At 57.3% G+C, this 113817-nt stretch carries 106 protein-coding genes and 2 pseudogenes (1 of these 108 only partly in view); 66 read left to right on the top strand and 42 right to left on the bottom strand.

Translation table 11 applies throughout. From position 1 onward, the window contains the following. Together PH5382_RS02475 and PH5382_RS02470 are read right to left on the bottom strand one after the other, a co-directional pair. Nucleotides 1–880: the 5' portion of a GMC family oxidoreductase gene (locus PH5382_RS02475; protein WP_058332770.1), read on the bottom strand. 743 nt of this gene lie to the left of the window's left edge; the window shows 880 of its 1623 coding nt (coding positions 1–880); it begins with the start codon at nt 878–880; the stop codon falls past the left edge of the window. 119 nt (nt 881–999) lie between these two features. Beyond that, nucleotides 1000–2121 carry an aminotransferase gene (locus PH5382_RS02470; RefSeq protein WP_058332769.1) on the bottom strand — a complete coding sequence of 374 codons (1122 nt, stop codon included), beginning with the start codon at nt 2119–2121 and terminating at the stop codon, nt 1000–1002. Between the two features lie 146 nt (nt 2122–2267). Here PH5382_RS02470 and PH5382_RS02465 point away from each other — a divergent pair, with 146 nt between their 5' ends. Beyond that, the gene (locus PH5382_RS02465; RefSeq protein ID WP_058332768.1) at nt 2268–3122 is read left to right on the top strand and encodes a helix-turn-helix transcriptional regulator; all 855 of its coding nucleotides are present in this window, start codon (nt 2268–2270) and stop codon (nt 3120–3122) included. Between the two features lie 101 nt (nt 3123–3223). On the opposite strand, the gene PH5382_RS02460 is transcribed toward PH5382_RS02465, so the two are convergent. The 3 genes from PH5382_RS02460 to PH5382_RS02450 are packed head-to-tail and all read right to left on the bottom strand — an operon-like array spanning nt 3224 to nt 6802. Further along, nucleotides 3224–4741 (bottom strand): heme biosynthesis protein HemY, encoded by a 1518-nt coding sequence (locus PH5382_RS02460; protein ID WP_058332767.1) that lies wholly within the window; start codon nt 4739–4741, stop codon nt 3224–3226. Between the two features lie 10 nt (nt 4742–4751). Next, complete coding sequence (locus PH5382_RS02455) at nt 4752–5984, bottom strand: COG4223 family protein (RefSeq protein WP_058332999.1); 1233 nt, start codon at nt 5982–5984, stop codon at nt 4752–4754. A gap of 53 nt (nt 5985–6037) precedes the next feature. Next, complete coding sequence (locus tag PH5382_RS02450) at nt 6038–6802, bottom strand: uroporphyrinogen-III synthase (RefSeq protein WP_231751775.1); 765 nt, start codon at nt 6800–6802, stop codon at nt 6038–6040. Nucleotides 6803–6875: 73 nt separating this feature from the next. Between PH5382_RS02450 and tsaD the strand changes: the two genes are divergently transcribed. The 5 genes from tsaD (at nt 6876) to PH5382_RS02425 (ending at nt 10101) form a co-directional block, all read left to right on the top strand. Further along, complete coding sequence (gene tsaD, locus PH5382_RS02445) at nt 6876–7973, top strand: tRNA (adenosine(37)-N6)-threonylcarbamoyltransferase complex transferase subunit TsaD (RefSeq protein ID WP_058332766.1); 1098 nt, start codon at nt 6876–6878, stop codon at nt 7971–7973. Continuing rightward, nucleotides 7970–8932: an NAD(P)H-dependent glycerol-3-phosphate dehydrogenase gene (locus PH5382_RS02440; protein WP_058332765.1), complete on the top strand. Its 963-nt coding sequence runs from the start codon at nt 7970–7972 to the stop codon at nt 8930–8932. The genes tsaD and PH5382_RS02440 overlap by 4 nt, the downstream gene beginning before the upstream one ends. 1 nt (nt 8933) lies before the next feature. Next, a complete protein-coding gene (locus PH5382_RS02435; RefSeq protein WP_058332764.1) occupies nt 8934–9206 on the top strand; it encodes a YciI family protein in 273 nt (90 codons plus the stop codon). Further along, a complete protein-coding gene (locus PH5382_RS02430) occupies nt 9206–9628 on the top strand; it encodes an EVE domain-containing protein (RefSeq protein WP_058332763.1) in 423 nt (140 codons plus the stop codon). The genes PH5382_RS02435 and PH5382_RS02430 overlap by 1 nt, the downstream gene beginning before the upstream one ends. Before the next feature lie 77 nt (nt 9629–9705). Continuing rightward, nucleotides 9706–10101 carry a DUF1761 domain-containing protein gene (locus PH5382_RS02425; protein WP_058332762.1) on the top strand — a complete coding sequence of 132 codons (396 nt, stop codon included), beginning with the start codon at nt 9706–9708 and terminating at the stop codon, nt 10099–10101. 323 nt (nt 10102–10424) lie between these two features. Here the strand turns inward: PH5382_RS02425 and PH5382_RS02420 are convergent, their stop codons facing one another. The 3 genes from PH5382_RS02420 to PH5382_RS02410 form a co-directional block, all read right to left on the bottom strand. After that, nucleotides 10425–10766, bottom strand: a complete 342-nt coding sequence (locus PH5382_RS02420) for a DUF2853 family protein (protein ID WP_058332761.1) — start codon at nt 10764–10766, stop codon at nt 10425–10427. 222 nt (nt 10767–10988) lie between these two features. Next, a complete protein-coding gene (ahcY, locus tag PH5382_RS02415; protein WP_058332760.1) occupies nt 10989–12380 on the bottom strand; it encodes an adenosylhomocysteinase in 1392 nt (463 codons plus the stop codon). Nucleotides 12381–12515: 135 nt separating this feature from the next. After that, complete coding sequence (locus PH5382_RS02410; RefSeq protein ID WP_058332759.1) at nt 12516–12830, bottom strand: DUF2059 domain-containing protein; 315 nt, start codon at nt 12828–12830, stop codon at nt 12516–12518. Nucleotides 12831–13088: 258 nt separating this feature from the next. On the opposite strand from PH5382_RS02410, the gene PH5382_RS02405 reads away from it, so the two are divergent. After that, on the top strand, nt 13089–13685 hold the full coding sequence (locus tag PH5382_RS02405) for an HD domain-containing protein (protein ID WP_058332758.1): 597 nt from the start codon (nt 13089–13091) through the stop codon (nt 13683–13685). Nucleotides 13686–13748: 63 nt separating this feature from the next. Here PH5382_RS02405 and PH5382_RS02400 read toward each other — a convergent pair whose 3' ends face one another. Both PH5382_RS02400 and PH5382_RS02395 read right to left on the bottom strand, forming a co-directional pair. After that, on the bottom strand, nt 13749–14303 hold the full coding sequence (locus PH5382_RS02400) for an ActR/PrrA/RegA family redox response regulator transcription factor (RefSeq protein WP_058332757.1): 555 nt from the start codon (nt 14301–14303) through the stop codon (nt 13749–13751). Nucleotides 14304–14384: 81 nt separating this feature from the next. After that, nucleotides 14385–15008, bottom strand: a complete 624-nt coding sequence (locus tag PH5382_RS02395) for an SCO family protein (protein ID WP_058332756.1) — start codon at nt 15006–15008, stop codon at nt 14385–14387. Between the two features lie 183 nt (nt 15009–15191). Here PH5382_RS02395 and regB point away from each other — a divergent pair, with 183 nt between their 5' ends. The 11 genes and pseudogenes from regB to PH5382_RS02340 all read left to right on the top strand — a co-directional run bounded on the left by regB (nt 15192) and on the right by PH5382_RS02340 (nt 28432). Next, nucleotides 15192–16583, top strand: a complete 1392-nt coding sequence (gene regB, locus PH5382_RS02390; RefSeq protein WP_058332755.1) for a sensor histidine kinase RegB — start codon at nt 15192–15194, stop codon at nt 16581–16583. An 89-nt stretch (nt 16584–16672) separates the two neighbouring features. After that, nucleotides 16673–18229: a PAS-domain containing protein gene (locus PH5382_RS02385; RefSeq protein WP_058332754.1), complete on the top strand. Its 1557-nt coding sequence runs from the start codon at nt 16673–16675 to the stop codon at nt 18227–18229. A gap of 132 nt (nt 18230–18361) precedes the next feature. Beyond that, a complete protein-coding gene (tsaE, locus tag PH5382_RS02380; protein WP_082645543.1) occupies nt 18362–18937 on the top strand; it encodes a tRNA (adenosine(37)-N6)-threonylcarbamoyltransferase complex ATPase subunit type 1 TsaE in 576 nt (191 codons plus the stop codon). Beyond that, on the top strand, nt 18930–19928 hold the full coding sequence (locus PH5382_RS02375) for an aminoglycoside phosphotransferase family protein (RefSeq protein ID WP_058332752.1): 999 nt from the start codon (nt 18930–18932) through the stop codon (nt 19926–19928). The genes tsaE and PH5382_RS02375 overlap by 8 nt, the downstream gene beginning before the upstream one ends. Next, nucleotides 19925–20620: a nucleotidyltransferase family protein gene (locus PH5382_RS02370; RefSeq protein WP_231751774.1), complete on the top strand. Its 696-nt coding sequence runs from the start codon at nt 19925–19927 to the stop codon at nt 20618–20620. Before PH5382_RS02375 ends, PH5382_RS02370 begins: the two co-directional genes overlap by 4 nt. Continuing rightward, entirely contained in the window at nt 20610–23600 is a 2991-nt protein-coding gene (addB, locus tag PH5382_RS02365; protein WP_082645542.1) for a double-strand break repair protein AddB, read from the top strand. Before PH5382_RS02370 ends, addB begins: the two co-directional genes overlap by 11 nt. Beyond that, nucleotides 23597–26983, top strand: coding sequence for a double-strand break repair helicase AddA (gene addA, locus PH5382_RS02360; RefSeq protein WP_058332751.1), 3387 nt, complete (start codon nt 23597–23599; stop codon nt 26981–26983). Before addB ends, addA begins: the two co-directional genes overlap by 4 nt. A gap of 61 nt (nt 26984–27044) precedes the next feature. Continuing rightward, complete coding sequence (gene trxA / locus PH5382_RS02355; RefSeq protein WP_058332750.1) at nt 27045–27365, top strand: thioredoxin; 321 nt, start codon at nt 27045–27047, stop codon at nt 27363–27365. Between the two features lie 68 nt (nt 27366–27433). Next, nucleotides 27434–27618, top strand: a pseudogene (locus PH5382_RS20280) (DUF6500 family protein). A gap of 101 nt (nt 27619–27719) precedes the next feature. After that, nucleotides 27720–28070, top strand: a complete 351-nt coding sequence (locus PH5382_RS02345; RefSeq protein ID WP_058332749.1) for a Lin0512 family protein — start codon at nt 27720–27722, stop codon at nt 28068–28070. After that, on the top strand, nt 28067–28432 hold the full coding sequence (locus PH5382_RS02340) for a Lin0512 family protein (RefSeq protein ID WP_058332748.1): 366 nt from the start codon (nt 28067–28069) through the stop codon (nt 28430–28432). The genes PH5382_RS02345 and PH5382_RS02340 overlap by 4 nt, the downstream gene beginning before the upstream one ends. Before the next feature lie 69 nt (nt 28433–28501). Here the strand turns inward: PH5382_RS02340 and PH5382_RS02335 are convergent, their stop codons facing one another. Continuing rightward, entirely contained in the window at nt 28502–28693 is a 192-nt protein-coding gene (locus tag PH5382_RS02335) for a DUF1127 domain-containing protein (RefSeq protein WP_058332747.1), read from the bottom strand. Nucleotides 28694–29047: 354 nt separating this feature from the next. Between PH5382_RS02335 and hslV the strand changes: the two genes are divergently transcribed. The 4 genes from hslV to PH5382_RS02315 all read left to right on the top strand — a co-directional run bounded on the left by hslV (nt 29048) and on the right by PH5382_RS02315 (nt 33234). Beyond that, nucleotides 29048–29626, top strand: a complete 579-nt coding sequence (gene hslV, locus PH5382_RS02330) for an ATP-dependent protease subunit HslV (protein ID WP_058332746.1) — start codon at nt 29048–29050, stop codon at nt 29624–29626. Nucleotide 29627: 1 nt separating this feature from the next. Further along, nucleotides 29628–30698 (top strand): hypothetical protein, encoded by a 1071-nt coding sequence (locus PH5382_RS02325; RefSeq protein ID WP_058332745.1) that lies wholly within the window; start codon nt 29628–29630, stop codon nt 30696–30698. A 13-nt stretch (nt 30699–30711) separates the two neighbouring features. After that, nucleotides 30712–32022: an ATP-dependent protease ATPase subunit HslU gene (hslU, locus tag PH5382_RS02320; protein WP_058332744.1), complete on the top strand. Its 1311-nt coding sequence runs from the start codon at nt 30712–30714 to the stop codon at nt 32020–32022. A 90-nt stretch (nt 32023–32112) separates the two neighbouring features. Next, nucleotides 32113–33234 carry an alpha/beta hydrolase gene (locus PH5382_RS02315; protein ID WP_058332743.1) on the top strand — a complete coding sequence of 374 codons (1122 nt, stop codon included), beginning with the start codon at nt 32113–32115 and terminating at the stop codon, nt 33232–33234. A 12-nt stretch (nt 33235–33246) separates the two neighbouring features. Here PH5382_RS02315 and PH5382_RS02310 read toward each other — a convergent pair whose 3' ends face one another. The 3 genes from PH5382_RS02310 to PH5382_RS02300 are packed head-to-tail and all read right to left on the bottom strand — an operon-like array spanning nt 33247 to nt 35566. Next, entirely contained in the window at nt 33247–33846 is a 600-nt protein-coding gene (locus PH5382_RS02310) for a Smr/MutS family protein (protein WP_058332742.1), read from the bottom strand. Continuing rightward, nucleotides 33846–34913: a murein transglycosylase A gene (locus tag PH5382_RS02305; RefSeq protein WP_058332741.1), complete on the bottom strand. Its 1068-nt coding sequence runs from the start codon at nt 34911–34913 to the stop codon at nt 33846–33848. The genes PH5382_RS02310 and PH5382_RS02305 overlap by 1 nt, the downstream gene beginning before the upstream one ends. Continuing rightward, nucleotides 34910–35566 carry a Tim44/TimA family putative adaptor protein gene (locus PH5382_RS02300; protein ID WP_058332995.1) on the bottom strand — a complete coding sequence of 219 codons (657 nt, stop codon included), beginning with the start codon at nt 35564–35566 and terminating at the stop codon, nt 34910–34912. The genes PH5382_RS02305 and PH5382_RS02300 overlap by 4 nt, the downstream gene beginning before the upstream one ends. 115 nt (nt 35567–35681) lie before the next feature. On the opposite strand from PH5382_RS02300, the gene PH5382_RS02295 reads away from it, so the two are divergent. Together PH5382_RS02295 and secB are read left to right on the top strand one after the other, a co-directional pair. Next, complete coding sequence (locus PH5382_RS02295; RefSeq protein ID WP_058332740.1) at nt 35682–36206, top strand: FxsA family protein; 525 nt, start codon at nt 35682–35684, stop codon at nt 36204–36206. Between the two features lie 92 nt (nt 36207–36298). Continuing rightward, a complete protein-coding gene (gene secB / locus PH5382_RS02290) occupies nt 36299–36784 on the top strand; it encodes a protein-export chaperone SecB (protein WP_058332739.1) in 486 nt (161 codons plus the stop codon). Nucleotides 36785–36878: 94 nt separating this feature from the next. On the opposite strand, the gene dnaQ is transcribed toward secB, so the two are convergent. The 4 genes from dnaQ to PH5382_RS02270 are packed head-to-tail and all read right to left on the bottom strand — an operon-like array spanning nt 36879 to nt 39643. Continuing rightward, nucleotides 36879–37613, bottom strand: a complete 735-nt coding sequence (dnaQ, locus tag PH5382_RS02285) for a DNA polymerase III subunit epsilon (RefSeq protein ID WP_058332738.1) — start codon at nt 37611–37613, stop codon at nt 36879–36881. Continuing rightward, nucleotides 37606–38217, bottom strand: a complete 612-nt coding sequence (coaE, locus tag PH5382_RS02280; RefSeq protein WP_058332737.1) for a dephospho-CoA kinase — start codon at nt 38215–38217, stop codon at nt 37606–37608. Before coaE ends, dnaQ begins: the two co-directional genes overlap by 8 nt. After that, complete coding sequence (locus tag PH5382_RS02275) at nt 38214–39047, bottom strand: shikimate dehydrogenase (RefSeq protein WP_058332736.1); 834 nt, start codon at nt 39045–39047, stop codon at nt 38214–38216. The genes coaE and PH5382_RS02275 overlap by 4 nt, the downstream gene beginning before the upstream one ends. Beyond that, nucleotides 39044–39643 (bottom strand): Maf family protein, encoded by a 600-nt coding sequence (locus PH5382_RS02270; protein ID WP_058332735.1) that lies wholly within the window; start codon nt 39641–39643, stop codon nt 39044–39046. The genes PH5382_RS02275 and PH5382_RS02270 overlap by 4 nt, the downstream gene beginning before the upstream one ends. Before the next feature lie 414 nt (nt 39644–40057). On the opposite strand from PH5382_RS02270, the gene PH5382_RS02265 reads away from it, so the two are divergent. From PH5382_RS02265 to PH5382_RS02235, 7 genes and pseudogenes are all read left to right on the top strand, one after another. Continuing rightward, a complete protein-coding gene (locus PH5382_RS02265; protein ID WP_058332734.1) occupies nt 40058–40513 on the top strand; it encodes a CopD family protein in 456 nt (151 codons plus the stop codon). Between the two features lie 224 nt (nt 40514–40737). Further along, nucleotides 40738–42009 (top strand): annotated as a pseudogene (rho, locus tag PH5382_RS02260) (transcription termination factor Rho). A 30-nt stretch (nt 42010–42039) separates the two neighbouring features. Beyond that, the gene (gene mnmE, locus PH5382_RS02255) at nt 42040–43326 is read left to right on the top strand and encodes a tRNA uridine-5-carboxymethylaminomethyl(34) synthesis GTPase MnmE (RefSeq protein ID WP_058332733.1); all 1287 of its coding nucleotides are present in this window, start codon (nt 42040–42042) and stop codon (nt 43324–43326) included. Nucleotides 43327–43338: 12 nt separating this feature from the next. Then, nucleotides 43339–45213: a tRNA uridine-5-carboxymethylaminomethyl(34) synthesis enzyme MnmG gene (gene mnmG, locus PH5382_RS02250; RefSeq protein WP_058332994.1), complete on the top strand. Its 1875-nt coding sequence runs from the start codon at nt 43339–43341 to the stop codon at nt 45211–45213. Beyond that, the gene (gene rsmG, locus PH5382_RS02245) at nt 45210–45830 is read left to right on the top strand and encodes a 16S rRNA (guanine(527)-N(7))-methyltransferase RsmG (RefSeq protein WP_058332732.1); all 621 of its coding nucleotides are present in this window, start codon (nt 45210–45212) and stop codon (nt 45828–45830) included. Before mnmG ends, rsmG begins: the two co-directional genes overlap by 4 nt. Further along, a complete protein-coding gene (locus PH5382_RS02240) occupies nt 45823–46632 on the top strand; it encodes a ParA family protein (protein WP_058332993.1) in 810 nt (269 codons plus the stop codon). The genes rsmG and PH5382_RS02240 overlap by 8 nt, the downstream gene beginning before the upstream one ends. 15 nt (nt 46633–46647) lie before the next feature. Beyond that, nucleotides 46648–47541: a ParB/RepB/Spo0J family partition protein gene (locus tag PH5382_RS02235; RefSeq protein WP_058332731.1), complete on the top strand. Its 894-nt coding sequence runs from the start codon at nt 46648–46650 to the stop codon at nt 47539–47541. Here the strand turns inward: PH5382_RS02235 and PH5382_RS02230 are convergent, their stop codons facing one another. The 4 genes from PH5382_RS02230 to rph are packed head-to-tail and all read right to left on the bottom strand — an operon-like array spanning nt 47542 to nt 50391. Continuing rightward, complete coding sequence (locus PH5382_RS02230) at nt 47542–47895, bottom strand: YbaN family protein (RefSeq protein WP_058332730.1); 354 nt, start codon at nt 47893–47895, stop codon at nt 47542–47544. 24 nt (nt 47896–47919) lie between these two features. Continuing rightward, nucleotides 47920–49074 (bottom strand): radical SAM family heme chaperone HemW, encoded by a 1155-nt coding sequence (hemW, locus tag PH5382_RS02225; RefSeq protein ID WP_058332729.1) that lies wholly within the window; start codon nt 49072–49074, stop codon nt 47920–47922. Continuing rightward, a complete protein-coding gene (rdgB, locus tag PH5382_RS02220; protein WP_058332728.1) occupies nt 49067–49681 on the bottom strand; it encodes an RdgB/HAM1 family non-canonical purine NTP pyrophosphatase in 615 nt (204 codons plus the stop codon). The genes hemW and rdgB overlap by 8 nt, the downstream gene beginning before the upstream one ends. After that, nucleotides 49678–50391, bottom strand: a complete 714-nt coding sequence (rph, locus tag PH5382_RS02215) for a ribonuclease PH (RefSeq protein ID WP_058332727.1) — start codon at nt 50389–50391, stop codon at nt 49678–49680. The genes rdgB and rph overlap by 4 nt, the downstream gene beginning before the upstream one ends. A 143-nt stretch (nt 50392–50534) precedes the next feature. Between rph and hrcA the strand changes: the two genes are divergently transcribed. Together hrcA and PH5382_RS02205 are read left to right on the top strand one after the other, a co-directional pair. Continuing rightward, nucleotides 50535–51599: a heat-inducible transcriptional repressor HrcA gene (gene hrcA / locus PH5382_RS02210; protein WP_058332992.1), complete on the top strand. Its 1065-nt coding sequence runs from the start codon at nt 50535–50537 to the stop codon at nt 51597–51599. A gap of 9 nt (nt 51600–51608) precedes the next feature. After that, nucleotides 51609–52172, top strand: coding sequence for a nucleotide exchange factor GrpE (locus tag PH5382_RS02205; RefSeq protein ID WP_058332726.1), 564 nt, complete (start codon nt 51609–51611; stop codon nt 52170–52172). A gap of 110 nt (nt 52173–52282) precedes the next feature. On the opposite strand, the gene mutS is transcribed toward PH5382_RS02205, so the two are convergent. Both mutS and PH5382_RS02195 read right to left on the bottom strand, forming a co-directional pair. Then, complete coding sequence (mutS, locus tag PH5382_RS02200; RefSeq protein WP_058332725.1) at nt 52283–54931, bottom strand: DNA mismatch repair protein MutS; 2649 nt, start codon at nt 54929–54931, stop codon at nt 52283–52285. Nucleotides 54932–55033: 102 nt separating this feature from the next. Further along, nucleotides 55034–55879 (bottom strand): flagellin N-terminal helical domain-containing protein, encoded by an 846-nt coding sequence (locus PH5382_RS02195; protein WP_058332724.1) that lies wholly within the window; start codon nt 55877–55879, stop codon nt 55034–55036. A gap of 316 nt (nt 55880–56195) precedes the next feature. Between PH5382_RS02195 and PH5382_RS02190 the strand changes: the two genes are divergently transcribed. Both PH5382_RS02190 and PH5382_RS02185 read left to right on the top strand, forming a co-directional pair. Continuing rightward, nucleotides 56196–58451: an NADP-dependent malic enzyme gene (locus PH5382_RS02190; protein ID WP_058332723.1), complete on the top strand. Its 2256-nt coding sequence runs from the start codon at nt 56196–56198 to the stop codon at nt 58449–58451. Nucleotides 58452–58456: 5 nt separating this feature from the next. Beyond that, nucleotides 58457–59329 (top strand): ribokinase, encoded by an 873-nt coding sequence (locus PH5382_RS02185; protein WP_058332722.1) that lies wholly within the window; start codon nt 58457–58459, stop codon nt 59327–59329. Nucleotides 59330–59375: 46 nt separating this feature from the next. Here the strand turns inward: PH5382_RS02185 and msrA are convergent, their stop codons facing one another. After that, a complete protein-coding gene (msrA, locus tag PH5382_RS02180; protein ID WP_058332991.1) occupies nt 59376–60041 on the bottom strand; it encodes a peptide-methionine (S)-S-oxide reductase MsrA in 666 nt (221 codons plus the stop codon). Nucleotides 60042–60182: 141 nt separating this feature from the next. Here msrA and PH5382_RS02175 point away from each other — a divergent pair, with 141 nt between their 5' ends. Beyond that, nucleotides 60183–61091, top strand: coding sequence for a D-amino acid aminotransferase (locus PH5382_RS02175; protein ID WP_058332721.1), 909 nt, complete (start codon nt 60183–60185; stop codon nt 61089–61091). Further along, entirely contained in the window at nt 61091–61804 is a 714-nt protein-coding gene (locus tag PH5382_RS02170) for a sulfotransferase-like domain-containing protein (RefSeq protein ID WP_058332720.1), read from the top strand. The genes PH5382_RS02175 and PH5382_RS02170 overlap by 1 nt, the downstream gene beginning before the upstream one ends. 9 nt (nt 61805–61813) lie before the next feature. Here PH5382_RS02170 and PH5382_RS02165 read toward each other — a convergent pair whose 3' ends face one another. The 3 genes from PH5382_RS02165 to PH5382_RS02155 form a co-directional block, all read right to left on the bottom strand. Next, the gene (locus PH5382_RS02165) at nt 61814–62098 is read right to left on the bottom strand and encodes an SCP2 sterol-binding domain-containing protein (RefSeq protein WP_058332719.1); all 285 of its coding nucleotides are present in this window, start codon (nt 62096–62098) and stop codon (nt 61814–61816) included. 150 nt (nt 62099–62248) lie between these two features. Further along, on the bottom strand, nt 62249–62707 hold the full coding sequence (locus tag PH5382_RS02160; RefSeq protein ID WP_058332718.1) for a DUF1810 domain-containing protein: 459 nt from the start codon (nt 62705–62707) through the stop codon (nt 62249–62251). Next, complete coding sequence (locus PH5382_RS02155; RefSeq protein ID WP_058332717.1) at nt 62704–63930, bottom strand: argininosuccinate synthase; 1227 nt, start codon at nt 63928–63930, stop codon at nt 62704–62706. Before PH5382_RS02155 ends, PH5382_RS02160 begins: the two co-directional genes overlap by 4 nt. Nucleotides 63931–64118: 188 nt before the next feature. Between PH5382_RS02155 and PH5382_RS02150 the strand changes: the two genes are divergently transcribed. Beyond that, a complete protein-coding gene (locus tag PH5382_RS02150; RefSeq protein WP_231751773.1) occupies nt 64119–64796 on the top strand; it encodes a hypothetical protein in 678 nt (225 codons plus the stop codon). 83 nt (nt 64797–64879) lie between these two features. Beyond that, the gene (gene ilvA / locus PH5382_RS02145) at nt 64880–66118 is read left to right on the top strand and encodes a threonine ammonia-lyase IlvA (RefSeq protein ID WP_058332715.1); all 1239 of its coding nucleotides are present in this window, start codon (nt 64880–64882) and stop codon (nt 66116–66118) included. Between the two features lie 196 nt (nt 66119–66314). On the opposite strand, the gene PH5382_RS02140 is transcribed toward ilvA, so the two are convergent. After that, entirely contained in the window at nt 66315–66638 is a 324-nt protein-coding gene (locus PH5382_RS02140) for an Hpt domain-containing protein (RefSeq protein ID WP_058332714.1), read from the bottom strand. A 172-nt stretch (nt 66639–66810) separates the two neighbouring features. Here PH5382_RS02140 and PH5382_RS02135 point away from each other — a divergent pair, with 172 nt between their 5' ends. Further along, on the top strand, nt 66811–68082 hold the full coding sequence (locus PH5382_RS02135; RefSeq protein WP_058332713.1) for a PP2C family protein-serine/threonine phosphatase: 1272 nt from the start codon (nt 66811–66813) through the stop codon (nt 68080–68082). A gap of 414 nt (nt 68083–68496) precedes the next feature. Here the strand turns inward: PH5382_RS02135 and PH5382_RS02130 are convergent, their stop codons facing one another. Then, on the bottom strand, nt 68497–68934 hold the full coding sequence (locus PH5382_RS02130; RefSeq protein WP_058332712.1) for an NUDIX hydrolase: 438 nt from the start codon (nt 68932–68934) through the stop codon (nt 68497–68499). A gap of 95 nt (nt 68935–69029) precedes the next feature. On the opposite strand from PH5382_RS02130, the gene PH5382_RS02125 reads away from it, so the two are divergent. The 8 genes from PH5382_RS02125 to PH5382_RS02090 all read left to right on the top strand — a co-directional run bounded on the left by PH5382_RS02125 (nt 69030) and on the right by PH5382_RS02090 (nt 78570). Continuing rightward, the gene (locus tag PH5382_RS02125) at nt 69030–70019 is read left to right on the top strand and encodes an Hsp33 family molecular chaperone HslO (RefSeq protein WP_058332990.1); all 990 of its coding nucleotides are present in this window, start codon (nt 69030–69032) and stop codon (nt 70017–70019) included. Continuing rightward, entirely contained in the window at nt 70012–70608 is a 597-nt protein-coding gene (locus PH5382_RS02120) for a CoA pyrophosphatase (protein WP_058332711.1), read from the top strand. Before PH5382_RS02125 ends, PH5382_RS02120 begins: the two co-directional genes overlap by 8 nt. Further along, complete coding sequence (locus PH5382_RS02115; RefSeq protein WP_058332710.1) at nt 70605–71762, top strand: CCA tRNA nucleotidyltransferase; 1158 nt, start codon at nt 70605–70607, stop codon at nt 71760–71762. Before PH5382_RS02120 ends, PH5382_RS02115 begins: the two co-directional genes overlap by 4 nt. A 257-nt stretch (nt 71763–72019) precedes the next feature. Then, nucleotides 72020–73858 (top strand): ABC transporter ATP-binding protein, encoded by a 1839-nt coding sequence (locus PH5382_RS02110; RefSeq protein WP_058332989.1) that lies wholly within the window; start codon nt 72020–72022, stop codon nt 73856–73858. Next, nucleotides 73855–75705 (top strand): ABC transporter ATP-binding protein, encoded by a 1851-nt coding sequence (locus PH5382_RS02105; RefSeq protein WP_058332709.1) that lies wholly within the window; start codon nt 73855–73857, stop codon nt 75703–75705. The genes PH5382_RS02110 and PH5382_RS02105 overlap by 4 nt, the downstream gene beginning before the upstream one ends. A 131-nt stretch (nt 75706–75836) precedes the next feature. Further along, nucleotides 75837–77084, top strand: coding sequence for a class I SAM-dependent RNA methyltransferase (locus tag PH5382_RS02100; RefSeq protein WP_058332708.1), 1248 nt, complete (start codon nt 75837–75839; stop codon nt 77082–77084). An 88-nt stretch (nt 77085–77172) separates the two neighbouring features. Next, the gene (locus tag PH5382_RS02095) at nt 77173–77952 is read left to right on the top strand and encodes an ion transporter (RefSeq protein ID WP_058332707.1); all 780 of its coding nucleotides are present in this window, start codon (nt 77173–77175) and stop codon (nt 77950–77952) included. A 93-nt stretch (nt 77953–78045) separates the two neighbouring features. After that, on the top strand, nt 78046–78570 hold the full coding sequence (locus PH5382_RS02090) for a L,D-transpeptidase family protein (protein WP_058332706.1): 525 nt from the start codon (nt 78046–78048) through the stop codon (nt 78568–78570). A gap of 188 nt (nt 78571–78758) precedes the next feature. On the opposite strand, the gene PH5382_RS02085 is transcribed toward PH5382_RS02090, so the two are convergent. After that, complete coding sequence (locus tag PH5382_RS02085) at nt 78759–79253, bottom strand: divisome-associated lipoprotein DalA (protein ID WP_058332705.1); 495 nt, start codon at nt 79251–79253, stop codon at nt 78759–78761. Between the two features lie 167 nt (nt 79254–79420). Here PH5382_RS02085 and PH5382_RS02080 point away from each other — a divergent pair, with 167 nt between their 5' ends. Together PH5382_RS02080 and PH5382_RS02075 are read left to right on the top strand one after the other, a co-directional pair. Next, nucleotides 79421–80041: a L,D-transpeptidase family protein gene (locus PH5382_RS02080; RefSeq protein WP_058332704.1), complete on the top strand. Its 621-nt coding sequence runs from the start codon at nt 79421–79423 to the stop codon at nt 80039–80041. 139 nt (nt 80042–80180) lie between these two features. Continuing rightward, nucleotides 80181–80363, top strand: coding sequence for a hypothetical protein (locus PH5382_RS02075; RefSeq protein WP_058332703.1), 183 nt, complete (start codon nt 80181–80183; stop codon nt 80361–80363). A 129-nt stretch (nt 80364–80492) separates the two neighbouring features. On the opposite strand, the gene PH5382_RS02070 is transcribed toward PH5382_RS02075, so the two are convergent. From PH5382_RS02070 to PH5382_RS02060, 3 genes are all read right to left on the bottom strand, one after another. Next, nucleotides 80493–83501 (bottom strand): aminotransferase class III-fold pyridoxal phosphate-dependent enzyme, encoded by a 3009-nt coding sequence (locus tag PH5382_RS02070; RefSeq protein WP_058332702.1) that lies wholly within the window; start codon nt 83499–83501, stop codon nt 80493–80495. Between the two features lie 71 nt (nt 83502–83572). Next, a complete protein-coding gene (gene hemH, locus PH5382_RS02065) occupies nt 83573–84634 on the bottom strand; it encodes a ferrochelatase (protein WP_058332701.1) in 1062 nt (353 codons plus the stop codon). 154 nt (nt 84635–84788) lie between these two features. After that, entirely contained in the window at nt 84789–85619 is an 831-nt protein-coding gene (locus PH5382_RS02060; protein ID WP_058332700.1) for a methyltransferase domain-containing protein, read from the bottom strand. 13 nt (nt 85620–85632) lie between these two features. Here PH5382_RS02060 and PH5382_RS02055 point away from each other — a divergent pair, with 13 nt between their 5' ends. From PH5382_RS02055 to PH5382_RS02040, 4 genes are all read left to right on the top strand, one after another. After that, nucleotides 85633–86361, top strand: a complete 729-nt coding sequence (locus PH5382_RS02055) for a ComF family protein (protein WP_058332699.1) — start codon at nt 85633–85635, stop codon at nt 86359–86361. A 94-nt stretch (nt 86362–86455) separates the two neighbouring features. Beyond that, a complete protein-coding gene (gene grxC, locus PH5382_RS02050) occupies nt 86456–86713 on the top strand; it encodes a glutaredoxin 3 (protein WP_058332698.1) in 258 nt (85 codons plus the stop codon). Nucleotides 86714–86740: 27 nt separating this feature from the next. After that, nucleotides 86741–87571, top strand: a complete 831-nt coding sequence (locus PH5382_RS02045) for a carbon-nitrogen hydrolase family protein (protein ID WP_058332697.1) — start codon at nt 86741–86743, stop codon at nt 87569–87571. Continuing rightward, nucleotides 87571–88011, top strand: a complete 441-nt coding sequence (locus PH5382_RS02040; RefSeq protein ID WP_058332696.1) for a MarR family winged helix-turn-helix transcriptional regulator — start codon at nt 87571–87573, stop codon at nt 88009–88011. The genes PH5382_RS02045 and PH5382_RS02040 overlap by 1 nt, the downstream gene beginning before the upstream one ends. Before the next feature lie 419 nt (nt 88012–88430). Here PH5382_RS02040 and ubiG read toward each other — a convergent pair whose 3' ends face one another. Beyond that, the gene (gene ubiG, locus PH5382_RS02035) at nt 88431–89177 is read right to left on the bottom strand and encodes a bifunctional 2-polyprenyl-6-hydroxyphenol methylase/3-demethylubiquinol 3-O-methyltransferase UbiG (RefSeq protein WP_058332695.1); all 747 of its coding nucleotides are present in this window, start codon (nt 89175–89177) and stop codon (nt 88431–88433) included. A 50-nt stretch (nt 89178–89227) separates the two neighbouring features. On the opposite strand from ubiG, the gene pip reads away from it, so the two are divergent. The 6 genes from pip (at nt 89228) to infB (ending at nt 96654) form a co-directional block, all read left to right on the top strand. Beyond that, entirely contained in the window at nt 89228–90208 is a 981-nt protein-coding gene (pip, locus tag PH5382_RS02030; protein ID WP_058332694.1) for a prolyl aminopeptidase, read from the top strand. Further along, complete coding sequence (locus PH5382_RS02025) at nt 90205–91062, top strand: ABC transporter substrate-binding protein (RefSeq protein ID WP_058332693.1); 858 nt, start codon at nt 90205–90207, stop codon at nt 91060–91062. The genes pip and PH5382_RS02025 overlap by 4 nt, the downstream gene beginning before the upstream one ends. A 210-nt stretch (nt 91063–91272) precedes the next feature. After that, complete coding sequence (gene rimP / locus PH5382_RS02020; protein WP_058332692.1) at nt 91273–91863, top strand: ribosome maturation factor RimP; 591 nt, start codon at nt 91273–91275, stop codon at nt 91861–91863. Beyond that, on the top strand, nt 91863–93488 hold the full coding sequence (nusA, locus tag PH5382_RS02015; protein ID WP_058332691.1) for a transcription termination factor NusA: 1626 nt from the start codon (nt 91863–91865) through the stop codon (nt 93486–93488). The genes rimP and nusA overlap by 1 nt, the downstream gene beginning before the upstream one ends. A gap of 29 nt (nt 93489–93517) precedes the next feature. Beyond that, nucleotides 93518–94138 (top strand): RNA-binding protein, encoded by a 621-nt coding sequence (locus tag PH5382_RS02010; RefSeq protein WP_058332690.1) that lies wholly within the window; start codon nt 93518–93520, stop codon nt 94136–94138. An 8-nt stretch (nt 94139–94146) separates the two neighbouring features. Then, on the top strand, nt 94147–96654 hold the full coding sequence (gene infB / locus PH5382_RS02005; protein ID WP_058332689.1) for a translation initiation factor IF-2: 2508 nt from the start codon (nt 94147–94149) through the stop codon (nt 96652–96654). A gap of 806 nt (nt 96655–97460) precedes the next feature. Here the strand turns inward: infB and mutT are convergent. From mutT to PH5382_RS01990, 3 genes are read right to left on the bottom strand one after another with little or no spacing between them, the layout of a single operon-like run. Continuing rightward, the gene (gene mutT, locus PH5382_RS02000) at nt 97461–97859 is read right to left on the bottom strand and encodes an 8-oxo-dGTP diphosphatase MutT (RefSeq protein ID WP_058332688.1); all 399 of its coding nucleotides are present in this window, start codon (nt 97857–97859) and stop codon (nt 97461–97463) included. After that, the gene (gene argJ / locus PH5382_RS01995) at nt 97856–99082 is read right to left on the bottom strand and encodes a bifunctional glutamate N-acetyltransferase/amino-acid acetyltransferase ArgJ (protein ID WP_058332687.1); all 1227 of its coding nucleotides are present in this window, start codon (nt 99080–99082) and stop codon (nt 97856–97858) included. The genes mutT and argJ overlap by 4 nt, the downstream gene beginning before the upstream one ends. A 2-nt stretch (nt 99083–99084) precedes the next feature. Further along, complete coding sequence (locus PH5382_RS01990) at nt 99085–99936, bottom strand: foldase protein PrsA (protein ID WP_058332686.1); 852 nt, start codon at nt 99934–99936, stop codon at nt 99085–99087. Between the two features lie 178 nt (nt 99937–100114). Between PH5382_RS01990 and secA the strand changes: the two genes are divergently transcribed. The 3 genes from secA to PH5382_RS01975 all read left to right on the top strand — a co-directional run bounded on the left by secA (nt 100115) and on the right by PH5382_RS01975 (nt 105771). Next, entirely contained in the window at nt 100115–102832 is a 2718-nt protein-coding gene (gene secA, locus PH5382_RS01985) for a preprotein translocase subunit SecA (RefSeq protein WP_058332685.1), read from the top strand. 353 nt (nt 102833–103185) lie between these two features. Then, nucleotides 103186–104190: a hypothetical protein gene (locus tag PH5382_RS01980; RefSeq protein WP_058332684.1), complete on the top strand. Its 1005-nt coding sequence runs from the start codon at nt 103186–103188 to the stop codon at nt 104188–104190. Between the two features lie 24 nt (nt 104191–104214). Further along, entirely contained in the window at nt 104215–105771 is a 1557-nt protein-coding gene (locus tag PH5382_RS01975) for a phosphate ABC transporter substrate-binding/OmpA family protein (RefSeq protein ID WP_058332683.1), read from the top strand. Nucleotides 105772–105968: 197 nt separating this feature from the next. Here PH5382_RS01975 and radC read toward each other — a convergent pair whose 3' ends face one another. From radC to dnaK, 3 genes are all read right to left on the bottom strand, one after another. Continuing rightward, on the bottom strand, nt 105969–106757 hold the full coding sequence (radC, locus tag PH5382_RS01970; RefSeq protein WP_058332682.1) for a RadC family protein: 789 nt from the start codon (nt 106755–106757) through the stop codon (nt 105969–105971). A 170-nt stretch (nt 106758–106927) separates the two neighbouring features. Further along, complete coding sequence (gene dnaJ, locus PH5382_RS01965) at nt 106928–108085, bottom strand: molecular chaperone DnaJ (RefSeq protein ID WP_058332681.1); 1158 nt, start codon at nt 108083–108085, stop codon at nt 106928–106930. A gap of 77 nt (nt 108086–108162) precedes the next feature. After that, entirely contained in the window at nt 108163–110082 is a 1920-nt protein-coding gene (dnaK, locus tag PH5382_RS01960) for a molecular chaperone DnaK (RefSeq protein WP_058332680.1), read from the bottom strand. A 211-nt stretch (nt 110083–110293) separates the two neighbouring features. Between dnaK and PH5382_RS01955 the strand changes: the two genes are divergently transcribed. Continuing rightward, a complete protein-coding gene (locus PH5382_RS01955; RefSeq protein WP_058332988.1) occupies nt 110294–110896 on the top strand; it encodes an alpha-ketoglutarate-dependent dioxygenase AlkB family protein in 603 nt (200 codons plus the stop codon). Between the two features lie 41 nt (nt 110897–110937). Here PH5382_RS01955 and PH5382_RS01950 read toward each other — a convergent pair whose 3' ends face one another. Next, entirely contained in the window at nt 110938–111759 is an 822-nt protein-coding gene (locus tag PH5382_RS01950) for an ABC transporter permease (protein ID WP_058332679.1), read from the bottom strand. A gap of 158 nt (nt 111760–111917) precedes the next feature. On the opposite strand from PH5382_RS01950, the gene cysQ reads away from it, so the two are divergent. Beyond that, nucleotides 111918–112715 carry a 3'(2'),5'-bisphosphate nucleotidase CysQ gene (gene cysQ / locus PH5382_RS01945; protein ID WP_058332678.1) on the top strand — a complete coding sequence of 266 codons (798 nt, stop codon included), beginning with the start codon at nt 111918–111920 and terminating at the stop codon, nt 112713–112715. Next, nucleotides 112715–113515, top strand: a complete 801-nt coding sequence (locus PH5382_RS01940; protein ID WP_058332677.1) for a 3-deoxy-manno-octulosonate cytidylyltransferase — start codon at nt 112715–112717, stop codon at nt 113513–113515. Before cysQ ends, PH5382_RS01940 begins: the two co-directional genes overlap by 1 nt. Nucleotides 113516–113817 lie beyond the last annotated feature (302 nt).

Below are 113817 nucleotides of genomic sequence, written 5' to 3'. Positions count from 1 at the left end.
GCCCGACGCCGGGCAGCTCATGCACCATATCAATGCCATGAGGTTTGATATCTTCTGCACGGCCCACGCCCGACAGTTGCAACAGCTGCGGCGAATTAAAGGCCCCACCACACAGCACGACTTCGCTGCGCGCCATCACCTGTTTGTCTTGACCGCCCTGCCGATAGGCCACACCAACGGCGCGTTTGCCTTCAAACAGCACACGACTCGCATGCGCCTTGGTCAGCACGGTCAGATTGCTGCGCTCCATCACCGGGTGCAGATAGGCCGCCGCCGCAGAGCAACGCTCGCCGTTTTTATCCGCTGCGTGAAACTGTGTGACCTGGTATTCGCCAATACCTTCGTTGTCGCCCGCGTTGAAATCCGCGACCTCGCGGATCTGCAGGGCCTGGCCTGCCTCGATAAAGGCGCGGGTGATGGGGCGTGGGGATTTCTGATTGCTGACCTGCAACGGCCCGCTGTCCCCATGGGCCGCATCACCACCGCGTTCGTTGTTCTCAGCCTTGCAAAAATAGGGCAGTACCGCGTCCCAGTTCCAGCCATCACAGCCCAGATCGGCCCATTCGTCGTAATCCTTGGCGTGACCACGCACATAAAGCATCGCATTGATCGCACTGGAGCCGCCCAGCGCCTTGCCGCGCGGCTGGTAGCCCTTGCGCCCATTGAGCCCTGGCTGCGGCACTGTTTCAAAGGCCCAGTTGTTGATCTTGGGCTTGCCCGGCAGCATTGCGACCACCGCAGCGGGTGCTCGCACCAGAATACCGTCACCTTTGCCGCCGGCCTCGATCAGACAAACTGTGGTTCCCGGATCTTCGCTCAGCCGCGACGCCAGCGTTGACCCGGCAGAACCCCCTCCGACGATGACATAATCAAACTGCATTGCTTCCCCTCCCGGTTGTGCCATTTTTTACGCACGAGCAGACCCAAGCCAAAGCAGGCTGTCCAGTTTTACTCAGCGTAACACATACTGGGAGGGCGAAAGCGCAGATGTCTCCACCGCTATCCATGACGCCGGAGAAACCCGGAGAACAGGCGCAGACCCTCGCGCAGAATTTTCGGAGCATTGGCATAGCCGATGCGCAGGTATCCCTCCATGTTCAGGGCCGACCCCGGTGTAAACATCACCCCGGTTTCCTGCAGCAGGGCCACACAAAGATCGCGTGAACTGATATCAAGATCATAGCGCAGCAGCGCTGTGGTGCCGGACCGTGGCTTGACCCAGCTGATCCGCGGTTCCTGTGCCACCCAATCGGCAAGGATCTGCAGGTTGCCACGGGTGATTGCCTGACTGCGTGCCAGAATCTGGTCGCGATGTTCCAGCGCCAGCGCCGCGAAATGCTCGTCGATCATGCCAACCGAAATGGTATCATAGTCGCGATGCAGAGCCACCTGATGCAGCAGCGCCTGCGGCCCCGCGATCCAGCCCAGACGCAAACCGGCCAGCGAATAGGCCTTGGACATGCCAGCGGTGCTGATACCTTTATCGTAGAGATCCGCAATCGACACCGTCATGCCATTTCCGGTCTGATCGGTGCCGCGATATACCTCATCGCACAGGATCCAGGCATCCACGGCGCGGGCGATCTCCACGATCTTTTGCAGCAAGGCGCGATCCATCAGCGCCCCGGTCGGGTTATTGGGATTGTTTAATGCGATCATCTTGGTTTGCGGTGTCACCATCGCCCGCAAAGCATCAATGTCAGGCAAAAACCCATCTTCAGGTCGCAGCTGCAACATCTGCACATTGGCACCGATACTGACGGGGATCGAGTAATGCTGCTGATAGGTCGGCACCACGGCAACCACGTGATCGCCTGCAGAGACGAGGGTTTTATGCACCAGCATATTGGCCCCGATGGTGCCATGCGTCGTGAGGATATTCTCTGGCTTCTGATGATCATACAGCGCTGAAATGGCATGGCGCAGCCGGTCAGACCCTTCGATGGCGCCATAGGTCATCTTCATTGGCAGCAGCTCAGCAAGATCCGCAGGTGTTTTGCCCGCCAGCTGCAAAAGTTCTGCGATGGTCAGGCTTTCAACGCAGGTCTCGGCCAGGTTCCATTCGCATTTTGTCTCCCATTCGTTCATCCAGATTTCGACACCAAAAGGTTCAATCTGCATGGGCTTTCTCCTTCAGTATTCAGTTTCGTGCTTTGGAAAGCAGCATACCTGCTCCAGCACAGGTCACTCTATCGTCCTATAGGATGATCCCTCCCTCTCGCCCCAACCATCACCCCATGTTAGCTAAACCAAAAACCGGGACCGCTATGACACCCTCCCCAGATCAAATTCTAGCTTTAAACACTCGGCTTTGTCAGATCATAGAGGGCAAAGGCTCTGCGCTGGACCTGATCGCGGCTGCCACGCATATCCTGCCGTTTACAGCGGCTTTTGCCGTGGTCAACCGGCCTGAACGAAACCCGATCTACCTTGCTGATACGTACCCCGAAGGGGCCGCCAAAGCAGCAGTCCAGCAGTATGTCGACAGCACCTATCTTCTGAACCCGATCTACAATGCCTTCCTCTCCGGGCTTGAGCCGGGGCTCCACACGATGACAGACCTGGCTCCTGACAATTGGCATCCCTGTACGGATAGGACAGACGTGATGTCGGCCAGCGACGAAGAGATTGGCTACCGAACCCCAGGCTGGCCCGCTGGATTGCAAGAGGTATCACTAACGGTGACCCTGCCGCACGGTTTTATGGGGGAAGTGAGTTTTGGCCGACCCGTCAGCGCTGGAGGGTTCACCCCAGATGTGATCGCCGGTTTGCGGCCATTCTATCCGCTTTTTACGTCAGCTTTTCGCGCGCTTTGGTCCCGCAAGAGTGCCCTAGCTTTTGATGCCGCCGTCTCTTCACGCCCTGGTCTGGAGGATTTTGCCACCACCGAGCTTTCGCCGCGCAAAGGCGAAGTGGTACGAATGATCTTGAAGGGGCATTCCAGCCAATCCATCAGCCTGACACTGGGCATCGCCCTGCCGACAGTAAAGACGCACCGCAAGAACGCCCATGCCAAGCTGGGGATCAGCACTCAACAACAGCTGTTTAGCACCTTTCTCACTTGGCAGAGCAGTCAGACAGGTAAACTGGAATCAGCTACATTTCCGATCGCCCCCTTATGAGAGGGACATGTGGGCCCGACATTGCGGGCCCCCTAGTTTTCAACACACCATGTCTCACCGTGCCACGGCTGACTTAGGCTAGTTGGCAGCTTTGCCGCTCTCTACGGTGAATCGGCACCGGTTTTATCAACAGCCTGCTGTTCCCCATCCAAAGCCGCAGTCTCATCGCTTTCACCCTCAACCAATTCAGCATCAGGGATGTCTTCGGTGGTGGCTTGGGCAACAACAACTGCATTTGCCCCGACAGCGCCTGTGATCAACGGCAACATATGTGCAGCAGTGGCGCTGGCCAGTTCGGGTGTTTCCGGACGCGTCCAGCTGAGGGTATCAAAGCTGGTGCAATGCTCGCAAACCGGGGCCCATTCCGCATGGATATGGTTGCAATTGCTACAGACCCATTGCGGACCACGCGGCGCGCTGAGCGCGCGTGCCAGCCAGCCTTGGATCACTGCGTCCTCAGCCCCTTCGCCTTTTTCAATGGCGGCCATCAGCGTCAACACGCGGGCATCGGGTGCGCGTTCCACCAGATCACCCAATGTGCGGCGCGCCTCGGGAAAATCTTCCGCGACGATCAGCAGTTCCGCCATCACCAGTCGGGTTTCATCGTCATGTGGATTCAGACGTGCCAGCTGCTCAAAGCGTTTCACCCGCTGGGCTGGGGTCTCGTCTGGTTCGACCTCGGCAAAGGCATGGGCCAGATCCGGGTGCGGCTGTGCCTCCCAGGCCTTTTTCAACACTTTGATCGCGTTGCGCTTTTTACCCTGAGCAAGATAGGCGCGGGCCGCCATGGCAGCGGCGGGCACCAAATCCGGCGAAAGACGGTTCGCCTCGATCGCCTGTTCGCGTTGTTCCAGCGTTGCATCTTCGTCAGCTACAGCACGCGAAGCCGATAGCGCCAGAACCGCATCGCGCCGTTTAAAAACATCGCGTGGCAGGGTGCCGGTTTTCAGCTTGGTCGACAGCGTTTTGCGCGCGCCAGCCCAGTCTTCGGCGCGGGCCTGCAATTGCAGCAGGGTGTCTTGTACTTCTTCATGCTTGGGTCGCAGCGCCAGTGCCTTTTCGGCCAGTTGCAGTGCAGTGTCAGTGTCACCATCCGACAGCTTTTGCTTCATGATACCGCGCACCCCGACAAATCGGGTATTCTGATTGCCCAGCAGGCGTTTATAGGCCTCGGCGGCTTTCTTGGTATCGCCGACCATTTCGGCGGCCTGAGCCGTCAGCAGATCTGTCAGCTCTGGCTTTTCCAGATAGCGCGCTGCCCGCGCTGCCTTGGCCAGCGCCAGACGCCCCTCGCCAGAGGCCAGCGCCATCAACCCATCAGACAGCGCCTGATAACCCTTTTGTTCGCGCCCCTTGTCAAAATAGCGCGAGATCGCAGTCTCGTCGCCATTCAGGAACTTGAGCGTCGCAATCAAAAGCGCCAGCAGTTTGAAGAACAGCCAGACCACCAGCACCAGCACGCCCAGTGCCAGCACGGATTGCAGCGCGCCGAGGGTGTATTCGGTACCCGCAACGGTGATCTGCACACCACCGGCGGTTTCCATCAGGATCCCCGCCCCAAAGGCCAGAACGGCAATAATGGCAACGAAGACAAGAATTTTCAGCAAAGACCAGAGCATGTCGGCTTCCTTATTTGGCGTTCAGGCTTTGGGCCAATTGATCAACAGCAGCCAGGGCCGCCAGACGGGCACGCGCAGAGGCCTGCCAATCATCGAGTGCGACGCGCGCGGCATCGGGCAGTTGGTACAGCTCGTCCAGCGCCAGATCCAGCGTGCCTGCATGCACGGCGGCCTCAGCGCGCGACAGGACAGCATCGGCCCCGTCGCCCGCTTGCGGTGTGGTCGAGCGCGCCCCAAGGTGACGATTGACATAGTCCATCAACCCGCCGCTGCCCTTGGTTTCTTCACGCGCCAGCGCCAGCGCGTCGCGCGCTGCCGGGGTAAAGGCATCGCGCAACCCGGCCAGGGTAACTACACCGGTTTCAGCGCTGCCTCTCAGCGCCGTCGGCACATCGACCTGCTGTGTTTCAAGCTCCGCTATCGCGGCAAGATAGGCACCCCCTGTGTCCAGAGTGGCGCGGATCTTGGCCAAAGCCGTCTGGGCGGCTGCAACCCGTGCGGCCTCCGCGCTGGCCAGTTCCATCTCGCGGGCTTCGGCCAGCATGGTTTCAACTTCGCCACGCTGCGCTGCCAGACTGTCCTGCAGTTTCGCCAGTTCGGCCTCAAAGGCTGCCACTGCTTCGGGGGAGGCCGCATCTGTGATCGGGCGGGTTTCCAATTGATCCACGCGCGTCACGAGGGCCGCAATGTCAGCTGCGCTCTCTGGGGCGGCGCTTTGAGCCTCGCTTAGATCGTCCAACGCTGTTTCTAATGAACCCAAGCGCTGCTCCAACGGGGCAACATCGGGCAATTTGACCGTGTCGATCTGGGCCTGCAGTGCGGCCAGTTGGTCTTTCAGAGCCGCCTGCTCCGCATCATAAGCCGCCATGTCAACTGCCCCGGTGCCCTGTAGGCTGGCAGGAAGGACAGAGTTCAGCAAACCGCCCTGTCCAACAACAAAGCCAATCACCGCAGCCACCGCACCACCTAACAGGGCCGCACCAAAGCCACCGCGTTTTTCCACAATGCGTTCGATTTCGCGGACCGGTTCGGCGTTCTCCTGCTGTGATTCTTCCGCTGGAACGTCATCGGTCTCGGTCTCGGAAACAGGGTGCTCCTGATCTGCGGCGTCAACCTCTTCGGTCGTTGCCTGATCGTTTTCCGGATCGGTAAGGCCTTCCTCGATCTGCGCCTCGTCCCTATCGGGGGTCTGGACGCCAGTCACAGGCTTTGTCACATCATCCGCGGTTTTCTTGTCAGCCACGCCGACCTCCCCATCGATTCCCAAATCACTTGCTCAGCACAATACCCGCGACACTACTGCGCAGGCCTGCCACCCTCAAGGTGCGCCAGCCCATCTGCGGCATCACGGACCATCTTGGCCATGGCATCAGCATCAGGCGCTTTACTGACCTGCAAGTCTTTGCAATTCAAGTCTTTCAACTCGTCTGCTACGGCGTCACTCAGCGCAATCAGAATGAAATTTTCCATATCCAGCTCCATGCTAGCGACAAGGCTGGCGAAATGCCGCGCAAGGCGCGGTGAAAAAAGCGGCACGATCACGATGTTTTGCGCGCCGACCCCGTCCCTGATGCTTGGATCCAGCGGCAGAAGCTGCTGTTCATAAATGGTCTTTCCACTGCATTTCAGCCCAACCCTGCTAAGCCGTGTGGCGATTTCACCCCGTGTGTGCTCTCCGTGTAGATGCAACAGTGGGCCCTTTGGCTGCTGGCGTGAAACATGCTCCACCAGTGCCTCCGCCGTGGCACCACAGAACTGCGCCAGCCACCCGGCGGCCTGCGCCACAGCGGTGGTCCGCCTGCCAACACAATACGCCGGGAGCTTTCCTGGCGGGGGGCCAGCAGCCGTCACCCCATTGGCAGAGGTAAAGATCACGCCCTGACAATCCGTCAAATCAATGGCAACTGGCTTCGGATTGATCTGCAAAAGCGGCGCATGCAATACCGTAAGCTTTGACTGCACCGCATCCGGCAACAGTGCTACAAACCGGTCTGACGCTTCCCGGGGCCGCGTCATCAACAACACTGCTGGTTTGGCTGTGACAGATCTGTCGGTGCTCATGCTGTGCTCCCGGGATTGTTTGCCTGCCCTATAGGTGCTAGCTCCAGCTGCAATCGGATGCAACGGGTAGACCATGACACAAAGCCTGACACTTTTGGGGCTGGAAAGCAGCTGTGACGATACCGCCGCCGCCGTAGTGCGGCAAAAGGCAGGCCAGCGTGCCGAAGTTCTGTCCTCCATCGTTTTTGGCCAGACCGAACTGCACAGCGCTTTTGGTGGTGTGGTGCCCGAAATCGCCGCTCGTGCACATGCGGAAAAGCTGGACCTCTGCGTCATTGATGCGCTGAAGGCGGCTGGCGTCAGCCTGCAAGACCTGGATGCGATAGCTGTCACCGCCGGACCCGGCTTGATCGGCGGCGTGATGTCCGGTGTCATGTGCGCCAAGGGCATCGCCGCGGCGACAGGCCTGCCATTGGTGGGCGTCAACCATCTGGCCGGTCACGCGCTGACACCGCGACTGACCGATGATGTTGACTACCCCTATCTGATGTTGCTGGTCTCTGGCGGGCACTGCCAATTTCTGATCGCCCGTGGCCCCGAAGATTTCACCCGACTTGGGGGCACCATCGACGATGCCCCCGGCGAGGCCTTTGACAAGACCGCGCGCCTGCTGGGCCTGCCGCAACCCGGCGGCCCTTCGGTGCAAAAGGAGGCGGAGGCAGGCGATCCCAAGCGGTTCCGTTTTCCGCGCCCCTTGATGGATCGACCCGATTGCAACCTGTCCTTTTCCGGTTTGAAAACCGCCCTGATGCGGATGCGCGACCAGATTGTCGCTGAAAAATCCGGCCTGACGCGGCGAGATCGCGCCGACCTTTGTGCCGGCTTTCAAGCCGCCGTTGCCGATGTGCTTGCGGCCAAAACCAAGCGGGCGCTGGCGATCTATATGGAAGAGCAACCCGAAACCCCAACCCTTGCTGTTGCCGGGGGGGTTGCGGCCAATTCAGCCATTCGCGCCGCGTTAGAGACTGTTTGTGCAGAACAGAACACTGCTTTTGTGGCCCCACCGCTGGCCCTGTGCACCGATAATGCCGCAATGATCGCCTATGCCGGGTTGGAGCGCTTCAAGTCCGGCGCGCGGGATGGGATGGATCTGACAGCCCGCCCGCGCTGGCCGCTGGACCAAAGCAGCCCCGCCATGCTGGGCTCTGGTCGCAAGGGAGCCAAGGCATGAGCATTTCGGTTCTGGGCGCGGGTGCCTTTGGGACAGCTCTGGCGGTCTCTCTTGCCAAGCAAGCGCCGGTCACACTTTGGGCACGAGATACGGACCACATCGCCGCCATGCAGGCCGCGCGCTGCAATGAGGCCCGCCTGCCCGGTATCACCCTGCCTGAGGCACTCTCGCTCACCGATGACTTCAAGAGCGCAGTGCAGGCAGATACCTTGCTGCTGGCGGTGCCGATGCAAAAACTGCGCTCTGTGTTGGAGACCCACCGGGACGCTCTGGCGGCCAAGGTTCTGGTCGCCTGCTGTAAGGGGATTGAGCTGCAGACCGGATTGGGCCCGATCGCCGTTATCCGTGAAATCCTGCCAAAGGCACAGGCAGCCCTGCTGACCGGGCCCAGCTTTGCCGCTGATATCGCCCGTGGCCTGCCAACCGCGCTGACACTGGCCTGTGTGGATGCCGATCTCGGTCGCCACCTGCAAGAGCAGCTAACCACCGCCAACCTACGGCTTTATCGCACCACGGATACCACCGGGGCAGAACTCGGTGGGGCGCTCAAGAATGTCATCGCTATCGCCTGTGGTGCCGTGATTGGCGCCGGGTTGGGCGATAGTGCCCGCGCGGCCCTTATGACGCGTGGCTACGCCGAAATGCAGCGTATGGCGCTGGCCTGTGGCGCGCGTGCTGAAACGCTAGCTGGACTATCGGGTTTTGGCGACCTCACCTTGACCTGCAGTTCCCAGCTGTCGCGCAACTACCAGCTGGGGCTCTCTATCGGTCGCGGCGAAGCTTTTGATCCGAATGTCACCGTCGAAGGTGCTGCCACCGCGCGCGCCACTGCAGCCAAGGCCAAATCCATGGGATTGGATATGCCCATCACCGAGACCGTCGTTGGATTACTGAATGGTGACTTGACGATTGCCACTGCCAGCGCTCAACTGCTGGCACGCCCTTTGAAAGAGGAATGAAATGCTGATTGCCCTGATCGCCCGTGACAAACCAGACCACTTGCAGACCCGCGTAGACAATCGTGCCGCCCACCTAGCCTATATCGAAGAGACCGGTGTTGTCGCGCAGGCCGGCCCTCTGCTGGATCAGAACGGAGAAATGGCCGGTTCGCTGATCATTCTTGACGTTGAAGACATGGCTACCGGCGAAGCCTGGGCCGCAGCGGATCCCTACAACAAGGCGGGCCTGTTTGAGGCGGTCGAGCTGATCACCTGGAAGAAAGTTATCGGTTGATGCGCTATTGGCTGTTCAAATCCGAACCCTCCACCTGGGGCTGGCCGGACCAGGTGGCCAAAGGGGATGCGGGCGAGGAATGGGACGGCGTGCGCAACTATCAGGCGCGAAATTTCATGCGCGAGATGAAGCTGGGAGACCGCGGCTTTTTCTACCATTCGCAAAAGGAGAAATCGGTGGTGGGCATTGTCGAGGTCTGTGCTGAAGCGCACCCCGACAGCTCCACCGATGATCTGCGCTGGGAGTGCGTGGATATCAAAGCGGTCCGGGGATTTGTGAAACCCGTCTCGCTGGATCAGATCAAACTGGATCCCCGGCTGGAAGAGATGATTCTGGTCAAAAACTCCCGCCTTTCGGTGCAGCCTGTGACGACAGACGAATGGCAGGTAATCTGCGCGCTGGGGCAGACAGACCCCGCCTGATCTGCCAGTCTGATCGTAGTCAGGTCTGGGTAAGTCAGGTCTTGCTATGATCCGACCCAGTCGAGGAGCGCACAACAATGGAAATTCTGAGTGTTTTTGCCGCTGCAGCTGCCGGATTCGTGCTAGGAGCCGGTTATTATGGTATTCTGGCCAACCCTTGGATGCAGGCTGCAGGTATCAAACGCGGCACCGATGGCAAACCCCAAAGCGGTCAAAGCCCGGCTATCTATGCCCTCAGCTTTTGCCTGCAGCTGGTCGTGGCGGGCATGATGCGCCATGTCTTTGTCCTGTCAGGGCTCAGCGGCGCCAGCGCGGGCCTTGTCGCCGGGTTGGGGATTGGTTTGTTTGTCATCAGCCCCTGGATCGCAATCAACAATCTCTATGCCAAGCGACCAGTGAAATTGACCCTGATCGACGGCGGTTATGCCAGCCTTGCCTGTGCTGTGATGGGACTGGTGTTGTGCCTGCTATAATGACAGCAACTTTTGGCAGGTTGCAGATCAAAGGCAGGCCAATTTTTAGAGGGCAACCAGCAAAACTAAAAAAGGGAAGATCCTGCCGGATAGCTGGATCTTCCCTTCCACCCCGCGTGCTCCACTAACCACCACACGCGTATGAGAAATTCAGTTCCTAGCCTTCCTGGCTGGTCTCACTGTGATAGCCCACTTAAAGTTGTTTTGGCAAATCATATACCCAGACAATACCTTTAAAATGCAAAGTACCCAGCGCTGAGGCCGGGTGCTTTGAGGCCCATTTCAGAACCCGTTTAAGAAGAGCCAAATAGAGGCGGCTGAAATCAGCTGTAGACTGCTTCTTTGCCAAATTCTTTGGTCAGCATGTAATAGACAACAGCGCGATATTTGTTGCGCTCAGACTTGCCATAAACCTCGATGACCTTGTTGATGGCACCCATCAGCTCTGGCCCGTCAGCGAGTCCCAGCTTTTTCTTCAGGAAGTTTTCCTTGACGGTTTCCAGCTCGCTCGCCTGGCTACCAGCCACGGTGGAGGCATCGGCGTTATAGATCGCAGGACCGCACCCGATTGTCACCTTGGTCAAAAGGTCCATATCAGGCTCCATACCGCATTTGTTTTTCAGATCATCAGCATATTGCGCGATCAGATCGTCTCTCTTACCCATTTACGTATCTCCAGCTTCAAGGTGTCTAGTAGTCAAAGTTAAGAATTTGCAGGTGCTTAACGAAAGACTAACCCTTGATCCGATTGAGACAAAGGAAAAGATTTCCCTGCTTTTCCCCCCTGTTGGCCACCAGCTGCCCACCATCCGCAGTTCTGACCACAAAAAAAGCCGCCCGGCATTCCTGCGGGCGGCTTTCTCGATCATGGTCAGCTGAGACGTCGCTTAGTAGCGATAGTGCTCTGGCTTGAACGGACCTTCAGGGGTCACGCCGATATAGGAGGCCTGCTCGGAGCTCAGTGTCGAAAGCTTCACGCCGATACGATCCAGGTGCAGACGGGCAACTTTTTCATCCAGGTGCTTTGGCAGGATGTAGACTTCGTTCTTGTACTCATCACCGCGAATCCACAGCTCGATCTGAGCCAGAACCTGGTTGGTGAACGAGGCCGACATCACGAAGGACGGATGGCCAGTGGCATTGCCAAGGTTCAGCAGACGACCCTCAGAGAGCAGGATCAGACGGTTGCCCGAAGGCATCTCGATCATGTCGACCTGTTCTTTGATGTTGGTCCACTTGTGGTTCTTCAGGTTTGCGACCTGAATTTCATTATCGAAATGGCCGATGTTGCCAACGATAGCCATGTCCTTCATCTCGCGCATGTGCTCGATGCGGATCACGTCCTTGTTGCCGGTGGTGGTGATAAAGACATCGGCACTGGAAACAACGTCTTCCAGACGCACAACTTCAAAACCATCCATAGCAGCCTGCAGAGCGCAGATGGGGTCGACTTCGGTGACTTTGACGCGTGCGCCGGCACCTGCCAGCGACGCGGCAGAGCCTTTGCCGACATCACCGTAGCCACAAACGACGGCAACCTTGCCGGCCATCATGGTGTCGGTGGCGCGGCGGATACCGTCAACCAGCGATTCCTTGCAGCCGTATTTGTTGTCGAACTTCGACTTGGTGACAGAATCGTTCACGTTGATCGCAGGGAAAGGCAGCTGGCCGTTTTTCTGCAGCTCATACAGACGGTGCACGCCGGTGGTGGTTTCCTCGGAAACACCCTGGATGGCTTCGCGGGTTTTGGTGAACCAGCCGGGGCTTGCCGCCATGCGCTTTTTGATCTGGGCAAAAATAGCCTCTTCCTCTTCCGAGGTGGGCACTTCGATCAGGTCAGTTTCGCCAGCTTCAACGCGGGCGCCCAGCAGGACGTAGAGGGTTGCATCGCCACCATCGTCGAGAATTAGGTTAGCGCCTTCAGGGAACATGAAGGAGCGGTCCAGATAGTCCCAGTGCTCAACCAGGGTCTGACCTTTGATGGCAAAAACAGGGGTGCCGCCAGCCGCGATTGCAGCCGCTGCGTGATCCTGGGTCGAGAAGATGTTGCAAGACGCCCAGCGCACATCGGCGCCCAGTGCCACCAGCGTTTCAATCAGAACTGCAGTCTGAATGGTCATGTGCAGCGAGCCGACGATACGCGCGCCTTTCAGCGGCTTCTCTTCGCCGTACTCGGACCGCAGTGACATCAGGCCCGGCATTTCGGTTTCCGCAATATCCAATTCCTTGCGACCAAATTCAGCCAGCGCAATGTCTTTTACAATATAATCCTCGGCCATAGTCCGCTCCGTTCTGGTTACGAGATATCTTTGTCGCCGCAGGTAACACCGCAATGGTTTATAAGCAACGAAGATGGCCGTAATGAGTACGTAAAGCGGGATTTGGCCGAGGTCTGCTGCAACCGTACCTCAGGCTCAGCTGGGAAGGCCCGGTGGCACCACTGTGGGAACCACCTCAAAATAGTTTTGCCCGGTCGCCAAAATACAGCTGATGCCAGTGGGATGGGTCCTCAACACGGTAAAGCTGCCGGTCGCGGTCGAAGACCAGACTTCGATCACCGTGTCCAGCTGTCGCGAGGTTTGCAAACCACCTGCCTGCAGGCTTTCTGCGTAATCGGACTGCAGCTTTTCCACCAATCCGTCACGCGGCGCGCAATTGCCGGCAAAGGCAGGCGGCGCAATTGCGGCCATTCCAAAGATCAGGGCGCTGGAGAGAAGACGTTTGAACATGACTGACTCCTTTGTTGTTCGACTGTCGTCGCATCAAAAGGGGCGTGCCATATGGGCGACTTCGGCCCCTGCGGTACATATAATATTGGTGTCTGAGGCCCGTGTTTCAATCTCACGGGCGTTCAACTGATTGTTTGAAACCGATGGGGCGACGGGAGTGAAAGGACGATTTTCTGCCGTCAGAACCCCGTGCGGCGGTTTACCTGCGAGGGGCAGACCGGGTAGTCAGTGAACGAATTCCAAGACTGGATTAGACCGATGCCTCCCAAACCTGCCCGTGCCTGGCAACGTATGCTTTCAGGACGCCGCCTGGACCTGCTGGATCCAACACCGATGGATATCGAAATCAGCGATATCGCCCATGGGTTGGCCTTTGTCGCCCGCTGGAATGGTCAGACCCGAGGTGATTTTGCCTATTCGGTTGCCGAACATTCCCTGCTGGTCGAAGAGCTGTTTACCCGCTTGTATCCCAAAGCGCCGGTCAAATGGCAGCTGGCGGCCCTGCTGCATGACGCGCCTGAATATGTCATCGGTGACATGATTTCACCGGTGAAGGCCGCCGTTGGCCCCGGCTATGAAGAGCTGGACCAGCGGCTGACAGCAGCTATTCACATCAAATACGGCCTGCCCGCACAGCTGCCGAAAACGATCAAGGCGCAGATCAAACGCGCCGACAAGGTCAGCGCCTGGATGGAAGCCGTGCAGATCGCCGGTTTTTCGCAAACAGAGGCCAACAAGCTGTTTGGCCGCCCCAATCCCGAGATCACTGCCGGGCTGGCCATCGCGCTGCGCCCGCCTTTGACTGTGCGGCAGGGGTTTGTCGCCCGCCACGAAGAGCTCTTGGCCCGGCTGTAATCGCCGGATCCAGAGCTGTCACAGAATCAGAACTGTCACAAAATTAGAAGTAAAACGGCAAACTCAGCGCGGGCTGCGCTTGGCCAGGATCCGCTGCAGGGTGCGGCGGTGCATGTTCAAACGCCGCGCAGTTTCCGAAACGTTGCGGTCGCACAGCTCGTAAATACGCTGAATATGTTCCCAGCGCACCCGGTCGGCGCTCATCGGGTTTTCCGGTGGCGGTGGCAACTCGTCATCACCGCTCAGCAGAGCGCTCATGATATCGGCAGCGTCCGCCGGTTTTGACAGATAATCCGTGGCACCGATCTTGACTGCAGCCACCGCAGTGGCGATGGCGCCGTATCCGGTCAGGACCACAACGCGGCTGTCGGGGCGCTTTTCACGCAGCACTTCGACCACATCCAGCCCGTTGCCATCTTCCAGACGCAGATCAACCACTGCATAGGCTGGCGGACGGGCTGTGGCGATGGCGCTGCCGCCGGCGACTGAATCAGCCGTTTCCACCTCAAAACCACGTTTTTCCATGGCTTTGGCCAAACGCCTCAGGAAGGGTTCGTCATCATCAACCAGCAAAAGAGACTTGTCCGGTCCAATTTCCTGCAGTGCAGTTTCGCCCATGCCGGTTCTCCGCCTGTTATACGCATAATCTGGAATTTGATATTAGCGACCGGGCCGGGAAGGTCAAACACCTCGTCTGATTTACATATTTTCGACAAAGCAGGCGATCTTGTCCGCCATCTGTTCCGGTGTCTCGTTCCGACGGAAGAATTCCACAAATCCGACCTCGGGCAGAACCAGATAAGAGAAGGTCGAATGATCCACCAGATAGTAGTCTTCGTCACCTTGCTGTTTTTTGTAATAGGTCTTGTAAGCGCGGCTGGCGGCTTTGACCTGGTCCAACGACCCGGTGAGACCGATCATTTTCTCATGCATGTTATGGGCAAAATCGCCGACCACTTCGGGTGTGTCGCGCTCGGGATCGATGGAGACAAAGACCGGCGTGGCGCTGATGCCGCGTTCCGCCAGAACATCAATGGTTTCAGCATTGCGTGACACATCCAACGGGCAAACGTCAGGGCAGAAGGTATAGCCAAAGTACAGAATCGATGGCTCGGTAAAGACATCCTTGTCTGTCACGGTCTCGCCAGCAGCATTGACCAGCTCGAAGGCTCCGCCAATGGTTTCCGCGCCACCGGCAATCTTGCTGCTGCGGCACTGGGCAAACCTGTCGCCCCCGTCACCGCCTCCACGTGTCATCAACCAGGTTCCGCCAGCCAGGGCGGCAACAAATACGACGGCGAGAATTGCATAGAGGCGAGTCATGTGATCACACTTTGTGTTGGAGGGATGAGTTGATCGTTTCCATTGCCAGACCTATCAAGAAACACAGCCAATGCAACCAGCACCAATGATCACAGAAATGAGAGCCGCAGGCCCGCAGCACGGCCCAGGTCTGAACCGATCAGAACAGCGGCGCGCAAAATGCGGCAGAAAACGGGGACATCAATGAGCGAAACCCAATTTGGCCTGATGCAGGGGCAAGAACGTAGCCATTGGATCCGTCTGCGGACGTTGATCCTATTGCGCTGGGTTGCCATTGCTGGTCAGGTCACCGCAATCGCGGTGGCGCAGATGCTCTACAATCTGCAGCTGGAACTGGGGCTGTGCCTTCTGGCCGTCGGAATATCGGTGGTCAGCAACCTGCTGGCCATTTTTGTTTTTCCCGAAAACAAACGCCTGTCCGAGTTCGAAAACTTTCTGATGGTGCTGTTTGACCTGCTGCAACTGGGCTTTCTGCTCTACCTCACTGGCGGGCTTAACAACCCCTTCGGCCTTCTGGTGCTGGCTCCGGTGACCATTTCCGCCGCCATGATGGGACTGCGGCCAACGCTGTTGATTGGCGGCACCGCAATCATTTTGGTCACTCTGCTGGCCGAATTCCATCTGCCTTTGCGCACCGAACAGGGCTTTATCCTGCGCATCCCGGATGTCTTTATCTTTGGCAACTGGACCGCCATCGTCATCGCCATTCTTTTTATCGGCGCCTATTCCTTCCGGATCAGTGCCGAGATGCGACGCATGTCGGATGCGGTTGCAGCAACGCAGCTGGCGCTATCGCGCGAACAAAAGCTCACAGATCTGGGTGGCGTGGTGGCTGCAGCCGCACATGAGCTGGGCACACCACTTGCCACTATCAAACTGGCCAGCGCCGAACTGATCGAAGAGTTGGAGGATCAGCCCGACCTGCGCGAAGATGCCGCGCTTATCCGCGAGCAGGCCGACCGATGCCGCGACATATTGCGCGACATGGGCCGTGCGGGCAAAGACGATTTGCACTTGCGTCAGGCGCCCCTGTCCACGCTGATTCACGAAGCAGCAGAGCCTCATCTCAACCGGGGCAAGGAGCTGGTGTTTGACGAAGGCCCGCTGGAGGGTGGCAGCCTGCAGCAGCCTTCTATCTTGCGCAAACCCGAGATTATTCACGGGCTGCGTAATCTGGTGCAGAACGCGGTGGATTTTGCCCAAACCACTGTCTGGATTGATGCCGGCTGGGATGACGACCACATCACCCTGCACATTTATGACGATGGTCCCGGCTTTCCGCCGCATTTGCTGGGTCGCATTGGCGATCCCTTCATGCGACGGCGGCGCAGCGAAAGCGATCGCAAGCAACGCCCCGAATACCAGGGCATGGGTTTGGGATTGTTCATCGCCAAAACCCTGTTAGAGCGTACAGGCGCAGAGCTGCAGTTTTCCAACGCGGGCAATCAGCCGGTCGCAAAAATGAGGGATCGCCGCGGCGCTGTCGTTGTGGTCTCATGGCCGCGAGACAAGATCGACGCACTGGTAGGAGAGAATGCCGTTCCCAAGGGTGAAAATAAGTGGATAGAAGTTTAACTATTCATTTTTTGGTAATCAATTAAACTTGATTTAACCATTTTGAGGCCACCATAGGGAAAAACGAGCACTGACATAGGCAGGACAAAATGCAGAATATCATCTCTATCGAGTGGTTTATGCTGGCCACACTTTGCTGCGCCACAGCAGCGGTTGCCGTCTGGTGGCTTTCTCCCGAGCAGAAATCAAAAGGTCTCGAGCAGGATCTTCTGATCGGCGATGGCCGCACCGATGCGGTTTTCCTCTTTGATGACACCAGCTTGATCGGCTGGTCCTCCGGCGCGCGTAAATTCATTGGCGATCACGCCGAACATTTCAGCTGGAACATGCTGCGTGACCAGCTGGCGCGCAACTATCCTGGCCTACCGCAAAGCCCTGGGTTTCTCAAAGACGTCGGCCCACTGGTCCTGTCAGGCACGGCCTCTGCCGAAAGCCGCGAAGCCCATTGCGAATGGATCGACGGCATCACCCGCGTGCAACTGCGTCGAAGCACCTTGGAAGAACAAAACAAATCGCTGGATCAGGAACTGACGACCCTGCGCGCTGCGGTGCATCAGGCTCCGTACCCTGTCTGGCTGCAATCCGACGAGGGTGCTGTCACCTGGTCGAACCTTGCCTATGACGATCTCAGCAACAAGATCCGGGGCCGAAATAGCGATTTTTCCGAGCCTTTGTTCACCAATCTGGATGAACCGAAATCCAGCGGCAAGCCCGAGCGCATCTCGATCCCGATGCCCGAAAGCACCAAACGTCTGTGGTATAATATTTCCACCACCGAAACCGAAGCCGGCTGGCTGTGTCACGCGGTGGATGTGAATGCCGTCGTCGATGCCGAAGCCGCCCAGCGCAACTTTGTGCAGACGCTGGCCAAAACTTTTGCCCAGCTTTCAATTGGTCTGGCGATCTTTGACCGCAACCGGCAACTGGTGCTGTTCAACCCGGTGCTGATCGACCTGACCGCCCTGCCGGCCAGCTTTCTCAGCTCGCGTCCGACACTCATGACCTTTTTTGATCGCCTGCGTGATCAACGCATGATGCCGGAACCAAAGAACTATTCCAGCTGGCGCCACCAGATCGAAGATCTGTTGAAGGCCGCCGCCGAAGGGCGCTATCAGGAAACATGGTCGCTGCCATCGGGCTCTGTCTATTCGGTGTCTGGTCGTCCGCATCCCGACGGTGCCATCGCCTTTTTGTTCGAAGACATCACCGCCGAAGTCACCCTGACCCGTCAATTCCGCTCTGAGTTGGAAATGGGCCAGTCGATCATGGATCAGATGGACGAGGCAATCGCCGTCTTCAACAATGATGGCACCATGAGTTTCTCCAACGAGGCCTATCACGGCCTGTGGAAAATGGATCCCGACGCCAGCTTTGCCAAGGTTTCGATCATGGATGCCGCGCGTATTTGGCAGGACACCTGCAGCGCCACCCCGGTCTGGGGTGAGATCCGCGATTTCGTTGCCGGCAGCGAGGCGCGCACGCCCTGGTGGTCCCAGGTACAGCTGCGCGATGGCACGCCGCTGCTGTGTAAAGTGAGCGCGGTCCAGAATGGCGCCACAATGGTCAGTTTCCAGACGCCGCAGCCTGCGCTGCCCCCAGCCGAGCAGCAGAAATTCGCCATCACGGATCAAAGCGGCTCTGCCTGATAATCCCGCCTGGTTAACCTTTAAAAACCAGGCGACATATCTCACGTCAAGACATTCAGGGGCGGGAACAGCACAGGTTGTTCCCGCCCCTTCTGACTTGCAGCGCCGCCGCACCAAAGGCATGGTGCTGGAATGACCAAACCCCCGCTTCCAATCCCTCCTGATGTCTCTGCAAAGCCGCCTCCCAGGCCATCCGTTGAGCCGCCTGTACGCAGCCCGTTTTCCTGCACCTTGTCCTCTGCTGAGGACACAACAGGTCTCGCGCAGCGTATCGCCCAACAGCTGCACCCCGGCGACTGCCTGTTGCTGGAAGGGCCGATCGGTGCCGGCAAAACGCATTTTTCCCGCAGCCTGATTCAATCGCTGATGGACAGTCCCGAAGATGTCCCCTCGCCCACCTTTACCCTGGTACAGACATATGACGTCAGCGCCGGTGAGCTGTGGCATGCCGACCTCTACCGCCTGTCGTCGCTGGATGAGATCGAGGAGCTTGGCCTGATTGATGCCTTTGACGATGCCATCTGTCTGATCGAATGGCCGGATCGGCTGGCAGAGCTTACTCCGCCGCAGGCCCTGCATCTGACGCTGGCCCTGGATCCATCAGACGAAGACGCGCGCCAGTTGACCCTGACCTGGAGCGATCCCCGCTGGCAAAGCCTGCTCGACGCCATAGGCCCAAAGATTGCTGGTGAAATTCCCCATGACTGATCGTGACACCCAGATCGCCGTTTTTCTTCAGCGCAGTGGCCGTGGCGACTGGCAGCGTGCCCCGCTTGCTGGCGATGCATCGATGCGGCGCTACGAACGCCTGACCAGTCCGAATGGCCGCAAACTTGTGTTGATGGACGCTCCTCCTGACACAGGCGAGGACATCCGCCCCTTCGTGCGCATTGCAGCCCTGTTGCGCAATCAGGGCATCAGCGCCCCCGCCATTCACAGCGAAGATGCACAAAACGGCTTTCTGCTGACAGAAGACTTAGGCGACGATCGGTTTTACGAGGTCATCAAGGAAGACCCCAATCAAGAACGCCCGCTCTACGAAGCCGCAGTTGACCTGTTGGTGGCGCTACATCGAGGGCCTGTTCCGAATCTCACCCCATTGACACCTCGCGCCCTATCACAGCTGTCGGGTTTGGTCATCGAACGCTACCGGGGCGGGATCCTTGGCGCTACCGATCCGGCCCTGCAACACCGCTTTGAGGCTGAATTCGACGCCATCCTGCGCCAGACCCTACGGGGCGACATGGTCATAGTTCACCGGGATTTTCATGCACAGAACCTGATGTGGCTACCGGATCGAGACGGCATTGCCCGCGTCGGAGTAATTGATTTTCAGGACGCCCATATCGGCCACCCGGCCTATGATCTGGTCTCGCTGTTGCAGGATGCGCGCCGCGATGTGTCCGCCGCCATCGAGATGCAGATGATCGACCGCTACATTGCCGCAACTGATCTGGATGCCTCCGGCTTTCGTGCCGCCTATGCGATGATCGGATTGCAGCGCAACCTGCGCATATTGGGAGTTTTTGCCCGGCTTTCGCTGGACCATGGCAAGGCGCAGTATATTGACCTGATCCCCCGGGTCTGGGGCCATGTCACCCGCGCATTGGAACACCCCGCCGTGGCACCGCTGGCAGACTGGCTGGTAGAAGAGCTGCCTGCTCCCACCCCCGAAAACCTTGCAAAGCTGCGTCCATGACCGACACCCCCACTCCGAATGTCATGCTCTTTGCTGCCGGCTTTGGCACCCGCATGAAGGCACTGACCAAGACCTGTCCGAAACCGATGATCCCGGTCGCAGGCCGCCCCCTGATTGATCATACGCTGGATCTGGCAAAGGCACTGAAGCCGGACCGGGTTGTCGCCAATCTGCACTATCTACCGGATGTCTTGACCAGCCATTTGACACCCCAGGATGTGCATCTCAGCCCTGAGATGCCCGAAGTTCTGGATACCGGCGGCGGGCTTCGTCATGCCCTGCCTCTGTTGGGGCCTGATCCGGTTTTTACCGCTAACACGGATGTGATCTGGAAAGGCACAAACCCCTTTGCCCTGGCGCTCCAGGCCTGGGATCCCGCCCGGATGGATGCCCTTCTGGTCTGCATCCCCTCTGCCCGCTGCTGGGGTCGCAAGGGAGCCGGAGACTTCTCTGCCGACACCGATGGGCGTCTCAGCCGGGGCGGTGATCTGGTCTATGGCGGCGTGCAGATTGTCAAAACAACCGGTCTTGCGGACATCCCTGACCCCGTGTTTTCGCTGAACCTGTTGTGGAACCAGATTGCGACACAGGACCGCCTTTTTGCGGTGGAATATCACGGCCACTGGTGCGATGTCGGCCATCCCGAAGGCATTGCTCTGGCAGAGGAATTGATAGCAGCAGATGTTGTTTGAACCACAAGACTCCCCGCGTATCTTTGCTGTCCCCAATGGGGTGGATTTCCCCCGTGCGTTGGCCCAAGGCCTGATCACCCGCAGTGAACCCCTGCCCCCCGAAGCGCTGGCACGGGTGGAACTGATCCTAAATCCCACCCGTATGGCCCGCCGTACCCGCCTCCTGTTCGAAGAAGGCCCGGCGCGGCTGCTGCCCCGGATGCGGCTGCTCACCGATCTTGCGCGCGAGGCCAGCCTGCAGGGGCTGCCCCCGGCCCTGCCACCGCTGCGCCGTCGTCTGGAGCTGTCGCAGCTGATCGCCAAACTGCTTGATGCGCAGCCCGATCTGGCGGCGCGGTCTTCGCTTTATGATCTGTCCGACAGCCTTGCCGGGTTGATTGATGAAATGCAGGGCGAAGGCGTCACCACCGATGTCATCCGAAATCTCGATGTCGCTGACCTGTCCGGCCACTGGTCTCGCGCGCAGGCCTTTATCGGCATCGCGGATGATTTCATCGCCAGCCACGATGGCGCTATGGATGCCGAGGCCCGGCAGCGTCAGGTGGTGCTGAACCTGATCGAGGCCTGGCAAGACAACCCACCCCAACACCCCATTATTCTGGCAGGTTCCACCGGGTCACGCGGCACCACGCTGTTGCTGATGCAAGCCATTGCCCGCCTGCCGCAGGGCGCCGTGGTACTGCCCGGCTATGATTTTGAACAACCGCCCGAGGTCTGGACCCATCTCCATGACGCGCTCACGGCAGAGGATCATCCGCAGTACCGGTTTGCCAAGCTGATCAACGATCTGGACCTGACGCCCAGTGATGTCAAACGCTGGACGCCAGATGCACCCAGCTGCATCGCCCGCAACCGGCTGGTATCCTTGGCGCTGCGCCCTGCGCCCGTCACCCATGCCTGGATGCGCGAAGGCCCCACGCTGCGCGATCTTGATCAGGCCTGCGCAGATGTGACTCTGGTCGAGGCCCCAAGCCCGCGATCCGAAGCGCTGGCCATCGCCCTGCGCCTGCGCAAGGCCGCCGAAGAGGGCAAGACCGCAGCTCTGATCTCGCCCGACCGCATGCTGACACGTCAGGTTTCGGCTGCACTGGATCGCTGGAATATCCTGCCCGACGATTCTGCCGGCCTGCCGCTGCAACTGACCCCTCCGGGGCGGTTTTTGCGCCACGTGGCAGAGCTGTTTTGCAAACCGCTCACGGCGGATGCCCTGCTGACCCTGCTGAAACACCCGCTCGCGCACGGCGGTAAAGTTAAAGAGGCTAAGCGTGGAACCCATGTACTGCATATGCATGATTTTGAGCTACACGTACGCGCAAAGGGCCCACCGTTCCCAGATAGCAAGAGTTTTCAAAAATTTTCCTGGATACATGAAAAAAATTCTCTCAAGAGAGGTTCCGCACCACTGCTTTCGGGATGGATTGACTGGCTAAGCCTGAACTTTTCCAGCCAACAAATACATGGCACCTTACCACTTACTGAGTGGGTTTCACGCCTGAGAAAACTAGCCGAAGCTATTGCAGCCGGAAGCCAAATCATGGACCCGAGCTTCAGCGGAACTCTTTGGAAGAAGAAAGCTGGCGAAGAAGCTATCAAAGCTATTGAAGAATTAGAAAACGAAGCCTCCTTTGGCGGTGAGATGTCTGCCCGTGATTTTGCAGATTTACTCTCAGCGATACTTTCCGACGCAAAGCGTGCGGTCCACGACTATGATGCGCCCTATGGATCGATCATGATCTGGGGCACGCTGGAGGCCCGGGTGCAGGGCGCTGATCTGGTCATTCTGGGCGGGCTGAACGAGGGCAGCTGGCCCGAAGCCGCCAGCCCCGATCCCTGGCTCAACCGACAACTGCGCCATCAGGCCGGGCTATTGCTGCCCGAACGCCGCATCGGTCTGTCGGCCCATGATTTTCAGCAGGCCGTGGCCGCGCCCGAGGTCTGGCTAACCCGTGCGGCCCGCTCGGATGAGGCCGATACCGTCGCTTCGCGCTGGTTGAACCGATTGACCAACCTGCTGTCGGGCCTGCCCGATCAGGGCGGGAGATCCGCGCTGGACGCCATGCGGGCGCGAGGCGCAGATTGGCTGGGCTGGGTCGCCGCCCTTGAGGCACCAACACCGCTTGCGCCTGCGGCGCGCCCGTCACCGCGCCCGCCCCTTGCGGCCCGCCCCCGCAGGCTGACCATCACCGAAATCCCCCGGCTGATCCGCGACCCCTATGCGATCTATGCCAAACATGTGCTACGCCTGCGGCCGCTGAACCCGCTGGTGCACGAACCCGACGCCCTGCTGCGCGGCACCGTGGTGCATGAAATCTTTGAGACCTTCATTCGTGACAGTCTGGAAGATCCCACCCGCCTGACGCAGGATCATCTGATTGAAACCGCCCGACAACTGCTGGAGCAAGAGGTCCCCTGGCCCGTCGCCCGCCTGTTGTGGCTGTCGCGGATCAAGCGGCTGGCAGCAGATTTCATCCTGTCTGAACAGGAACGCCAGTCCCGTGCGCGCCCGCTCAAGCTCGAAGTCATGGGCGAGGCCCGGCTGGATCCGCTGGATTTCGCCATCGCTTGCCGGGCTGACCGCATTGACCAGGATGAGCGCGGATTTTTGCATCTGTACGACTACAAAACCGGCGCGCCGCCTTCTGAGGCGCAGCAAAAGCGATTTGAAAAACAACTGCTGATCGAGGCCGCCATGGCCGAAGAAGGCGCCTTTGAAGACATCGGCCCCGCCGAAGTCGCCCGCGCCGCCTTTATTGGCCTTGGCACCAGTTTGAAAGAAGTCCCGGCCCCCCTCGGGGATGAACCACCCGCCAAGATCTGGGACGAACTGAAAGAGCTGATCGGTGCCTATTTCGAGCTGGATCAGGGCTATTCCAGCCGCCGCATGGTGCACCGTGATGATCTGGCTGGCGACTTTGACCACCTTGCCCGGTTTGGAGAATGGGATCGCAGTGCGACGCCGACACCAGAGGACCTGACATGAGCCGCCCTGCGACCAAAACCCGTGATGCCGCATCTGAGGCGCAGTTTCGCGCCGCCCGCCCCGATGCCTCGACCTGGCTGGCAGCCAATGCCGGCTCCGGCAAGACCAAGGTGCTGACAGACCGGGTGGCCCGGCTGTTGCTCAAAGGTGTACAGCCGCAGCATATCCTCTGCCTCACCTATACCAAGGCCGCCGCCAGCGAGATGCAGAACCGGCTGTTCAAACGTCTGGGCGAATGGGCGATGCTGGCGGATGAGCCACTGGTCGCCGCCCTGACAGAACTGGGCGCACAGGATGTCATCTCACCCGAGGGGCTGGCCCAGGCCCGCACCCTGTTTGCCCGCGCTATAGAAACCCCCGGCGGGCTTAAGATCCAGACCATCCATTCGTTTTGTTCGTCGCTGCTGCGCCGTTTCCCACTGGAGGCCGGCGTCAGCCCGCAGTTTTCGGAAATGGAAGACCGGGCATCGGCGCTATTGCGCGCTGAAATCGTCGAAGATTTTGCCAAGGGAGCACGCGCGCATCTGGTCGAGCCACTGGCGCGTCACGTCGGCGGCAGCGATTTCGAGGATCTGACCGCTGCCCTGTGCCAGCGACGCGCCGATTTTGACACAGCCCTGGACTGGGGGGATCTGCTGGCTCGGTTTGATCTGCTTGTCGGTTTTGATCAGGCCGCACTGGAACAGCTGGTGTTTATCGGCGGCGAGGCGGATTTGCTGGCGCGAACCCGTGATATGTTGGCAACAGGCGGCACCACCGATCAACGGGCCGCAGCTAAACTGGCTGGCATCTCCACACCAGCCCTCAGCGATCTGGCCACATTGGAAAGCGTGTTTCTAACCGGCGCCGGCGCCAAAGCGCCCTTTAGTGCCAAGGTTGGGTCCTTCCCCACCAAGAAACTACGCGAAAGCCACGCCAGCCTGATGGATCAACTGGAGCCTTTGATGCTGCGTGTTGAGGACGCCCGCGCCAAAAGGCTGGCGCTGGTGGCGGCGCAAAAATCACAGGACCTGCATCAATTCGCCCAGGCCTTCCTGCCGGAATATGAAGCGCGCAAGCAGCTGCGCGGCTGGCTCGACTTTGATGATCTGATCCTCAAGGCACGCGGGCTGCTGAATGACCCGGCAGTGGCGGCCTGGGTGCTTTATCGTCTGGATGGCGGTATCGATCATATTCTGGTGGACGAAGCCCAGGACACCAGCCCGGTGCAATGGGATGTGATCGAAAAACTGGCGCAGGAATTCACCGCCGGGATCGGCGCGCGATCGGATGTGGAGCGGACTATTTTCGTAGTCGGCGACAAGAAACAGTCGATCTATTCCTTTCAGGGCGCGGACCCCGATGCCTTTGACCGGATGCAGGTAGAATTTGCCGACCGTCTGGCAGAAACCGGCGCTGGCTTGCAAAATGCAGCACTGGAATTCTCGTTCCGGTCATCAGCTGCGATCCTGCGACTGGTGGATTTGGTGTTCAAGGACAGCCCGCGCGCCGGTTTTCACGCCGAAGCGCTGCACCGGGCCTTCAAATCCGACTTGCCGGGTCGGGTTGATTTGTGGCCAGTGGTGGAAAAATCCGAAGAGGACGACGACAGCGACTGGACTGATCCGGTCGACCGCCCCGGCAAGCGGCATCATACTGTGGTTTTGGCAGACCGCATCGCCAATCAGATCAAGACGATGATCGACAACAAAGCCACCCTGCCCATTGATGGTCCAAAAGGGCCGGATGGCCAGATGACCTTTCAGCGTCGCCCCGTGCATGCGGGCGATTTCCTGATTCTGGTGCAACGCAGGTCAGAGCTGTTTTCCGAAATCATCCGCGCCTGCAAAAAGGCAGACCTGCCGATTGCCGGCGCAGACCGCCTGAAGGTCGGCGCAGAGCTGGCGGTCAAAGACATCGCATCGCTGTTGTCGTTCCTGTCGACGCCCGAAGATTCGCTGGCCCTGGCCGAGGCGCTGAAATCGCCGCTGTTTGGCTGGTCCGAACAGATGCTGTTCGATTTGGCCCATCGTCGTGACGGGCGTCAGCATCTTTGGGCCGCCTTGCGGGACCGCAACACCGAATTTGTCGATACGATGGCCGTGCTCGACGATCTGCGCGACCAGACCGACTTCCTGCGGCCCTTTGATCTGATCGAACGCATCCTGACCCGCCACAAGGGGCGACAGAAACTGCTGGGCCGTCTTGGCCCCGAGGCCGAAGATGGCATCAATGCGCTGCTCAGTCAGGCCCTGGCCTATGAGCACTCGGACATACCCAGCCTCACCGGGTTTCTGGTCTGGATGCAGACCGATGATCTGGAGATCAAACGCCAGATGGGCGCCTCGGGCGATATGATCCGGGTGATGTCGGTCCATGGCTCCAAAGGGTTGGAAGCGCCAATCGTGATCCTGCCCGACACTGCCAAACGCCGCGCGCCAACCGATGCCGAAATCATGGTCGCCGAGGGCACCCCCCTGTGGAAACTACCCAAAGACCAGATGCCAGATCTGCTGACTACGGCCCGCGAGGCAGCACAGGAAAAACAACAAAACGAACGCCTGCGGCTGCTGTATGTTGCGCTGACCCGTGCCGAAAAATGGCTGATCGTTGCCGCCGCCGGGGATTTGTCCAAGGAAGGCGACAGCTGGTATCAACGGGTTGAGGCAGCCCTAACCGAGGGTGGTGCCAGCGCCTGTGATCTGCCCGGTGGTCAGGGGCTGCGGCTGGAACACGGCAACTGGGAGGGGCTGGAATTTGTCCCGCATGAGGTCGTAAGCCAGCCTCTGCCCAGCCTCCCTGCGACCTTTGAGAAAACGGCTCCGGATTACATCGCGCCGGAGCCTGCCATCAGCCCCTCGGATTTGGGGGGCGCCAAGGCCCTGCCGGGTGATCAGGGGCTGGATGAGGAGGCCGCCAAGGCCCGCGGCACCCGGCTGCATTTGTTGCTGGAATACCTGCCCGGCCAGCCCGCGGATAGCTGGGAGGCGCTTGCAGATCGCCTGTTGCCCAGTGCCCCAGACACGGCGGAACTACTGGCGGAAGCGTGCGCGGTGCTGACATCGCCGGACCTGGCAGCGGTCTTTGTGCCGGATACGCTGGCAGAGGTTGCGATCACGGCCGACCTGGATGGTAAGCGCCTCTATGGTACTATCGACCGTCTGATTGTTACCCCAGAAAAAATCATCGCAGTGGATTTCAAATCCAATGCGCGGGTGCCGGATAAGGTGGCCGCCTGCCCTCTTGGCCTGTTGCGGCAGATGGGCGCCTATGCCCATGCGCTGGCACAGATTTATCCCGACCGCGAGATCGAAACAGCGCTCTTGTGGACCCGGACTGCCCGCCTTATGCCGCTGCCGCACGATGTTGTGACAGATGCGCTCTTCCAGAAGCTGGAACCTTGACGATCCGTTAAGCCCTACCTAGGTTCCCCTTCAGTTGCCATAGATCTCAGGAGACATGAACATGTCCACCGTAGCCGTCACCGACGAAACATTTGACGCCGAAGTCAAGAACTCCTCTGTCCCCGTAGTGGTGGATTTCTGGGCCGAATGGTGTGGTCCGTGCAAACAGATCGGCCCTGCGCTGGAAGAACTGTCCGCAGAGTACGGCGACGCTGTAAAAATCGTCAAAGTTGACGTCGACAGCAACCCGAACGCCGCCGCCGCCATGGGCGTGCGTGGTATTCCCGCACTGTTCATCTTCAAAGACGGTCAGGTTGTTTCCAACCGTGCCGGCGCTGCCCCAAAGGCCGCACTGCAAAGCTGGATCAACGATTCCATCTGATCAAAGCGATCACCAAGTTTCAAAGGCGCTCTCTGCGGGGGGCGCCTTTTTCATTTCAAGGACATATTATGACCCCAGATTTTCTCCAAAAGGCCATTGCTATCTGTGACGACAAAATTGCCAAAAAGGGCGAAGGTGTCGGCCTCTCTTTTTATGCCTTTTTCAAAAACCGCAATGGTGGATCCAGACGCATGAGCTGGATCATTTCGAAAAAGCGGTAAAAATCCGCGAAATGCTGATATCAGGCGTCTAGAACATCTGGCCCAAGACACAGCCAAATCTGGACCTTTTCTTTCCCCGCCCATTTAGTCACTTTGACGCGAAGGCACGGCGTAAAGACACTGGGAGACAGGCATGGCTAAAACGCGGGTATTGGTGGAATTCGGCATGGGCACCTCGCTCAGACGCGAGGACTACACGGAGGCCGCAAAACGCGCCATCAAGGACGCGCTTTGGCATAATTCGGTCAGCCTTGCAGAGCTGTTTGATTTCCCCAAAGAAGCGATGATCATCGACGCCGAAATCGGCGTGGCCAAGCCGGATCAGGTCGATGTCGCAGCGCTCAAGCAGATCTTTCCCTATGGCCAGCCCAACATCCGCGTCACCGAGGGCGGGCTGGATGTGGACAAGCCCCATGCAGATGGGCGCACAGTGATCGCCAATGCAGCGGTGATCGTCTCTTTTGATATGGAGGCTTTGTCATGAGTGAAAAACGCATCATTCTGGAGATGGGCACCGGCAACGATCTCTATGGTCAGGACTATACTAAAGCGGCGCGACGTGCGGTTCAGGATGCGCTGCACCATTCCTCGATCACCTTGTTTTCCAAGCTTGGGATCGATCACAGCGAAATGCGGGTCATGGTCACTATCGCGGTGCAGGATCCTGACAAGGTGGATTGTGATCTGGTTGCCGCCGATCTGCCGCGTGGCCGGGCCGAGGTGCGTGCCGTCAAAGGCGGGCTCAACGTCACGGATGCGGAATCGGACGCAGTCCATGTGGTCGCCACCGCCGCAATCTCGGCCTGGCTGCCGGATCAGGCCGACAACTACCGTCTCAACACCTGAAAAAGACAAAGCCGCCCCAGATCGGAGCGGCTTATCTAAACTGGTACTTCTGTACGCAGGATGCCAAGCTTACAGCTTGGCGATATCTGCTTCGGTCACGCCGATGTCTTCCAGCTGCGCGGCCGAGAGCTGGCTCAGCGCATTGCGGGTCTGGCGGGCTTCGTTCCACTCAACCAGGTTGGTTTTGAGGTTGAAGATACCGTCTACCAGACGAAGAACGGAGACTGCGCCCAGCGGCGCATGGAGGTTTGCGGTCGTCATTGCACTAGTCCTTTTAGTTCAATCGTATTTGAATTTCGAGAAGGTCTGGCTGTTTCTCAGCCTGTGACCCTCATGTAGGAGAGCTTGCTGAGTCTCACAATTGCCCGTTTTACAGTCCCGCAATGCGCGTATTGCATAGCAAGTTAGCAGTTTATAAACGCACCCACGTTCGACACGGCGCATTCATCTCGTAAACGAATACGCAAACAGGTGACCGTTCTATTGGGCTGGTCAAAACGCCTGCCCAATCCGATGCCGCATTTCTATACAGGATCAGGCAACGCACAAAGAGCGCTGACCTTGTGTCGCGCCAGGGATGGTTCCATATAGGATGCAAAGAAATTGGAGGCATGAATGGCAGAGGATCAATTCCCCGGCTGGCACGGAACCACCATCATTGGTGTCAAAAAGGACGGCGTTGTCGTCATCGCCGGCGACGGGCAGGTGTCCCTGGGGCAGACCGTGATCAAAGGCAGCGCGCGCAAAGTGCGCAGGTTGTCACCCGGTGGTTTTGATGTGGTTGCAGGATTTGCCGGCTCCACCGCCGATGCCTTTACCCTGCTGGAACGGCTTGAGGCCAAGCTGGAGGCAACCCCCGGCCAGCTGGCGCGTGCCAGTGTCGAGTTGGCCAAAGACTGGCGCACTGACAAATACCTGCAAAAGCTCGAGGCAATGCTGATCGTGTCGGACGGGGCAGACATGTTCGTTATCACCGGCGCCGGCGATGTGCTGGAACCTGAACATGATGTCGCTGCCATCGGTTCTGGCGGAAACTTTGCTCTTGCTGCGGCACGAGGCATGATGGACAGCGACCGCGACGCGGAAGCAGTTGCCCGTGATGCCATGGCGATCGCCGCCGATATCTGCGTCTATACCAATGGCCGCCTGACGGTTGAAACCATCTCTGCTACTGACGCCACGCCGGAGATCTGATGTGAGCGAGCTCGACCAGAATGACATCCGGGCCGCCGTTGGCTCCGGCCTGCTGAACGAAGCCCAGGCGGCCTCGCTTCTGGCCATGGCGCATAGTCGGCGCGGCGCGCGCGAAGGCCTTGCCGAAGGCGATGAACCCTTTGAGCTGTTCAAAGGGTTCAACGAGATCTTTATCGTCATCGGCATGCTCATTCTGGCCTCCGGCTGGGCGGCTGTGACGGCGGCCTATATCTCTGGCAACCTGGGCGGCTATATCGACAAGACTATCTATTCCGCTGCCCTTGCCGCTTTGGTGCTATGGGGGTTGGCCGAGTATTTCATCCGCCGCCGCCGCATGGTGGCCCCGGCGATTGCTCTTTCGCTGCTTTGGGCCGCCAATGCCGGCGCCGGCATCACGGCGGGTTTTTCTGAACCCTTCATGGTAGCGCAGAATGACTATTCCAGTCTGCCGCTGCCGATGGCCTTGACCACAGTGGCTGTGGCCCTGTTCTGGTTTCGCTTTCGGGTGCCCTTTGCCATGGCGCTGATTGCGCTGGGGATCTTTTGCGTCGCCCTGATGCTGGCAGCGCAACAGGCAGGCAGCCCGGCCGGGATCAGTGATTTCTTCCTGTTTTCCGCCTCTGGCCCCTTTGCCTGGGTCACGCTGCTGGTTGGCTTTGCAGTTTTCGCCGTTGCGATGCTGTTTGATTTGAGTGATCCACATCGGGTAACACGCCGATCTGCGCAGGGCTTCTGGCTGCATGTGGTTGCGGCCCCAGCCCTGGTGAACACCATCGCGCTGAGCCTGCTGGAAAACGGTACTTCTGCAGCACATCTGCTGCTTGTCGCTGTTTTGCTATGCTTTGCGCTGGTGGCTATCGTTATTGACCGCCGGTCTTTCCTGATTGCCGCCATTGGCTATAGCGTTACCCTGGCAGGCACCGTTTTTGACGGCGAAGGTGCTGCAATGACCATCCTTGTGCTGGGTGTTTTCCTAGTGATCCTTGGCGCCTTCTGGGCCCGGATCCGCGCCGCCCTGCTCTCCCCTCTCTCCAGGGTGCTGCCGCTTGACCGGCTGCCGCCTTCCCACTGAATCGAGACCTGCCATGACTGACCTGACCCCCCGCGAAATCGTCTCTGAACTGGACCGGTTCATTATCGGCCAGAACGATGCCAAACGCGCCGTTGCCGTGGCCCTGCGCAACCGGTGGCGCCGCAAGCAGCTGCCCGATGATCTGCGTGACGAGGTTTACCCGAAAAACATCCTGATGATTGGCCCCACCGGGGTTGGCAAAACCGAGATATCGCGCCGTCTGGCAAAACTGGCCCGCGCGCCTTTCATCAAGGTCGAAGCCACCAAGTTTACCGAAGTCGGCTATGTTGGCCGTGACGTGGAACAGATCATCCGTGATCTGGTCGACAGCGCCATTTCGCAGACCCGCGAATTCATGCGCGAAGACGTCAAAGCCAAGGCGCATCAAGCGGCCGAGGAACGGGTGATCACTGCACTGGCCGGCGAAGATGCACGCGAGGCCACCCGGGAGGTGTTCCGCAAAAAGTTGAAATCCGGCGAGCTGGACAATTCCCTTATCGAGCTGGATGTCGCGGACACCTCCAACCCGATGGGGAACATGTTTGAAATTCCCGGCCAGCCTGGCAACAACATGGGAATGATGAACCTTGGCGATCTGTTCGGCAAGGCAATGGGTGGGCGCACCCAGCGCAAGAAGATGACTGTAGCCGAAAGCTATGAAGTGCTGATCAGTGACGAGGCCGACAAGCTGCTGGATGATGAAATCGTCACCCGCACGGCACTGGAATCGGTGGAACAGAACGGCATCGTCTTCCTGGATGAGATCGACAAGGTCTGTGCACGCTCGGACGCGCGCGGTGGCGATGTCAGCCGCGAAGGTGTGCAACGTGACCTGCTGCCATTGATCGAAGGAACCATCGTCAGCACCAAACATGGGCCGATCAAGACCGACCATATCCTGTTCATTGCCTCCGGTGCGTTTCACATCGCAAAACCATCGGACCTTTTGCCCGAACTGCAGGGGCGACTACCGATCCGGGTCAATCTGCGCGCCCTGAGCGAGAAGGATTTCGTCCGCATCCTGACCGAAACCGACAACGCCCTGACCCTGCAATATTCGGCCTTGATGAGCACCGAAGAGGTCAAGGTCAGCTTTACCGAGGATGGGATTGCAGCCCTGGCCAAGATCGCCGCCGAAGTGAACCAATCGGTGGAAAATATCGGTGCGCGCCGCCTGTATACGGTGATCGAGCGGGTGTTTGAGGAGCTTTCCTTTTCGGCCCCGGATCGGGCCGGAGAAGAGATCACCGTCAATGCCAGCTTCGTCAACAAACACCTGGGTGAGTTGGCCAGCAAAAGCGATATGAGCCGCTACGTGCTCTGACTTTTCGCTTCGACAGCGAAAAGGAAAAGCTCTGGTTTTCAACGCGCCGCAGGCAGGGTAGCCTGCGGCAACGTCGAACAGGAATTTTCTATGTCATTTTTGCGTATCGTTTCCGGGTTTTGTATTTTTCTGATCATGGGCTGCACCGACCGTAGTTTTAGCCCGATTACCCCAGAAGCGCTGGAGATTGGCACGGCAAAGACCATATTTGCCGCCACCAATCGCGTCATGCTCGAAGATGGCTCTTTTGGACCTGCACGCAGCGAAGATTTCAGCCTGTTGGAACTCACGGTTTCGATCCCGCCAAGCCATACACCCGGAAATCTGGAATTTGGCTATGCCGACCCCGATCCAAAGACCGAGTTCACCCTGGCCGCCCGACGTCAGTTTTCTACCGCAGGCGCTTTTGACGCAAGGTTGCTCCAAGAGCTTAACCAGTTTCCCCCTGACGAACGCGATGTGACGGTGTTTGTTCATGGATATAACTCTACCCAGGCCGAAACCGCCTTTCGTGCCGCGCAACTCACCCATGACATCGACACACCTGGTGCGACAGTGATTTATTCCTGGCCCAGCCTCGGCAGTCCGCTGGGCTATGCATATGATGGTGATAGTGTGCTTTTCGCCCGCGATGGTTTGGAAAAGCTGCTGCGCCATCTGGAAACCACGGGTGCCCGGCGCATTGTTCTTGTTGCCCATTCGATGGGGTCCGTTCTGGCCATGGAAACCCTGCGCCAAATCGAAATAAAATCTCCCAATTGGTCCAGCCGAAACCTGGGCGGGGTTATCCTGATGTCTCCTGATCTGGATGTGGACGTTTTTCGCAGCCAAATGGTACGGTTTGGAAAAGTCCCACAGCCATTTTTGGTGTTTGTGTCGCGCAAAGACACCATCCTCAATATCTCGCGGCGCATCCGCGGCACCCATAGCCGGGAACGTCTGGGAAATATTAGTGCGCTCGATATGGTGTCGGATCTTCCTATCGAGATTATTGATACCACAGCCTATGCGGACGAAGCAGAATCCGGGCATTTTGTCGCCGCGACTTCGCCCGCGTTATTGTCATTGCTAAATGCAGCTAGCGAGACAGCCGACGCTTTCCAGCGTGATCGCGACTCGTTTGTCCTGAATGAGTTTCTTCCGGGGCCCATCATTCAGGATGGCGCGGTAACCAAAGTATCATTGATCGTTCAGGGCGGTGGCTATCGCTAAGAGGCAGACCCCCTAGCGGTTCCGCCGCAGATAGACATAGTAAGCCCCTTCGCCGCCATGGCTGACATGGGCGGGTGTGACCTGCAAAACAGCCTGCGCTAACGGGGGCAGGGCCAGCCATTGCGGGACATGATGGCGCAGAATGCCGCGCGGCACCGGCATTGGACCGGGTTCATCACGATCCTTGCCCTTGCCTGTCACCACCAGCACCAGACGTTTTCCCGAGGCCTGCGCCGTCAGGATGAACCGGGTCAGCGCAGGGTGCGCGCCGTCAACACGCATACCGTGCAAATCAAGCTTTCCCTCTGGCTTCAGCTTGCCCCGCTTCATACGACGAAAGGCTTTTTCGTCCATTTGCACCGGATTTGCCGCCAACGCCCTGGCGGGCGCTGGCTTCAGATCATGACGTGCCGGTTTTGTCTTGGCGCGGCTGCCCAGCTCAAAGACCTCCAGCAGGTTCTCTGACCGAGGTTGGGGTGGTTTCGCCGGTTTAGGCTTTGGCAGCGGCAGGGCAGGCGGCTGCGAATGGCTGCCCGGATGCAGCCGTTCGGCGTGTTCTACCACTTTGTGCCAAAGATCGACCTCTTCAGAAGTCAGCTTGCGCCTGGTCATCAGAAATCTTCCGGCAAAAGCGCAAAGGCGCGCTGAATGGGCAGCAGGACGACCATCCGGCCCGGGTCGCGCAGCCGACCTGCAGCCTGACCAGCGCTGTCGCCTGTACCAAAAAAGACATCAGCCCGTTGTGCGCCCTTGATCGCTGATCCGGTATCTTGCGCAATCATCAGACGGCGCAATCTGGTTTCACCGTCCTTTTCAAGCCAGACAGGCGCGCCCAGAGGCGTGAATTTCGGATCAACCGCCAGACTGCGCATTGCAGTGACTGACCGGTTCATCGCCCCAAGCGGGCCTTTGGAAGGGCGAATTTTCCGGATTTCGCGGAAAAACACGTAGGAGGGATTATGCAACAGCAGCTCTTTGCCATCCAGGGGATTGCGCCGCACCCAGGCTTTGATCACCTGAGCGCTGACCTGATGCGCCTTGTAGATGCCACGGCGCACCATTTCCGTCCCGATGGACCGGTAAGGATGGCCATTGGCGCCTCCGTATCCTACCCGCACTGAACCACCGTCAGCCATGCGAATGCGGCCAGACCCCTGAATTTGTAGAAAGAACAGTTCAACCGGGTCGTCAACCCAGGCAATTTCCAGCCCGCGCCCGCTCATCACGCCACTGTTCAGAATGTCGCGGCGCGCCAGCCAGGGACTGTTGCGCTTAGCTTCAGGGGGCATTTTGTAGACCGGATACCGGTAGCGATCCGACCGGTAGCGCGCGCCATCGAGTTCAGGCTCAAAGTAACCTGTGAACAGCGCTTTAGCGCCATCCTCGATCAGGATGGGGCGGAAGAACAGTTCAAAGAAGTGCCGCGCCCCGGCCGGGTCCTGTGATTGCGCCACGGCACAGAGATTTTGCCAGTCCTGATCTTTGAGATCCGGACAAGTTTCGAGAAAGACCTTCAAAGCGGCAGCGTGATTATCCTTTTCCCAGCCATCAAGCTCGGAAAAGGATAACATACTATGGCTCGTCTCGGCATCTGCGCCAGAGACGGTCAGACCAGAAGCAGTCATGGCAGCCCCTATAAGTACCGCTGCCCGGAATACATCCCGGAGCGCCGCAATCATCCGTCCGTGGCCACCAACTGCCAGTTCGGATCATCAACACCCATGCTGCGTGCAAAGACCCAGCTGTCTTTTTGACGTTTGACAGCCTTGGGATCGCCTTCGACGATCTCGCCATCCCGGTTGCGCACGACCGAAGTCATCTCACCGACAAAACGCATGGTGATTTCCGCCACGCGGGTTGTTTCGTCAAAGCTGGCATTGATCAGTGCAGTTTCACGAACACCGATGAATTCAGCCTCGATCGTCAGACCCTGATCTTCGCGCGCGGCGACGGCCTCGACAAAGCTGTCAAAGACATCTTCGGCCAGAAACGGCTGCAGATTGTCCAGCTCACCTTTTTCAAACCCCATCAGGATCATTTCATAGGCACCACGGGCGCCCTGGACGAATTCACCCACCTGAAACGATGGCTCTGCGCGTTTCATCGCAGCAAGAGCCGTCGCCTGAGCGGTGCCATCTTCGACGTAGTCGGTAATATCGTGGTCAGGTCCGCCTTCGATCACTTCGAAATCGGGGCGGCGGCTGGGCTTTTCTGCGGGCATTTCAGGTGGTTTTTCGAACCCTTCACGGGTGCCCAGAACGCTTTTCAAACGCAGGATCAAAAACACCGCTATACCGGCCAATACCAAAAGCTGAATCAAGGGCGACTCCATAAGAACCTCTCGCTGGGCATGCATGCCTGGTTTGAAACCCAGGCGGTCTGTCCTTATGTAGGTGCTCAAGGGTGGCAAGTCTACCGTACAGCGTGTGATCAGAGGAAACCGCCAAATGTATCTTTTTCTCGCCTTTCTGATGGTACCTCTCATTGAAATTGGCCTGTTCATTCAAGTGGGTGGCGCTATTGGGCTGTGGCCAACGCTGGCAATTGTTGTGCTGACTGCAATTCTTGGCACCTCGCTGGTGCGATCGCAGGGCCGTATGGCACTGGGGCAGATGCGCAATTCCTTTCAATCCTTGTCTGATCCGGCGGAACCTCTGGCCCATGGGGCGATGATCCTGTTTGCCGGGGCCTTGCTGCTGACACCCGGTTTTTTCACCGATGCTGTTGGCTTTGCGCTGCTGATGCCGCCGGTGCGAATGGCTGTTTACCGCTATATCAGCAAGCGCGTCACGGTGGCGCAGTTCCAGATGGGGCCGGGTTCCATGCAAGGACGCCACTATCCCGGTGATACCAATCATCCGCCAAGGGGTGGCGGAGATGTAATCGACGGTGACTTTGAAGAAGTCACGCCCAAAGATCCGTCAGACAGGGCATCTCGTCGCCCGTCCGGGTGGGTCGAAGGACCGAAATAGGCGCACAAATCATCGCTCTTTCTCCTGACCGTTGAGATACATGATCCAAGCTGATAAGCACGGGCCAAACAGATTTTTTCAGGAGTATCTCAATGGCCGAAAATGGCGCAACCGAGGGCACACAGCAGCCCCAAGTCCAGATGAACATCATGGGCCAGTACATTCGCGATATGTCGTTTGAAAACGTCATGGCGCAAAAAGGTGCTGGCGGCGAAGTTCAGCCTGATGTCAATGTCTCGGTCAATCTGGATGCAAAGAAGCGCTCGGTTGAAAACCAGTATGAGGTGATGACCAAGCTGAACATCGAGTCCAAAAACAAAGAGGGCGGCGACGTTCTGTTTGTGCTGGAGCTGGAATATGTCGGCGTTTTCAACATCTCTGGTGTTCCCGAAGACCAGCTGCACCCCTTCCTGTTGATCGAATGCCCCCGCATGACATTCCCGTTCCTGCGCCGCATCGTGTCAGACATCACCCGTGACGGTGGCTTCCCGCCGCTGAACATGGACAACATTGATTTCGTTGCAATCTACCGCAACGAGCTGGCCCGCCGTCAGGCCGAAGCCGCGCCACAGCAGTAATCCTTAACTGCAATCGACAGATAAAGAAAAGCGCCGCTGGGACATCCCGGCGGCGCTTTTTCTAAGCAGGTGATGTGGAAAGCCAGCTTTTGGATCACCCGGAGTTTTGGTTCCACAGTGCTCCATCGCCGAGGTTTGCAACGAAGGTCTCATGTGCCTCGGCCTCAGCAACTGTTAGACGTGATGGCAGCGGGGTCGGGCGCGGGGTCGGGCGCCAGTCGTCCGCCGCCGGGCCAGCCGCACTGCCACCAACAGAGGTCGAAAGCCCAAAATCGGGCTGCCTGCCACCGATCAATTCAAGATAGACCTCGGCCAGAATTTCGGAATCGAGCAGGGCCCCGTGCAGCGTCCGGTTGCTGTTGTCGATCTGAAACCGGCGACACAGGGCATCCAGCGTCGCAGGTGAGCCCGGATAGCGTTTGCGGGCAATCGCCAGGGTATCCAACGCCTGTTCCATCGGCAATTGCGGCAAGTTCATCCAGCCTAGTTCTGCATTCAGGAACTTCATGTCAAAGCTGGCGTTGTGGATCACCATCCGGGAATCGCCGACAAAATCCAGGAAGCTTTGCCCAACTTTGGAAAAGACCGGCTTGTCCCGCAAAAGGATCTGACCTTTTTCAGGTTTCTGCGGAGGCTCCAGCAGGTCGGGGCCGATGCCATGCACGCCAAAGGCTTCATGCGGCATGCTGCGTTCGGGATAGATATACTCGTGAAAAGTCTTGCCGGTCGGCATATGGTTGAACAGCTCAACCGCGCCGATCTCTACGATGCGATCGCCGGAAAATGGATCAAAACCAGTGGTTTCCGTATCGAGTACGATTTCACGCATCTGCCGGTGTCTTTCTGTTCTGGATCTTCGTTCTGATATCTTTCAACACGTCTGCCACCTGCTTAGCGGCATGGTCTGGTGTGTCGGTTTCGATCACATAGTCGGACCGCGCGCATTTTTCAGCAATCGGCATCTGTTTGGCAAGAATCTGCGCAAACTGCGCTGCACTCATGGTGCCGCGCTCCATCACCCGTGTGCGCTGAGTTGCAGCGTCTACATGCACGCAGGCCACCGCATCCATCGCAGCATCCCCACCAGTTTCAAACAGCAGCGGGATATCAAACACCAAAATATCGCTGGTCGCCTGATCCCGAAATGTCTTGCGATCCTGTGCAAGTAGCGGGTGGACGATGGTTTCGATCAGTTTCAAGGCCGAATGATCTGCACCGATGATCTGTTTTAACGTGTCCCGGCTCACTGCTTCGTCGACTACAGCGGTCGGAAAAGCTGCCTGCATCGGGGCCACCGCAGCGCCGCCAGCAGAATACAGCCGGTGCACCGCCGCATCTGCATCCCAAACCTCGCAACCGGCAGCGGCAAAAATCTTCGCGGTGGTGCTTTTGCCCATCCCGATAGAGCCGGTGAGTCCCAGAAGAAATGTCATCTGATGGCTGCCGCCCGCGTCGCAGCATCAACATCGGGGCGCTGGCCAAACCAGCGCTCAAATCCGGGCACCGCCTGATGCAGTAACATGCCAAGCCCATCAACCACCGTACAGCCGACTTCTTCTGCGGTTTGCAGCAGATGGGTCTTGAGCGGTGTGTAAATAAGATCCGTAACAACCATCTCCGGGCGCAATCCGTCCAGAGGCACCCGAAGACGCGGCTTGCCAACCATGCCCAGCGAGGTGGTGTTCACCACAAGAGTTGCGTCTTCGATGATATTGCCGGCCTGGACCCAATCGACGACGCGGATCCGCTTGCCGAATTCCTTTTGCAACTGCTCGGCGCGTTCGCGGGTACGGTTGGTCAGCATGATTTCCGGAGTACCGCCCTCCAGCAGCGACGCAACAACCGCGCGGCAGGCGCCACCAGCCCCCAAAACGGCCGCAGGACCACTGGTCGGATCCCAATTTGGCGCGCCTTGATGTAGATTGGTAATAAACCCATAACCATCTGTATTATCAGCCAAAATACTTCCATCACTGCGAAATATCATGGTGTTTGCCGCACCCATCAGTTTGGCCCGGTCGGTAACCTTGTCGGCGATTTTCATCACTGCTTCTTTGTGCGGGATCGTGACATTTGCCCCGACAAATCCGGCCTTGGGCAGGGTACGGATCACGGTTTCCAGATTTTCTGGTTCCACATGCATCGGTACATAGTGCCCGGCAATCCCATGGGCCGTCAGCCAATGGCGTTGCAACTGCGGCGATTTTGAATGCGCCACAGGGCAGCCGATCACACCGGCGAGGGGGATCTTTTTATCACTCATTGATCAATTACTCCCTGTAGTCCCAGGTAGTTGAGCAGTTCTACCAGAGGTAGCCCCAAAACGTTAAAGTAACTACCTTCGATATTGGAAAACAAGCGAACACCTTCTTCTTCGAGCTTATAGGCACCGACCGCATGCTGGATGCTATCCCAGTTTCGCGCCACATAGGATGTGAGATAGGCGTCTGAGCTGTCATGCATACGCAGCCTGACCTGACCGACGTGACGCCAAATCGGTTCGCCATCTCGATAAATCACCGCCGCCGACAGCAACATGTGGCGTTTGCCCCGCATTTGCTTAAGCTGTTCCAGGGCGTCTTCAGGGCTCGTGGGTTTTGACAGTAGCTGATTTTCAAGATCCAGAACCTGATCACAGCCAAGAACCAGAACCCCTGGGTGTTTCGCGCTCACCTTTCTGGCCTTCGCCTCGGCCAGCGCATCCGCAATATCGCGCGGGCTGGCGCCTTCGGCCAGCAATGCGGCCTTTATGGCCTCTTCATCAACGCGAGCGACGGCGACCTCGAACGGGACCGCCGCCTGACGCAAAAGCTGGGCACGGATCTGAGAGCCGGAGGCCAGCAGGATGTGGGCAGACATGTGGAAAACCCCATGGAAAAGATGCGCAAAGTTCTAGGACGGTTTGTATGGTTTTCCCGCGTTTTGGCAAGTGCACAGGAGATCAGCGAATTCCGCCGATCTCTTCGCTGATTCCTCCTCGGGGGATTGGGATAACTTTGAAATCCGGGATATCTTGGATCTCCACGATTTCTCCAGAAGTTATCCCCACAGAAACCTTCCTTAACAGAAGGTTAATTTCCCTTATTATTAAAGCCGTTAACCAAAGTGTCACCAATGTGGCCGCCGCCGGACTGGAATCTTGTTCACACTGGGGATAAGCCAAGGAAGGACTCGATAATCCACTGAAAATCAGTGCCCCTACAAAAACATCATCCTTAAAATCTTTCTTTATTATATTAAGGGTGGCCTATCAGAGCGAAAGAGACTGACCGCATGGACCTGAGCGACTGGATGTTCACCCTCTACCCATATGCCAAGTCGCTGCACATCATGGCAGTGCTCAGCTGGATGGCTGGTTTGTTCTATCTCCCACGTTTGTTCGTGTATCACGTGGAACAGGCTGAGAAGGTTCCTGAAAGCCTTTCGATCTTTGTCACCATGGAAGACAAACTGCACCGGTTGATCATGAAACCGGCAATGATGGCGACCTGGGGCGCTGGTCTGTTCATGGTGGCCACACCTGGGATCGTCGACTGGAGCTATATCTGGCCCTGGAGCAAGGGTCTGGCGGTGATTGGCATGACCTGGTTCCACTATTGGCTTTTGAAGCGACAGAGAGGCCTTGCTGCAGGTGAAAACAAGCTGTCTGGTCGACAGTACCGCATGATGAACGAAGTCCCGACCCTGTTGATGGTAATCATCGTGGTCTCGGTGATCTTCAAGTTTTGACAGCGACAATGGTGCGGTCTAGCAGTGCCCGTCCTCTCACCCGCTCTGAGAGCCGTTATGAGCGCTGTTAAGCCGTGCCTGCGGTGGTCTGGTTACATCGTTTGACTTAGCAGGGCAGAGCCCCTATGTATGGCGCCCAACAGGCCCGTCCGGGCCCTCGTGTTCTCCAGAACTTGATAAGAAAACCTCTCCCCGAGCACCCGGGGCATAAGGGCCATATATTGATGACCGTCGAATCCCTCAATCTGTCTGATCTCAAGGCGCAAAGCCCGAAAAACCTTTTGGCTATGGCCGAAGAGCTTGAGATCGAAAACGCCTCGACCATGCGCAAGGGCGAGATGATGTTCCAGATCCTGCGGGAACGCGCGGACGAAGGCTGGGAAATCGGTGGTGATGGCGTGTTGGAGGTTCTGCAGGACGGATTCGGCTTCCTGCGCTCGCCCGAAGCCAACTATCTGCCGGGTCCGGATGACATTTATGTTTCTCCTGACATGATCCGCAAACATTCGCTGCGTACGGGTGATACCATCGAAGGCCAGATCAAGGCACCGCTTGAGGCAGAACGCTATTTCGCTATGACCAGCGTCACTAAGATCAACTTTGAGGATCCTGAAAAAGCGCGCCACAAGATTGCTTTTGATAACCTCACCCCCCTTTACCCGGACGAACGTCTCAAGATGGAAGTGGAAGACCCCACCATCAAGGACCGTTCGGCGCGGGTGATTGATTTGGTTGCCCCCATTGGTAAAGGCCAGCGTTCTCTGATCGTGGCGCCGCCACGGACTGGTAAAACTGTGATTTTGCAGAATATTGCCAATTCGATCGAGAAGAACCCCCCAGAGTGCTAGCTGATCGTTCTGCTGATTGATGAACGCCCTGAGGAAGTCCCCGACAGGCAGCGTTCGGTCAAAGGAGAGTTTGTCTCCTCCACCTTTGATGAGCCCGCCACACGCCACGTTGCTGTGTCTGAAATGGTGATCGAAAAAGCCAAGCGTCTGGTCGAACATAAGCGAGATGTTGTTATCTTGCTTGATTCGATCACAAGGCTTGGTAGAGCCTTCAACACTGTCGTGCCGTCTTCCGGTAAGGTTCTGACTGGTGGTGTCGATGCCAACGCCCTTCAACGCCCCAAGCGGTTCTTTGGTGCAGCGCGTAACATCGAAGAAGGTGGATCGCTCACCATTATCGCCACCGCGCTGATCGACACTGGAAGCCGGATGGACGAGGTGATCTTTGAAGAATTCAAAGGGACAGGTAACTCTGAACTGGTTCTGGATCGTAAGATCGCGGATAAACGCGTCTTCCCGGCGATCGATATTCTCAAATCGGGCACCCGGAAAGAAGAGCTCTTGGTTGATAAGGGCGACCTAGCAAAGACCTTTGTTTTGCGGCGAATTCTCAACCCTATGGGCACCACGGATGCGATCGAGTTCTTGTTGGGTAAGCTAAAGCAGACTAAATCGAACTCCGATTTCTTCGATTCGATGAATACCTAAAACCCGGGCCGGCAGAAGAGGAAGGCCAACATGGACACGATCTTTGCGTTGGCCTCCGCTCAGGGGAAGGCCGGGGTTTCTGTAATTCGCATCTCTGGGCCTCTGGCGTTGGAGACGTCGAATCAGATCTGCGATCATCCTCTGCCGGCAAAGGGCAGGGGGCTGCGCGTTATCCAGGATGCGCAAGGTGATCCTCTGGACGAGGCACTTGTGCTCTCCTTTGCGGCTCCCGCGAGCTTCACTGGAGAAAATATCGTTGAATTTCAGGTACATGGAAGCACTGCAGTGGTTTCTGCGGTACTCGATGCACTGTCGGCAAGGCCTGAGTTGCGCATCGCAGAACCCGGGGAATTCACCCGGCGTGCGTTGGAGAATGGTAAACTGGATCTAGCACAGGTCGAAGGCCTTGCAGACCTGATCGACGCTGAGACCGAAGCACAAAGAAAACAGGCGCAGGTCATACTGGCAGGTGGATTGGGGCAACTTGCAGAGCGTTGGCGCACAGATCTGATCCGTGCTGCCTCTTTGATTGAAGTGACCATTGATTTTGCTGATGAAGATGTGCCCGTTGATGTGACACCCGAAGTTGTAGAGTTGTTGTCTGGTGTTGAAAATGATCTGAGAAGAGAGACATCTGGAGTTCAGATTGCCGAACGTATCCGTGAGGGATTCGAGGTGGCCATCATCGGCGCACCAAACGTCGGAAAATCTACTCTTCTCAATGCGTTGGCGGGACGTGAGGCAGCAATTACTTCTGAGTATGCTGGAACTACGCGCGACGTTATTGAGGTTCGTATGGATCTTGCTGGCCTGCCTGTTACTTTGCTTGATACGGCTGGCCTGCGCGAGACTGAGGATCATGTCGAAGGTATCGGTATAGCCCTGGCTCGGAAACGGGCGGATCAAGCAGATCTCCGGGTGTTTCTTGCAGAACCGGGCGAGATCCTGGATATGGAGATGCAGCCGGGGGATATCCGGCTAGCTCCTAAAGCGGACAAACGCGAAGATCAGGCTGGGGCAATCTCGGGAAAGACAGGGCAGGGCCTTGATCAGTTGGTTGAGCATGTTTCTACTGTTTTGAAAACGAGATCGACGCAAGTGGGTATTGCAACCCGCGCAAGGCATCGCGATATGATGGAAAACGCCTTGACCAGTTTAGCCGAGGCACAAGTGGTCTTGCGGCGCGGATCAGAATTCTATGATATCGCGGCCGAAGATATGCGGTCTGCCATTCGATCACTGGAAATGCTTGTTGGTCGTGTCGGCGTTGAAAATCTGCTGGATGAAATATTCTCCAGTTTCTGTTTGGGAAAATAGGGAGTGTTTCACGTGAAACATTCAAGTTTTGATGTCGTTGTGATTGGCGGCGGGCACGCCGGCACAGAAGCTGCACATGCTGCAGCACGCATGGGTGTACGTACCGCATTGGTCACTCTATCCCGAAATGGAATCGGGGTGATGTCTTGCAATCCAGCAATTGGTGGATTGGGAAAAGGACACCTTGTCAGAGAAATTGATGCCATGGATGGGGTCATGGGCAAGATTGCTGATCTCGCGGGAATTCAGTTTCGCCTGTTGAACCGTCGAAAGGGACCGGCTGTCCAGGGGCCCAGAGCACAATCTGATCGCACTATATACCAGCAGGAAATGCTTTCGGTTACCGAAGCGCAAGCCAACCTTCAAATAGTCGAAGGCGAGGCGACTGACTTTTTGATGGAAAGCGGCCGTGTCTGCGGTGTGGTACTGGCTGATGGCAGCGAGATACCAAGCCGAACTGTAATATTGACATCGGGAACCTTCCTACGTGGGATCATCCATATCGGAGATGTTTCCAAACCTGGTGGACGAATGGGGGACAAGCCCTCTGTCAAATTGGCAGAACGTCTCGACAGTTTTGAACTTCCGTTGGGAAGATTGAAAACGGGAACGCCACCACGGCTCGACGGTAGAACGATCAATTGGGACATACTCGAAGGTCAGCCAGGGGATGACGATCCGACTTTCTTTTCTTTTATGACCAAGCGTCTACATGCAAAGCAAGTGGTGTGTGGGATCACACATACCAATGAAAAAACCCACGACATAATCCGGGACAACCTTTCTAGATCTGCAATGTATGGTGGCCACATCGAAGGGATAGGCCCACGCTACTGTCCTTCCATCGAAGATAAGATTGTTCGATTTGCGGAAAAGGCATCTCATCAGATCTTCTTGGAGCCTGAAGGTGCCAATGATCATACGGTCTATCCCAATGGAATTTCCACCAGCCTGCCGGTAGAAGTTCAAAAGGACTACGTACGGTCAATTGTCGGTCTGGAGCTGGCCGAGATCCTTCAACCTGGCTATGCGATTGAGTATGACTATGTGGATCCTCGAGCTCTTACTCTTGAATTATCGCTCAAGGATGTTCCAGGATTGTATTTGGCCGGACAGATCAATGGAACAACCGGGTATGAAGAAGCCGCTGCGCAGGGGCTTGTCGCAGGTCTTAACGCCGCCAGACGGTGTCTGAATGAGGAACCGGTGATCTTTGGGCGCTCGAACAGCTATATTGGTGTCATGGTGGATGATTTGACCACTAACGGTGTTTCCGAACCATATCGCATGTTCACATCCCGCGCCGAGTTCAGGCTGTCGCTTCGTGCAGATAACGCAGACCAGCGACTTACACCTCTTGCAGAGAAAATTGGGTGCATTTCCGATGAACGACGGAAAGTGTTTTCCAAAAAAATGGAGAGTCTCCAAGCGACACGGGAAATCTTGGAAGGTTCAATCTTTACGCCAAAACAAATTGTTGAGGCTGGGATCTATGTCAACCAAGATGGAAATAAGCGAACTGGGTATGAAGTCCTGGCATTCCCAGATGTTCATTTTGATGATCTTCAGCCTTTGATTCCCGAGTGTTCCGGAGTGGATCTGGAGATAAAGCGGCAGTTGGAGCGGGATGCTCTCTACGTTCACTATATTGCAAGGCAGGAAAAAGAAATCTCTGCTATGAAGCGGGACGAAGGATATACCATTCCAGAAGATTTCGACTATCACTCCATTGAAGGATTGTCGTCTGAACTACGGATCAAATTGTCAGAGTCGCGCCCTGAAACACTGGCAAAGGCGGCTCGTATTAACGGTATGACGCCAGCTGGATTGGCTTTGGTCCTTGCTCGGCTTCGACGCATTCGGAGTAAACAGGAAAAATCGGGATGATGCAGAATAAAATCCTAGACGAGATGAATGTTTCACGTGAAACATTGGATCGACTGTATGAATTTGAAAATATTCTACTCAAATGGAATCCAAAAATTAACCTGGTTTCAAAGAATAGCTTGGAACAGCTTTGGTCGAGGCACATTATCGATTCGGTCCAGGTCTTCAATTGTGTAGCCACGCCTGGTCCTTCCTGGGTCGATATCGGCAGTGGTGGAGGGTTTCCAGGAATTGTTATCGCCATACTTGCCGCTGAATTTTCACCAGAAACATCAGTAACACTTATCGAAAGTGATCAGCGTAAGTCCGCGTTTTTGCGTTCTGCAGCCCGTGAATGTGGAGTTTCTGTCTCAGTAATCGCAGACCGAATTGAAAAAGTTGCGCCGCAAAGGGCTTCGATACTTTCCGCAAGAGCATTGGCTGATCTGACAACGCTTCTGGGATTCGCCGAAGGGCATTTGGCTGAAACTGGCACCGCACTGTTTCCGAAAGGGCAAAGTTGGAAAAAAGAGGTGGATATCGCAAGGCAGCAATGGCGATTCGAAGTTGAACCGATTACAAGTTTAACTGAACCTGATGCTGTTATTTTGAAGATAGATGGAGTGGCTCGTGTCTGATTTATCCCGCCCCGAGGGGCCTCGTATCATCGCCGTAGCGAACCAAAAAGGTGGGGTAGGGAAGACGACAACGACAATCAATTTGGCAGCGGCATTGGTTGAAACCGGGTTGCGGGTCTTGGTTGTTGATCTCGACCCACAGGGGAATGCCTCTACTGGTTTGGGAATCGAAGCCGCTGACCGAGATTTAACGACCTATGACCTCCTGGTTGATGATGCGCCTTTGAATGAGGTCATTCGTAGTACAGAGATCGAAGATCTCTGCATCATCCCTGCGACAGTGGATTTGAGTTCAGCTGATATCGAACTTTTTGCCAATGAGAAACGGAGCTATCTGCTGCACGACGCTCTACGTCAAACGGCAATGGACGATTATGATTGGGATTATGTTCTTATTGATTGCCCTCCGTCGTTGAACCTTTTGACGGTGAACGCCATGGTCGCGGCGCATTCTGTACTCATCCCGTTGCAAAGTGAATTTTTCGCGCTGGAAGGGGTGTCACAATTGATGTTGACCATTCGTGAGGTCCGGCAGGCGGCAAATCCAGCCCTGAGAATCGAAGGGATCGTGCTGACAATGTATGATCGTCGCAATAACCTTTCTCAGCAGGTCGAGCAGGACGCTCGGGATAATCTTGGAGACCTTGTGTTTGAAACCAAAATACCGCGAAATGTTCGAGTGAGCGAAGCGCCTTCTTACGCGTTGCCTGTATTGAACTACGACGGAAATTCTCTGGGCGCGCAGGCCTATCGGGCTTTGGCTGTGGAACTCTTGGCAAATCATCATAAAATTGCGGCCTGATAGCGGAGCGAGAAAATGAGCGAAAAGAAACACAAACCTCGTGGCCTGGGACGCGGCCTTTCGGCATTGATGGCGGATGTGAACCCGGAACCGGTCAGTACCGAAGTCCAAGCACCACGAAATGCGGAAACTCTTGTTCCGATTGAAAAGGTTATCGCAAACCCGGATCAGCCAAGGCGGCAATTCTTGCAGGAAGATCTGGATGATCTGACTGCGTCGATCAAGGAAAAAGGCGTTCTGCAGCCGCTGATTGTTCGTCCTCGTCCCGAAGGAATGTATGAAATTGTAGCGGGTGAACGTCGGTGGCGGGCAGCCCAGGCGGCACAGCTACACGAAGTTCCGGTCCTGATTCGAGATTATTCGGATTTGGAGATGATGGAAGTTGCCATCATCGAGAACATTCAACGCTCTGATCTGAACGCAATGGAAGAAGCACTTAGCTATAAGCAGCTGATGGAACGTTTTGGTCACACGCAAGAAAAGATGGCCGAAGCTTTGGGGAAAAGCCGTAGCCATATTGCGAACCTTGTTCGTTTGCTGAACCTGCCAGAGGACGTGCGCATTCTTGTAAATGACCGAAAACTATCTGCGGGTCATGCACGGGCTTTGATCACATCTGACAACGCTTCTGATCTGGCACAGAAGATCGTCAAAGGTGGGTTGTCCGTGCGGGCGACTGAGGCTTTGGTGAAAAAAGATGCGGCAGGTCTGCAGAGTGCTGCACCGAGAAGACCACGTGCCGCGGCTGAAAAGGACGCAGATACAAAGGCTTTGGAAGGGGATCTCTCGGCTATGTTGCGGATGAAGATCTCAATTGATCACAAGGTCGGCGGAGAATCCGGTTCCATCACTATCAGCTATGAAACGCTGGATCAGTTGGATGAGATCTGCAACATCTTGAGCCGTTGATCAGCTTCCAGGGCGGGTCCAAATAAAGGTCAGGACTACTGTCAAAACCACGGCTTGAATGATCAGGACATGCGTGGGGGCAGACAGAATTAGCGACAATAGAAATACGGCGGCGATCGATACGGTTGCCGCCTTTTTTGCAGCTGGTCGAATGGCCCCGCGTTCATTCCAGTCAAGGATCATTGGACCAAATGTTTGGTGACTGATCAGCCAATTGTGCATCCGTTCTGATGAATTGGCGAAGAAAAACGTTGCCAGTAATAGAAAGGGAACCGTGGGCAACAGGGGCAGGATAACGCCAATGAGGGCCAACCCAAGTGCAAGCAGTCCCAGCGCGGCGTAGAGAATTCTCATGGCGGTCTTTCCTGTCCAATTGGGTTAATCGACCAGCAGTTCTCGCAAAATGGCGTTCAGTACGGGTCGGCCCTTATCCGTGGTGCAGAGCCTCTGATCCGAGATAGTCACCATGCCAAGATTGACAAGATCTTCAAGCGGTTGCGTAGGTAGTTCCGTTCCGGAAAGTCCAGTATACCTTGCGATATCCATACCTTCTGTCAGGCGCATGGACATCATCATATATTCAATAGCCATGTCTTTAAGGGGCAGCTGATCAGATAGTGATTGACCAGACCCATTGGCGACGGCCTTCAGCCAGGCACCCGGAGCGCGATGGGTTTCGGTGGCATAGCGTTTGCCGTCAATCGTCACACGACCATGGGCCCCGGGTCCAATTCCGACATAGTCGCCATAGCGCCAGTAGATTTGATTGTGACGGGATTCTTCACCTGGACGGGCATGGTTCGAGATCTCATAGGCTGGCATGCCATGCGCTCCGCAGATGTCTTGTGTCGCCTGATACATGTCTGCGGCGGTATCATCGGTTGGCAAATCACGAAGCTTGCCGCGGGCATAGCGATCCCCAAAGGCGGTGCCTTCTTCGATGGTCAGCTGGTAAAGCGAGAGGTGATCAATCGCCATGTTCAGCGCCTGTTTGAGCTCTGTCTGCCAGTGTTTTAGATCCTGACCTTGGCGCGCGTAGATCAGATCAAAACTGACCCGGTCAAAACAGTTGCGGGCTATATCGAATGCAGCGCGGGCCTCGGCAACCGAATGAATGCGGCCAAGTCGACGCAGATCCTCGTCGTTAAGGGCCTGAATGCCCATCGAGATCCGATTGACGCCAGCGTCTCGATACCCTGCGAAACGCCCGGCCTCGACAGAGCCTGGATTGGCTTCAAGAGTGATCTCTATGTCATTGGCAAAGGGCCAGATTTCACGTGCGCCCTCGATCACTGCGGCAACAGTTTCCGGTAACATCAAAGACGGCGTGCCACCGCCAAAGAAAATGGAGTTTAAGACTCTGCCAGTTAGCGGTTTAGAGACACGTTTGAGTTCACTCAAATAGGCTCTAACCCAGGCGTTTTGGTCAATATTTGCCGTGACGTGACTGTTGAAGTCGCAATAGGGGCATTTGGCCTGACAGAAAGGCCAATGCACATATAGGCCAAAGCCACCATGCCGCCAATCATCCACCGAAACAGCCTTTGACAAAGGCGGCAACAGCTTTGCCGCGATGGCTTATCTTGTGCTTTTCTTCTGGCGCCATTTCAGCGCAGGTCAGACTGTGGCCTTCAGGCATGAACATTGGATCATAGCCAAATCCATGGGCACCGCGAATGGGCCAGACAAGTTCGCCGGGCATCACGCCTTCGAATACTTCATCATGACCATCGGGCCAGGCCAGAACCAGTGTGCAGCGAAACTGCGCGGAGCGCGGGTTTGGCGCGTTGATTGCATCAAGTTCAGAATTGGCGCGGGTCATGGCCATCATGAAATCGCGGCCATTTCCGGTCTCAGCCCAGTCGGCGGTGTAGACACCGGGGGCCCCATTCAAAGCATCGATGGTAATGCCGCTGTCATCTGACAGGGCAGGGAGTCCCGTTGCCTTGGCGGCGGCATGCGCTTTGATCCGGGCATTTCCGACGAATGTGTCCTCGGTTTCTTCGGGTTCTGGCAGCTCCAGTTCCGCAGCCCCCACAACCTCCACGCCAAAGGGCTTGAGGAGATGTGTCATCTCCTCAAGCTTGCCTTTGTTATGGGTTGCGATCAGCAGCCTGCTGCCGACGAATTTACGGCTCATGCGCAGGCGGCCTTTTGCATTGCAGCGAGCTCTGCGGTGCCCTGTTCGGCCAAGTCCATCAGCTGGTTCATTTGATCGCGCGAAAAGATGGAGCCTTCGGCGGACATCTGAACTTCGATAAGCTTGCCTGAGCCGGCCATGATGAAGTTGCCGTCAACGCCCGCTTCGGAATCTTCGGGATAGTCCAGATCCAGCACGGGCTGGCCGGCATAGATACCGCAGGAAATCGCCGAGACAGGATCCATCAGTGGATCAATTTTGACGTCGCCAACTTTCATCAGCTTGTTCACGGCCAAACGCAGGGCGACCCAGCCGCCGGTAATTGCGGCACAGCGGGTGCCGCCATCGGCCTGCAGAACATCACAATCGATGGTGATCTGACGCTCACCCAGGGCCACGCGATCCACGCCGGCCCGCAGGGCGCGACCGATCAGGCGTTGAATTTCGACTGTACGACCACCTTGTTTGCCGGCTGCGGCTTCGCGACGCATGCGGGTGTTAGTGGCGCGGGGCAGCATGCCGTATTCAGCGGTGACCCAGCCCAAGCCGGATCCTTTGATGAAGGGGGGAACCCGCTCTTCGAGGGTGGCAGTGCACAGCACATGGGTTTCACCCATTTTGATCAGGCAGGAGCCCTCGGCGTGTTTGGTGAAACCGGTCTCGATTGAGACGGAGCGCATTTCGTTCAGATTTCGTCCAGAGGGTCGCATAGGGTATCCTTTTTTTGCTGATCATCCGATAGCCGCCGGCGTTGCGGGGATGCAAGCATGATTGACCTTTTATCCCACCGCTCTTTAATGGCAACTTAGAGCTGGGGCTTCCTCGTTGTAAAATGGTATCGCAAAAATCGCCGATGACTGACGCCAAAGAAATTCTGAGTGATATGAACGACCGCTCGCGCGAGGTATTCCGCACGGTCGTCGAAAGCTATCTTGAAAGTGGCGAGCCGGTTGGCAGCCGCACCCTGACGCGGAGCTTGAGCGAAAAGGTCAGTGCCGCAACCGTGCGCAATGTCATGCAGGATCTGGAGTATCTCGGCCTGCTCGACAGTCCACATGTCAGTGCCGGGCGCATTCCCACACAGATGGGCTTGCGGATGTTTGTTGATGGTTTGCTGGAGGTCGAAGACCTGAAAGCGCCGGATCGTGAAAAGATCGATGCGACCCTTGGTAAGAATGCCGGTGATGTAGGTGGCATGTTGGATCGCGTTGGGGCTGCGCTCTCCGGGGTGACACAGGGGGCGTCTTTGGTTCTGACGCCAAAACGAGAGGCGGAGATCCGCCATATCGAATTCGTCTCTCTGGCGCAGGATCGGGCACTGGTGGTTTTGGTGTTCTCTGACGGTCGGGTGGAAAACCGGCTGTTTAGCCCGCCGCCGGGGCAGACGCCCAGCTCGATGCGCGAGGCGGCGAATTTCCTAAATGCACTGATCGAGGGGCGTACGCTGAGTGGCCTGCGGTGCGATATGCAAAAAGAGATTGATGCCCGCCGACAAGAGATCGATGTGCTGGCGCAGGATATGATCGAAAGCGGTTTGGCAGCCTGGGAGGATGACGACAGCGAAAAGGCGCGTCTGATTGTGCGCGGCCGGGCGAATCTGATCGGAGAGGCCGGTGTCCCAGAGGAGCTGGACCTCATTCGCAACCTGTTTGATGACCTGGAGCGCAAGCAGGACATCGCAGAATTCCTCGAACTCACCGAAGACGGAGAGGGTGTACGCATTTTTATCGGTTCCGAGAACAAACTTTTCTCACTTTCGGGTTCCTCTTTGGTGGTGTCTCCCTATATGAACTCTGATCGAAAGATCATTGGCGCGGTCGGGGTGATAGGCCCGACTCGTCTGAATTACGGACGGATTGTGCCGATTGTGGATTACACGGCGCAACTGGTTGGGAAGTTGCTTTCCGACCGGAGTTAGAGGTGAAAAATGGCAGAGCCCAGAAACGACGATTTTTTGGACGATATCGCAAATGTCGAAGCGGAAGAGCTAGCAGCGGAGATGGCTGAAATGGACGATGCTGCGATTGAAGTTGATGAGCTGCGGGCTGAGCGCGACGAGTATAAAGACCGCTTTATGCGCGCGCTGGCAGACGCTGAGAATTCCCGCAAACGCGGTGACAAGGCGCGCCGTGAGGCCGAGCAATATGGTGGCTCAAAACTGGCGCGTGACATGCTGCCGGTTTTTGACAATTTGAAGCGCGCGGTCGAGGCCGCGACGGATGAGCAGAAAGAAGTTGCCTCTGCTCTGATCGAAGGTGTCGAATTGACCATGCGTGCGCTTGTCGGCGTGTTTGAAAAGCACGGCGTGCGGATCGTGTCTCCACAGGTTGGTGACCGATTTGATCCCCAGGTGCATGAGGCAATGTTTGAAGCTCCAGTACCGGGAACCAAAGCTGGCGATATCATCCAGGTTTCAGCCGAAGGCTTTATGCTGCATGATCGTCTGTTGCGCCCCGCACAGGTGGGTGTGTCCTCGACGCCAGCTGGCTGATCCTGGATCCGGCGTTCCGCTAGAAACCTGACAGAATGTAAAAAGGCGGCCCTCAGAAATGAGGGGCCGCCTTTTTTACTCTTCCATCACCCGAAATCAGGCACCCACAATCAGGACCGGGCTGCGTCTTTCAGCTGGTATAGTTTTTCAAGTGCTTCACGTGGAGACAGCTCATCCGGATGAATACCGCCAAGCAGCTCCTCAACCGGCGAAGGGCCGACACTGGGTTTTGGTTGCGGCGGTGGAGCAGCAGCAAATAGCGGTAGATCATCGATCCGGATTTTGGCGCCAGCACCCTCGCGACTGCCCTGTTCAAGAATATCCAGCACATCGCGGGCGCGGGCTACGACGCTGGCGGGCAGGCCAGCCAGCTGCGCGACTTGGACCCCGTATGATCTGTCTGCAGCGCCCTTTTTGACCTCATGCAGGAAGATTACTTCGCCTTCCCATTCTTTCACTGAGACAGTGGCGTTTTCGACACCTGAGAGTTTGTTCGAGAGCTGTGTAAGTTCATGGTAGTGAGTGGCAAACAGGGCCCGCGACTGGTTGACCTCGTGCAGATGTTCCAGTGTGGCCCAGGCGATGGACAGACCGTCATAAGTGGCGGTGCCACGACCGATTTCATCCAAAATGACCAGGGCGCGGTCGTCCGCCTGGTTCAGGATTGCGGCTGTTTCCACCATTTCCACCCTGAATGTGGATCGACCACGCGCCAGATCATCGGAGGCGCCAACCCGGCTGAACAGCTGACTGACGATGCCGATATGGGCGGTTTCAGCCGGAACATAGCTGCCCATTTGTGCCAAAAGGGCAATCAAGGCGTTCTGGCGCAGGAAGGTCGATTTACCGGCCATGTTGGGACCGGTGAGCAGCCAGATGGCAGCTCCGCCTGTTTTTCCATCTGGCGCCGTAAGATCGCAGTCATTGGCTACAAATGTATCACCGCTTTGCTGGCGCAGAGCGCGTTCCACCACTGGGTGGCGTCCGCCCTCGATGTGAAAGGCACGGCTGTTATCGACCTTTGGTCGGGCCCAGTTTTCACCCCGGGCAAGATCAGCCAATGCGCTCAGAAGATCGAGTTCTGCGAGACCTCGTGCAGCCCCGTTCAGGCGGGCGGCGCATTCCATAATTGCGCTTGAAAGGGCGGAATAGAGCCGCTTTTCGATCTCTAGAGCGCGGTTTCCGGAATTCAGAATGCGGGTTTCGATCTCGCTGAGTTCAACGGTGGTGAATCGCACCTGATTTGCGGTGGTCTGACGGTGGATGTAGCTCTCAGACAGGGGCGGAGAGAGCATTTTGTCCGCATGGGTTGCGGTGGTTTCGATGAAATAACCCAGCACGTTGTTGTGCTTGATCTTCAGAGAGGTGATGCCGGTGTGGTCGGCATATTTCTGTTGCATCCCCGCGATGACAGAGCGGCCTTCGTCGCGCAGGGTGCGGGCTTCGTCCAGTTCTTCATCATAGCCGCTGGCGATAAATCCACCATCGCGGGCCAGCAGTGGTGGCTCGGCAACCAAGGCGCTGTCCAGCAAATCGAGCAAGGCGTCAAACCCTGTCAGATCTGAGCTGGCAGAAGCCATCAGGGGGGGCAGATCTTCGTCCGCATTGCGGGCAGCGATTGCATCGGCCTGTTCCAACCCATTGCGAATGGCGGCCAGATCCCGGGGGCCACCACGATCAAGGGCGAGCCGTGACAGGGCACGGTCCAGATCCGGTGTCTTGCGCAGGGCGCTGCGCAGCTCTTCGCAGAGCTGGTCGTGTTCCACGGTGAAATCAAGCGCTGCGAGGCGAGCGTTGATGACATCCAGATTGCGCGACGGACTGGAGAGGCGCTGTTCCAGCAATCGCGCACCACCAGGGGTGACGGTGCGATCTACCACCGACAACAGCGATCCGGCGCGACCACCAGACAGGGATCGGGTGAGTTCCAGACTGGCGCGGGTGGAGGCATCGATTTGCACCACGCGATCCTCGGATTCCTGCACCGGATGCTGCAGCAGCGGCAGTTTGCCCTTTTGGGTGATCTCGAGATAGTCGATCAAGGCACCCATGGCCGAGACCTCGGCGCGGCTGAAGGTGCCAAACCCGTCCAATGCACCTACGCCAAACAGGTCGCAGATCCGTTTTTCGGCCGCAGTGCTGTCGAAACTTGCCTTGCCCAGCGGGGTCAGCGAAATCTTGTATTCATCAGCCAGCGAGGCGGTTGTGTCATAAGCGGAGCCCTCGGCGACGATCAGCTCTGATGGGGCCAGGCGTGCCAATTCCGGTGACAGGCGCACGCGGGTCAGGGGCATGACGTGAAATGCGCCAGTGGATATATCGGCCCAGGCCAGGGCGGACTGATCGCGCAGCTCTGCATAGGAGACCAGAAAATTGTGCCGCCGCGCTTCGAGCAGCGAATCCTCGGTCAGGGTTCCTGGTGTAACCAGGCGCACGACGTCACGTTTGACCACCGATTTGGAGCCGCGTTTCTTGGCTTCGGCAGGCGTTTCGAGCTGTTCTCCGACGGCGACGCGAAAACCTTTGCGGATCAGCGTCAGCAGATAGCCCTCGGCAGCATGAAAGGGCACGCCACACATGGGGATGTCTTCGCCATTGTGTTTGCCGCGTTTGGTCAGCGAAATATCCAGCGCCTCTGCCGCGTTAACAGCATCCTCAAAGAACATCTCGTAGAAATCGCCCATCCGATAAAAAAGCAGGGCGTCTGGATGCGCCGCTTTGATTTCGAGGTATTGCGCCATCATGGGCGTTACTGTCATGCCTGCTCCCCCGGTCGTCGGTGCATGACATTTACAGTGGGGGGCAGCGAAGGAAAACCCGTATATGCCGGGGCTGCGAGATCATGCAGCCCCGGCGGGAACTCAGGAGATAGAGAGCAGTGTCTGCGGCGATGCATTTGCAATCGACAGAGAGAGGGTTCCCAGTTGTTCCTGGACATTGAGCGCCGTGAGGCGCGCCGAGGCTTCTTCCATTTGGGTATCGCGAATATTGCTGATGCCCATTTGTACGGTGTCTGACAGTTTACCGATAAAATCGTTCTGATCAGAGATCTGGCTGGCTGCCGCGCCCATAGCTGCGGCACCTTCTATGGCGTAGCGCAAGAACCCCTCGATTTCCCCAAGGGCGGCTATGGCGGAGCTGCTATCGGTGATTGGGGTTCGGTTTTCGATATCAAAATTCGGACTACCTTCGAAATTGAGGCTGTCGATGGAGATTGTAGAGACACCCCCTGCAGCAGATCCCTGCCGGGTAAGAGATTCGGAAACCGTCAATGCAGATGCACCGTTGCCGTCAATGTCGGTATTGAGGAGATTGACGCCGTTGAACTGGGACGCAGAGATCACCGAATTCAGCTGTTCAGTCTTGTGGGCCAGCTGAGTTTCGATGGTCGCGAAATCGGCATTTCCAGCTGTGGCAGTGATTGCGAGCTCTTTCATTTCGACCAGAATGTCACTGGCGCGCTCAGCGCCGATAGCTGCAACAGCAACTGTTGCTTCATCCAGCGACAAAGAGTCCGAAATGGCGCTATAGCCGCTTAGGTCACTTTGCATCATTTGTGAGATTGCCCAGACGGCCGCATTGTCCTGGGCTGACGCGATTTTCTGGCCGGTGGCAATGTCGTTCTGAACGTCTTCTCTGGCGTCAACGGTGCCACCCAGCATTTGCAATGCAGTCATTGCACCTGAGTTGGAATTGATACTCGTCATATTTTATTTTCCTTATGATCAAAGCACTTAGCCAAGGAAAATGCATCAATAACGGATGCGGAGATATAACGCCGTTCTGACGAGGACACTTGGCACAAGATTGCCGAGCCATTTTAAGCCCGGGTTTACCTGTTAAGTCTTGCGCAATGATTGCAGCGTCCGAGTGTCTGAAACAAGGCGCCAATAGGGCGAAAACTTTGAGATTTAATGCGCATTTTAGGCAAAACCCCTGCGGGAAAATCTTTCCAGCCCGGATTGAGAGGTGCGCGAGGCTGAGATATGACTGGGCGCGACAATGAGAGGACATTGAAACCCCATGCCCAAAGCAAAGATCACCGACGAAGAGGCGCTGGCCTTTCACCTGGACCCAACCCCCGGCAAATGGGAGATCAATGCTACCGTCCCGATGACGACGCAGCGGGATCTGTCGCTGGCCTATTCCCCTGGTGTTGCGGTGCCCTGCGAGGCGATCGCGGCCAACCCCGAAACCGCCTATGATTATACCAACAAGGGCAACCTTGTTGCGGTGATCTCCAATGGTACTGCGGTTCTGGGTCTGGGCAATCTTGGCGCACTGGGATCGAAACCGGTGATGGAAGGGAAATCAGTTCTCTTCAAACGCTTCGCCGATGTGAACTCGATCGATATTGAGCTCGACACCGAAGACCCGGACAAGTTCATCGAAGCCGTGCGTCTGATGGGGCCGACATTCGGCGGCATCAACCTCGAAGATATCAAGGCGCCGGAGTGTTTCATCATTGAGCAGAAGCTCAAGGAAGAGATGGATATCCCGGTCTTTCACGATGACCAGCACGGCACGGCGGTGATCTGTGCTGCCGGTTTGATCAATGCGCTGCATATTTCGGGCAAAAAGATCGAAGATGTGCGCATTGTGCTGAACGGGGCAGGGGCCGCCGGCATCGCCTGTATTGAGCTGCTCAAACGCATGGGCGCGCGGCATGAAAACTGCATCGTCTGTGATACCAAGGGTGTGATCTACCAAGGTCGCACCGAGGGCATGAACCAGTGGAAATCGGCCCATGCCATCACCACTGAGCTGCGCACCTTGGAAGAGGCGATGGATGGCGCCGATGTTTTCCTTGGTGTGTCGGTCAAAGGGGCCGTGACGCAGGATATGGTCGCCAAGATGGCCGACAATCCGGTGATTTTTGCTATGGCAAACCCGGATCCGGAAATCACCCCGGAAGAGGCGCATGAGGTCCGCGTCGACGCGATCGTCGCGACGGGCCGGTCGGATTATCCCAATCAGGTCAACAACGTGCTGGGCTTTCCCTATCTCTTCCGTGGGGCGCTGGACATCCATGCCCGCGCCATCAATGACGAGATGAAAATCGCCTGCGCCCATGCTTTGGCCGCCCTGGCACGCGAAGATGTGCCGGATGAGGTGGCGCTGGCCTATGGCAAATCGCTGACCTTTGGTCGTGACTATATCATCCCGACGCCCTTTGATCCGCGCCTGATCCACCGCATCCCACCTGCGGTTGCCAAGGCGGGCATGGACACGGGTGCTGCGCGCCGACCAATCATCGATATGGAAGCCTATGAGGTTGGCCTCAAGGGTCGGATGGATCCGACCGCCTCGATCCTGCGCGGTCTGAATGCGCGGGCGCGCTCGGCTCAAAGCCGGATGATCTTTGCCGAAGGCGATGATCCTCGGGTGCTGCGCGCGGCCGTCAACTATCAGCGTTCAGGCTTTGGCAAGGCGCTGGTCGTGGGCCGGGCTGAGGACGCCAAGCAAAAGCTGGAGGCCGCAGGTCTGGGCGATGCCGTGCGCGAATTGGAGATCGTCAATGCGGCCAACACCACGCATTTCGATGTCTATAAGGACTTCCTGTATAAACGCCTGCAGCGCAAAGGCTTTGATCGCAAAGATGTCCACCGTTTGGTTGGTCGCGATCGCCATGTCTTTTCTGCACTGATGCTGGCCCATGGCCATGGCGATGGGTTGGTCACAGGGGCCACACGTAAATCGGCCCATGTTCTGGACCAGATCAACCATGTCTTTGATGCGGATCGTGACCACGGTGCGGCTGGCGTGACAGCGCTGTTGCACAAGGGACGCATCGTGCTGATCGGTGACACTTTGGTGCATGAATGGCCGGACGAGAATGATCTTGCCACAATCGCAGAACGTGCCGCAGGCGTCGCCCGCCATATGGGTCTGGATCCACGGGTGGCCTTTGTCAGTTTCTCGACCTTTGGTTATCCCGTGTCGGAACGCGCCGAAAAGATGCATCTCGCACCGGCCGTGCTGGACAAACGCGGCGTGGATTTCGAATACGAGGGTGAGATGACCGTCGATGTGGCACTGAATGCCGCCGCACAGGAGGCTTATCCTTTCCAGCGTCTGACCGGTCCGGCAAACATCCTGATCGTGCCGGCGCGCCACTCTGCCTCGATCTCGGTCAAGCTGATGCAGGAAATGGGGGGCGCCACGGTTGTGGGGCCAATCCTTTCGGGCGTCGATAAGCCGATCCAGATCTGCTCGACGACTTCGACCGCCAATGATGTTCTGAACATGGCCGTTCTGGCGGCCTGCAACATCGGGTAGGCATCATGGCGATTTGGAATCTGGGATCAATCAATGCGGATATGGTCTACAGCATGCCGCATCTGCCTGTCGCTGGCGAAACGCTGGCGGCAACTGGATTGGACCAGTTCCTGGGCGGCAAGGGGGCCAATATGTCGGTCGCCGCCGCCCGCGCGGGATCCGTCGTGCACCATATTGGCGCCGTCGGTCCCGAAGGTGGTTGGGCGGTGCAGCGTTTGATGGAATATGGCGTCGATACCCGTCGCATTGCATCAGTTGATGTGCCTACGGGCCATGCCATTATCGCGGTTGATGAAGCAGGGGAAAACCAGATCATTCTGTTCCCCGGTGCCAATCGCAGCATCACCCAAGACCAGATCGGACTGGCGCTGTCGCAGGCCAGCGCTGGTGATATTCTGGTTTTGCAGAACGAAACCAACCTGCAGGCCGAAGCCGCAAAAATGGCCCGCGATCTGGGGCTACGCGTAGCCTATGCGGCCGCGCCCTTTGATGCGGCAGCGGTGCAGGCGGTTTTGCCCTTTCTTGACCTTTTGTTCCTGAACGAGGTCGAGGCCGAGCAATTGCAAGCCGCGACAGGCAAGTCACCGCAGGCGCTGGGCGTGGACCATGTGATTGTGACCCTCGGGGCGAAAGGCGCGCGCCATTTTGACCGGCACAGCGGCGAGGTTCGCGACATTCCGGCCTTACCGGTAACACCCGTAGATACCACCGGGGCAGGGGATACCTTCACCGGTTATGTTCTGTCGGGTCTGGATCGTGGCTTGCCGATGGCCCAAGCCATGGCGCAGGCGGCACGCGCTGGTGCCTTGATGGTCATGCGTCACGGCACCGCCGATGTGATTCCGGATCTCAAGGAAGTACAGGACGCGCGGTTCTGACCCGACTCACCCTGTTTTTGCGAAAGCAGTTCTTGATCCGCTGCGATCAGTGCCCCTTGGCAAAGGGCGCTGCGCTCCCCCAAAGCTGCGCTACACGCGCATCGCGGCCACAGGCCTCGCGGTAGCGTTTATAGGCAGACGCCTGCCGTTTCGGGCCAAAGCGGGTGAAGACCAGCTTGGTGCCTTTGTAGTAATCTTGATGGTAGTCTTCGGCGTGGTAAAAGGTTTTCGCATCCAGAACTGGGGTGATGATTTTTTGCCCCAGATCGGCCTGAGCTTGCTTGATCGCCTGTATCGCCAAGGTCTTTTCATCCGCGTTAGAGACGAATATCGCCGTACGATAGGTTTCACCACGATCACAGAATTGCCCCCCAGCATCGGTCGGATCAACTGACCGCAAGAACATGTTCAACAGTTTCGTGCGGCTGACGCGGACGGGGTCAAAGGTGATTTCGACAGCCTCGTAATGGCCGGTGCCACCCTTGCCGACATCGCCGTAGGTGGGGTTCTTTGTGCTGCCACCAGTGTATCCAGAAATGGCCCCAATCACGCCGGGGACAGATTCAAAATCGCTTTCAACACACCAGAAACATCCGCCAGCCACTGTCAGCGTTTCTGTTGATTGCGCTTCGGCTTCGTGGCCGCGCAGAACCAGAGCAAGCCCCATGCACAGGGTCAGGACGATGGGTTTCAGGGTCGCGAGAATCTTCATGATGGCCTCCGTTTTGAGCACCCTGCCGGGCCGGGGCATTCGGCTCAAGGGACTGACATCAAATGTCACGTGGAGGTGAGCGCAAGTTACCGCTTGGAAATTGGATCCTATCCTTCTAGCGTGCGGCGCAAGGAGAACACCATGACCGAAAAAATGAGCACCCACCAGGCGACGGAAGATCAGCGCAATGAAGAGATCCTGATCTATCTCAACGGCAAAATTGTCCCCAAGGCTGCGGCCACGGTGAGCGTTTATGACAGTGGTTTCATGCTGGGGGACGGTGTCTGGGAAGGGCTGCGGCTGTATAACGGCACCTGGGCCTTTATCGACGCACATCTGGACCGTCTGTTCGAGGCTGCAAAAGCCATTGATCTGGATATCGGGCTTGATCGGGAAGGCGTAAAAAACGCTGTATTAGAGACACAAAAGGCCAATGGCATGACCACCGATGCCCATGCCCGACTGATGGTGACACGCGGTCCAAAAACCCGCCCCTTCCAGCATCCGTCGTTGTCGCAGCAGGGGCCGACCATGGTGATCATCATGGAACATTCCAAACCCAATCTGCCGCGTCCCATTCGGTTGGCGACGGTTCCGCATCTGCGCGGGCTGCCGATGACGCAGGATCCAAAACTGAACTCTCATTCCAAACTCAACTGCATCCTCGCCTGTATCGCGGCCGAAAAGGCCGGTGCGGATGAGGGTCTGATGCTGGATGTGAATGGTTTTGTGAACACCACCAATGCCTGCAATTTCTTCATTGTGCGCAAAGGCGCGGTTTGGACCTCGACCGGGGACTACTGCATGAACGGCATCACCCGCCAAAAGGTGATCGACCTGTGCCGCGCCAATGACATCCCGGTGTTTGAGCGCAATTATTCACTGGTCGACACCTATGGCGCGGATGAGGCGTTTTTGACCGGCACATTTGGGGCACAGACTCCGGTGGGTGATATTGATGGGCGGCAGATCGGCACCGGCGAGATGGGGCCTGTCACAGAACGCATACGCGCACTCTACAAGGACATGATCGAAGCGGAGTGCGCCTGATGCGGGTTGCCATGTGGTCCGGGCCACGCAACCTGTCGACGGCGATGATGTATGCCTTTGGCAACCGAGGCGACTGTGCCGTGGTGGACGAGCCTTTTTATGCCGCCTACCTGGCAATGACGGGGTTGGAGCATCCAATGCGCGAGGAAATCCTGGAAAGCCAGTCCCAGGATCCTAATGTGGTGGCTGATGCTTTGCTGGGGCCTGTCCCCGCGGCAAAACCCTATTTTTATCAGAAACATATGACGCAGCATATGATCGACGGTGTGCCACGTGACTGGATGCGCGAAGTGACCAATGTGTTTCTGATCCGCCATCCGGCCCGGGTGATTGCCTCTTATGCGGCCAAGCGCGAAAATCCGACACTGGATGACATTGGGTTTCGCCAGCAGGCGGAGCTGTTTGATCTGTGCCGTAGCTGGGGACAGATCCCTGTGGTGGTGGATAGCCACGACATTCGCGACGACCCTGAAGCCAAGCTGGAGCAGCTTTGCGATGCGATTGGCCTGCCGCCGTCGCCCAAAATGCTGACCTGGCCTAAAGGAGGACATCCCGACGATGGGGTCTGGGCTTCAGTTTGGTATGGCGCGGTGTGGAACTCAACCGGTTTTGCCGGTCCCGAAGGTGCATTGCCGGAGGTGTCCGATAGTCTGCGCCCTGTATTGGACGCAGCAATGCCCTACTATGAAGTAATGAAGGCACAGAAGATCTGAGGTTTCACCTTAGCCGATCAGTTTGCCCAGTTTCATGGCCGTTCCCATATCGCCCGAGATCTTCAGCTTCCCCATCATCACGCCGGTCATCGGGTTCAGTTTGCCGGTGAGCAGTTTCACCAGATTGTCCTGCGACAGGGCAATGGTGCAATCGGTGTCACGATCCTGGGTCGTTGCCCCACCATCGGCTAGAATGATGACGCCATCGTCGCCGCAGTCGAACTTCAGAGACCCGTCAAAGCTTTTGCCCTGCAAGCCGTCGGAAATACCCTTTGCAATGTCTTCAAGTGCCATCGGTGCGCTCCCCTGGGTTTTGCGTAGAATTTTGCGCGAAGGGGTAGGCATGTCGGCGACAGCTGGCAAGCATGACGAGAGGGAAAGGAAGGAGGTCAGCTGTGAAAATCCGCAGGAATAGGCTCTGGTATTGAGCCTATTGCATGGAATTTAGGTGATTGCCTGACTGGTCACATCGCAGGGCATCGCGCCATAAAAGGTCGCGAGTACTTCGGCAAATACATCCGGGGCACCGGGAACGGCGGCAAACAATGTCATCGATGAACATAGTTTCTTGGCATCTGTTGCGCCAAGAATGACAGCGGCATCCTGTCCCTGATGGGTCAGCATCAGCGCGCTGACTTCAACCAGACGGGCGCGCAGCACCTCGTGGGCAAGATAGGCCGTGGCCTCAGAAAGGTCTTCGATGCCGTAAAGCTGTGCCATATGCGACTTGCCCAGCTCTGCCAGTTGCGGAAAGACGAACCACATCCAGTGGCTCGTCTTCTTTCCGGCTTTGAGCTCGGCCAGGACATCCGACCAAACGGTGTCCTGGGCCTCAACAAACATCTCCAGCTCTTCTTCGAAATCGTCCTCGAAATCGCCGTCTATGTCGTCAAACTCGCTCATTTTTTCAACCGACGCTCGCGGGCGGCTAGCAGTTTCAGACGCAGCGCATTGAGCTGGATAAAGCCCGCCGCATCGGTTTGATCATAAGCACCTGCATCTTCTTCGAAGGTCACGTGGGCCTCGGAATAGAGCGTGTGATCCGACCAGCGGCCAACACAAGTGGCGGACCCTTTGTAGAGCTTCAGACGAACCGTGCCGGTGACATGGGTCTGGCTGGCGTCGATGGCGGCCTGCAGCATTTCGCGCTCGGGCGAGTACCAAAAACCGTTGTAGATCAGTTCAGCATATTTTGGCATCAGCTCATCTTTGAGGTGCATCGCACCACGGTCCATGGTGATGCTTTCGATCCCACGGTGCGCTTCGAGCAGCAGGGTGCCGCCGGGGGTCTCGTAGATGCCGCGCGACTTCATGCCGACAAAACGGCCCTCAACCAGATCAAGACGGCCACAGCCGTGTTTGCCGCCGTATTCATTCAGCTTGGTGAGGATGGTCGCGGGCGACATGGCTTCGCCATTGATCGAGACCGCATCGCCCTTTTCAAAGCCGATTTCGATGAACTCGGGCTCGTTCGGGGCATCTTCTGGGTTTACTGTTCGTTGATAGACGTAGTCGGGTGCCTCAACAGCAGGGTCTTCCAGTACTTTGCCTTCGGACGATGTATGCAGCAGGTTGGCATCGACCGAGAATGGTGCCTCGCCGCGCTTGTCCTTGGCAACTGGGATCTGGTTCTGTTCAGCAAACTCCAGCAGACGGGTACGGGAGGTCAGATCCCATTCCCGCCAGGGCGCGATCACCTTGATGTCGGGGTTCAGCGCATAGGCTGCGAGTTCAAAACGAACCTGGTCGTTACCCTTGCCCGTTGCACCATGTGCAACAGCGTCAGCACCGGTGGCTTCGGCGATCTCAACAAGACGTTTGGAGATCAGCGGACGCGCAATCGAGGTACCCAGCAGGTAGAGACCCTCATAAACCGCATTGGCGCGGAACATCGGGAAGACAAAGTCGCGTACGAACTCTTCGCGCACGTCTTCGATGTAGATGTTTTCCGGTTTGATGCCGAGCATCTCTGCCTTTTGACGGGCGGGCTCCAGCTCTTCACCCTGGCCGAGATCGGCGGTGAACGTAATAACTTCGCAGCCATATTCGGTCTGCAGCCATTTCAGGATGATGGAGGTATCAAGGCCACCGGAATAGGCCAGCACAACTTTCTTGGGCGCGGACATGGAATTTCCTCTCAGTCAGATCGATTGGGCGATACCGGGTTTCAGACGCGAGGGCAAGGTTTGGCAGGGTTTTCATTGCATCAGTGCTCGCCTAACGTGCTGAAAATTTGATCTCTGTATTCAAGGAGCATGGTCGGGTGACAGGCTGGAAGATTTTTTCGCATTCGGTGTTTTTGCTGAACCACAACTTGAAGGATGCCATTCGCATTTCATCGCCACTGATCGTGACCATGATTTTGAGTCTGGTGATTGGGGGGGCAATTACCGTCGACAACCTCGAAAGTGGTGCGACGGCCAATGAACCACTGTCAGTTCTTTTGCAGATTCTGACCGGGGTTGCCGGGCTTTGGGTTGCCGTTGCCTGGCATCGGTTCGTCTTGCTGGAAGAACACGGTGGCAGCCTTCCGACATTCCATGGTCGCCGCATGCTGTCCTACTTTTTTGTGATTCTACTTTTGACGGTCATGCTGGCCTTGGTTGCCGGAGGGGCGGGGGCACTTGCCGGTATTGTTTTCGGAGTGGCCACGCCATTGTTTGCGGTTGCGGTCTTTGTTGTCCTTGTTGCTGTTTTGTGGGCTTTTTACCGCTTGTCCCCGATGTTGCCGGCCGCAGCCCTCGGCAGGCCGCTTGGGCCAGCACAGGCTTGGGCTGAAACTACAGAATTGTCCGGTGCAATTCTGGTCACCGGCCTGTCACTGATCGTTGTCAGTCTCTTTTGTGCTGCTGTGGCGGCGCTCATCATGTTCCAGGTCAGCATATTGATCGGCGTGATCCTGTTCGGTGTCTTGCAGTGGGCTTATACCATGGTGGGGATCAGCATTCTGACCACTATTTATGGCATTGCGATCGAAGGTCGTGATATCTGAAATCACGGGCAATTTGGTATTCTTATGTATGCTTTGACCTCGCCCTCTTGCCTTGGGGCCGGGCTTGAGTCACTCACTATGAGATGAGCGATCCAGACACCCCTTTTAAAACAGCCGCCCGCGCCGCCGAAGCGGCGATGCGCGATGTGTTTCCCGCAACGCCCTTGCAGCGCAATGTGCACCTGTCAGAGCGGTTCGAGGCCGATATCTACCTGAAACGTGAAGATCTGAGCCCGGTGCGGTCTTACAAGATCCGTGGCGCATTCAATGCCATGCGCAAACAGCCGGATCAGCAGCTGTTTGTCTGCGCCTCGGCGGGCAATCACGCGCAGGGCGTCGCATTCATGTGCAAACACATGGGCGTCAAAGGCGTGATCTTTATGCCGGTGACAACACCGCAGCAAAAGATCCAGAAAACCCGGATCTTTGGGGGCGATAATGTCGAGATCCATCTGGTTGGTGACTATTTCGACGATACGCTGACAGCGGCGCAGGACTGGTGCGCGCGCGAAGGCGGGCATTTCCTGTCTCCTTTTGATGATGCGGACGTGATCGAGGGGCAAAGTTCCATCGCGGTTGAAATCGAAGCCCAACTGGGACGGCTGCCGGATCATGTCATCCTACCGGTGGGCGGTGGCGGTATGTCGGCGGGGGTGACCAGCTGGTTTGGCGACAGGGTTCACAGCCTATATGTTGAGCCCGCAGGTGGTGCCTGCCTGCGCGCGGCACTCAAAGCCGGGCGGCCGGTTTCACTGGATGCGGTGGATACCTTTGTCGATGGCGCAGCGGTTGGCCGTCTGGGAGCGCGCCCATTTGAACTTTTGAAACATGTACCGCTGCCGGATGTGATGGCACTGTCCGAAGACCGTGTTTGTACTACCATGGTCGAGATGCTGAATGTCGAGGGAATCGTGTTGGAGCCGGCCGGTGCACTGTCGGTCGAGGCGCTGGGCGATGTACGATCCTGGATTCGCGGTAAGACGGTTGTTTGCGTCACCTCGGGCGGAAATTTCGATTTTGAGCGCCTGCCAGAGGTAAAGGAACGCGCGCAGCGATATTCCGGCATAAAAAAATATTTTTTATTGCGGCTGCCACAGCGTCCTGGCGCCCTGAAGGAGTTCTTGAACATCCTGGGGCCAGAAGACGATATCGCACGGTTTGAATACCTGAAAAAGTCGGCGCGCAATTTTGGTTCCGTGCTCATCGGTATAGAAACCAAGAGGCCAGAAAATTTCGCTGATCTGTTTGCCCGTCTGGAGGCTGCGGGCATGTCCTATACGGATATCACCAATGATGAAACCTTGGCGCAGTTTTTGATCTAGAGAAGTCTATGCATGTCGAGACAAGGATGGATCTCGGGCGCAAAAGCGTTTCGATCAATGCCCGTCGCATTGGCTTGGATCTGACCTGAACCGCCGACGCGGAATGAAAATTTGAATGCTTCTATATGTATGAAAATAAATAGATATTTTGAATAATTTTGCTCGGTTTCAAAGAATTTTCCAGGTTATGTTCGGGTTATGAGAGGCTAGGAAGCTCTGCCAGAAACCCGACTTTTGAAACCTCAAATTTATCTACGATTTCAATAAGGTCGACGCTTCCTGCTTCACCTTGAGCGGATTTTCTTTCCCCGGCCAAGCACAGCTGGGAAAAATCGTCAAAGCCCAGGTTCATGGCGCTGCCTTTCAGAAAGTGTAGGTCTTGTTCCAGCTGCGCACGGTCGCCATCACGCAGTTTGGCGATGACTTCTTCAACTTCTTCGAGAAACAGGTCCACAACTTCGTCGAAGTCTTCGGGACCAACTTCGTCTCTCAGTTCCTTTACACGGGGCCAATCAATCATCGTACGGTTCCTAATTCCCTTCGGTTTGAGAAGGACTCTTAGGTTGTATGTAGTAAATTTATGGTGAAAAACGGGCAATGAGACGAATTTTAGAATTCATATCCTGTTAAAGGTCTGCACCGATAGTGTCAGTTGTAACGAGACGACCACCAAATTTGATGAGGTGCCAAGGGTGCTGCCAGACAGTTCACTGGACAATGAGGAACACGCCATGAGCGGGTCGATCAGCCGTGTGTTGGTTGTCGACGATAGCCGTTTGCAGCGTCGTATTCTCGTCGCCTCTCTGAAGAAGTGGGGATTTGACGTTGTCGAAGCTGAAAGCGGCGAAGCAGCAATGGAGATCTGCCTGCAAGAGCCACCGGACCTCATCCTGAGCGATTGGATGATGCCGGGCATGAACGGTCTGGAATTCTGCCAGACCTTTCGGGAGCAATCAAAAGACAACTACGCCTATTTCATTCTGCTGACCTCCAAGAGCGAAAAGAACGAAATCGCCGAAGGGCTGGATGCCGGCGCCGATGATTTCCTGACAAAACCCGTAAGCTCGGACGAGCTGCGCGCGCGCATTTCAGCAGGCGAACGTATTTTGCGGATGCAGCGGGAGCTGTCGGAAAAAAACCGTATCGTGTCTGATACTCTGGATGAGCTGCAGCGCGTCTATGATGCCATCGACAAGGATCTTATTCAGGCCCGAAAAATTCAGGAATCTCTGGTTCCCGAACTGTCAAAGGATTTTGGCTCCTCTACCGTTAGTCTGTTGTTGAAACCCTGCGGCCATATCGGTGGCGACTTAGTCGGGATGTTCTGTCCGGGGGTCAACCGGGTTGGCTTTTATTCAATTGATGTCTCCGGCCACGGTATTACCTCGGCAATGATGACAGCGCGTCTGGGCGGTTATCTGTCATCGACATATTTCGACCAGAACGTCGGGATGGAGCGGCGCTTCAACCGATTCTATGCGTTGCGCCAGCCGGAAGAAGTGGCACGCCTGCTGAATGCCCGTCTGATTGCGGACACCGGCATCGAAGAATACTTCACCATGGCCTACTGCATCGTTGATCTGCGCAGTGGTGTGCTGAAAATGGTACAGGCCGGTCATCCGCATCCTTTGCTGCTGCGACGCGATGGGAGTGTCGAATTCCTTGGCAAGGGCGGTGTGCCAATTGGTCTGGTGCCAGACATTGGCTACAGCCAGGAAGAGACCATTTTGGAAAAAGGCGACCGCTTGTTGCTCTATTCGGATGGGTTTACCGAGGCGCGTCTGGAAAATGGTGAGATGCTGGAAACCGAAGGTCTGCTAGACCTGATCAGCAAATGCGATTCCCGACAGAGCGGTAAGGAATTCCTAGATGATCTCTATTGGAACCTAACGCAGATCATGTCGCAGGAGCATGGGTTGGAAGACGACGTGTCTGCAACCCTGTTTGAATACGAAGGCCCCTAGATCCTTGCAACAGTACCTGCGACCACCCAGCCGGATCGTTTATGGCTAAAGTCGAGGGCGGGTCAACATGGGGTCACGTGTCCCAGTCGGGTAGGCCTCAGTGAGGCGGGGGCTCCCGCCAATCGTCAAATTATCAAAGATAATATGCTCTTGTTGGGCCCGGCAGCGCGCTATCGCGCGCTGCGGTCGCGTGTACACGCAGCCAAAATGAAACACGTCAATCGGTATCTGTCTCTCCTGCACTCTATAAGGTCACTAACAGCAGCCCGCCCTGGCGGGCTGCCACTCCCAACCCAGACAGATGTGGCAAAGCCAATCTGGTAAGGGGTGGGAGAACACGCCCGCAAGGCCAGAACCAACAAGGATCAACAAGCCCCCGCGTTTTCAATGCAGAGCGCATGCGAAAGAAATGACTTAGCCAAAATAACGCGCAGCGAAATGGCGATCCCCGGCATTTCCCAAGGCTTGCACCGCGTCGCGAGGATCCAGCCAGAGGGCTTCATGTCCGGCCTCTGCCGGAGGCCCTCGTTTGCGCAGGGGGCGTGCCAGATAGATGTGGCAAAGTTTCTCTGCCCAGAGGTCGTATTCAGGCATGTAGGTATAGCGGCGAAAGGCGCCAAGCCGCTTGGGGGCTGATATCGACCACCCGGTTTCTTCGAATACCTCGCGATGCAGCGCGGGCAGGGGCGATTCGCCGGGGTCAATGCCGCCGCCCGGCAGCTGAATATCTGGGCTGGGGTCAAACTGACATGTCACCAAAAGCTTGCCGTCGCGGGGTAACAAAGCATAGGCACCGGGACGCAAAATGTAGTTATGGCCTTGCCGTGGCACCTCGCCAAATCGCCTGATCATTTGCGCCCCCTTCACTCTATCATGGAAAACCCTATATAGGCTCGATATGCCAATCACCGGCGCTTAAGGAAACCCCCATGACCGTTGGATCAAAAATGACTCTTGGATCGAAAATCGCATGGGACGATACCGTCCTGCCTTTTCAGCTTGATGCTTCCGATATGCGGGGCCGTGTTGTACGGCTTGATTCGGCGCTTGATGGCATCTTGAAGCAGCACAACTACCCGCCCCAGGTCGAAGCCCTGGTGGCAGAGATGGCGCTGTTGACGGCCTTGATCGGGCAAACCGTCAAACTGCGCTGGAAACTGTCGCTGCAGGTGCAGTCCAAAGGTCCGGTACGGATGATCGCGACCGACTACTATGCGCCGCAGAACGAAGGTGAGCCCGCCCGCATCCGCGCCTATGCCAGCTATGATGCCGAACGGCTGACCGATGCTGCGCCCTTTGATCAGGTGGGTGACGGCTATTTTGCCGTGATGATCGATCAGGGCGAAGGCAGCAAACCCTACCAGGGCATTGCCGCATTGGATGGCCCGTCACTTGCGGCCTGTGCGGGTGCATATTTCGCCCAGTCCGAACAGTTGCCAACCGTGTTCACGCTGAGCTTTGGAAAATCATCCAGTCCGGGTGTGGCCGAACACTGGCGCGCGGGTGGCGTGATGCTGCAGCATTTGCCGAAGGCCTCGCCTTTTGTGTCCAAGGATCTCGAAGGCAGTGGCGCAACTCTGCAGGCGACAGATATCGTCGACGGCGAGGTCGAGGAAAATTGGAACCGGGTCAACACGCTGTTGGCAACGGTGGATGAGTTGGAATTGATCGGCCCCTCGATCACCCCGACAGAACTGCTGCTGCGTCTGTTTCACGAAGAACAGCCGCGGGTCTATGATGCGCAGGCCGTTCACTTTGGCTGCACCTGTTCGGAAGAGCGCGTGCGTCAAAGCCTTTCGATTTATTCGGCCAAAGACATCGGCACGATGACCACCGACGATGGCCGGGTGACGGCAGATTGCCAGTTCTGCAGTGCGCACTACGATCTGGACCCGAAAAGCGTTGGCTTTGAAGCGGAAACTGCCGCGGGTGAGTGATCTGCGGCAAACTCTGCAACGTGTTTTGGCAGATCAGGGGGCGGGATCATCTGATTTTGATCTCAACCCCGATCTTGCCGTTCCGGGTGGGCGCAAGCTGCGCCCGGCCGGTGTTTTGGTTGCGATCTCTCTGGTCGAGGATGAACCACGTATCATCCTGACCAAACGATCCTCGGCGTTGAAACATCACCCCGGACAGATTGCTTTCCCGGGTGGAAAACTGGACGAAGGCGACGCCGACGTAGCAGAGGCCGCCCTGCGTGAAGCCTGGGAAGAAATCGGCCTGCCACGCGACCTGCCTGATGTCGTTGGCCAGTTGCCCAGCCATGAAACTGTGACCAGTTTTCAGGTGACGCCGGTGGTTGCTTTGCTGCATGATAGCTTTGAAATTCGGCCTGAAGCCGGAGAAGTGGCGGAAGTCTTTTCTGTGCCGCTTGCGCATCTGCTGGACACTACGAATTACATCGTTGAATCGCGCAGCTGGCGCGGGACACGGCGACATTACTATACTATTCCCTTTGGTCCCTATTACATCTGGGGTGCCACGGCCCGCATGTTGCGTGGCCTAGCCGGGGCGATGGCGCAATGACCTCTTTGGCGACGCAATCCTGGCTGCAGGAACCGGCAACGCAAAGTGTCTGTTCTGCACTGACCGCAGGCGGGGCTCAGGCCCTGTTTGTTGGGGGCTGTGTGCGCAATGCCCTGATGGGGGTTCCGGTATCAGACATTGATATCGCAACGGATGCCGAGCCGGAGACGGTCATGGCACTGGCGCAGGCGGCGGGTATCAAGGCCATACCCACTGGTTTTGACCATGGCACCGTGACACTGGTGAAAAACCATATCCCGCATGAAATAACCACGTTTCGCAAAGATGTAGCCACCGATGGCCGCCGGGCGACCGTGGCCTATTCAAAAGAGATCGCGGAGGATGCAGCCCGGCGCGATTTCACCATGAATGCGATCTATGCCCGCCCCGATGGCAGCATTGTCGATCCCTTGGGTGGCATGTCGGACCTTGTGGCGCGGCATGTGCGTTTTATCGGCACGGCTGAAAACCGCATCCGCGAAGACTATCTGCGCGCCCTGCGCTATTTCCGCTTTCACGCCTGGTATGGTGACAAAGACGCGGGGTTTGATCCGCAGGCGCTGGCCGCGATCGCGGCCAATCTGGACGGGCTGGCTCAACTGTCACTGGAGCGTATCACTGCCGAGGTGATAAAGATGCTGGCGGCACCAGATCCGGCCCCCGCAGTGGCTGTGATGCGACAAATCGGGGTTCTGGGGCAGATCCTGCCGGGTGCTGATGATCGCGCATTGGCGCCTTTGGTGCATCTGGAGGCAGAGAGTGATCCTGATCCAATCCGACGTCTTGCGGCGCTGGGTGGGGCGGATTTGGTGGCGCATTTGCGACTGAGCAAAGCACAGGCGCGGCGACTGGAAGCCCTGCGTGAGGCAGCGACTGGTACCAAAACAACGGCCGAGCTCGCCTATCGGCAGGGTGCAGAGTTTGCCAGCGACGCGGCCCTGTTGTGCGCAGCCTTGCTGGAACAGCCTTTGGCGGACAGTTTGGCTACAGATCTGCAACTGGGGGCGGGTGCGGTTTTTCCAGTTTTTGCAGCCGATCTGATGCCGGATCTGTCAGGTGCAACACTGGGCGCTGCCCTGAAAGAGCTGGAGAAAAGCTGGATCGCCTCGGGCTTTGAACTGGACCGGGCGCAATTGTTGCAGCAGTTGAAATAACCTCACATTCGCAGATCGACTACCCCAGGTGAAAATCTTCTGGTGACAGGCGGCAAAATCTATGGCTAATTTCCCTCAGCCAAAACGCACATGCCAAAACACTCATGCCGGGAGGAATGCGAATGTATTACGGGATCTGGTTCAGCTAAAACCATACCACCCGTTTTTGACCGGGGGGCCGTGGTGTCACCCCTTGTCTGCATTGTCGCATTCCCCATTCTGCTCAACTCTCAGGAGCGCCCCGCATGTTTTTGTCCCTGTTTCGCTATTTTGAAAATCTCGTTGACCCTTATTGCGATTATCCGGAAACGGATCAGCCGCCGACTCGCCTTTGGCCTTTTCTTCGGGCCTATTCTAAACCCTTCAAGGTAATTTTCATTCTGACCGCGTGCATGTCTGTGGTGGTGGCGGCCATTGAAATCGGTCTGATCTATTATATGGGCCGAGTTGTTGATCTGCTGTCGGGCCCCCCCGAACTGGTTTGGCAGACCTATGGCACCGAACTGATCCTGGTGGCGCTGTTCGTGTTGCTGCTGCGGCCACTGGTCCAGGTGATGGATGTGCTGTTGCTCAACAATGCCGTCCTGCCGAATTTCGGCACCCTGATCCGTTGGCGGGCGCATAAACATGTGCTGCGTCAGTCGGTTTCCTGGTTCGAGAACGATTTTGCCGGCCGCATTGCCAACCGCATCATGCAGACCCCACCTGCCGCAGGCGAGGTGGTGTTTCAGGTGTTTGATGCCATTACCTTTTCGCTGGCTTATCTGGTGGGCGCAGCCATCATGCTGACGGTTGCGGATCCGCGCCTGATGCTGCCGCTACTGGTTTGGTTTGTGCTTTATGCCTTACTGGTGCGCTGGACGATCCGCCGGGTTGGCCCTGCCAGCCAGGCAGCATCGGATGCGCGTTCTACGGTGACGGGGCGGGTGGTGGACAGCTATTCCAACATCCATTCAGTAAAGATGTTCGCCCATGACGATCGTGAACTCTCTTATGCCAAAGAGGCGATCGAGAAGACGCGCGAAACCTTTCAGGTGGAGATGCGCATCTTCACGGTGATGGACGGCGTTTTGGTGGCTCTCAATGGCTTGCTGATTGTCGGTGTGGTCGGCTGGGCGCTGCATCTGTGGATGATTGGTTCAGCTTCGGCGGGTGTGGTGGCCGCCGCCACGGCGCTGACGCTGCGGCTGAATGCAATGACAGGCTGGATCATGTGGGCGCTGACCTCATTCTTTCGCCAGCTTGGTGTGGTGGCCGAAGGGATGGAGACCATCGCCCAGCCCATCGACCTTGTGGATGACGCTAAAGCAGCTCCCTTGCAGCTGACACAGGGCGAGGTGGTTCTGAAGAATCTGTCGCACCACTATGGTCGCGACAGCGGCGGGTTAGATCAGCTCAACCTCACGATCAAGCCGGGTGAAAAGATCGGCCTTGTGGGACGGTCCGGGGCGGGTAAGTCGACACTGGTGAAACTGCTGTTGCGGTTCTACGACCCGGACGCGGGGCAGATCCTGATCGATGGGCAAGATATCCGCACGGTCAGTCAGGATAGTCTGCGCAGTCATATCGGCATGGTGCAGCAGGACAGCGCTCTGTTGCATCGCTCTGTGCGCGACAACCTGTTGTATGGGCGTCCTGATGCTAGCGAGGATCAGATCATTGCTGCGGCAAAACAGGCGCAGGCGCATGAATTTATTCTGGACCTCGAAGATCCGCAGGGGCGGCGTGGCTATGACGCTCATGTTGGTGAACGCGGTGTGAAACTGTCGGGTGGTCAGCGCCAGAGGGTGACATTGGCGCGGGTGATCCTGAAAGACGCGCCGATCCTGTTGCTGGACGAGGCCACATCAGCCCTGGATTCCGAGGTTGAGGCCGCCATCCAGCAGACCCTATATGGAATGATGGAGGGCAAAACGGTGATCGCCATTGCACATCGGCTGTCCACCATCGCACAGATGGACCGCATTCTGGTACTGGATCAGGGACGGATCGCGGAACAAGGTCGTCACGAGGATCTGCTGCAGGCGCAGGGGCTATATGCTCAATTCTGGGCGCGGCAGTCCGGTGGCTTTTTGAATATCGAGGCAGCAGAATGAAGATAGGCAACTTGATCGACGCGTTTCAGCCGGCCAGGGGCGCACCGCCAAAAACATTGGCAGCTTTCCTTGACTGGTGTCTGGCCGGGGCCTGGCCGATGTTGTTTCTGGCGGCCGCTTTTTCTGCGCTGGCGGGCGGTATGGAGGCGGGGACGGCTTTCATTCTGGGTCTGGTGATCGATACGGCGCTGGCCAGCGGGCCGGAACAGTTTTTTACCACGGGCAATATTCTGGTGATCATCGGCGCGTTGGGTTTTTTCCTGATCCTGCGACCAGTGCTGTTTGGTCTGTCTGCCGCGTCCAATGCCATCATTGTACAACCGAATGTGAACCCCCTGGTGTTGTCGCGTCTGAACCGATGGACATTGGGGCAATCGGTGCGGTTTTTTGACGATGATTTCGCAGGGCGCATTGCGCAAAAACAGATGCAAACGGCGTCTGCTGTGACCTCCGTCGCAACCGAGGTGATCAATGTGGTGGCCTTTGCGCTGGCATCACTGGCGGGGTCGCTGGCGCTGCTGGGGGCGATTGATCTGCGGATCACCCTGCTGTTTGCCGCCTGGCTGGTGGGGTATTTTGCTCTGATCCGTTGGTTTCTGCCGCGTATTCGCGAGCGGTCTGGCGAGCGCGCCGGTGCGCGCGCCATGGTGTCGGGGCAGGTGGTGGATACGATCACCAATATCAAGACGGTAAAACTGTTTGCCCATGCCAGCCATGAAGAACGTAGTGCGCAGGATGCCATGGCCGATTTCCGCGTGGCTGCGCTGTATCTCGGCTATCTGTCAGCAACCTTCCGGTTTTGTCTGATGGCACTGGCGGGGCTGCTTCCGGTCTTGTTGATCGGCGCGACGCTTTTGCTGTGGCGGGCCGGGTCTGCCAGCGAAGGCGATATTGTGGCGGCTGGGGCTGTCTCGATCCGCATTGCGCAGATGACCGGTTGGGTCAGTTTCACCCTGATGGCGATCTACTCCAACGTGGGGGAGATCGAAAACGGCATGAAGACCCTGACACGCCCGGATAGAGTCGAAGACAGAGACGCGGCAAAGACCCTGGCGGTTTCGGCCGGGGAAATTGCATTCGACTCTGTTGGCTTTGCTTATGGGCGCGATGTGGGCGGCATCCGGAATGTCTCGCTCACCATCAAGCCGGGGGAAAAGCTGGGCATCGTCGGCGCTTCGGGGGCGGGGAAGTCGACTTTGGTGTCGCTGCTGCTCAGGCTTTATGAGGGCGAAGAGGGCGATATACTGATTGATGGTCAGAACATCGCTGCGGTGACACAGGATTCCCTGCGCAGCCAGATCGGTATGGTCACGCAGGAAACCGCGATGTTCAACCGATCAGCGCGCGAAAACATCCTTTATGGCCGCCCCGAGGCCAACGAGGCCGAGCTGATCGCCGCCGCCAAACAGGCCGAGGCACATGAGTTTATCCTTGATCTCGAAGACGGGCAGGGGCGGCGCGGCTATGACGCCTATCTGGGCGAACGCGGCGTGAAACTGTCGGGTGGGCAGCGTCAGCGCATTGCGCTGGCACGGGCGATCCTGAAGGATGCACCGATCCTGATCATGGATGAGGCGACATCGGCGCTGGATTCCGAGGTCGAGGCGTTGATTCAGGCCGCACTTGAGCGGGTGATGGAAGGCAAGACCGTGCTGGCTATTGCGCACCGCTTGTCGACGCTCAGCGAGATGGACCGGATTATTGTCATGGAGCAGGGCCAGATCGCTGAAATGGGCAGCCATGCTGAACTGCTGGCAAGCGGCGGGCTCTATGCGCAGTTCTGGGCCCGCCAGTCTGGTGGCTTCATCTGCACCGACGACGATGAAGGCTCTGCTGCGGCTGAATAGGCGGGCCCTGTGGGCTCAATGTGCTCTCAATCGGCGATGGCGCGCGCAGATTGCGTGATAAATGCTGTTTTCAATCAAGCAACGCGCGGATTTACCTTTTTTCGAACGGCACCAGTCGCTATCTAGCCCGAATGACAAACGTAGCCAGAACCACAGCAACGATCACCCGTCTCGGCCATCAGGGCGATGGTGTCGCCCTCGGCCCGCTTTTTGCCCCCCGCACCCTGCCCGATGAGGTGGTGAGCGGTGTGGTTGAGGGGAGCCAGTTGACGGATATCCGTATCGAGACCCCGTCCGAGCACCGCATCCAGGCGCCCTGCCGCCATTACAAATCCTGCGGTGGCTGCCAGTTGCAGCACGCGAGTGATGATTTTGTGGCAGACTGGAAGCTCTCCATTGTGAAAACTGCGCTGGCGGCGCAGGGGCTGGAGACCACGTTTCGCCCCATCCATACCTCGCCCGCGCGATCGCGACGTCGTGCAACGCTGACAGTGCGCCGCACCAAAAAGGGTGCCATGGCAGGGTTTCACGGGCGCGCCTCTGGTGTGATCACCCCGATCCCCGATTGTCATCTGCTGGATCCCAGCCTGATCGCAGCCATCCCCCTGGCCGAAGCGCTGGCGATGGAAGGCGCAAGCCGCAAGACACCGCTGTCGGTGACGCTGACCACTTCGGAGACCGGGCTGGATGTGCTGGTGCGCGATGGCAAACCACTGGACAGCACCCTTCGGGTGACACTGGCAACTCTGGCTGGCCAACACGGGGTTGCGCGCCTCACCTGGGAGGATGAACAGGTAGCGATGGAGCAGCCGCCGCTTCAGGCCTTTGGCTCTGCCCGCGTCTGCCCGCCACCGGGATCGTTTTTGCAGGCCACCCGTGATGGTGAGGCGGCTTTGCTGGCAGCAGTGCAAGAGATCACCCAGGGTGCCAAGCGTATCGTCGATTTCTTTGCCGGTTGCGGCACGTTTTCACTGCCACTGGCGGCACAGGCTGAAATCTATGCCCTAGAAGGTGACCGCGGCATGATCGAAGCCATGCAGGCGGGCTGGCGGCAGGGCAAGGGGCTGAAAAAGCTCAAGGCCGAGACGCGCGATCTGTTCCGAAACCCACTGCTGCCCGAAGACCTGAAGCCTTTTGGTGCTTTTTACGAGGCGGCGGTGATTGACCCACCGCGCGCCGGTGCCGAGGCGCAGGTGGCGCAACTGGCGGCGGCCCGCACACCGGTTATTGCCTATGTCTCTTGCAATCCAGTGACCTTTGCCCGCGATGCAAAAACACTGGTGGCCGCTGGCTATAGCCTCAATTGGGTGCAGGTTGTTGACCAGTTCCGCTGGTCGGCCCATACCGAACTCGTTGCCAGTTTCACGCTGGCCAGTTGATTTTTGGCCGAGTGATCTTTTGGCTGATTGAAAAGGCTTAGACCTGAAATTCTCCCCACGTCACGGGGCCTGATTTGGATAGATCTTGATGACTTTGACACAGCGCCTTGATCGGCTTTTGGAAAACCCCGGGTTCACCCGTTTCATCATGGCCGTGATCATGTTGAATGCGGTGACGCTGGGGCTGGAAACCTCTGATGTGGTGATGGGGCAGATTGGCGGGCTGATCCATTTTCTGGACAAGCTTTGTCTTGGGATCTTTATCGTCGAGATCCTGATCAAGCTATTCGTGCGCCGCCTCAGCTTTTTCCTGAGCGGTTGGAGCCTGTTTGACTTTTTCATTGTTGGCATCGCTTTGATACCCGGCGCACAGGGCTTTTCCGTATTGCGCGCCCTGCGGATCCTCAGGGTTTTGCGGGTGGTTTCTGTCGCCCCCAGCCTGCGCCGCGTGGTCGAAGGCTTTGTGACCGCCCTGCCGGGCATGGGGTCGGTGTTCTTGCTGATGGCGATCATCTTTTACATCGGTGCGGTGATGGCCACCAAACTGTTTGGCAGCGATTTCCCCCAATGGTTTGGCACTCTGGGGCGGTCTGGCTATTCGCTATTCCAGATCATGACACTGGAAAGCTGGTCGATGGGGATCGTACGCCCGGTGATGGAGGTCTTCCCCTATGCCTGGGCATTCTTTGTGCCCTTCATCATGGTCACGACCTTTGCTGTGGTGAACCTGTTGGTGGGTCTGATCGTCAATTCGATGCAGGATGCGCATTCCGCCGAAGAGGGCGAACGCACGGATGCCTACCGGGATGAGGTTCTGGTGCGGTTGAAAGCAATCGAAGCGCGGCTCGGAGAAAGCGAAAAGCAATGAGTCTGCTGTAGACAGCAAGTTGTGATTTTGATTTTTTACAGTTTGACGTTAAGTCGCTAACAAAATGAGCAGGTACGAAACAGGATAGCAGATATGGACAGAAGGGCATTTGGGTTGAGTGCGGTTGCCAGCCTGGCAGTAGCGGGCTGTGGATCCCCAAATCAGGTTAGCCGCTTCAAAGCCTATGATGGGCCAGAAGTGACCGGCGTCGTCGTCAACAAGGGAGAGCGCAAGCTCTACCTGTTGAACGGTGAGAAGATCCTGCGGAACTACAAGATGGATCTTGGCTTTGCCCCTCTGGGTCACAAAGAAGTCGAAGGTGACGGTAAAACGCCCGAAGGCCTGTATCGCATTGACCGACGCAACCCCAATAGCGCCTATCATCTGTCGATCGGGATTTCTTACCCGAATGCCGATGATCGCGCCCGCGCGAACGCACTTGGCAAACGCCCCGGCGGCGAGATCTTCATTCATGGTGAGCCCAACAATGACACAGCGCGTAAACGCGCGGCGCGGGTTTCGGATTGGACGGCGGGCTGTATTGCAGTGCAAAACGAAGAGATCGAAGAAATCTATGCCATGGTGCGGGATGGCACGCCCATTGCGCTGAGATCCTAACAGTTTGGATTGTTTTACTGTGACTGGTTAAAGGGTGCTGAGCGCATCCTCAACCTGTCTGGAACAGGCAGCAGGCAAAACAGCGGTTAGAAAAAAAGGTCCCGAAAGCCGACGGGCATGAAAAAAGGGCCATGCTTTTGGCCCTCTTTCACTTCACTCCAGCAGTTCTATTCGCGTTGGTCAGCGACTCAGTTGGCCATCACCAGCGTCCACCAGATCTTGCCGTTGGCTTCCTGATACCAGGAAAAGCCCATGTTAATGGCTTTGGGATCCAGAATGACGGAACGGGTGCTAGCATCTTCCATCCATGCGGTCAGGGTTTGTAACTCATTCTCGTAAGTCTCCGAGATGTTTTCGCCCTGAACGGTGCCAGTGTAGCCGGTGCGGGCAACCCGATCCAAGGGCGAAGAGCCATCAGAGCCAAAATGCCAGGGGCGATTCTGCACACCCATATCGCGGGAATGGGTTGCAGCAGCTGCATTGAGTTGCGCGTTCAATTGTACCGGAGCTGCCGAAGCGGCCTGACGCAGGGCATTGACCGAATCCAGCATGCGCAGCTGAACTTTGTCCGCATTGCGAATGCGGTAGCTTTTGCCGCTTCCCTGACCCGAATCAGTGGTCGGGGTACAGGCCGCTGCCAGGGTCATGACGGTGGCCATCAGGATCAGAATAACGCGTTTCATCTTATCTCTCGCTCTGTCGCTTGGTCATGGACTTAGCCTTCCTGTGGCATGGGTGCAAAGGGGGCTGCAGAATTCCGCCACTGATCGTGATGGTTTGATTTGCGACTGAGGCTTTCGCGCCATATTATGTCTTCCAGCCCGGATTGAAACGCGCAGGATTATTTCAGATGACCCGAGACCTTATAAAAAGCAGAAGCCGTCGGCAGTTCCTTGCCGGTTCTGCTGCCTTGATTGCGAGCCCTGCGCTGGCACAGGTAGCTCCAGAACCCGAAGAAGAGCTGGGGTTTGACCCGTTACGCCCGCCACCAGAGCCTGAACCGCCGGTGCAGCGAAATATTTCAGCATTTCGGGCAAAACGCTGGCAGCCCTACTTTGATCATCTGCGCAAAGGGGCGATTCTTGTTGATATCGACAGCCGCGCTTTGCACTACTGGTCCGAAGATGGGAATGATTACCGACTTTTCCCCTCATCCGTGCCGTTGTCCGATGACCTGACCCGTCGTGGGCGGACGTCGATTATCCGCAAGGTGGACGGTCCGGGCTGGGCGCCGACGCCGAACATGCGCAAGCGCAATCCCGAATGGCCAGCCTATATTCCGCCAGGTCCGGATAACCCATTGGGAACACACGCTTTATACCTTAGCTGGAAATTCTATCGTATCCACGGAACCCATGACACGCGCAAAATTGGCCGCAAATCGTCCAATGGCTGTATTGGTCTTTACAATGAACATATCTCGCAACTGTTCGCGTTGACCAAGGTGGGCACACAAGTGTTGCTTATTTGACCACAAAGCCATTTTGGCAGTGGGAAAACTATCAACAAGCAATTGCAATTCCGGGGTTTTACTGGTTAGAAAAAATCACGAGGTAAAGTCTTGGGTGCGTAGGTCGATTGTCTGACCTGCGCTAATTCTGGAGGTTAACATGAAGAAAATTGTTCTCGCCGCTGCTCTGACTGCTGCTGCATCCACCGCTACTGCTGGTAACCTGGCAGAGCCAATCGTTGAGCCCGTAGTAATCGAAGAGGCTGCAACCAGCTCTTCGAGCGGCATCCTGCTGCCACTGCTGCTGCTGGTTCTGGTTGGCGCGGCTGTTGCAAGCAGCTAATTGCTTGGCACATGCTTTTGAAAAAGGCGGTGGTTTTCCACCGCCTTTTTTATTTGTTCAAAGATCTTTCGACTGGCTTTGCGGCCAGGTGTTTTCACACCCTGGCCCCAAAAACGCTTCTAGCTGTTTTTAGCCAGTGGACACCTCCAGCAAGATACCATCCAGAACCGTTAGAATCATGTTGACCCCTTCGGCGTCGATGGTCAGCGGTGGGCGGATTTTCAAAATGCTGTCCTTTGGCCCTTCACTGCCGATTAGGATGCGGTGATCGCGCATGCGATTCTTGACGTAGGAGCAAAGCTGCGTCGCCTCGGTGCCGTCTTCCTCGATCAGCTCAAGCCCCAGGAACAACCCCATGCCGCGCACATCACCAACACAGGCGTGTCTTGCTTCCAGCGCCTTGAGCCCGACCATCAGATCGGCGCCCATATGGCGGGCATTGTCTTGCAGGCTTTCGTCATCGACAATATCCAGCACCTCTTTGCCCATACGACAGGACAGCGTGGAGCCGCCAAAGGTCGAAAAGAACTCTGGCCCCTGCGCAAAACTGTCGGCAATCGCACGCGTGGTAACCAGAACACCCAGGGGGTGCCCATTGCCGATGGGTTTGCCCATGACAACGATATCGGGGCTGGCGCCTTGATGCTCAAAGCCAAAGTAGTAGTCACCCAGTCGCCCGAGCCCGGTCTGCACCTCATCAGCGATGCAGATGCCTCCCGCGGCGCGGATCTTTTCATAGACCGCAGGCAGGTAGCCTTTGGGTGGAATGATCTGTCCGCCCACTGAGGGGAACGTCTCGGCGATGAAACCGGCAATCCCGTGCCCGCGTGATTGCAAGGCTGCGATGGCAGGATCTACCAGATCGGCAAATTTCTGCGCCCGATCAGGATCATCGCGCTTGAAGCTACCACGGTAGTCGTCAGCCACTTCGACCAGTTCGACCCAGTCGGGTTTGCCAATGCCGCCTTTGGCGTTGAATTTATAGGCCGAGACATCAATCGCGCCGGTGGTATTGCCGTGATAGCCGTGATCCGGCGTCACCATGCCCTTGGCGCCTGTGTGCGCCCGCGCCAGGCGCAGGGCCAGCTCATTCGCCTCGGTGCCGGAGTTCACAAAAAAGCAGACCTCCAGATGGTCGGGCAGCTTTGACAGGATCTTGTCGGCAAATGCGGTCTGCGCGGGGTGCAGATAGCGGGTGTTGGAGTTCATTCGTTTTAGCTGATCCGCTGCTACCGCCTGAATACGCGGATGGGCGTGGCCGACGTGTGGCACGTTGTTGTAGGCGTCCAGATAAGGACGGCCCCATTCATCAAACAGGTGGTGCTTCCAGCCGCGCAGTAGCATCACCGGGTCTGCATAGGTCAGACTGAGGTTGCCGCCAAAGTGATCGCGACGGCCCTGGCGGATTGTTTCCTTGTCGGTGGGCTCATAGCGGCATTTTTCATCCGGCAGGTTCAGCAAGGCTGCCGGGTTGGGGCAGACCGCACGCCACAGATACATCTCGTCCGGGTCACCTACGCCGGGCCAGTCCGCCTCGATACCTTCGGTCGTCAGTGCGAGCTGGAAATGCACATGCGGCGCCCAGCCACCGTTCATTGTGTGATCCCCCAGGCGGCAGAACTCCGCGCCCTTTTCAATACGATCTCCGGGCTGAAGCCTGTCGCAACATTCCGGGTCCAGATGGCCGTAGAGCGTATAAAAGGGATCCCCTGCGGGTGTTTCATGACGCAGGATAATCACCCCGCCATAATCCAGATGGCCGGTGCGGTTTTCGACGACAAAGACTTCGCCTGCCAGCGGCGCAAACATTGGCGTGAAATCGGGCGCAAAGGCATCGATCGCTAAGTGTACGGTGCGCCGGTTGCTGGCTTTGTAGGGGCCTTTGCGAAAGGCCGGTTCTGCATAGATCAGCCGCGGCTCGTGATAGTAGCCGAGCCAGATCCGGCCACCGTCTTCGAATTCTTCACCGACGCGAGCGGCTTCTTCCAGCGGCATGTGGAATGGATTCTGCGGCCAGGTGGAGTTCTCCACTGAGAGCGAGCCCATCTGGGCCTTCGACAGATCCTCTCCCATCAGGGGCGCAAAACCGCCGCGCTCTGCTTCGATCCAGGCCATGACCCGATCGGCACCATCCACGACTGGCATATCACAAGCGGCGCGCAGGCGGGCCGACAGCAATCCGGGGTGGATCTTGTGGCCCTCAAGAAAGCGCCAGGCCGGGGCCTGCGAGACGGTTACGTAGGGATCATTGGGGTTTTCAATGGCCATCAGAGTAGAGTTCACCACACTGACCGCCAGACGTGTGCGCAGCAGAGGGTAGACCAGATCCACCTCCTGCGGGGTCAGCGGATAGGCGCTGTGATAGCCTGCGACCAAAGCGGCCAGCGCGGCTTCGGGGTCCGGGTGATCCAGTACAATATAGGCGGCGGCAATGGCCAGATCACAGACGCGTGGCGCGGCGCACATATCGCCCAGATCGATCAGGCCAGAAACCCGGCGCGGCTCTGTCAGCTCTCCGGCGACCATGATGTTGTAGTCATTGGCATCATTATGGATGGCCTGTTTGGGTAAAGCAGTCAAAACAGGCTCTAATTTGGCAAAATCAGTGTCGATTTCGCGAATGAGACTCTGTCTGGCAGGGTCTGAAATAGAGTCGAGTTCAGAGCCTATCCAGCCCGCGCGCATTAGATCCCACTTGAAATCTCGCTCCAGTCCGGCGTGTTCAAAATCTTCCAGCGCCTTGCCCGCGCCGCCCAGAACTGCGCCAACTTCGCGGATCAACACATCCGTCTTTGGCGCGGCTTTGGCGTAGCATTTTCCGGGCAGACATTCGAGGATCCAGCACAGGCGCTGGTCGCCGTTTTCATCGGCAATCGACAGCATCGCGGCGCCGCCTTGATCGGGGATCACCCTGGGACAGGGCAGGTCGGCTGCCCGCGTGGCGATATGCTGAAAGGCCTGGACCTGCATCTCGACCAGCCAGGCGTCGCAGCCGGGGCGCATGGCCTTCAGGATATAGCCGGTACCATCGCGCGCCGTTGCAAGAAAATTCAGATCATATTCGCCGTCCAGCTGGCACAGATCCGCCGTGATGCCCCAATGGGTTTTCAGGGCATCAGCCCAGTGCTGTAGGTTCATTGCAAGTGTCTCCCCGTCTGCCGAAAACCAGCAGTCCAATATTGGATCCTATTTGGACCGGGGAGGCTTGGTTAGTCCAGCCAACCTTTGAGATTATTCTCGATCACGCCCGCAAGGGCCGCGATGTGATCGTCATCATCGTTGAGGCAGGGGATATACAGGAACTCCTCGCCGCCGGCCTCTTCAAAGCTTTCCTTGATCTCTTCGTTGATCTCTTCCAGCGTTTCGATGCAGTCGGCGGAAAAGGCGGGGGCCATGACCGCGATGCTTTTCTTGCCTTCCTTGGCCAGGGTGGCGACGTGATCGACGGTATAGGGTTTCAGCCACTCTTCGGGGCCGAACACCGACTGGAAGGTCGTCGTGATCTCGGTGTCTTTCCAGCCCAGACGCTCGCGCAGCAGCCGCGTGGTTTTCTGGCATTGGCAATGATAGGGATCGCCCTGCATCAGGTAGCGTTTCGGCATGCCGTGATAAGACACCACCAGGATGTCGGGACGTTTCTCCACCTTGGCATAGGCGTCTTCGACCGAACGCGCCAGCGCCTCGATATAGGCAGGTTGATCGAAATAGGGCTCGATAGTGCGGGCGGCAGGTTGCCAGACCTCTTCCATCAGGGCGCGAAAGAATTCATCATTGGCGGTGCCCGAGGTGGCACCGGCATAGTGCGGGTAAAGTGGCACGAACAGGATCTTCTGACAGCCTGCCTCGACCATGGCGCGGACCTTGGATTTGGTCGAGGGATTGCCGTAGCGCATGCAGTAATCCACCATGACTTGATCGCCATAGCGCTGGGCCATGACCGATGCCATCTTGGCGGTCTGGTCCTTGGTGATGGTCATCAGCGGGCTTTCGCCTTTGTCGTGGTTCCAGATCGATTTATATGCCGCGCCGGATGAAAAGGGTCGTTTGGTCAGGATGATCAACTGCAACAGAGGTTGCCATTTCCACGCCGGGTAGTCGATTACCCGCTTGTCGGACAGAAACTCGCCCAGATAGCGGCGCATCGGCCAGTAGGAATAGTCATCCGGTGTGCCAAGGTTTGCCAGCAGGATACCGACCTTCTCAGCTTTGATCTTGGGATGATCGGCTGGCGCGTGGGCGGGGCAGGTGGCGGTGTTGGAAGAATCCAGCATATGGGAGAAGGTCCTGTATCTGCGGCGAAAGCTCTGGGTATGGAGGCTATGGCGAAATTCACATTCCGCCTTAAGATATGATGTTACGGCGCGAAAGGCCAATTGGATCATATTGGCGCAGTGATTTGTTTTGATTATCGATCAGCTGATGGCATCAGTCTGGCAGTTTGGTTTCCGGGACCTTCAGGGCTTCGGCAAGCCGCACTTTGGCTGATCCCGGTCGCAGCGGTTTTTGTTGGCTTTCCGAAGGCGACCATCCGGTCAGGCAGACCAGCTCAAAGGTGGCTGGCAGCTTGCCGTTGGGTAGTTCGAAATGCTGTCGGTAGATCGCTTCGGCCTGGGCAAAGAGCGCGCGCGGGCTGGGGTGTTTCAGGCGTTGCGTCATCGCATTGCCTTCGCCCATGGCGCGCAGCTCCTGCATCAAATGCAGGCTGTCGCGATATTGCGCCGTCAGCGGCACCACATCGGCTACAGGCAGGGCAAAACCGGCCCTTTGTAAAAGCCCGCCCAGGTCTCGTACCTCCCCCATGGGGGCCACGCGCGGAGATAGTCCGCCAGAGACCTGCGTTTCGGCCTCGGCCAGAGCGCTGCGCAGCTCATGCAGGGTGCGCCCACCAAGGGTGATTGCAAGCAGCAACCCGTCCTCTGAAAGGGCGCGGCGACACTGAATCAATTGCCCCACCGGGTCATTTGCCCAATGGAGCCCCATGACATGAACCACCAGATCATGCCCACCGGGGGCAAGGTCGAGAACATCTTCATCCGCGACGATTTTCGAATTTTGGAAGGAATTTCGCCAAATCTCAGCAAAAGGCGTCACAATCGCTGGCTTCGTAAAGGTTCTGTTAACCAATGTTAAGCGATCTTCAACCTCGTCCCGTGCCAGCTCGTGAAGGAACAAGGCTTCAGGTTGGTGGCGGGTGCGATGGATCGCCAATGCCTGGCGGTCGAACAGCTCTGGCTGTGATTTGGGTGCTTGCGTCATGGGGACTATTTAGATGTTGCGCGCGCAGTTTCAAACCGCTGTTTCGCTTGTTTATCCACCCAAGTGCCTGGGCTGTGATGAATTGGTCGAGCAGGGTTTTGGTCTTTGTGGGTCGTGCTGGGGTGACGCGCATTTCATTACCGGTACGGTCTGCGAAGGTTGCGGTCTGCCGCTTCCAGGGGATGCGGATGGGTTTCGCATTGAATGTGATGAATGCATGTCGATGCACCGCCCCTGGAGCCAGGGGCGTGCGGCGCTTTTGTACAAAGACAAGGCGCGCAATCTGGTAATGGCACTGAAACATGGCGATCGCACTGATCTGGCAGCCCCTGCGGCGGGATGGATCGAACGGGCCGCCGGGCCATTGTTGCGGGACAATCCGCTGGTTTGTCCCGTGCCCCTGCATTGGTCCCGATTGCTGAAACGGCGCTACAATCAATCAGCGTTGATTGCGCAAAACCTGTCGCGGCAGGCGCGCCTGGACTACTGGCCCGATATGTTGAAACGGGTCAAGGTCACCCCCAGCCTTGAAGGCAAGACCCGCGCGCAGCGTTTTGCTGCCCTGCGCCGCGCCATCGTGGCGCATCCACGCCACCGTACCTTGATGCAGGGGCGGGTGGTTTTGCTGGTCGATGATGTGATGACATCCGGTGCGACGCTGACTGCCTGCGCCGATGCCTGCCTTGAGGCGGGTGCGGCAGATGTACGGGTTGCGGTGCTTGCGCGGGTCACACGCGCGTGATCCGGGCCTAGTCTGACGGGTACCCCTCTGGCAGAGATTGCATTGAAGCCCCATATGGCGCAGAACATCGCAATCAGACAAAATGGAGACCTGCATGAAATCGGTCGAAATCTACACTTCGCCGCTTTGCGGATTTTGCCACGCGGCCAAGCGCCTGTTGAAACAGAAAGGCGTGGAATTTTCCGAGGTCAACGTCCTGACCAACCCCGGCCGCAAGCAGGAGATGATCCAGCGGGCAAATGGCGGCTACACAGTGCCACAGATCTTTATCGGTGAGACCCATGTGGGCGGCTGTGATGAGCTATACGCGCTGGAGCAGGCTGGAAAGCTGGATCCACTGCTCGCTGCCTGAGGCTGCCCGCTTTTGAAGGAGACTCCGATGCGTGCCGCCCTGTTGCAGATCACATCGAGCGATAGCCCGAGCGAAAATCTAGAGATGCTTCAGGGGATGATAGCCGAAGCCGTCGCCGATGGCGCCGGCTTTGTGCTGACGCCAGAGGTGAGCAACTGTGTCTCCCTTAGTCGGGCGCACCAGCAAGAGGTGTTGCACCACGAAGAGGATGATCCCAGCCTTGCAGCCCTGCGTGACACGGCCGCACAGCACGGTATCTGGCTGTCGTTGGGCTCCTTTGGGGTCAAGACCCATGATGCCGATCGTCGCTTTGCCAATCGTCAGTTTCTGATCTCGCCAGACGGAGAGATCAAAGCCCGTTATGACAAGATCCATATGTTTGACGTCGAGGTCACGCCGGAAGAAACCTTTCGCGAATCCGACGGCTACCGCCCAGGGAGCAAGGCCGTGGTTGCTCAGACGCCATTTGGTGCCCTGGGTCTGACGATCTGCTATGATCTGCGGTTTCCACGGCTGCACCGGGCACTGGCCAAGGCGGGCGCAGAAATTTTGATTGCGCCCGCAGCTTTTTCCCCCGTCACGGGTGCGGCGCATTGGCATGCTTTGTTGCAGGCCCGCGCGATCGAGACCGGCTGCTATGTGCTGGCTGCGGCCCAGACTGGCCGTCACAAAACCAGAAGGGGCGGGGTGCGCACAACATATGGGCATTCGCTGGTGGTTGCGCCCTGGGGTGAGATTCTGTCGGATGCCGGGACAGACACAGGCATTACTTACGTTGATCTTGATAGGGAAAAAGTGGCAGAAGCACGCAGGCGTGTGCCCTCCCTGACCCATGATCGAGAGTTCGACGGACCCTGATGGAAGAAACCCATTCCCTGGCAGTCTCCTTGTTCAGCGAGATCCTGATGGCGGATCAGCTGGCCCGCTCGCGGCTGGGCAAAGCTCTGCCCAAAGGGATGGAGCTGTCGCATTTTTCGGTTCTCAACCATTTGACCCGAACCGGGGTTGAACGTTCTCCGGCGCAATTGGCCAAGGCCTTTCATGTGACACGTGGTGCTATGACCAACACGCTGAACAAGCTGGAGGTGGCAGGATATGTACATATCCGCCCCGATTGGGACGACGCGCGCCGCAAGATGGTGGCGATCAGCCCGGCTGGCCGTCAGGCGCGGGATGCGGCCCTTGCCAGCATTGTGCCGCTGATATCCGAAGTGGTGAGCGAACTTGGCGGCGATCGGGTCCGCGCGACGCTGCCGATCCTGCGTGAGTTGCGGGTTAAACTGGAATCCACGGCTTGAACAAGTCTGCATGAAGGGGAAGATCTGAGGTCTCAGGCGTCCCTGATTTGAAGAGGTGAAATGAAAAAGAGGTGCCATCTCTGACACCTCTTCTCCTCCCCCTTCATCCCTCTGTCAAATGTGAGTGGTGGCAGTGCCGAGACAAGTTATCGGCAAGGGAAACTCAGGGGGTGTGACGTTTGGCATTCCTGCCTGTTTCCGCATCTGAGGTCTGATTTTGTGCGCTTTGACTAAATTACGATCCTATGGGTGTCTCTGCGGGTGGCGTTTTTAACTGAACCGGCTTCCTAAAAATCTTATTTCAAAGTCAACTTACCAATCCGAGCGAGGGAGCCCAAGGTGGCAAAAGAATGCCCTCCTACCCAAAAGGATAGGAGGGCATTGGCTTGTTCCTGCCAAACCTGAAATCCGGCAGGTTTCTAGGCAGGTTTCGTACTTGCCGTGACATAGTTGACCGAGAGATCCCGGTCCGAGATAGACCAGTTCCAGCTGAGCGGATTAAAGACAAACCCTTTGCGATCCACGGGTGTTAAACCGGCTTTTTCCAGCAGCTCGAACAGTTCGTCCGGGGTAATGAACTTGTTCCATTCATGAGTGCCGCGGGGAAGCCAGCGCATTACCACTTCGGCCCCAAAGATCGCCATGGCATAGCTTTTCGGATTGCGGTTGATGGTCGAACAGATCTCGAGCCCGCCGGGTTTTAGCAGTTCCTTGGTTGCCGCAAGATAGCTGAGCGGATCTGCGACATGTTCGACCACTTCCATGTTCAGGATAACGTCGAACTGTTCACCGGCGGCGGCCATGTCTTCGGCGGTGGTGTGGCGATAGTCGATCAAAAGGCCGGTTTGTTCCGCATGCAGGCGGGCCACTGGCAGATTGCCGGCTGCGGCGTCGGCGCCGGTCACTTCGGCACCGAGTCGTGCCATGGGTTCGCAAAGCAGACCACCACCACAGCCAATATCCAGAAGCCGGAGACCCTTGAACGGTTCCGGGCTGGTGAGATCGCGCGAGAATTCTGCCGCGATCTGACGAGTGATATAGTCCAGTCGGCAGGGGTTCAGCATATGCAGCGGCTTGAACTTGCCATTGGGATCCCACCATTCGGCGGCCATTGCTTCGAATTTTGCGATTTCCGCCGGGTCGACCGTGGATTGAGGCGTTTGCATTCCTGTCTCCCTGTGTTCTTGTATAGGCTCAGGCTTCATTTAGGTCAGTAATGGACAAATTCTCGGATCAAAAGCGCGCAGTGCAATATCTTTACCCCCCTCTTGATACTTTTGATCAGCGGATGCTCGAAGTTGGCCAGGGCCACAAAATATATGTGGAACAATCCGGCAATCCGCGCGGCATCCCTGTCGTGGTGTGTCACGGCGGACCGGGAGGCGGCAGCAGCCCGGCGATGCGGCGGTATTTTGACCCCAATATTTATCGGGTGATTCTGTTTGATCAGCGCGGTTGTGGTCGGTCGCAACCGCATGCCTCCTGCAAGGACAATACCACCTGGCATCTGGTCGCCGACATGGAAGAAATCCGCCGTGCGCTGGAAATCGATCACTGGCTGGTTTTTGGCGGCAGCTGGGGCGCAACCCTGGCGCTGATCTATGCGCAGACCCACCCTGATCGGGTAAAACGTATTATTCTGCGCGGTGTGTTCTTGATGACCAAGGCCGAGCTGGACTGGTTCTATGGCGGCGGGGCCGGGCGTTTCTGGCCCGAAACCTGGGCGCGTTTTGTTGGTCCTATTCCGCCTGCTGAACGCGGCGAGCTTATCGCGGCTTATAACAAGCGGTTGTTTTCCGGAGATCGGGCGCAGGAGATCAAATTCGGACGCAGCTGGTCGGCTTGGGAAAATGCGCTGGCCTCGATCCAGTCCAATGGGACCTCGATGGAGGGGCCGGGAGATTATGCACGCGCCTTTGCGCGTCTGGAGAATCACTATTTCACCAACAATGGTTTTCTGGAGTTTGACGGCCAGATCCTGGCAAACATGGGCCGTATTTCGCATATTCCCGGCGTTATCGTGCAGGGTCGCTATGATATGATCTGCCCACCGGCCTCAGCTTGGAAGCTGAATGAGCTGTGGCCAAATGCGGAATTGATCATGGTGCGCAATGCAGGGCATGCTCTATCGGAGCCGGGAATCAGTGCAGAACTGGTGCTGGCCATGGACCGAATCGCCGAGGATATGCTGCCTTGACCCGTATTGACCGCCGCGCCCTGTTCACCTCTGGTGCTGCTGCTGCCCTTCTGGCGGCAACGGGCACGTCTTTGGCGGCCTCTCCCAGGACCGGCGGTAGCCTGCGTCTGGCGCTGCCGCGCGATGGGGAACTGTTGCAGCAGGTGGCGCGCGGTGCGGTGTTTGACAGCCTGACAGAAATTGCACCGGATGGGTTGTTGCGCGCGGAACTTGCGACTGCCTGGAATAGCAGCGAGGATGCCCGGATCTGGCTGTTTGATCTGCGCCCGGATGTTGCGTTCCATGACGGGCGGCTTTTGCAGGCAAGCGATGTGGTGGCTTCGCTGGATGGCCGCCGTTTGCCCGGTGCCGGGGCACTGGCTGTGTCAGCGCTTTCGGCGCAACGGGTGGAAATCCAACTGGAAGTCCCCAATCCGCATCTTCCTTATTTGATGGCCAGCCCGACCTGTGCCATCGCACCTTTGGGCGCATCATTGGATTTGCCGGATCTGCCGCTGGCGCAGATGGTCGGCACCGGATGTTATCAGGTGGAGCGGGCGCAGGATGGGCGGCATTTTCGCGCCACCAAGGTTGCAGCTCACTACAAGGATGGTCAGGCGGGCTGGGTCGACACACTGGAGATCATTGTAATTCCCGATGCCGCTGTGCGCGCGGAGGCACTGCGCGATGGCTATGTGGATGTGGCAGCATTGCCGCGCCCGCAGGAGCTGTTGCAGCGCGGTGGCTTTCGCTATCACCCCTCGGCCGAAGATATGGCGCTTGCCGCCAGTTCCAACGTCGGCATCCCGCGCGTTGTCAGTCAGCAATCTGCCCTGGATGACGGGCGGATTGCAGAACGCTGGTGGCGCTTGTAATCGCCACTCTGTGACCCTCGTCAACACAAGGCTTGCAGATTCGTATCAAGGGGCGTATATGCCTGATCCAACAGCGGCGTGTTGAGCTCTGGTTCAAAACACCACCGGATAATTCAACGGGCCGCGCGCCCGTTTTTTTGTGTCAAACCTGACGCCGAATCCAATGCCCAACCCGATACTGGCCGAGATTGGCCGATACTGGAAAGCCAAATGACCAACGACCTGATTGCCAAAGCCGCGATTGATCGCCGCCTGGCCGAGATTCTCATCCCTGTGATCGAGGATCTGGGCTACGAGCTGGTGCGCATTCGTCTGATGTCCGGTAAAGAGACCACGCTGCAGATTATGGCGGACAAACCTGAAGGTGGCATCGAAGTGGATGACTGCGCCTTGGTTTCAAGTGCTGTGAGCGCCACGCTCGATGTCGAGGATCCGATCCTCGATACCTATACGCTGGAAGTCTCCAGCCCCGGCATCGACCGTCCGCTGACCCGGATGAAGGACTTCGACATGTTCGAAGGCTATGAGGCCAAGCTGGAAACCGAAGAGCTGGTTGGCGGACGCCGCCGCTTCAAGGGCGAGCTTGCCGGTACCGAAGACGACGAGGTTCTGATCAATATCGAAGATCAGGGCAAAGAGGTGACCATTGGTCTGAAATTTGACTGGCTGTCTGACGCCAAGCTGGTTCTGACCGATGATCTGATCAAGGAAATGCTGCGCCAGCGCAAAGCGGCCGGTACATTGAACGAAGACGCATTCGACGAGATCGAGGCCGAAGGGTCCGAAGGGGAGAACAAGTAATGGCTATCACCTCTGCAAACCAGCTGGAGCTGTTGCAAACTGCCGAAGCAGTGGCGCGCGAAAAGATGATCGAGCCCGGTCTGGTGATCGAGGCAATGGAAGAAAGCCTCGCCCGGGCCGCCAAGAGCCGCTACGGCAGCGAGATGGACATCCGTGTCTCTATTGACCGCAAGACCGGTCGTGCGACCTTTACCCGCGTGCGTTCTGTGGTCGAAGACGAAGCGCTGGAAAACTACCAGTCCGAGCTGACCGTCGAGCAGGCCAAACAGTATATGGCTGAGCCCAAGGTCGGCGACACCTATGTCGAAGAAGTGCCGCCGGTAGAAATGGGTCGAATCGCGGCGCAGTCGGCCAAGCAGGTTATCTTGCAACGGGTGCGCGAAGCTGAACGCGATCGTCAGTACGAAGAGTTCAAGGATCGCGCCGGCACCATCATCAACGGTGTGGTCAAACGCGAAGAATACGGCAATGTGATCGTCGATGTGGGTGCCGGTGAAGGCATCCTGCGCCGCAACGAAAAAATTGGCCGCGAAAGCTATCGCCCCAATGATCGTATCCGTTGCTACATCAAAGATGTGCGTCGCGAGCCCCGTGGTCCGCAAATCTTCCTGAGCCGTACCGCGCCAGAATTCATGTCCGAACTCTTCAAGATGGAAGTGCCCGAAATCTATGACGGCATCATCCAGATCAAAGCTGTGGCCCGTGATCCCGGTTCACGTGCCAAGATCGCTGTGATCTCCAATGATGGTTCGATCGATCCGGTCGGTGCCTGTGTTGGTATGCGTGGCAGCCGTGTGCAGGCCGTGGTGAACGAGCTGCAGGGTGAAAAGATCGACATCATTCCATGGAATGAAGATCAGCCCACCTTCCTGGTGAACGCGTTGCAGCCAGCTGAGGTTTCCAAAGTTGTTCTCGACGAAGAAGCCGGTAAGATCGAAGTTGTCGTTCCCGAAGAGCAGCTGAGCCTGGCCATTGGCCGTCGTGGTCAGAACGTGCGTCTGGCCTCGCAGCTGACCGCGCTCGACATCGACATCATGACCGAAGAGGAAGAATCGGCGCGTCGCCAGAAGGAATTCGAAGCGCGCACCGGCCTCTTTATGGAAACTTTGGATCTGGACGAATTTTTTGCCCAGCTGCTGGTTTCCGAAGGCTTCACCAATCTGGAAGAAGTTGCCTATGTTGAACTGGACGAGCTGACAGTCATCGATGGTGTTGACGAAGGCACCGCCGAAGAGCTGCAGGCGCGTGCGCGTGATTATCTCGAAGCTAAGGCAAAGGCAGCTATTGATGCGGCTCGCGCGCTGGGCGCCGAAGATAGCCTGATCCAGTTTGAGGGCCTCACCCCGCAGATGGTCGAGGCTCTGGCCAAGGACGATATCAAGACGCTGGAAGATTTCGCGACCTGTGCTGACTGGGAACTGGCCGGTGGCTGGACCTCCAACAATGGCGAACGCATCAAGGATGACGGAATCCTTGAGCCCTTTGGGATGAGCCTGGAAGACGCGCAGACAATGGTGATGACCGCGCGGGTTATGCTGGGTTGGGTTGATCCTGATGATCTGGTCTCTGATCAGGATGACGCAGAAGACATCGCCGAAGATGGCGAAGAGGAAACCGGGGTTTAAACCCCGGATTTCCGAACAGGAGTAACGGAATGGGTCGCGCAGGCGCCAGCAAAGACCGGGAAGATGGTCCGGAACGCAAATGTATCGCAACCGGTGAGGCCCAGCCAAAGCAGGGTTTGATCCGGTTTGTGATGGGGCCTGAATCCCAGGTTGTGCCCGATGTCTTTGGCAAACTGCCGGGACGTGGGGTCTATGTGACGGCCAGCCGTGACGCGCTGGAGCAGGCAGTAAAGAAGAAACTCTTTGCGCGCGGTTTCAAAGCGCCGGTCACGGTGCCAGAGGATCTGGTGGGTGAAGTGGAACGACAGACGCTCCGCCGTGTGGTGGATCTGCTGAGCCTAGCACGCAAGTCGGGTCACGCAGTAGGCGGCTATGAAAAGGTCAAGGATTGGCTAGGTAAAGAACATGCCTCGGTCCTGATTCAAGCAAGTGATGGATCAGGGCGCGGCAAATCGAAATTGAGCACCCCGCATAGGGGTAATTTCATTGGTTGTCTCACTGCAGATGAGTTGGGGATGGCTTTTGGACGTCAAACTATGATACATGCCGCGCTCGCCTCTGGTGGACTCAGCAAACGTGTTGTAGACGAGGCGCAACGGTTGCAGGGTCTGCGCGAAATGGTGGGCGGCAGCGGCCGCACAGAAGGATAAAGAGCTTTATGAGCGATAGTGACGGCAAAAAGACCTTGGGTCTGCGTGGCGGCGGTTCCCGGCCTGGGAATGTAAAACAGAGCTTTAGCCACGGGCGGACCAAGAATGTCGTGGTGGAAACCAAACGCAAACGCGTTGTGGTGCCCAAGCCGGGTGGCAACAAGGGTGGCAATGCCGCTCCTGCGACCGACGGATCACGTCGGCCTGCCGGGATTACTGATGCGGAAATGGCACGTCGCCTGAAGGCGCTTCAGGCTGCAAAAGCCCGCGAAACCGAAGAGGCAGCAGCCCGCGAAGCCGAAGAAAAGGCCCGCGAAGCAGATCGTGCTCGTCGTCGTGCCGAGGCCGAAGCCAAGGAACGCGAACAGCGCGAAGCTGAAGAAAAGGCCCGCCAGAAAGCTGAAGACGAAGAGCGCAAGAAGCGTGACGCGGAAGAAGCGGCCAAGCAGGCAGCGGCTGACGTCGAAAAGAAAAAGGCTGCACCTGCAGCTGGTGGCGCCGCAGCAATATCGCCCCGTGGCCCGGCCTCCAAGCCTGCTCCGGCGCAGACGCCGCGCAAATCTGACCGCGAACGTGAAGAACGCGGTCGTAGTGCAAAGGCTCGTACTGGAGACGACAGCCGTCGTTCCGGTAAACTGACCCTTGGCCAGGCAACCGGGGGTGCGGGCAACCGTCACCGTTCGATGGCCTCCATGAAGCGCAAGCAGGAGCGGGCGCGTCAAAAGGCGATGGGCACCGTTGAGCGCGAAAAGGTTCTGCGCGAAGTGCAGCTGCCCGAGGCGATTGTCGTCTCCGAGCTGGCAAACCGGATGTCTGAACGTGTTGGCGCTGTTGTAAAATCGCTGATGAATATGGGCATGATGGTTACGCAAAACCAGACCATCGACGCTGATACTGCTGAGTTGATCATCGAAGAATTCGGCCACAAGGTGGTGCGGGTTTCAGATGCCGATGTCGAAGACGTGCTTAACGTTGTAGAAGACAAAGACGAAGATCTGCAGCCGCGTCCACCTGTGATCACCATCATGGGCCACGTTGACCACGGTAAAACCTCGATCCTCGACGCCATCCGCAACGCGCGTGTTGTCGCAGGTGAGGCCGGCGGTATTACCCAGCACATTGGCGCCTATCAGGTGACTACAGAAAGCGGCACCGTGCTCAGCTTCCTCGACACTCCTGGTCACGCGGCCTTTACCTCGATGCGTTCACGTGGTGCACAGGTGACGGATATCGTGGTTCTGGTTGTGGCGGCGGATGATGCGGTCATGCCGCAAACCATCGAGGCCATTGCCCACGCCAAGGCGGCTGGAGTTCCGATGATTGTCGCGATCAACAAATGCGATAAACCGGCGGCTGACCCAATGAAGGTTCGTACCGATCTGTTGCAGCACGAAGTTATCGTGGAAGCCATGTCTGGTGACGTGCAAGACGTCGAAGTCTCTGCCCACACTGGTCAGGGTCTTGACCAATTGCTCGAAGCCATTGCGCTGCAGTCGGAAATTCTGGAACTGAAAGCCAACCCGAACCGGGCGGCACAGGGTGCTGTGATCGAAGCCCAGCTTGATGTTGGCCGCGGTCCAGTTGCTACTGTTTTGGTTCAGAACGGCACATTGCGTCAGGGCGACATCTTTGTTGTCGGTGAGCAGTACGGTAAAGTTCGTGCACTGATCAACGACAAGGGCGAGCGCGTTGAAGAAGCCGGTCCTTCGGTTCCTGTCGAGGTTCTTGGCCTCAATGGTACACCTGAAGCAGGCGATGTTCTGAACGTGACTGAGACCGAAGCCCAGGCGCGTGAAATCGCCGAGTATCGTGCTCAGGCTGCCAAGGACAAGCGCGCTGCTGCTGGAGCCGCGACCACGCTGGAACAGCTGATGCAGAAAGCCAAGGACGACGAAACTGTCTCTGAGCTGCCAATTCTGGTCAAGGCCGACGTGCAGGGTTCTGCCGAAGCCATCGTTCAGGCGATGGAAAAAATCGGCAACGATGAGGTCCGCGTGCGGGTGCTTCACTCCGGTGTTGGTGCCATCACCGAAACAGATATCGCACTTGCCGAAGCCTCCGGTGCGCCGGTTATGGGCTTTAACGTCCGGGCCAATACCTCTGCACGCAACACTGCCAACCAAAAAGGCGTCGAGATCCGCTACTATTCGGTGATCTACGATCTGGTTGACGATGTGAAAAAGGCGGCTTCCGGCCTGCTCAGCGCCGAGATCAAAGAGAACTTCATCGGTTACGCTCAGATCAAGGACGTCTTCAAGGTGTCCAACGTCGGCAAGGTTGCTGGTTGTTTGGTTACCGAAGGTGTCGCCCGCCGGTCGGCTGGTGTGCGTCTGCTGCGTGACAACGTGGTGATCCACGAAGGCACGCTGAAGACCCTGAAGCGCTTCAAGGACGAAGTCCCCGAAGTGCAGTCCGGTCAAGAGTGCGGTATGGCCTTTGAGAACTACGAAGATATTCGCCCAGGCGATGTCATCGAGATCTTCGAACGTCAGGAAGTTGAGCGTACGCTGGACTAAATGATCCAGACGAGAATAGAGGAAACCCCGGCCAAAGCGCCGGGTTTTTTTCGTTTTGACCAGAATTTTGACCGGTGAGTCGTGTAGCAGCACAGAACAGGTCGGTATGTGAGGTGAAGAATCCGACCGGGTTGATGACTGGGGATGTACAGACAACGCCATTGAAGGCTCCTGCCACTGCTACATCTTAAGTGTGGCGCAAGATCGCTCTGCGGCACAGATGGGCCTTGGTATGGGCTCTGATATCTTCTGAATAGGGAGAGAAGCGAAGTACAGGTGGGACTACAAACAGATGGGGCAGCCATTGGCTGCCCCGGTTCTGTGAGTGGGTGATGGTGAGTATTTATTCGGCAGTTGTGACGGGGTAGCTTTCTAAGAGCCTTTTGCCGACACGGATTGCGATACGTCCGTTGGGGAATGCCTGTACGAAATTGCCTTCGACCGTGATGTAGTTACTTACCGAGATAGTACGAAGCATGATTGGATCTTTCAGGGAGGGGAAAACCTTGCTGTTCGGTACTGCTGATAGTCTGCCTAGTTTTCGCCAAAATCATTAACAAAAGGTTTCCATGCTGGCTGGTGTGATTCGAAAAAGTGAAAAGCTTGCGGAAGTTTTATTAACAACCCGTAAGAGAACAGGAGGCGACACCGTTTTCATTCCGAACTGGGTCCCATTCGCTGCTCAGTTCAGCGTCCAGTTTGGCCACATGTAGTCCCCTCTGCAGGACGGTCCCACCTTGTCTGTGAAACCCTGCCCGCCGAGAATGCCCGCAAAACCACCTCTGCAGAGCAGACCAAGCGATCCTCTAAAGCCAGTCCCGCAGGATCGGGATCAGGGGAATGTCTGCGGCCGGCATTGGATAACTGCGCAAATCCTGCGCCCGGACCCATTTCAGCACCTGACCTTCGCGGGCCTGAGGGATGCCTTCCCATTTGCGGCAGGCAAACAGTGGCATCAGCAGGTGAAAGTCATCGTAGCTGTGGCTGGCAAAGGTCAGCGGCGCAAGACAAGAAGACCAGGTGTCGATCCCTAATTCTTCCTGCAATTCGCGCACCAATGCGGCTTCGGGGGTTTCGCCGGTTTCAATTTTGCCACCCGGAAACTCCCAGAGACCAGCCATGGATTTGCCCTCGGGGCGCTGTGCCAGTAGCACGCGCCCCTCGACATCGATCAGTGCGACCGCAGAGACCAGAACCGTCTTCATGACCGGTAGTCCGCATTGATGGTGATATATTGATGGGTCAGGTCACAGGTCCAGACCGTGCATTGGCCGTCGCCAAGGCCAAGATCCACCTTGATCAGGATCTCATCCTGTTTCATCTGCGCAGCACCCGCGTCTTCGCGGTAGTCGGGCGATACCCAGCCTTTTTCCGCCACCAGAACATCCCCAAAGGAGATCGACAGAAGATCGCGGTCAGCCGCAGCGCCGGATTTTCCGATCGCCATGACCACACGGCCCCAGTTCGGATCCTCGCCGGCGATGGCGGTTTTCACCAGCGGAGAGTTGGCAATGGCCAGGCCGTGCACTTTTGCCTCGGCATCCGAAACTGCACCGGTGATCTGGATTTCGACAAACTTGGTCGCGCCTTCGCCGTCGCGCACCACCTGATGTGCCAGATCCAGCATGACGGCTTCCAGCCCTTGCGAGAACTCTGCATTACCGGTGACATCAACGCCAGATGCGCCCGTCGCACAGAGCATCAAGGTATCAGAGGTCGAGGTGTCGCTGTCCACGGTGATGCAGTTGAACGTGCGGTCACACAAACGGCTCAGTTCCGATTGCAGCGCGTCTTGGGCGATTTTGGCATCGGTGAAGATATAGACCAGCATGGTGGCCATATCCGGCGCGATCATGCCGGAGCCTTTGGCGATGCCTGCAATAGAAACTGTCTCACCATTGATCACGACCTTGGCTGAGGCCCCTTTTGCAAAGGTATCGGTCGTCATGATGGCTTCGGCACCTGCCTCCAGTGCCGCCTCGTCCAGTCCTTTGGCTAGGCTCTCGATCTGGGCGATGATGCGATCATGTGGCAAAGGCTCGCCAATCACACCGGTAGAGGCGGTAAAGATACGGGCTTCGGGCAGATCGGTGATCCGGGCGGTCGCTGCTGTGATCTCGGCAACGGAGGTCTGTCCATAGTGGCCGGTAAAGGCGTTCGAGTTGCCAGAATTTACCAGAATCGCGGCCCCAGCGGTGGCATCGCCGCCCAGTTTGGCCTGGCAATCACGCACTGGCGCGGACCGGGTTTTGGAACGCGTAAACACCCCGGCGACGGCCGTGCCGGGATCCAGAACGGCCAGCATAACATCGGTGCGGCCCTGGTATTTGACACCAGCCGCCCCAGCTGACAAACGCAGGCCTTTGATCACCGGCAGATCAGGAAAGGCGCTTGGCGCCAGTGGCGAGCGCGGCAAAGGATCACCCATGATCAGTTCCTCACCAGGCTGAGGTCGTTGAGGATCGCAGGGTCCAGATCGTCGATTTCGGGGCGATCAATCACGGCAGCGGCAGTGAGATCACTGACATGGGCCTCGACGGCGGCATTCTGCAGTTCCTGGGAAAGCTCGGCACGGACGTCTTCGAACGAAGGTGCAGCGGTCTTGCGGCGTTCGTTCAGCAAAATCAGGTGCCAGCCGAACTGCGTCTCGACGGGGGCCGAAATTTCCCCGGCACGCAGATCCAGCACGGCCTCTTCGAATTCGGGCACCATACGGCCACGGCTGAACCATCCCAGATCGCCGCCATTGGGACCAGATGGTCCGGTGGAGCGTTCCTTGGCCAGGATGTCAAAATCAGCGCCAGCATCCAGTTCTTCCTTGATCTCAAGGGCGTCTGCTTCGCTTTCGACCAGAATGTGGGCAGCGCGGAATTCATCGCCGCCGTCACCTTCGGAGTATTTGTCCTCATAGGCCTTGCGCAGGGCGTCTTCGTCGCTGGCTGATTTCATCACGTTTTCGATGACATTGGCAGCCAGAAGGGCGCGTTCTTCGTTTTCAACCGAAAGCCGCACGTAATGTGGCATGCCACCGTGCAGTTGTTGTTTGAGCGCGGTTTGCTGAATCAGCTGGTCCAGAATGGCATTGTAGAGCACATCGTCTGGCAGTTGCTTGTACTGATCCGGCAGGCTTTCGCGGGCCATGATCATGTGACCCAGCGTGATGTCTTCGCCGTTGACCGTTGCGATCACGGTATTGGCGTGCGGCGCGGCCATTGCAGGCAGGGGCAGGGCCATAAAAGCAGCCAGTGCGGCACCTTGCAAAAAAGTGAGACCTTTGCGCATTGAATTCTTCCTATTGCAGGGCCGCGAAGGGGCGCGGCGTTGACACTTATTTTCCTGACCCTTATCTCCCGAGGAGGCCTCAGGCAGGACCGTCGTTTCCCCCATTGTTTATGGGTTGCGACCACGACGGGCAAGCCTGCCTGACACGAGGGCCGATTAGAGGATTGCTGGAGAACACATGCTGGGTATCGGAACACTCGCCAAAAAGGTTTTCGGAACACCGAATGACCGCAAGATCAAGGCGACACGGCCGCTGGTTGTACAGATCAACGGGCTGGAAGAGACGTTCGAGAAACTCAGCGACGAGGGTCTCAAAGACAAAACCGAAGAGCTGCGCAAACGCGCGCTAGGTGGCGAAAGCCTGGATGCGCTGCTGCCCGAGGCCTTTGCCAATGTGCGCGAAGGTGCGCGCCGGGCGTTGGGACTGCGGGCTTTTGACACCCAGCTGATGGGCGGGATCTTCCTGCATCAGGGCAACATCTCCGAGATGAAGACCGGCGAGGGCAAAACCCTTGTTGCGACCTTCCCGGCCTATCTCAACGCGCTGACCGGCAAGGGCGTGCATGTGGTGACGGTGAACGAATACCTCGCCAAGCGTGACAGCGAATGGATGAGCAAGGTCTTTGACGCCCTTGGCATGACCACTGGCGTGATCTGGTCGGGCCAGCCCGATGATCAGAAAATGGCGGCCTATGAAAGCGACGTCACCTATACCACCAACAACGAGTTGGGGTTCGACTATCTGCGCGACAACATGAAGCCCAGCCTGGATCAGGTTTTCCAGAAGCAGCACAACTTTGCCATCGTGGATGAGGTCGACTCGATCCTCATCGATGAGGCGCGCACGCCGCTGATCATCTCTGGTCCGGCCGAGGATCGTTCGGAACTCTATCAGTCAATCGACAAGATGATCCCGCTTTTGTCGGATGAGCATTGCGAGATCGACGAGAAAACCCGTGGCGTGACCTTCACCGAGGAAGGCAATGACTACCTAGAGCAGAAGCTGCTGGAATACGGACTGCTGCCGGAAGGCGCGTCACTGTATGACCCTGAGAGCACGACCGTTGTTCACCACGTGAACCAGGCACTGCGCGCCCACAAGCTGTTTCAGCGCGACAAAGACTACATCGTGCGCGATGGCGAAGTGGTGCTGATCGACGAATTCACTGGCCGCATGATGGCAGGCCGTCGCCTGTCCGAGGGCCTGCACCAGGCAATCGAGGCCAAGGAAGGCGTCAAGATCCAGCCGGAAAACACCACGCTGGCGTCCGTTACTTTCCAGAACTACTTCCGTCTTTATGACCGTCTGTCCGGCATGACCGGCACAGCGCTGACCGAAGCCGAAGAATTCGCTGAAATCTATGGTCTGGGTGTGGTTGAGGTTCCAACCAACAAACCCATCGCGCGGGTGGACGAGGACGATCAGGTCTACCGTACCGCACGGGAAAAATATCAGGCCATGGTGGACGAGACCAAGGTGGCCCATGAAAAGGGCCAGCCGGTTCTGTTGGGCACCACCTCGATCGAGAAATCCGAACTGCTGAGCCAGCTGCTGGAACAGGAAGGCATCAAGCATAACGTGCTGAATGCCCGTCATCACGAACAGGAAGCCCAGATCGTGGCCGACGCAGGCCGTTTTGGGGCGGTGACCATCGCCACCAACATGGCGGGTCGCGGCACTGATATTCAGCTTGGCGGCAATGTCGAGTTGATCGTCATGGCGGCGCTGGAGGCTAACCCCGATGCCGACCCGGTTGCCCTGCGTGCCGAAGAAGAAGCCAAGCACGCGGCAGAAAAACAAAAGGTTATCGAGGCCGGTGGTCTCTATGTGATGGCCTCTGAGCGGCATGAAAGCCGGCGCATCGACAACCAGCTGCGCGGCCGGTCCGGCCGTCAGGGGGATCCGGGGCGCACCCGGTTCTACCTCAGTCTCGAAGATGACCTGATGCGGATCTTCGGCTCTGAGCGGCTCGAAAAGGTGCTGTCCAGCCTTGGCATGAAGGAAGGCGAGGCGATCATTCACCCATGGGTGAACAAATCGCTGGAACGGGCCCAGGCCAAGGTTGAAGGCCGCAACTTTGACATGCGCAAGAACGTGCTGAAATTCGACGATGTGATGAATGACCAGCGCAAGGTGATCTTTGGCCAGCGCCGTGAAATCATGGCTGCCGAAGACCTGTCAGAAATCGTGGGCGATATGCGTCACGAGGTGATCGACGAGCTGATCGACACCTATATGCCGCCAAAAACCTATGCTGAGCAATGGGACACCGATGGCTTGCAGGCCGCTGTGCTGGAAAAGCTGAGCATGGATGCGCCGGTTGCCGACTGGGCTGCAGAAGAAGGCGTCGACGACGAACAGATCGCAGAGCGCCTGTCGGCTGCCAGCGATCAGATGATGGCGGAAAAAACTGCTGCCTTTGGCCCGGAGAGCATGCGCAATATCGAAAAGCAGGTATTGCTGCAGGCGATCGACAGCAAATGGCGCGAGCATCTCCTGACGCTGGAGCACCTGCGTTCCGTGGTGGGTTTTCGCGGCTATGCACAGCGTGATCCGCTCAATGAGTACAAGAACGAAAGCTTCCAGCTCTTTGAAACCATGCTGGACTCTCTGCGCGAAGATGTGACCCAGCAGCTCAGCCGTGTGCGTCCAATGACTGAAGAAGAGCAGCAGGAGATGTTGGCAGAGATGGCCGCACGTCAGGCCGCCATGCAGCAGATGGCTGCAGGCGGTGCTCCGGCGGCGCCCCAGCCCAGCTCAGAGCCTAATCCAGAGGATGCAGCGCCGGGCTTTGTCGAGGATGATCCGTCGACCTGGGGAAACCCCTCGCGTAATGACAAATGTCCTTGCGGCTCTGGTAAGAAGTTCAAGCACTGCCACGGACGCCTGGCCTGATTTGGACGGCCTATGCCGAACTTGCTCAGCACGCTTGGATCAGTCTTTGGGCCAATCATTGAAAACACCTTATTCAACCCCGGCCTTTGGCTGGGGTTAATTTTTATACGCTAAGCTTTAGCTGCATATCGGGTGCTGGCCTCGGAGGAAAGCACCTGCCCGACAGGCCTGACTGGACCTGGCCTGACTGGACCTGGCTGCGGTCGATCAGGCAAGGACCGGGCAGTCCCAACTTGGTCAAATTGTAGGTAAATGCCTGAATATCTCCCATGAGGAGCCATAAACTGGCCGCGTTTCGGTTGTTAGGTTTGAGGGCTCGAGTTGGGTATTCGGGCGGGTTTCAGGAGGGTGAAATGCTGGACAAACGCATGATTCTGATAAGCGCGGCAACCGCAGCCTGTGCTTTGGGGATTGGTTTTCTGATGCAACCATCCAGTTCGCAGTCTTCCGCAACACAGGGCGCATCACAACAGGGCGCATCACCAGGGGGCGCAACGCTAGCCGAAGCCGTTCCTCAATTGCCGCAGGACCCCGCGCTGACCCTTGAAAAGATTACCCTGACCTCTGCGCGTGACCTTCGCGCGTCTCAGATGGCAGAGACAAGAAATTCCGAATTTTCCCGTCGGGCACCAAACAGCGCCTGTGGAATGCAAGCCCGGGCTGATGCAATCCCCGGTGCGCTGGTCGCGCTGCAGGTTTCAGCCCCGTGCCGGGGGAATGAACGGGTGACGATCCATCATCAGGGTATGATGTTCACGGCAACGCTGGATGGTCAGGGGCGGTTGGATCTGACGGTTCCGGCTCTGGCCAGTACCGCAGTCATTATTGTTGAACCCTCCTCGGCCGTGGCAGCGGCGGATGCTGGCACTGGAGTGACGCCTGTGGCCGCACCTGCAGGCGGGGCCGTGGCCATCGCACAGGTGCCGGATATGGGGAATGTTGACCGCATTGTTTTGCAATGGAGCGGCAATAGCGGGTTCGAAGTCCACGCCCGCGAGTTTGGCGCCCAATATGGGGAACCCGGCCATGTCTGGCACGGAGCGTCAGCACAGCAGGACGGTACTCAGGTAGGGCAGGTTCTGCGCCTGGGAGATCACGCACAGCTGGCCCCGCGACTGGTCGAAGTCTACAGCTTTCAGCGCGGCCTTTCGGACGGCTCCGGCAGCATAGAGATCAGCGTCGAAGCCGAAGTCACCGAGATCAATTGTGGCCGGGAGATTTCGGCACAGAGCCTGCGCTTGTCGGCGGGACGGATACAAACCCGGGATTTGATCCTCGATATGCCGGATTGCAGTGCAACAGGTGACTTTCTGGTGTTGAATAATCTTGTGGAAAACCTGAAAATCGCAGCCAAGTGATCTGCGACTGGTTTAGGAATTCCCATGGTCTATTTTCGTGCGGCGGTCTGCGCCGCACTTTTACTTTTCGCAACTTCCCAGGTCGCCCCGGCGCAGGATGTCAGCCTGTCATCACCGGATGGTGCGGTTGAAATTACTGGTAACCTGTTGGGTTTTGATGGTGAATTCTATCGTGTCGAAACCAAATTCGGCGAGTTGACTGTGGATGGATCCGGTGTCAGTTGCGAAGGGCCGGGCTGTCCCAGCCTGTCCGACTTTGTGGCTGAGATCACCCTGTCAGGGTCATCAAGCATGGCTGAAGTGTTGCTGCCTGCCCTGATCGAGGGCTTTGCCCTGCGCAACGGATACAAAACCCGGCGTGACAGTCTTGGGAATGGGCACTTTGAATATGTTCTGTTGCGCGACCAAAATCGCCCTGCGGCGCGGTTCTCGTTTTTTGTCAACAACACGGACCAAGGCTTCGCAGATCTTTTGGCGCAAGAGGCGGATATGGTCATGGCCCTGCGCGAGATCCGGCCTGCGGAAAAAAAACTGGCACGTGAAGCGGGCATGGGAGACATGACCCGCTCGTCGCGGAGCCGGATTGTTGCGCTGGATGCGCTGGTGCCAGTGGTGGCTCAGGATAACCCGGTGCAGAGGATTTCTTTGCCACAGCTGGCAGCGATTTTCTCCGGAGGCATTCAGAACTGGCAAAGCCTCGGCGGACCCGATGCGCCAATATCCCTGCATGTGCCGGTACCGGGGTCTGGCCTGACACAGGCCTTTGAAGACAGGTTGCTGTTGCCCGCGGGAGTGTCCTTTTCGTCGAACCTGCGTCATTATGATCGGGGCAGCGCTTTGGTGAGGCGGGTGGCAACGGATCCATTTGCCATCGGGATCACCAGTTTCGCCGAAGTGGGAACCGCGCGCATGCTGACACTGACCGGGAGCTGTGGCTTTTCTCTGCGTGCCAATCGCCGATCAATTAAGACAGAAGACTATCCGCTGACCTCTCCGATGTTTCTGTATCTGCCGGAACGTCGCCAGGCCAAGGTGGCCCGTGATTTTCTGGCCTATATACGCGGTCCTGGTGCACAGATCGTGATCCGGCGAGCCGGGTTTGTCGATCAGGCACCGGAGCGTATTTCACTGAACCGGCAGGGAGATCGCCTGAGCAACGCTATCCAAGCGGCTGGACCCGAAGTGGAACTGGGGGAATTGCAGCGTCTGGTAACTGGGCTTTCGGGGCTGCGGCGATTGACGACCTCGTTTCGGTTTGAAACAGGATCTGCCCGCCCGGATGCACAGTCTCGCAGCAATATAGAACAATTGGCGCGTGCTCTTGAAGCAGGGGTCTATGATGGGCGGGCCCTGACATTCGTTGGATTTTCCGATGGTGAAGGTGCTGCCTCTGGCAATCGTCAGATCGCACTGAAGCGGGCCAAATCTGTCCGCGATGCGGTGCAGAAAATGGCGGAGACAACTGGGGACGACCGTGTGGAACTGCGCGTCGAAGCCTTTGGCGAAGCGCTGCCAATGGCCTGTGACGACAGTGCCTGGGGGCGCAAGGTCAATCGTCGGGTCGAAGTCTGGGTGCAGTAAGGTTCCAGCCCCTTGGCCGTGTCGCGGCAATGACGAAAGTGGGCCAAGGAAATCCGCACAAGGAAACTCCGCAAGGGGGAGCTCCCGCGCTTTTTCGGACGCATCAAAGATACGCCAAAAAACCTTGGGCCCGGCGCCGCTTACGCGGCGCGTTATCGCCTTTGATGAACGGAGGGGGTCGATTGCGTGCCTGTTGGTTAGAGCAGCAACCCTTCGCTGCGAAAGCTCAACTCGGCGGAGCTGCCGATTATCAGATGATCATGCAGCACGATGCCAAGGGGGCTGAGCGCCTGATTGACTCGTTCTGTCATCTCGATATCGCTTTGCGAAGGGCTGGGATCACCTGACGGGTGATTATGGACCAGGATCACCGCTGAAGCGTTGAGATCAAGCGCGCGTTTGGCGACTTCGCGCGGGTAGACAGGGACATGATCCACCGTGCCACGAGCCTGCTCCTCGTCTGCAATCAGGCTGTTCTTGCGATCCAGAAACAGCACCCGGAAATGTTCGGTTGCACGATGCGCCATGACGGTATGGCAATAGTCCAAGAGCGCATCCCAGCTGGAAATTATCTGCCGTTGCATGACCTTGGCCCGTGCCAAGCGCTGCGCTGCGGCTTCGAGAACTTTGAGGTCCGTCACTAGCGCCTCACCCACACCTTTGACCTGCAAAAGGCGTTCGGGGGCGGCACTGATGACCCGGTTGAAATCACCAAAAATCTCCAGAAGATGACGGGCCAGTGGTTTGACATCCTGACGCGGCAGGGAGCGGAACAGAACCAGTTCCAGCAGCTCATAGTCGGGCATAGCCGCAGCCCCTCCCTCGTGGAACCGTTGCCGCAACCGGCTGCGATGATCTTTGATATAGGAAGGCAGACGTCCGCTACCAAGCGGGGCAGGAGGAGCTTCGTCAGACGCTTCCTGTGGTGGCTCTTGAGGGAACAGCGGCAAGGTGGTGTTCCTGTCATATGCGTCCCCCTGTGCCATCGGTGCCCTTTCCCGCCTGCTGTGGGGCCTGAGGCTATGAGGGGTTGGAGGTGAAGCAAAAGAAAAACGCCCCCGAGGGGGCGCTTTTTGTGGTGAAATACTGCGCCGCTGGGCAGAAATGCGGGGTTTAGGAGAAGGCCCGGGGCTCTGCCCGTTTCCAGGTAGCTTGCTTACCCCTTCATGCCATCCCAGAAACTTTTGACCGACGAGAAGAAACTGCCGCTTTCGGGGTTGGTATTGTCCTCGGAGAGGTCCTCGAATTCGCGCAGGATGTCTTTTTGCCGGGCGGTCAGGTTAACCGGAGTTTCCACCGCCAGTTCAATGAACATGTCGCCGACGCCGCCACCGCGCAGGGCAGGCATGCCCTTGCTACGCAGACGCATTTGGCGACCGGACTGGCTGCCTTCGGGAATCTGCACGCGGCCGCGGCCACCATCGATTGTGGGGACTTCAATCGCGCCGCCCAGGGCCGCTTTGGCCATGGAAACGGGGACGCGGCAATAAAGATTGTTGCCGTCGCGTTCAAAGAGCTCATGCGGTGCAACCTCGACAAAGATGTAGAGATCGCCCGGAGGGCCACCACGGAGACCAGCCTCACCTTCGCCAGCGAGACGAATGCGGGTACCGGTTTCCACGCCTGCCGGGATATTCACCGATAGGGAGCGGTCCTTTTCGATCCGGCCATGTCCGTGGCAGACCTTACAGGGATTCTTGATGATCTGACCCAGACCCGAACAGGTCGGGCAGGTGCGTTCAACAGTAAAGAAACCCTGCTGAGCGCGCACCTTGCCCATACCGGAACAGGTGGGGCAGGTGGTGGGTTCAACACCGCCTTCGGCGCCGGATCCGTCACAGGCGGTACAGGCAACCGAGGTCGGCACCTTGATGGTTTTATGCAGGCCCGAGAAGGCCTCTTCGAGGGTGACACGCAAATTGTAGCGCAGATCCGCCCCGCGAGAGGCGCGCTGACGCCCGCCGCCTGCTTGGCCACGACCACCCATAAAGTCGCCAAAGAGATCATCAAAGACATCGGAAAAGGCAGAGGAGAAGTCTCCGCCACCGGGATGTCCGCCACGTTGGCCGCCACCGCCGCCCATACCGTTTTCAAAGGCCGCATGGCCAAAGCGGTCATAGGCAGCCTTTTTTTCGGCGTCCTTCAGAACTTCATAGGCCTCGTTGGCCTCTTTGAACTGTGCTTCGGCATCCGGATTGTCGCTGTTGCGATCGGGATGCAATTCTTTGGCCTTCGTACGAAAGCCCTTTTTGATTTCATCGGCGCTGGCACCCTTGGCCACTCCGAGAGTCTCGTAATAGTCACGTTTCGACATCGGTTTACCCCTGCTGCCTCAACGACAACGAGCCGGTCCGTGGTCGGACCGGCCCGCCGTGGCCAAGTGTTCAGACCTTAGCGCTTGTCGCCGTCCAGATCTTCGAATTCGGCGTCGACGATGTCGTCATCACCGGGAGCGGAGCTCTCGTCAGCAGCGGAAGGCTCATCGCCTGCCTCTTCCTGTGCAGCCTTGTAGATGGCCTCGCCCAGTCGCATGGATGCCTCGGTGACGTTCTGGATGCCTGCCTTGATCTTTTCGGCATTGGCTTCGTCGCCTTCGAGATCGTCACGCAGAGCGGCCAGCGCCAGCTCGATGGCTTCGACAGTGGATGGGTCCACTTTGTCGCCATGCTCTTCGACGTGCTTTTCGGTCGAGTGGATCAGGCTTTCGGCCTGGTTCCGCGCTTCGATCAGCTCGCGACGTTCTTTATCCGCTTCAGCGTTGTCTTCGGCGTCCTTGACCATCTGGTCGATGTCGGCGTCGGACAGACCACCGGAGGCCTGGATGGTGATGACCTGCTCTTTGCCGGTGCCTTTGTCTTTGGCCGAAACCGAGACGATGCCGTTTGCGTCGATGTCAAAGGTGACTTCGATCTGAGGCAGGCCGCGTGGCGCCGGTGGGATGTCTTCAAGGTTGAACTGACCCAGCATCTTGTTGTCTGAGGCCATTTCGCGCTCACCCTGGAACACCCGGATGGTCACGGCGTTCTGGTTGTCTTCGGCGGTCGAGAACACCTGCGACTTTTTCGTCGGGATGGTGGTGTTGCGGTCGATCAGACGGGTGAAGACACCGCCCAGAGTTTCGATACCCAGTGACAGAGGCGTTACGTCGAGAAGAACAACGTCTTTTACGTCGCCCTGCAGAACACCGGCCTGAATGGCGGCACCCATGGCAACCACTTCGTCAGGGTTCACACCTTTGTGCGGCTCTTTGCCAAAGAATTTTGTGACCTCTTCGATCACTTTTGGCATCCGTGTCATACCACCAACCAGAACAACTTCGTCGATGTCCGAAGCGGAAATACCAGCGTCTTTCAGAGCGGCGGCACAGGGCTTCATCGAAGCTTTGATCAGGTCGTTGACCAGGCTTTCCAGCTTGGCACGGGTCATTTTGATGACCATGTGCAGGGGCTGGCCCGAGGAAGGATCCATCGAGATGAACGGCTGGTTGATTTCTGTCTGGCTGGAAGACGACAGTTCGATCTTGGCTTTTTCAGCGGCTTCTTTCAGACGCTGCAAGGCCATTTTGTCTTTGGTCAGATCAACGCCGTGCTCTTTTTTGAACTCGCCCGCCAGGTAGTTGACGATGCGCATGTCAAAGTCTTCACCACCCAAGAAGGTGTCGCCGTTGGTCGATTTGACTTCAAAGAGGCCATCGTCGATTTCCAGGATGGTCACGTCGAAGGTACCACCACCAAGGTCATAAACCGCGATGGTCTGGGTTTCTTCCTTGTCGAGACCATATGCCAAGGCAGCAGCAGTTGGCTCGTTGATGATGCGCAGCACTTCGAGGCCAGCGATTTTGCCGGCGTCTTTGGTGGCCTGACGCTGAGCGTCATTGAAATAGGCAGGAACCGTGATCACCGCCTGAGTGACGTCTTCACCCAGATAGGACTCTGCGGTTTCTTTCATCTTGCCGAGGATGAAGGCGGAAAGCTGCGAAGGAGAGTATGTCTCATCCTTGGCTTTGACCCAGGCATCGCCATTGCCGCCGCTGACCAGCTCAAATGGCAAGTTCTTTTTGTCTTTTGCTAGGTCCGCGTCATTAAACCGGCGGCCAACGAGGCGCTTAACACCAAAGACGGTGTTTTCCGGGTTGGTGACGGCCTGACGCTTGGCGGCCTGGCCGACCAGACGCTCATCGTCGGTGAAGGCGACGATCGATGGGGTTGTACGTGCGCCCTCGGCGTTTTCAATAACGCGGGGCTGTGAGCCATCCATGATGGCAACGCAGGAGTTGGTGGTTCCGAGGTCGATACCGATTACTTTACTCATGTTTGATCCCTTTACTTCCTAAGGCGATTACCCGTGGCCTGAACCCGTTTTGGCATCCAGGCCCCGATTTTGTTGCAGCGGGGTCTGCACCTCACTGCGTCACGGCGTATATAGGGAGCAGAAATTGCCCCTGCAAGCGTCAGTACGCATAGAGAAATGCGATTCAATGCGCTTTTTTGCATGGGAGATGATTAAGAATGGAATAATCACCATGAATGTGCTGCGATTGCGCGGGTTTGAAATCCACAAAGCCTATCTCGACCCGCAGGCGCAGCGTGGGTTGATCGAGGCATTGCGCCCGGTCTTGAAGGCGGCGCCGCTGTTTTCCCCGACCGTGCCGGGTGGTGGCAAAATGTCAGTACGAATGACCTCGGCCGGGGCATTCGGCTGGACTGCGGATGAAAACGGATATCGCTATGCCGAAAATCACCCCCGTGGATTTGACTGGCCTGAAATCCCCGATCAGATCCTGACACTCTGGCACGATCTTACCGGGCTTGAGCGTCTGCCGGACTGTTGTCTGCTCAACTACTATGGGCAGGATGCCAAGATGGGCCTGCATCAAGACAAGGATGAGGCGGATTTTTCCTATCCTGTGGTCTCGATCAGTCTGGGCGATGACGGCATGTTCCGCGTTGGCGGGACGACACGTGGTGGCAAGACCGATGCGCTGTGGCTCAATTCTGGGGATGTGGTGGTGATGGGCGGCGACGCGCGGCTGTCCTATCACGGGGTAGACCGGATCAGGTTCCAGTCTTCACGCCTGCTACCCAAGGGCGGGCGCATCAATCTGACGCTGCGGGTGGTGACCTGAATGTGATTTGAGAACCCAACGAGTGGCGCGTTACCGGTGCGTTACCGGCGCGCGCCCCAGCTGATCGAGGCATGGCGGCGAGTATAGAATTCGCCCATCAGCCCCACCATGATCAGAGCCACGGCCACCCAAGCGGCATATTGCCAGTTGCTGTAATGCGGGTTGTAGTTGATGAAGACAAAGCCCCGCGCCTGATCGATGCAGTGAAACAGCGGGTTCCAGTCAAACATCGCCAGCATGAAACTGGGCAGGGTGTTGGCCAGAAACATCTTGCCAGAAGCGATCATATTGGCACGCTGATAGACAGTGGTCAGAATGCCGACAAACCCAGGCGCCCAGGGTTTGATCACTAGCAGCACCAGTCCGACCGCGGCCCCGGTAATCCAGGCCAGCAAGATCATGCCATAGGCCTGTATCGGCTGTTCGATCACCAGCGGCGTAAAAGCCACATGGTAGATGAATAGGATGATGAACAGTGAAAAGGTCTGAATATAGAGCGACCCCAGAGCGGCAGAGAGAATCGCCACCATGGTATTCATCGGCGCGTGCTGCATCATCGGGCTGGCCGGGCCTTCAGCGCCAGCAACCGCACCAACCGTCTTTGTATGGGTCAAAAACAGAAAAATGCCGGACATCACGTAAAGTAGGAAATCCCCGCGAATGGCCGACCCTCTGAGACCGAGAACCGCAAACATCACGTAAAAAAGCGCAACAAAGATAATGGCCTGCAGGATATTGGCGCCCATCGCGATCAGCGCATTGTTGTGCTTGGATCGGACGCTGCGCACAACGGAATGGAAAACCACCTCAAACAGAGAGATGGCGCCGGAAAACCACGATTTCTCTTCGCGCAACTGAAACATTTCGACTGCTACCCGATTTGAGGTCCAATTTTAGATCTAATGGACCCTGCCAATATGCAAATGGACTTCTTGCCGATCCATTTTCCAGCCACCATAAGGGGAGGCAGGCAAATTTTCAATTAAACCCTCAATTAATCCTTTTGGGTGGGAGAGACTGTGTGACTTACGAAGACCTTATTCCGGAGATCCGTCGTCTGGCGATTGAAGCGGGTGCGAAGATCATGGAGATCTACAATTCCGACGATTTCGATGTGAAGGTCAAATCCGATGACAGCCCTGTCACCGCCGCAGACGAGGCGGCTGATGCGTTGATCTCGGCCGGGCTGCGGGCGGCCTTTCCTGATGTCATGCTGGTTACAGAAGAACAATCCGAGTCTCACAAAGAGCGCGGTGATACTTTTTTGATCGTGGATCCGCTCGATGGCACCAAAGAATTCATCCACCGTCGGGGTGATTTCACCGTCAATATTGCGCTGGTTGAAAAGGGCATTCCGACCCGCGGTGTGGTCTATGCTCCGGCCAAAGAGCGGATGTTCTTTACCCTCGCCGATGGATCCTCAGTCGAAGAGACCGGTGATTTTGATCCAGCAGAGATCGGTGCCACCAGCCCGATCCGCACCGCCAAAAGCGACAATGCAGCCCTGATGGTTGTTGCCTCAAAATCGCACCGCGATCAGGCCACCGATGACTACATCGGCAAATACAACGTGCGAGACAGCAAAAGCGCAGGTTCTTCGCTGAAGTTTTGCCTGGTGGCGACGGGTGAGGCAGACCTCTATCCTCGCGTTGGCCGTACCATGGAGTGGGACACCGCAGCTGGTCACGCCGTTTTGTCCGGCGCGGGTGGTAAAGTGGTGCGTTTTGACGATCATTCCCCGCTACTTTATGGCAAGGAAGGCTATGCGAACCCATTCTTTATCGCCTATGCCCCCGATGTGGAATTGAAAGAAGCCTGATGTCCGTTCTGATCGTCATCCCTGCCCGCTACGCCTCGACCCGTTACCCCGGCAAACCACTTGTGGAGCTTACCGGCGCCAGTGGCGAAAAGCGCACCCTGATAGAACGATCCTGGCGCGCTGCCTGCGCGGTCACGGGCGTGGACCGGGTGGTTGTAGCCACGGATGATGATCGTATTCGGCTGGCTGCCGAAGGCTTTGGTGCCGAGGTCGTGATGACCTCGGTGGATTGTGCCAATGGCACCGAGCGCTGCGCCGAGGCCCATGCCGCGCTGGGCGGTGGCTACGAAGTGGTGGTGAATCTGCAGGGTGATGCCCCGCTGACACCGCATTGGTTTATCGAAGATCTGGTCAAAGGCTTGCGCGCCGCACCTGACATGGGGCTGGCAACACCGGTCCTGCAATGTGACGGGGCAACGCTGAACAGCCTGCTGGCCGATCGTGCGGCAGGTCGGGTCGGTGGCACCACAGCGGTTTTCGGCCGCGACAGCAGTGCGCTCTATTTCTCCAAAGAGGTGATACCCTTTTGTGCTGTGCGGTTTGATGATGACGCCGCAACGCCGGTCTTTCATCATGTCGGAGTCTATGCCTACCGCCCGGATGCGCTGGCCAGCTATCCCAGCTGGCCCACCGGACCGCTAGAGCAGCTCGAAGGCCTGGAACAGCTGCGCTTTCTTGAAAACGGCCGCAAGATTCTCTGCGTTGAGGTCGAGGCGCGGGGGCGAGAATTCTGGGAGCTGAACAATCCGGAAGATGTGGTGCGAATTGAGGCGATGATGGCCAAGATGGGCGAGAACTAGCCTAAAAACAGCGATTTGGGTACACTTTGCGCCCCACTTTGCTGCGACAGAGTTGAGCTAGGTCATGAAGCCTCCGTAAGCTTGTGACTGCTAGACTTAACAAGTGTGATCCCCGTGCGGTTGAGAGGTGGATCGTGGATTTACGACGACCGGGACTATCAACCGGGACAACTGGTGGCTTGAGGCAGCGGATCGACACGATTCCTCAAGCAGAATAAAGCGAGAAATGCCGATGCGTAGAAAAGTGACCAAAGCGATTTTCCCTGTTGCCGGTCTTGGAACCAGGTTCCTGCCCGCGACGA

This window comes from Phaeobacter sp. CECT 5382, assembly GCF_001457775.1.
Taxonomy (GTDB): domain Bacteria; phylum Pseudomonadota; class Alphaproteobacteria; order Rhodobacterales; family Rhodobacteraceae; genus Pseudophaeobacter.
The sequence above is the reverse complement of the archived record's forward strand: the minus strand, read 5'-3'. Positions and strand labels throughout refer to the sequence as shown.

Bases quoted from the DNA above. Each gene is read 5' to 3' on its own strand.
- PH5382_RS02155 (WP_058332717.1), bottom strand. From the start codon at position 63,930: ATGTCCGCGCCCAAGAAAGTTGTGCTGGCCTATTCCGGTGGCCTTGAT.
- PH5382_RS02340 (WP_058332748.1), top strand. From the start codon at position 28,067: ATGAGTGAAAAACGCATCATTCTGGAGATGGGCACCGGCAACGATCTC.
- PH5382_RS02165 (WP_058332719.1), bottom strand. From the start codon at position 62,098: ATGGCACTTGAAGACATTGCAAAGGGTATTTCCGACGGCTTGCAGGGC.
- rimP (WP_058332692.1), top strand. From the start codon at position 91,273: ATGACCAACGACCTGATTGCCAAAGCCGCGATTGATCGCCGCCTGGCC.
- PH5382_RS02170 (WP_058332720.1), top strand. From the start codon at position 61,091: ATGCGGGTTGCCATGTGGTCCGGGCCACGCAACCTGTCGACGGCGATG.
- PH5382_RS02160 (WP_058332718.1), bottom strand. From the start codon at position 62,707: ATGAGCGAGTTTGACGACATAGACGGCGATTTCGAGGACGATTTCGAA.
- grxC (WP_058332698.1), top strand. From the start codon at position 86,456: ATGAAATCGGTCGAAATCTACACTTCGCCGCTTTGCGGATTTTGCCAC.
- PH5382_RS02410 (WP_058332759.1), bottom strand. From the start codon at position 12,830: ATGTTCAAACGTCTTCTCTCCAGCGCCCTGATCTTTGGAATGGCCGCA.
- PH5382_RS02405 (WP_058332758.1), top strand. From the start codon at position 13,089: ATGCCTCCCAAACCTGCCCGTGCCTGGCAACGTATGCTTTCAGGACGC.
- PH5382_RS02375 (WP_058332752.1), top strand. From the start codon at position 18,930: ATGACTGATCGTGACACCCAGATCGCCGTTTTTCTTCAGCGCAGTGGC.
- rph (WP_058332727.1), bottom strand. From the start codon at position 50,391: ATGCGACCCTCTGGACGAAATCTGAACGAAATGCGCTCCGTCTCAATC.
- trxA (WP_058332750.1), top strand. From the start codon at position 27,045: ATGTCCACCGTAGCCGTCACCGACGAAACATTTGACGCCGAAGTCAAG.
- radC (WP_058332682.1), bottom strand. From the start codon at position 106,757: ATGGCACAGGGGGACGCATATGACAGGAACACCACCTTGCCGCTGTTC.
- PH5382_RS02315 (WP_058332743.1), top strand. From the start codon at position 32,113: ATGTCATTTTTGCGTATCGTTTCCGGGTTTTGTATTTTTCTGATCATG.
- PH5382_RS02060 (WP_058332700.1), bottom strand. From the start codon at position 85,619: ATGACGCAAGCACCCAAATCACAGCCAGAGCTGTTCGACCGCCAGGCA.
- PH5382_RS02420 (WP_058332761.1), bottom strand. From the start codon at position 10,766: ATGGGTAAGAGAGACGATCTGATCGCGCAATATGCTGATGATCTGAAA.
- dnaK (WP_058332680.1), bottom strand. From the start codon at position 110,082: ATGAGTAAAGTAATCGGTATCGACCTCGGAACCACCAACTCCTGCGTT.
- PH5382_RS02125 (WP_058332990.1), top strand. From the start codon at position 69,030: ATGACTCTTGGATCGAAAATCGCATGGGACGATACCGTCCTGCCTTTT.
- tsaD (WP_058332766.1), top strand. From the start codon at position 6,876: ATGACACAAAGCCTGACACTTTTGGGGCTGGAAAGCAGCTGTGACGAT.
- PH5382_RS02045 (WP_058332697.1), top strand. From the start codon at position 86,741: ATGCGTGCCGCCCTGTTGCAGATCACATCGAGCGATAGCCCGAGCGAA.
- secB (WP_058332739.1), top strand. From the start codon at position 36,299: ATGGCCGAAAATGGCGCAACCGAGGGCACACAGCAGCCCCAAGTCCAG.
- PH5382_RS02115 (WP_058332710.1), top strand. From the start codon at position 70,605: ATGACCTCTTTGGCGACGCAATCCTGGCTGCAGGAACCGGCAACGCAA.
- PH5382_RS01990 (WP_058332686.1), bottom strand. From the start codon at position 99,936: ATGCGCAAAGGTCTCACTTTTTTGCAAGGTGCCGCACTGGCTGCTTTT.
- addA (WP_058332751.1), top strand. From the start codon at position 23,597: ATGAGCCGCCCTGCGACCAAAACCCGTGATGCCGCATCTGAGGCGCAG.
- PH5382_RS01980 (WP_058332684.1), top strand. From the start codon at position 103,186: ATGCTGGACAAACGCATGATTCTGATAAGCGCGGCAACCGCAGCCTGT.
- PH5382_RS02085 (WP_058332705.1), bottom strand. From the start codon at position 79,253: ATGAAACGCGTTATTCTGATCCTGATGGCCACCGTCATGACCCTGGCA.
- PH5382_RS01940 (WP_058332677.1), top strand. From the start codon at position 112,715: ATGTCCGTTCTGATCGTCATCCCTGCCCGCTACGCCTCGACCCGTTAC.
- PH5382_RS02040 (WP_058332696.1), top strand. From the start codon at position 87,571: ATGGAAGAAACCCATTCCCTGGCAGTCTCCTTGTTCAGCGAGATCCTG.
- PH5382_RS02185 (WP_058332722.1), top strand. From the start codon at position 58,457: ATGGCGATTTGGAATCTGGGATCAATCAATGCGGATATGGTCTACAGC.
- PH5382_RS02055 (WP_058332699.1), top strand. From the start codon at position 85,633: ATGTTGCGCGCGCAGTTTCAAACCGCTGTTTCGCTTGTTTATCCACCC.
- PH5382_RS02080 (WP_058332704.1), top strand. From the start codon at position 79,421: ATGACCCGAGACCTTATAAAAAGCAGAAGCCGTCGGCAGTTCCTTGCC.
- PH5382_RS02235 (WP_058332731.1), top strand. From the start codon at position 46,648: ATGAGCGAAAAGAAACACAAACCTCGTGGCCTGGGACGCGGCCTTTCG.
- PH5382_RS02090 (WP_058332706.1), top strand. From the start codon at position 78,046: ATGGACAGAAGGGCATTTGGGTTGAGTGCGGTTGCCAGCCTGGCAGTA.
- rdgB (WP_058332728.1), bottom strand. From the start codon at position 49,681: ATGAGCCGTAAATTCGTCGGCAGCAGGCTGCTGATCGCAACCCATAAC.
- infB (WP_058332689.1), top strand. From the start codon at position 94,147: ATGAGCGATAGTGACGGCAAAAAGACCTTGGGTCTGCGTGGCGGCGGT.
- PH5382_RS01955 (WP_058332988.1), top strand. From the start codon at position 110,294: ATGAATGTGCTGCGATTGCGCGGGTTTGAAATCCACAAAGCCTATCTC.
- pip (WP_058332694.1), top strand. From the start codon at position 89,228: ATGGACAAATTCTCGGATCAAAAGCGCGCAGTGCAATATCTTTACCCC.
- PH5382_RS02430 (WP_058332763.1), top strand. From the start codon at position 9,206: ATGCGCTATTGGCTGTTCAAATCCGAACCCTCCACCTGGGGCTGGCCG.
- coaE (WP_058332737.1), bottom strand. From the start codon at position 38,217: ATGACATTTCTTCTGGGACTCACCGGCTCTATCGGGATGGGCAAAAGC.
- PH5382_RS01950 (WP_058332679.1), bottom strand. From the start codon at position 111,759: ATGTTTCAGTTGCGCGAAGAGAAATCGTGGTTTTCCGGCGCCATCTCT.
- rsmG (WP_058332732.1), top strand. From the start codon at position 45,210: ATGATGCAGAATAAAATCCTAGACGAGATGAATGTTTCACGTGAAACA.
- mnmE (WP_058332733.1), top strand. From the start codon at position 42,040: ATGGACACGATCTTTGCGTTGGCCTCCGCTCAGGGGAAGGCCGGGGTT.
- PH5382_RS02075 (WP_058332703.1), top strand. From the start codon at position 80,181: ATGAAGAAAATTGTTCTCGCCGCTGCTCTGACTGCTGCTGCATCCACC.
- PH5382_RS02385 (WP_058332754.1), top strand. From the start codon at position 16,673: ATGCAGAATATCATCTCTATCGAGTGGTTTATGCTGGCCACACTTTGC.
- hslU (WP_058332744.1), top strand. From the start codon at position 30,712: ATGACTGACCTGACCCCCCGCGAAATCGTCTCTGAACTGGACCGGTTC.
- PH5382_RS02095 (WP_058332707.1), top strand. From the start codon at position 77,173: ATGACTTTGACACAGCGCCTTGATCGGCTTTTGGAAAACCCCGGGTTC.
- PH5382_RS02130 (WP_058332712.1), bottom strand. From the start codon at position 68,934: ATGATCAGGCGATTTGGCGAGGTGCCACGGCAAGGCCATAACTACATT.
- hslV (WP_058332746.1), top strand. From the start codon at position 29,048: ATGGCAGAGGATCAATTCCCCGGCTGGCACGGAACCACCATCATTGGT.
- PH5382_RS02275 (WP_058332736.1), bottom strand. From the start codon at position 39,047: ATGAGTGATAAAAAGATCCCCCTCGCCGGTGTGATCGGCTGCCCTGTG.
- PH5382_RS02195 (WP_058332724.1), bottom strand. From the start codon at position 55,879: ATGACGAGTATCAATTCCAACTCAGGTGCAATGACTGCATTGCAAATG.
- PH5382_RS02190 (WP_058332723.1), top strand. From the start codon at position 56,196: ATGCCCAAAGCAAAGATCACCGACGAAGAGGCGCTGGCCTTTCACCTG.
- hrcA (WP_058332992.1), top strand. From the start codon at position 50,535: ATGACTGACGCCAAAGAAATTCTGAGTGATATGAACGACCGCTCGCGC.
- secA (WP_058332685.1), top strand. From the start codon at position 100,115: ATGCTGGGTATCGGAACACTCGCCAAAAAGGTTTTCGGAACACCGAAT.
- dnaQ (WP_058332738.1), bottom strand. From the start codon at position 37,613: ATGCGTGAAATCGTACTCGATACGGAAACCACTGGTTTTGATCCATTT.
- nusA (WP_058332691.1), top strand. From the start codon at position 91,863: ATGGCTATCACCTCTGCAAACCAGCTGGAGCTGTTGCAAACTGCCGAA.
- PH5382_RS02465 (WP_058332768.1), top strand. From the start codon at position 2,268: ATGACACCCTCCCCAGATCAAATTCTAGCTTTAAACACTCGGCTTTGT.
- PH5382_RS02370 (WP_231751774.1), top strand. From the start codon at position 19,925: ATGACCGACACCCCCACTCCGAATGTCATGCTCTTTGCTGCCGGCTTT.
- msrA (WP_058332991.1), bottom strand. From the start codon at position 60,041: ATGAAGATTCTCGCGACCCTGAAACCCATCGTCCTGACCCTGTGCATG.
- ubiG (WP_058332695.1), bottom strand. From the start codon at position 89,177: ATGCAAACGCCTCAATCCACGGTCGACCCGGCGGAAATCGCAAAATTC.
- PH5382_RS02335 (WP_058332747.1), bottom strand. From the start codon at position 28,693: ATGACGACCGCAAACCTCCATGCGCCGCTGGGCGCAGTCTCCGTTCTT.
- PH5382_RS02265 (WP_058332734.1), top strand. From the start codon at position 40,058: ATGGACCTGAGCGACTGGATGTTCACCCTCTACCCATATGCCAAGTCG.
- PH5382_RS02230 (WP_058332730.1), bottom strand. From the start codon at position 47,895: ATGAGAATTCTCTACGCCGCGCTGGGACTGCTTGCACTTGGGTTGGCC.
- PH5382_RS02100 (WP_058332708.1), top strand. From the start codon at position 75,837: ATGACAAACGTAGCCAGAACCACAGCAACGATCACCCGTCTCGGCCAT.
- PH5382_RS02425 (WP_058332762.1), top strand. From the start codon at position 9,706: ATGGAAATTCTGAGTGTTTTTGCCGCTGCAGCTGCCGGATTCGTGCTA.
- PH5382_RS02010 (WP_058332690.1), top strand. From the start codon at position 93,518: ATGGGTCGCGCAGGCGCCAGCAAAGACCGGGAAGATGGTCCGGAACGC.
- tsaE (WP_082645543.1), top strand. From the start codon at position 18,362: ATGACCAAACCCCCGCTTCCAATCCCTCCTGATGTCTCTGCAAAGCCG.
- PH5382_RS02300 (WP_058332995.1), bottom strand. From the start codon at position 35,566: ATGGAGTCGCCCTTGATTCAGCTTTTGGTATTGGCCGGTATAGCGGTG.
- PH5382_RS01975 (WP_058332683.1), top strand. From the start codon at position 104,215: ATGGTCTATTTTCGTGCGGCGGTCTGCGCCGCACTTTTACTTTTCGCA.
- PH5382_RS02295 (WP_058332740.1), top strand. From the start codon at position 35,682: ATGTATCTTTTTCTCGCCTTTCTGATGGTACCTCTCATTGAAATTGGC.
- ahcY (WP_058332760.1), bottom strand. From the start codon at position 12,380: ATGGCCGAGGATTATATTGTAAAAGACATTGCGCTGGCTGAATTTGGT.
- PH5382_RS02435 (WP_058332764.1), top strand. From the start codon at position 8,934: ATGCTGATTGCCCTGATCGCCCGTGACAAACCAGACCACTTGCAGACC.
- regB (WP_058332755.1), top strand. From the start codon at position 15,192: ATGAGCGAAACCCAATTTGGCCTGATGCAGGGGCAAGAACGTAGCCAT.
- PH5382_RS02460 (WP_058332767.1), bottom strand. From the start codon at position 4,741: ATGCTCTGGTCTTTGCTGAAAATTCTTGTCTTCGTTGCCATTATTGCC.
- PH5382_RS02175 (WP_058332721.1), top strand. From the start codon at position 60,183: ATGACCGAAAAAATGAGCACCCACCAGGCGACGGAAGATCAGCGCAAT.
- PH5382_RS02305 (WP_058332741.1), bottom strand. From the start codon at position 34,913: ATGATTGCGGCGCTCCGGGATGTATTCCGGGCAGCGGTACTTATAGGG.
- ilvA (WP_058332715.1), top strand. From the start codon at position 64,880: ATGAGCGATCCAGACACCCCTTTTAAAACAGCCGCCCGCGCCGCCGAA.
- PH5382_RS02395 (WP_058332756.1), bottom strand. From the start codon at position 15,008: ATGACTCGCCTCTATGCAATTCTCGCCGTCGTATTTGTTGCCGCCCTG.
- mutS (WP_058332725.1), bottom strand. From the start codon at position 54,931: ATGACAGTAACGCCCATGATGGCGCAATACCTCGAAATCAAAGCGGCG.
- addB (WP_082645542.1), top strand. From the start codon at position 20,610: ATGTTGTTTGAACCACAAGACTCCCCGCGTATCTTTGCTGTCCCCAAT.
- dnaJ (WP_058332681.1), bottom strand. From the start codon at position 108,085: ATGTCGAAACGTGACTATTACGAGACTCTCGGAGTGGCCAAGGGTGCC.
- PH5382_RS02450 (WP_231751775.1), bottom strand. From the start codon at position 6,802: ATGAGCACCGACAGATCTGTCACAGCCAAACCAGCAGTGTTGTTGATG.
- hemH (WP_058332701.1), bottom strand. From the start codon at position 84,634: ATGCTGGATTCTTCCAACACCGCCACCTGCCCCGCCCACGCGCCAGCC.
- PH5382_RS02470 (WP_058332769.1), bottom strand. From the start codon at position 2,121: ATGCAGATTGAACCTTTTGGTGTCGAAATCTGGATGAACGAATGGGAG.
- PH5382_RS02140 (WP_058332714.1), bottom strand. From the start codon at position 66,638: ATGATTGATTGGCCCCGTGTAAAGGAACTGAGAGACGAAGTTGGTCCC.
- argJ (WP_058332687.1), bottom strand. From the start codon at position 99,082: ATGGGTGATCCTTTGCCGCGCTCGCCACTGGCGCCAAGCGCCTTTCCT.
- PH5382_RS02270 (WP_058332735.1), bottom strand. From the start codon at position 39,643: ATGTCTGCCCACATCCTGCTGGCCTCCGGCTCTCAGATCCGTGCCCAG.
- PH5382_RS02105 (WP_058332709.1), top strand. From the start codon at position 73,855: ATGAAGATAGGCAACTTGATCGACGCGTTTCAGCCGGCCAGGGGCGCA.
- mutT (WP_058332688.1), bottom strand. From the start codon at position 97,859: ATGAAGACGGTTCTGGTCTCTGCGGTCGCACTGATCGATGTCGAGGGG.
- PH5382_RS02440 (WP_058332765.1), top strand. From the start codon at position 7,970: ATGAGCATTTCGGTTCTGGGCGCGGGTGCCTTTGGGACAGCTCTGGCG.
- PH5382_RS02205 (WP_058332726.1), top strand. From the start codon at position 51,609: ATGGCAGAGCCCAGAAACGACGATTTTTTGGACGATATCGCAAATGTC.
- PH5382_RS02070 (WP_058332702.1), bottom strand. From the start codon at position 83,501: ATGAACCTACAGCACTGGGCTGATGCCCTGAAAACCCATTGGGGCATC.
- PH5382_RS02400 (WP_058332757.1), bottom strand. From the start codon at position 14,303: ATGGGCGAAACTGCACTGCAGGAAATTGGACCGGACAAGTCTCTTTTG.
- PH5382_RS02345 (WP_058332749.1), top strand. From the start codon at position 27,720: ATGGCTAAAACGCGGGTATTGGTGGAATTCGGCATGGGCACCTCGCTC.
- PH5382_RS02310 (WP_058332742.1), bottom strand. From the start codon at position 33,846: ATGACCAGGCGCAAGCTGACTTCTGAAGAGGTCGATCTTTGGCACAAA.